The following is a 113,854-nucleotide window of genomic DNA, read 5'->3' on the forward strand; positions in this document are numbered from 1 at the left end:
GGCGCCCTCCAGGTTCGCCGGGCGGGTTTCCAGGCGGACCACGTGAGGGTGGAGGGGGCGGAGCTCGGCTGAGTCCTCGACCAGGAGGAGGCGGTCTGTTGGGTCGGCCAGGGAGAGGAGGGCGGACAGGAGCGTCGTCTTGCCCGTGCCTGTGCCGCCCGTGACGAGGAAGGCGAGCCTGGAGGTGACCATGGCGGTGAGCACCGGGATCGCGGCCTGCGTGATCGTGCCCGCCGTCACGAGGTCGTTCAGGGTGAAGGCGCGGCGGGGTGGCAGGCGGAGAGAGATGCAGGTGCCGCCGGAGGCGACCGGGGGAAGCACGGCGTGGAGGCGTACGCCGCCGGGAAGGCGGGCGTCCACATACGGGGAGGCGTCGTCGAGGCGTCTGCCGGCCGCGGTCGCGAGGCGCTGGGCCAGGCGGCGGACGGAGCCGTCGTCAGAGAAGGTGATCGGGGTGCGGTGCAGGCCGGCGCCGTCGTCTGTCCACACCTCCCGTGGGCCGTTGACCAGGACGTCCGTCACATCCGGGCGGGCCAGGAGAGGCTCCAGAGGACCTGCGCCTATCAGGTCGGCGCACAGGGCGCGGGCGATCGCGAGGATCTCCGCGTCGCCGTAGACGGACTTCTCGGCCCTCAAGGCCAAGGCCACCTGGGCGGCGGTGGGCTCCGTGCCCGTTCTGGCCAGGCGTACGCGTACCGCCTCCACCAGCTCTGGGGAGATGGGAGAGCTTGAGGGGAACGGTTGCCGGGCGGGCGCTTCCGGGGGGCTAGGGGTGGTCGGGTGCTGGATCATGAGGGGGGCAGAAGGTCTCGGAGGAGGGACGTGCAGAGGGCGCCCAGAACGGTGCGGGGGCCCAGCCTCGGGAGCTCCCCACGGTTGAGGGTGGCCGTGAGCCTGGGCTGGTCGGGCAGGGTGCCGGCCGAGGGGATGCCGAGAGCGGTCATGGCCGTGTCGTCGTCCAGGATGCCGGGACGGAGGATCGCCCGGATGTCGGCCGTGTGCTCGCGCAGCTCGGCCAGGACCTGGACGGCCGACAGAATGCCGCGAACGTCGGCGGTGGCCACCAGCAGAGTGGATCTCGCTCTGGACAGGGCCTCCGTCGCGGAGGGGTCGAGGTGCCTGGGGAGGTCCACGACCACCAGGTCGAAGCCGCGGCTGCCTGCTTCGAGCACCGAACGCATCGCTTGAGGGGGGATTGCGTCGACGTCGCCTCTGTGGAAGGAGAGGACGGCCAGGTCGCCGAACGCCGGGAGGGCCGCCTGCAACGCGCTGGAGTTGATCCTGCCTTCCCTGGCCACCAGGTCCGCCCAGCGGGCGCCCGTCGCCTCCTCGTGGCCCAGCAGCGCGTCTATGCCGCCGCCCAGCGGGTCGGCGTCCACGAGGAGGGTGCGGAGGTGGTCGGTCGACGCGCGTAGGGCCAGGCAAGCCGCCAGGACGCTCGCGCCCGCGCCCCCTCGGCCGCCTACCAGGCAGATCACGGCGCCTGAGCGGGGGTCGGGGTCCATGGCGTCGGCGAATCTGTCCACCAGGTGGCGTTCGTCGGTGGGGAGGGTCATGAGGGATTGAGCCCCTACCGCTACGCATTTTCGCCATGTGTCCGGGTCCTCCGTGTCTCTGGTCACTAGGAGGACCTGGTCTCGGGGTGGGGGTGAGGTGGCTGCCACCGGCTCTGCCTGGTCGGCGCCTATGGCGATCAGGGGGGCGAGGTTCCAGAACGGGCGGGCGTGAGCGGGGGTCGGGGCCACGTTGAGCTGGGCGCCGGCTGCGGCTGCTATGCGGACCAGGTCGTCGAGGAGGGCGGGGTCTTCGGTGATGGCCAAGGGGCGGTGCATGTCGGCCTCCCGGTGGTGGCGGGGTTGGTTGGTGGGAGGCCGAGTTTGGTGGAGGTGGGGGTGGAGGGGGCGGCCGAATGGGGTTCTGGGGATGAGGGGGGTTGGTGTGGTCGGGGCTGTGGATGACGCGGCGTGGCTGATGGTCTGTGTTGCGCCCAGGGCCGGATTTGGGCTGGTGGGCCTGCTTGGTCTGAGGGGCGCCTGTGCTGGTGTTAGGCGCGGGTACGGGTGCCGAGCGCGGACGCAGGGGCGCGCATAGCCGGTAGGCGCGACGAGGTGGTGATGGCCGTTGGCTGAGGGAGTGGAAGGTGGGGCGCCCGGTGAAGGCGGCTGCAGCAGGGAACCGACGAGAGCTGGAGGGCGAGAGGGCGAGAGGCGAAGTGCCGGGGCGAGGGTCGCGGGGTGGGAGGTCGGGGGCCCGCGTGGAGCCGGGGGTGGGGGGTCGATGGCCGGAAGAGGGGCGGGCCGCGGTGCCCGGCACTGGGGCTCGGCTGAGTGCGCGCACTGGGGCTGGGCTGAGTGTCCGGCGCTGGGACTGGAGGTGGAGGCCTGGGCTGGGGTGTCCGCATGGGCAGTGCTGGCTGCCCGCGCACCGGGGCAATGCCGGGAGGCCTGGGCTGGGACCGGGGCCTGGGTGAAGAAGCCAGCGACCAGGCGGGGTCGGGTCGGGACACACGGGCTCCGGGCGGGCCGGGAGCGCACAGGCTCCGCGCCGCCGGCCGGGCGGGCTGGGAGCGCATGGATTCCGGGCGGGCCTGAGGCTGCGATGAGGCTGAGCGGGAGCCCGAGGCCGGCGGGGGAAGAGCGGGTGTCGGTCGGGGTGCCTGAGGCGGAGCGGGTGGTGGGGCGGGAAAAGGGGCGACCCCCGCCGGGGGGGAGAGCGGGGGTCGCCTGATCGGTCCGGCTCCGGGGGGGTAGAGCCGGTCCCGTTTCAGAAGAAAGCTTTCATCACTGGACCGGAGCCTGGCAAGGGACTTGCAAAGCAATCCCGTACGAGGGCGCTCCAGTTTCGGGCGATACCACCGTATGCTGCCCGATCGACGCGAGTTTCGTCGAGCAGCAATCTCGCATTTTCGCCAAGTTTTTTCGCCACCCGATAACGATCACATAAAGGAGATCACGGAGAGTGATCGTCACAGGTTGATAACCGAGGCGGCGGGAGGCAGGGCGGGCCGGAGCGGGAGCGGCCGGGCCATGCATGGGTAAAGGTCTTGGTCCGAGGGGTTCCCATCAGGGCGGATCCGTCGTAGAAAGGGGACACGGACCACTTGTCCGGGTGCATCAGCCGGGCACCCACGCGCGACCAGCCGCGGGAGGCGCGTCGTGACGGGCTTGACCCGCCCCGACGGATTGAGGTGCACGCTTGGTAACCCGGCGTGATGCACCGGCAGACGGCGTTCCATGACTGGGACGCCGTCAGCTATGTCACGAACGCGCATCCAGGCGTCAGCCGCGCTGCATGGCCTCACAGATCGCGGTCGTCTCTCGAACTCCCAGGGTTACCGCAGAGGCACAGTGTTGTACCCAGGCGGCGACGCCCTCCGGTGAGCCCCCCAGGTAGGCGCGCAGCGCCTCCGCGTACGGCAGCTCCAGGTGCCCCACCTCCACCGCCACCAGCGACTTCGGGTCGAGCCCGTACTCGACGAGCGTCAGCCGCCCGGCCGCACGGGCCACGATCCCGTCGGCCGTCCCGAACGGCCGCAGCACCGCCAGCTCGGCGTGCACCACGGCGGCGAGCACGATCGCGGGGGCCTTGGTGGGGTTCGAGAGCAGGCTGAGCAGGCCCTCCATGCGGGCCGCGGTGTCGGCGGCGCTCAGGGACGGGCCGAGGGCGAGCGGGTCGGGAGCCTCGTCGGTGGTGCGGGGGCGGCCGAGCGCCTCCTGCGGGGCGAGGCCGGCGGCGGCGACCGCGTGCAGCCGGGCGAGCACCTGCCTGGGCGCCTTCCTCCAGGTCGAGCCCAGCCTGCCCATCTCGGCGGACGCGCGCAGCGCCCCCTGGACGAGCGGGTCGTGGGCCTCGTCGCGGCGCAGGACGTCGAGGGGCACGTCCGCGCCCTCGATGGCGGCCGAGGCGCGCGCCCCGCGCAGGGACGACTCGGTGGACACCGCGGGGCTGGCCCGGCGCAGGACACGGTGGCGGTAGAGCCGATCGACGGCCTGCCTGGCCTCGTCCACCGCCTCCGGGACTCCTGGGAGCTGGGCGATGACGGCCAGCGGGTCTGGGTCACTCACAGGACCTGACCTTACCCGCGAGTAGGACGACGCATCTCGCATGTGAGGCCGAGGAGGAGGTCGCGTCCCACGCGCGAGCAGGACGATCCCCTCCGCGACCAGGCGCACCCCGCGCACGAGCGTGCCGCACCTACCCAAGCTGACGCTTGGTGGGTGACAGATGGCGGAGAGTGAGCGAAGCCGAGAGGGCCGCACCGGAATGGCTCCAAGCTCTCGTACGCCCCGCCGGAAACGCTCCAAGCCCTCGTACGTCGATAAATCCGCCGCCGAGGGGACCCAGAAAGCAGGACCCCTTCCCCGCTTCGCGTATTCTCACGATTTCAGGATGACAACATTTCAATAGCATTTGTAATGCACGCTGATAATCATCGCCCGGCCCCACGGACTCGGTACAGACCTGTCTAGACCTCTTGTGTACGACGGTCATGAGCTGGTGAAGTGGGACACGAACCTGACCAATCTGGCCATAGAAGGAGCACGAGGTGGCCCCGGAGACCGCTGGTAACGAGACCCAGGCGCTGTCCAACCTGCTGAAGGAGAATCGCCGGTTCGAACCGCCGGCTGACCTGGCGGCGGCCGCGAACGTGACCGAAGCCGCGTACAACGAGGCCGCCGCGGACCGCCTCGCCTTCTGGGAGCGCGCGGCTGAGCGGCTGACCTGGGCCAAGCGGTGGGACACGACGCTGGAGTGGAAGGCGCCGTTCGCGAAGTGGTTCGTGGGCGGCGAGCTGAACGTCGCCTACAACTGTGTGGACCGTCACGTCGAGGAGGGGCGCGGCGACAAGGTCGCGTACTACTGGGAGGGCGAGCCCGAGGGCGACACCCGCACGATCACCTACAGCGACCTGCAGCGCGAGGTGAGCAAGGCCGCGAACGCGCTGGTGGAGCTGGGCGTGGGCAAGGGCGACCGGGTCGCCATCTACATGCCGATGATCCCCGAGCTGCCGGTCGCGATGCTGGCCTGCGCCCGGATCGGGGCGATCCATTCGGTGGTGTTCGGCGGGTTCTCGGCGAGCGCGCTGAAGAGCCGGATCGACGACGCCGACGCCAAGGTGGTCATCACCGCCGACGGCGGCTACCGCAGGGGCAAGCCGAGCGCGCTCAAGCCGACGGTGGACGAGGCCGTCGCGGAGTGCCCGCAGGTGGAGCACGTCCTGGTCGTACGGCGTACCGGCCAGGAGGTCGCGACGAGCGACAAGGACGTGTGGTGGCACGACCTGGTGGAGCGTCAGAGCGACCAGCACACCGCGGAGCCGCACGACGCCGAGGACCCGCTGTACATCCTCTACACCAGCGGCACCACCGGCCGGCCGAAGGGCATCCTGCACACCACGGGCGGCTACCTGACGCAGACCGCCTGGACGCACCACGCGGTCTTCGACCTCAAGCCCGAGACCGACATCTACTGGTGCACCGCCGACATCGGCTGGGTGACGGGTCACTCCTACATCGTGTACGGACCCCTGGCCAACGGCGCGACCAGCGTCATCTACGAGGGCACGCCCGACACCCCGCACCGGGGCCGGTTCTGGGAGATCGTGCAGAAGTACAAGATCACGATCCTCTACACCGCCCCGACGGCGATCCGGACGTTCATGAAGTGGGGCGACGACATCCCCGCCAAGTACGACATGTCCAGCCTGCGCATCCTGGGCTCGGTCGGCGAGCCGATCAACCCGGAGGCGTACGTCTGGTACCGCGAGCACATCGGCGGCGAGCGCTGCCCAGTCGTCGACACCTGGTGGCAGACCGAGACCGGCGCCATCATGATCAGCCCGCTGCCCGGCGTCACGGCGGGCAAGCCGGGCGCGGCCATGCGCCCGCTGCCGGGCGTGGTGGCCGACGTCGTGGACGACCAGGGCAACAGCGTCCCGAACGGCGGGGGCGGCTTCCTCGTCGTCCGCGAGCCGTGGCCGTCCATGCTGCGCACCATCTGGGGTGACGACCAGCGCTACATCGACACCTACTGGAGCCGTTTCGAGGGCATGTACTTCCCCGGCGACGGCGCCAAGAAGGACGAGGACGGCGACCTGTGGCTGCTCGGCCGCGTCGACGACGTCATGCTGGTCTCCGGCCACAACATCTCCACGACCGAGGTGGAGAGCGCGCTGGTCAGCCACCCGAAGGTGGCGGAGGCGGCGGTGGTGGGCGCGACCGACCCGGTGACCGGCCAGGCCATCGTGTCGTTCGTGATCCTGCGCGGCACCGCGGAGGAGAGCGAGGACATCGCGGCGGAGCTGCGTAACCATGTGGCCAAGACGCTCGGCCCGATCGCCAAGCCGCGCCAGATCCTGGTGGTGCCGGAGCTGCCCAAGACCCGGTCCGGCAAGATCATGCGCCGCCTGCTGCGCGACGTGGCCGAGAACCGCAGCATCGGCGACGTCACCACGCTGGCCGACAGCACGGTGATGAACCTGATCTCAGAGAAGCTGCCCTCGGCGAAGTCCGAGGACTAAAACAGCCCACAAGGCCGCATGTCCCGACATTTCGGGGCATGCGGCCTTATATCGGTACGCTAGTGGGCAGGTGTGCCGGGAAGTCTGGTCGGCGAAGCAAGGAAAGCGACAAGAGCGTCATGCCGACCGGCCGAAGGAGATCCGTGCGTACCGAGAAGTGGCCCTTCCCCACCGGCGCCCGCTATGCCCGCGCGCTCGCCGAGGCCCTGCGCACGGAGACGATCGGCGGCGTCATCATGCTGGTCGCCGCCATCGTCGCCCTGCTCTGGGCGAACGTCTCCCACGACAGCTACGAAGCGCTCCGCCACGCCTCCCTCGGCCCCATGGAGCTGTACCAGTGGGCCCAGCACGGCCTGCTGACGATCTTCTTCTTCGTGGCGGGGCTGGAGGTCAAGGAGGAGTTCGTCCACGGCGAGCTGTCGAACCCGCGCAAGGCCGCCCTGCCCATCATCGCCTCCCTCGCCGGCATGGTCATGCCCGCGATCGTGTTCCTGCTGGTGAGCTGGGGGGCGCAGGACGCATCCCGGGGGTGGGCGATCCCGACCGCCACCGACATCGCCTTCGCCCTCGCCGTGCTCGCCGTCACCGCCGGCGCGATGCCCGCCGCGCTGCGCGCGTTCCTGCTGACCTGCGCCGTCGTGGACGACCTCGGCGCCATCGCGGTCATCGCCGTCTTCTACACCGAACGCGTGAACGTCCCCATGCTCCTGCTCGGGGCGGCGCTCGTCGCCGCGTACGGGCTGCTCCAGCGCCGCCTGGTCACCAGCCCCTGGGCGCTCGTGCCGCTCGCCGTGGCCGCCTGGTACTGCGTCGAGGTCAGCGGCGTGCACGCCACCGTCGCGGGCGTCGCGCTCGGCCTGATGACCAGGGTCACGACCGCCCCGCACGAGCAGCGCTCCCCCGCCGAGGCGGCCGACCACTACTTCCGGCCGGTGTCGGCGGGCCTGGCCGTGCCCGTCTTCGCGTTCGTGTCGGCGGGGGTGAAGCTGGACGGATCGAGTGTCGGCGCTATCTTTGCCGATCGGGTAGTTCTGGGAGTGATGGCGGGACTCGTACTCGGTAAGTTCCTCGGCGTGTTCGGTGGTGCCTGGCTGTCGGTGCGGCTCGGCCTGGCGAGACTGTCGGAGGAGCTTCACTGGCGGGACATGGCGGCGGTGTCGTTGCTGGCCGGGATCGGGTTCACGGTGTCACTGCTGATCGGCGACCTCGCGTACGGCGACGATCGGCAGCGCGCCGAGGCCGTCACCACCGGGATCCTCGCGGCCAGCGTCATCGCGTCGATCCTGGCGGCGGTGCTGCTGAAGATACGGGTACGCAAGCGTCGTATTGCGCTGGATGATGTTTGACACGGCCACCAGGCCTCGATAGGAGACGTTCATGCCGCAGACTCCCGAGGAAGAATCCCTGGGCTCGCTGGTCGCCCAGGCGAGCAGTCACATCTCGGACCTGATCCGCTCGGAGATCGAGCTGGCCAAGACCGAGTTCAGGTTCGACGCCAAGCGGGTCGGAACGGCGGCCGGGCTGTTCGCCGGTGCCGCGTTCGCGGCGCACCTGTGCCTGATCCTCGCCTCGTTCACGATCGCGTACGCGCTGGCCCAGGTCATGCCCAACTGGCTCGCCTTCCTCATCGTCACCGTGGTCTACCTGGTGGCGGCGGGTCTCGCGGTGCTCGTCGGGGTGCGCCGGCTCAAGGGGCTGGCCGGGATGAAGCGGACGGCCCGCTCGATCAAGGACCTCAAGGAGATCGCCACGCCCGACGGGCAGGCGCTGCCCGCGCTCGGCCCGGATCGCGAGCCGGTGACCCGCGATGGCTCCTGACGAGTCGGTCGTCCACATCGAGGGTCCCTGGACGCACCGCGCGGTGCACGCGGGCGGCACCCGCTTCCACGTCGTCGAGGCCGGCGAGGGCCCGCTGGTCCTGCTGCTGCACGGCTTCCCGCAGTTCTGGTGGACGTGGCGGCACCAGCTCGTCTCGCTGGCCGCGGCCGGCTTCCGCGCCGTGGCGCCCGACCTGCGCGGCTATGGCGGCAGCGACAAGCCGCCGCGCGGCTACGACCTGCCCACGCTGGCCGCCGACGCGACCGGGCTGATCAGGGCGCTCGGCGAGACCGGGGCGGTCGTGGTCGGGCACGACTGGGGCGGGCTGCTGGCCTGGACGATGGCCGTACAAGACCCCAAGTGCGTGCGCCGGCTCGTCGCCGTGTCCGCGCCCCACCCGCTGCGGCTGCGCAACGCCCTGCTGACCGACCCCTTCGGGCAGCTCAGGGCCAGCCGCAGGACGATCGGCTTCCAGCTCCCACTGCTGCCCGAGCGGCGGCTCACCCGGCACGACGCCGCGCTGGTCGGGCGGCTGCTGGAGGAGCGGTCGCGGCCCGGCTGGCCGGAGCAGGAGGAGGCGCGGACGTATCGGGAGGCGTTCAGGATCCCGACCGTGTCGCACTGCGCGCTGGAGTACCACCGCTGGTTCGGCCGCTCCCAGCTGCGGCCCGACGGGCGGCGGTACGCGCGGCTCATGCGTACCGAGGTGGAGGCGCCCACGCTGCACCTGCACGGGGCGCTCGACCCCAGCGTGCTGCCGCGCACGGCGCAGGGTTCGAGCCGCTACGTCGCGGCACCTTACCGGTGGCGGCTGTTCGAAGGGGCCGGCCACTTCCCCCACGAGGAGATTCCCGACGTGTTCGACACCGAGCTGCTCGGCTGGCTGGACGATCCGGAGCCCGACCGATGAGAGACCGCGACCCCGAGGGCAGGCCGCGCAACGCCCGGCCGCGCGACGCCTACGGCCGGCCCCTCCCCTACGGGTCCCCCGGCATGCCCAGGGTGCCCGACGACTACGCCCCCACCACCGAGCAGGCCCTGGCCGACGGGCGGCGCTTCCTGGAAGAGGGGCTGCCGTTCAACGCGCACGAGGTGTTCGAGGGGCGGTGGAAGTGCGCGCCCGAGGAGGAGCGGGAGCTGTGGCAGGGGCTGGCGCAGATCTGCGTCGGGCTGACGCACCTCCAGCGCGGCAACGGGCGCGGCGCGATGACGCTCTTCAGCCGGGGCGCGGCCAAGGCGCAGTCGTACGGCGGCGCGTACGACCCCGTCGGCAAGGCGGCCTCGTCGCTGACCCAGGACACCGACCCCGGCGAGGCCATCGCCCTGATCCTCGACAAGCTCCCCGCCTAGCCGAGCGCGGCGCGGCGTCACCTCCGCCCCTGTGGATCAGTCGCACTCCTGCGTGCTGGCCGGCGTCGTGTCGTTGCGGCCCGCCGAGGCGTCGGGGGCGACCTCCTCGGCCGTCAGCACGTAACCGGTCTGCTCCTCGTTGATCGCGGCCGCGAAGATCACGCCGTAGACCTGGCCGTCGACCGTGAGCAGCGGCCCCCCGGAGTTGCCCGGCAGCACCTGGCCGCGGATCGCGTACACCTTCCGCCGGACCGTGTTCTCCCGGTAGATGTCGGGGCCCTCGGCCTCGAGCTGGCTGCCGATCCTGGCCGGCTCGGCGGTGAAGCCCTTGCCCTTGGGGAAGCCGGCGATGATCGCGTTGTCGCCGCGGCGCCCCTCGCCGTCGAAGGAGAGCTGCGGCAGGTCGAGCCCCGGCACGTAGAGGACGGCGATGTCGCGGCGCGGGTTGTAGCGCACGACCGTGGCCGCGTGGCGGTCGCCGTTGTGGTCGATGACCTGGAGGTCGCGGGTGACGCCGGCGACCACGTGCGCGTTCGTCATGATGCGGCCGCGCGCGTAGACGAAGCCGGTGCCCTCGATGTGCTTGTTGCAGCTCTGGGCGTCGCCCTGCACCTTCACGATCGCCTCGCGGGCCCGGCCCAGCTTGGCGCCCTGCAGCACGCTCTGGTCGGGCGGCTGCACGTCGATCAGCGCACCCGCCCCGATCGCGTCGAAGACCGGCGGGAACTCCGAGCGGTCGATGAACTTCTTGAACGGCTGCTGCCAGTTGCGCGCGGCCTGCGGGATGGCGTCGTCGACGGTGGTGAGCAGCGCGGAGTTCTTCACCTGGTCGACGAGCGGGCTGAACGCGGTGGAGACGATGAGCGAGCCGATCAGCCACGCGATGACCAGCACCGACAGCGCGCTCGCGAACGTGCCGCCGATCGCGTCGGCCATCTTCGCCGGCTCCCACGTGACGTGGCTGCGTACGACGGCGCCGAGCGTCGAGGACGCGAACTGCCCGATGGTCGCCGACAGGAACACGATCACGATGGCCAGCAACGCCTGCGGCGTGTCACCGTCGACGACCGCCTTCGAGACCGGAGGCGCGATGAACACGCCCAGCACGGCGCCGCCCACGAACCCCACGAAGCTCATCGCCCCGATGATGAAACCCTGCCGGTAACCCGAGATGCCGAAGGCGATCACGAGGCCGATCAAGATGAGGTCAAGCAGATCACCGCGCACGCTTCAAAGGTAACCAGCGATACGGTCAAGTGTGCACGTCTTCGATCAGGACGACGTCACTCACCTGGCTATCTTGAGCGGTATGCCGCCGGACGAGGGAACAGTGCGCGAACTCATCCAGGCTGCGCTGCGCGACACCGATCCTGACGGCCCGCTGCGCTGGCACGTCATCTCGTTGCTGCGCCAGCGGGGCGACCTGGAGTCGTTCATCGAGGCCAGGCGGCTGTGCGCCGCCGACACCGTGGAGGAGCGGCTGCTGGGCGTCGACATCATGGGCATGCTGCGGCCGTTCGTGGACCGCACGCTGCCGGTGCTGCGCTACCTGGCCGCCAGCGAGGACGACGCCGTGGTGCTCTACTCGGTGCTGATCGCGTTCGGCCATCTGGCGGACCCGCGGTCGCTGCCGTCCGTGATCGACCTGGCCGGTCACATGGACCCGCGGGTCAGGTACGGGGCGGCGTACGCGCTGCAGCACGTGCTCGGGGACCCGCCCGACAGGGCGGGGCTGGAGACGCTGCGCACGCTGGCGGCCGACAGCGACGCCGACGTGGCCGGCTGGGCCGCACTCGGCGTCGCGCTCCGGTCAGCGCGCTGACATCAAGGTCATCCGGTACGGGCGGAGAGCCGCACCACGTCGGGCGGCAGGTCCTCCATGCGCGTCGGATCCCACGGCCGTTCGAGCCCGCCCTCGCGCAGGACGGTGTCGAGGATCATCGCGGTGAACCCCCACACCAGCATGCCCCGCACCCGGAACGCCGGCCCCGCCGTGCCGCGCGGATGCCGCAGCATGACCCGGTTGGCGGGATCGACCAGCTCGGCGATCGGCACCCGCTCGACGGAGTCGACCTCGTCAGGTGAGGCCGCGTGCACCGCGGACGGCTCCCGCCACCAGGCGATCACCGGCGTGACGCGGTTGTCGCTGTAGGGCAGGTAGAGCTCGGGCATCGTGCAGATGACGTGCACCCCGCGCGGGTCGGCCCCGGTCTCCTCCTCGGCCTCCCGCAGCGCGGCCTCGACCGGCCCCGCGTCCTCAGGGTCCACGCCGCCGCCGGGGAAGGCGGGCTGGCCCGCGTGCCGGCGCCCGCGCGTGCTGCGCTGGATGAGCAGCACGTCAGGGCCGTGCGGCCCCTCGCCGAACAGCATCAGCACCGCGGCCTCGCGCCCGCGCCCGTCGGGGGGCCGGAGGGGGGCGGGAACCCGGATCCGCTGCGCTTGCGCCGCCAGTCTCTCCAGCCAGTCGGGCACTTGGGTCACGCATCCTCCAACACGCCGCGCCGCGAATGACTTCCCCGCATCAGGAGAACGGGCCGGTGACTTCCCCGCATCAGGAGAACGGGCCGGTGACTTCCCCGCATCAGGAGAACGGGCCGGATCGGACGAGCTTCTGGGCCTCGGCCTGGCCAGTGGGGCCGGTGCCGTACGAGGGGCAGAGCGCGGCCAGCGGGCACACGCCGCACGCGGGCCGGCGGGCGTGGCAGATGCGGCGGCCGTGCCAGATCACCCGATGGGAGAAGATCGTCCACTCGCGCTTGGGGAGCAGCTCGGCCACGACGTGCTCGATCTTGACGGGGTCGGTCTCGTCGGTCCAGCCGAAGCGGCGTACGAGGCGCTGGAAGTGCGTGTCGACGGTCAGGCCAGGCACCCCGAAGGCGTTGCCGAGCACGACGTTGGCCGTCTTGCGGCCCACGCCGGGCAGCGTGACCAGGTCCTTCAGCTTGGCGGGCACCTCGCCGCCGTACCGGTCGCAGACCGCCTGCGCCATGCCGATGATGCTGTTGGTCTTCGCGCGGAAGAAGCCGGTGGACCGGATGATCTCCTCCATCTCCTCCCGGTCGGCGGCGGCGTAGTCCTCCACCGTCGGATATTTCGCGAAGAGGGTGGGGGTGACCATGTTGACCCGCTTGTCCGTGCACTGCGCGGAGAGGATCGTCGCGACCAGCAGCTCCAGCGGATTGCGGAAGTCGAGCTCACAATGGGCGTCAGGGTAGGTCTCCGCGAGGATGCGGTTCATCTTGCGCGCCCGCCGCACCAGTGCCAGCTGGGTCTCCGGCTTGCGCCCCGCCGCGTTCGTCGCCGCGTTCGTCGCCATGCCCGCAAGAGTAGAAGCTCCCGCGAACGGTTGAACCCAAGACGGCCCCGACCGCGTACAACCCGGTGCATCGGAAGGGGGCTCGGCCATGGGTGATCAGGGCTCGACACTGGCGGACTTCGTCAAGCAGGCAGGACCGCTGCGCGGGCAGGCGCTGCACCGGCTGGCCGTGAGCTGCGTGGCCGCCCTGGCCAAGCTGCACGCGCGCGGCACCACCGGCATCAGGCCCACCAAGGAGAGCGTGGCGCTCGGCGCGCACGGGCAGGTGCTCATCGGCTGGCAGACCGTCCCGTCCCCCGGCCCGCTGCCGGCGGCGGACGACGTACGCGCCTGGGCCGACCTGGTCGTCTTCGCCGCGACCGGCGCCGAGGACGGCGACCTGCGCGCCCTGGCGCCCGCGCTGCGCATCGCGATCCAGCAGTGCCGCCTCCCCGACCCGGCCGCCCGCCCGAAGTCGGTGGACGTCCTGCGCGTCCTGCTCAGCCGCTCGATGGCGGCGGCGGTCGCCTCAGTGGACGACCTCCTGTCGCAGGCCGGCTGAGCCCAGGAGCCGGTCCGGTCACAGTACGGAAACGGTCGTCCGGTACCTTTCCCCCGGGACTCCACGCACCTGGGCAAGCCCAGAACACTCCGGCATTCCCATAACCTGATGTGTGCTGCCTGGAGTGGGGTGAGTCACAATGGCAGCAGAGGAGGCAGAGTGAACACCGAAGATGTGCTGGGCAAGGCCCCCCTGTTCGCCGCGCTGGACCGCGAGAGCGCCGCGGCGCTGCGCACGAGCATCACCGAGGTCCAGCTGTCGAAGGGGCAGACGCTCTTCCACGAGAACGAGACGGGCGACCGGCTCTACGTCGTGCTGGAAGGCAAGATCAAGCTTTCCCGCACCTCCCCGGACGGGCGGGAGAACCTGCTGAGCGTGCTGGGGCCGAGCGAGATGTTCGGCGAGTTGTCGCTGTTCGACCCGCGGCCGCGCACGGCCACGGCGACGGCGCTGACCGAGGTGCGCCTGGCCGGGCTGGGCCACGACGACCTGCGGCCGTGGCTGACCGGCCGGCCCGAGGTGGCGCTGCACCTGCTGCGCGCGCTGGCGCAGCGGCTGCGCCGCACCAACGACGTGCTGGCCGACCTGGTCTTCACCGACGTGCCGGGGCGGGTGGCCAAGCAGTTGCTCGATCTGGCCGAGCGGTTCGGCAACAAGACCGACGACGGCCTGCGGGTGCACCACGACCTGACGCAGGAGGAGCTGGCGCAGCTTGTCGGCGCCTCGCGGGAGACGGTCAACAAGGCGCTGGCGGACTTCGCGCAGCGCGGCTGGCTGCGGATCGAGGCGAAGGCCGTGGTCATCCTCGACATGGACCGGCTCTACAACCGGTCGAGGTGAGCCGGGGCCGGTCAGGGCGAGTCGAGGTAGTCGAGCTGGGCCACCACTGACATCTCGGCGGCGGGCCAGAGTGAGCGGTCGACGTCGGCGTACACGATCTTGACAATCTCGCGCGGCGTGCGGGCGCCCTGTGCGCGCGCCGCCTTGATCTGGTCGAGCCGTTCGCGCCGGTGCGCGATGTAGCCGTCGAGGGCGCCGATCGGGTCGGGCAGCACCGGCCCGTGGCCGGGCAGCAGCGCCTGCGCGTCGAGGCTCTCGGCGACCGCTCTGAGGCGGTCGAGGCTGCGCAGGTAGTCGGCGAGGCCGCCGTCGCGGGCGATGATCGTGGTGCCGCGGCCGAGCACGGTGTCGCCGGTCAGCATGGCGCGGTCGGCGGGCAGCCAGAAGCACAGCGAGTCGAACGAGTGGCCCGGCGTGCCGTACACGTGGACCTCCAGGCCGCCCACGGGGACCACGTCGCCGTCGCCGAGCCCTTCTTCGCCGAGCCGGTGGCGCGGGTCGAGGGCGCGGACGGGGGCGTCCACCATGCGGGCGAAGCGGCGGGCGCCGCCGCTGTGGTCGAAGTGGCCGTGGGTGAGCAGGATGGTGGTGACGCGGCGCTCGCCGAGCCGGTCGCGTACGCGGCTCAGGTGCGCCTGGTCGTCGGGCCCGGGATCGACGACAATCACCTCGTCGCCGGCGCCGATCACCCAGGTGTTGGTGCCGTCGAGGGTCATGGCGGAGGGGTTGGGGGCGAGCAGGTTCTCGGCGTGCTCGGTGCGGGAGCCGTCGGGGGTGCCGATGGGGATGTGCAGGCCGCTCACGACGTCACCAGCCGCATCTCGCCATCGATCTCGACCGCCCTGGGCATGATCGTGACGATCTCGCGGTGCGCCGCCAGGACGCCGTCGAGGTCGTCGTACGCGGCCAGCTCGGCCAGGGTGGCGCGGGTGGGCGGCATCAGGAAGAAGTCGCCGGCCAGGGCGTCGGCGGGCCGCCGCCACACCACCCGGTCGGCCTCCCCGCCCACGTCGCGGGTGCGCTGCCCCTCGGGCAGCACGGCGACGAAGAAGCGGGTGTCGAAGCGTTTGTGCTCGATCTCCGGCGTGATCCAGTGCGCCCACGCCTTGAGCAGGTCGGTACGCAGCACCAGCCCGCGCCGGGCGAGGAAGTCGGCGAAGCCGAGGCTGCGGTCGATGAGCGCGAGCCGGTCGGCCTCCCAGTCGTCGCCGGTCGTGTCGGCCACCACGGAGTCGGGCCCGGGGCCCGCGAGGAGCACGCCGGACTCCTCGAACGTCTCGCGCACGGCCGCGCACACGAGCCCGCGCGCCAGCCGTTCGTCCGCCTTGAAGACCTCGCCCCACGCGGCGGGGGACGGCCCGGCCCAGGCGACGGCCTGGTCGGTGTCGCGAGCGTCCACGGAGCCGCCGGGGAAGACGTACGCGCCCGCGGCGAAGGCCATCGTGGCCTTGCGGCGCAGCAGGTAGACCTCGGGGCCAGGGCGCAGGAGCACCACCGTGGCGGCGTCCCGGGCCGGCACGGGCTGGACCCGGCCGGCCAGGACGTCGCGCGCCCGGTCGGCGAGCTCGGCTGGAAGCGGCAATCCGGTCACATGACCTCCTTCTAGAACATCACTCGGTCATGGTGACATATGCCCGTTCAGCCGACTTCGGCGATCAGCTCCACCTCGACGGGCGCGTCGAGCGGCAGGGAGGCCACGCCCACGGCGCTGCGCGCATGCTTGCCCTGGTCGCCGAACACCTCGGCCAGCAGGTCGCTGGCGCCGTTGGCCACCTGCGGCTGCTCGGTGAAGTCGGGGGCGCTGGCCACGAACACCACGACCTTGACGATCCGCCGCACCCTGGACAGCTCGCCCAGCTCGGCCTTCAGCGCCGCCAGCGCGTTGAGCACGCAGATGCGGGCCTGCGCCTTGCCCTCGTCGACGCCCAGGTCGACGCCGAGCTTGCCGGTCTGGTGCAGCTTGCCCTCGATCACCGGCACCTGGCCGGAGGTGTAGAGCAGGTCACCGGTGCGGACGACGGGCAGGTAGGAGCCCGCGGGCTTGGCCGGCGCCGGCAGCGTGAACCCCAGCTCCTCGACCCGCTGCTCGGGCGTCGTCACTGCTTCTCCCTCTTGAAGTACGCGACTAGCTGCTCGGGCGTGGCACCCTGGACGATCTGGACCAGCTCCCAGCCGTCGGCGCCGAAGTTGTCGAGGATCATCTTCGTGTTGTGGATCAACACGGGGGCCGTGAGGTACTCCCATTTCTTCATGGGGATCACACTAGTGTGAGCAATCTCAAAGGTTGGTCGCAGGCGGACGACAAGTGACCGTTCGGTAGCGTGGAAACGTGGACTCTCCGGACACGGATTGGGCCGACGTACGACTGCACGTCGTCACCGGCAAGGGCGGCACCGGCAAGACGACCGTCGCCGCCGCTCTCGCTCTCGCCCTGGCCTCAGGCGGCCGCAAGGTGCTGCTGGTGGAGGTGGAGGGCAGGCAGGGCATCGCGCAGATCTTCGACCTGCCGCCGCTGCCGTACGAGGAGCGCAGGATCGCGGTGGCGCCCGACGGCGGCGACGTGTACGCGCTGGCCATCGACCCCGAGGAGGCCATGCTCGAGTACATGGAGATGTTCTACGGGATGCGCCGGGCGGGCCGGGCGCTGACCAAGATGGGCATCGTCGACTTCGCCACCACCGTGGCCCCGGGCTTCCGCGACGTGCTCGTCACGGGCAAGACCACCGAGGCCGTGCGCAGGCGGGGCAGGAACGGCCGCCGCGTCTACGACGCCGTCGTGCTCGACGCGCCGCCCACCGGCCGCATCACGCGCTTCCTGAACGTCACCAAGGAGGTCGCGGGCCTGGCCAGGGTCGGCCCCATCAAGAACCACTCCGAGCTGGTCAGCGGTGTCGTGAAATCTCCTGAGACTGCCGTGCACTTCGTCACGTTGCTGGAGGAGATGCCGGTGCAGGAGACCCTCGACGGCATCGCCGAGCTGCGCGCGGCCGGCCTGCCGGCCGGCGGCATCTTCATCAACATGGTGCGGCAGTCCCTGCTGCCCCAGGCCGCCCTTGACACGGCTGTCAAGGGCCGCTTCGACTCCGAGGAGCTGGCGGTCGGCCTCAAGGCGGCCGGCGTCACCGACGGCTCGCAGGCCCAGGCCTTGGCCGAGGCGCTGGCCGAGGAGGTCGAGGAGCACGCCCACCGCACCGAGCTGGAGCGCGCCGAGCGCGAGTCGCTGACCGAGGCCGGCCTGACCAGGTACGAGCTGCCGCTGCTGGCCGACGGCGTGGACCTGGCCGGCCTGTACGAGCTGGCAGAGAGCATGCGCAACCAGGGAGCAGCGTGAGAAAGCCCGCCCGGCTCGACATCGACGCCATCCTCGACGACAAGGGCACCCGCATCATCGTCTGCTGCGGCGCCGGCGGCGTGGGCAAGACCACGACCGCGGCGGCGCTCGGCCTGCGCGCCGCCGAGCGCGGCAGGTGCGCGGTCGTGCTGACCGTCGACCCCGCCAGGCGGCTGGCCCAGTCGATGGGGCTGACCGAGCTGGACAACACCCCGCGCCTGGTCAGCTCGCCCGAGGGCGGCGGCCAGCTCTACGCGATGATGCTCGACATGAAGCGCACGTTCGACGAGATCATCGAGGCGCACGCCGATCCCGAACGGGCCCGCCAGATCCTGTCGAACCCCTTCTACCAGTCCCTGTCCTCCAGCTTCTCCGGCACCCAGGAGTACATGGCCATGGAGAAGCTGGGCCAGCTGCGCCGCTCCGACGAGTGGGACCTGATCATCGTCGACACGCCGCCCTCACGCTCCGCGCTCGACTTCCTCGACGCGCCCGAGCGGCTCGGGCGCTTCCTCGACGGCCGGTTCATCAAGCTGCTGACGGCGCCCGCCAAAGCCGGAGGGCGCAGCGCGTTCCGGCTGCTCAACGCCGGGTTCGGGCTGATGGCGGGAGCGATGACGAAGCTGCTCGGCGCCCAGGTGATCAAGGACCTGCAGACGTTCGTGTCGGCGCTCGACGCGGTGTTCGGCGGGTTCAGGCAGCGGGCCGAGATGACGTACCGGCTGCTGCAGGCGCCCGGCACGGCCTTCCTGGTGGTGGCCGCGCCCGAGCGCGACGCGATGCGCGAGGCGTCCTACTTCGTCGAGCGCCTGGCCGAGGAGCGCATGCCCCTGGCCGGCCTCGTGGTCAACCGGGTGCACGTCTCGCCCGCCTCGGGGCTCTCCGCCGCCCGCAGCGCCGCCGCCGCGGAGGACTTGGAGTCGAGGGGCGAGCACGAGCTCACCGCCGCCGTGCTGCGGCTGCACGCCGGGCGAATGCAGCTCGCCGCTCGCGAGAGCCGCGAGCAGGAGCATTTCGTCTCGGCCCACCCCACGGTGCCCGTGGTGCAGGTCCGCGCCATGTCCGAGGACGTACACGATCTCACGGGTCTGCGGGAGATCGGTAACCTGCTGGCCACCGCATAGAAGTACGGCCGGCGGCGGCGCCGGCCGTACGCGGTCGCCGGGCTGGGGTCAGCCGGCGATCAGCTCGTTGGTTCGTTCGTACTCTTCCTTGGCCGACTCGAGCAGCTCTCGCCACGAGTCCACGTCGGGCCGCCGTCGAAGCAGCGCACGTCGTTCCCGTTCTGTCATACCGCCCCACACCCCGAACTCGATGCGGTTGTCCAGCGCATCGGCGAGGCATTCAGTACGGACCGGGCAGCCACGGCAGATGAGCTTGGCCCTGTTCTGCGCGGCGCCCTGCACGAACAGGGCATCCGGATCCGCACCTTTACAGGCGGCACGGGAGGTCCAATCCGTGATCCACATTTTTCGACCCCACTCCCCTTAGGTGGTCAGTCGTCATTTGGGGCCGACGGGCGCGGGCGCCGAGCCTCCGTATTCAGTTGCCGCAGAGGAGAACGTACGCAACTACCCGTTCGGGCCGACAGACCCCAGAGGACCAATTTCTCGCGGCCGTCTTGACCGGGAATGACTAGTCACCCCCGCCAGTCAAGGCGAAATGGTGTCGTGCTACCGATTCGGTCAGTGTTTCCGCGTACTCTTGGTACCGTGCAAGCCCAGCGCAAAGATCGCTCCAACCCCGTGCTCAACGTCCTGCGACTGCTGATCGCAGGCGCCGCGGCGGGGGTGCTCGCGGCTGCCGTGGCCTTGCCGGCGGTCGGCGGTGCGGGCATGTCCACCAGGAGCGCGGTGGAAGCACTCGACCTCAAGCCCGAAGAGCTCGACGAACCTCCTCTGTCCGAACGCACCGAGATCTTTGATGCCGACGGCAAGAAGATCGCCCAGTTCTACTTCGAGAACCGGCAGTCCGTGACCCTCGACAAGGTCGCCCCGATCATGCAGACGGCGCTGATCGCGATCGAGGACTTCCGTTTCTACCAGCACGGGCCGATCGATGTGGAGGGAACGGTCAGAGCGCTGGTGAAGAATATGAGCAGCGGCGGCGTCACGCAGGGCGGCTCGTCGATCACCCAGCAGTACGTCAAGCAGGTGCTGGTCAACAAGGCGGAGACGCCCGAGGAGCAGGCGGCCGCCATCGCGCCGACGGTCTCGCGCAAGCTGTCGGAGCTGCGCTACGCCATGGCGATCGAGAGGAAGTACTCGAAGAACCAGATTCTCGAGAAATATCTCAACATCGCCTACTTCGGCGCGGGCGCGCACGGCATCCAGGCGGCGGCCAAGCGCTTCTTCAACAAGTCGGCCGCCGACCTCAACCTCGTCGAGGCCGCCACGCTCGCGGGCGCCGTCCAAAACCCGGCCCGCACCGACCCGAACGTGGGCCCCGAGTCCCGCCAGCGGCTGCTGGAGCGGCGCAACATCGTGCTCGACCGGATGGCCGAGCTGAAGAAGATCACCGCCGAGGAGGCCGCGGCCGCCAAGGAGAAGAAGCTGGGCTACAAGGACGTCAAGGTGCCCGGCGGCTGCGAGGCCAGCAAATATCCGTACTTCTGCCTCTACGTTCAGTACGAGATCCTCAACAACGAGGACTTCGGCAAGAACCAGGACGAGCGCAGGAAGCTGCTCCAGCGCGGCGGCCTTCGGATCAAGACCACGATCGACCCGAAGATGCAGGAAGCCGCCGAGAAGGCGATCAAGAAGTACGTCAGCACCAAGGACAAGCCCGTGGCCTCGCAGGCCATGGTGGTGCCCGGCACCGGCGAGATCAAGGCCATGGCCGCCTCGCGCAAGTTCGGCGGCAGCAAGAAGAAGAACGAGATGAGCTACAACATCGTGGCCGACGCGGCACACGGTGGCGGGCGCGGTTTCCAGCAGGGCTCCACGGCCAAGGTCTACACGCTGGCCGCCGCCCTGGAGGAGGGCCTCAAGTACGGCGACGGCTTCCCCGCCCCCGCGGGCTACCAGGCCGCCAGTTACGGCTCGTTCAAGAACTGCAAGGGCCAGAACGTCGGCGACCCCAGCCACACCGTGCGCAACTCCAGCGAGGGCGGCGGCGGCTTCAAGACGCTGCAGACGGGCACCTGGGGCTCGGTGAACACGTTCTTCCTCAAGCTGCAGGAGAAGGTCGGGCTCTGCGACACGGTCAAGATGGCCAAGAAGCTCGGCGTCAAGCGGGCCGACGGGCAGAAGCTGTCGGAGGTCGAGACGTTCACGCTCGGCGTCAACGAGGTCGACCCCGTCACCATCGCCAGCTCCTACGCCGTCTTCGCCTCGCGCGGCCAATACTGCAAGCCGCTGGCCATCACCGAGATCAAAGACCGGTTCGGCAAGGCCAAGCAGTACAAACCGAAGTGCTCCCAGGTGCTGGACGAAGAGGTCGCCGACGCGGTCAGCGGCATCCTGTCCGGCGTGTTCACTAAGGGCACCATGACGGAGGTCGGCGGCATCGGGCGCGACGCGGCCGGCAAGACGGGCACGACCGACAACTACATGTCCGCCTGGTTCGCCGGCTACACCCCGAACATGGCCTCCGCCGTCAGCCTCGGCGACCCGCGCGGCACCTCCGCCCACAAGCTCATCGGCATCACCATCGGCGGGCGCTACTACCCGTACGTGTACGGGTCGTCCATCTCGGGGCGCATCTGGAAGGACTCCATGCTGCAGGCGCTCAAGGGCGTCGAGCCGGTCGACTTCCACGCCGTCGACACCTCGCGCTTCGGCGGTTGCACCGACAACTGCGCGCCCAAGCCGAAGAAGGACAAGAAGGGCGACGACGGGCCCCGCGACCCGTTCGACATCTTCGACCCGGGCAACAACGGCGACGGGCCGCCCGACGGGCGCGGCGGCGGGTTCGACGAAGGGCCCGGCGGCGGGCGCGGCGGCCGGGGCGCCGGCGACGCCGGCCCGATCATCACCCCTGGCCGCTGAGGCCCGAACATCGCCCCTGGCCGCTGAGAGGCGCTGAGGCCTCCGCCCGCCCGCGCAGCCGGGCTGGGGGAGGCCTCGGTCCACCAGGGCCCCCTTGAGGGCCCTCAGGGGCGCAGAGAAGCGCCGACGGTCCGCTCGGCCCCTCCCTTACTTGGCCAGGCGGGCCTTGACGGCTTACTTGGCCAGGCGGGCCTTGACGGCGGCGGCCACCCGGCCGCCCTCGGCCCGGCCCGCGACCTTCGGATTGACCGCCTTCATGACCTGACCCATCGCCTGCGGCCCCGCGGCACCCGTCTCCGCGACGGCCGCCTCCACCAGCTCGGCCAGCTCCTCGTCCGACAGCTGCGCGGGAAGGTACTCCTCCAGCACCGCCTGCTCGGCCAGCTCCGCCTCGGCCTGCTCCTTGCGCCCCGCGTTGCCGAACGCCTCGGCCGCCTCGCGCCGCTTCTTCGCCTCCTTGGTCAGGACCTTGATGACCTCGTCGTCGGACAGCTCCCTGGCCTGCTTGCCCGCGACCTCCTCGACGTTGATCGCCGCCAGTGCCATGCGGACCGTCCGCAGACGTACCTCGTCCTTGCTCTTCAGCGAGGCCGTCAAGTCGGCCTTCAGCTTGTCCTTCAATGCGCTCATGCGCTCCATCTTGCCGCCTGCGCGGACCCTCCCGTCGCCGTCCGGCCGATGTCACGCCGGATCTCGGGCATCATGAAGAGGTGAGGAAAGCCGTCGCTGTACCCCTGTCCATGCTCGGTCTCGGCCTGGCCGGGCTGGGTTACGCCTCCGTCGTGGAGCGCAACTGGTTTCGCCTGCGCCGCTTCGACGTACCCGTCCTGGAGCGCGGCCAGCGTCCCGTGCGCGTCCTCCACCTGTCGGACCTGCACCTGACGCCACGCCGGACCATGCTGATCAACTGGGTCCGCTCGCTCGGCGCCCTGGAGCCCGACCTCGTCGTCAACACCGGCGACTCCATCGCCCACCCCGACGCCGTCCCCGCCCTCCTCCACGCCCTGGAGCCCCTGCTCTCCCGTCCGGGCCTGTTCGTCTACGGCTCCAACGACCTCTACGCCCCCAAGCCGAAGAACCCGGTCCGCTACCTGTGGCGCACCTCCAAGAACGACCACCGCCAGCACGTCCCCTCCCTGCCCTGGGAGGAGCTGGGGGCCGGCATGGCCTCGGAGGGCTGGCTCGACATGAACAACACCACGGCCCGCATCAAGGTCGGCGACCTCGACGTGGCCGTGGCCGGCATCCACGACTCCCACATCTCCCGCGACCGCTACGACCTCGTCGCCGGCCCCGCCCCCTCCGACGCCGACCTCCGCCTCGGCGTCATGCACTCCCCCGAGCCCCGCAACATGACCCGCTTCGCCGCCGACGGCTACCAGCTCCTGCTCGCCGGCCACACCCACGGCGGCCAGCTCTGCATCCCGTTCTACGGCGCCCTGGTCACCAACTGCGGCATCGACCGCGCCCGCGTCAAGGGTCTCAGCCGGCACGACTCCGCCTGGCTCCACGTCTCCGCCGGCCTCGGCACCTCCCCGTACGCACCGGCCCGCTTCGCCTGCTTCCCCGAGGCCTCGCTCCTGACCCTGGTGCCCCGGAGATAAAGGCGGTCACAAGCACCTTGGAAGTCCGCTAGACTTTTCAAGCACGCACACCACGGTGTGTGGGCCGGGGTGTAGCGCAGCTTGGCAGCGCGCTTCGTTCGGGACGAAGAGGTCGTGGGTTCAAATCCCGCCACCCCGACAGAGCTGAAAGGCCGCTTTCGACAACTGGAAGCGGCCTTTTACGTTTGCCTGGGCCCAACAGCATGGCCTTCGCAATAGGGCGCTTCGCGCCGGGGCTCAGACAGCGTCTCCCTTGGGGCTTCGCCCCAAACCCCGATCGAGGGGCTCCCGCCCTCGAGCTCCCCGCCGTTGAGCCACGTGCGGAGTCCGGAGGTTGGTTGGCCGAGTGCGGGATCCACAGTGGCTGGTGAATGGGGACGGAGATCGGGCGCGAGAAGATTCGCCGCAACATCGCCAACCGCGCACACGTGGGTGTTCGAGGCCGACGATGATGTGTCGCCACGCTCATACTGAAACCCGTCTGGATCTCTACTTCTGGGGCCCGGCCACCGACGGGCCGGGCCTGTACTTGTGCACGCCGCTGTTCATGACGCGCGTTCGACGTGCTGGTGACCAGCTACCAGGGTAATCCACACTTGGCGGGCCTCGCGGTAGCGGCCCCGGCCGGTCTCCTCGTACCCGACGCCCTCGACGTGGCGCAGGACGAAGAACCTCCCGGCCTCACAGCACCACTCGTACTCGCCGCAGCACGAGGTTTCCGTCACGCGGACGCGGCGGGCGCTGGTTGGGACGTGCGGCTCCCAGACATACACGGCGGCTTGCTTCCGGTTCACACAGCTCGGGGGCGGCGCCTGGCAGCGCCGCCCAGCCCGATGACTGATCTGACGTATGGATCCGCCGGCCCCACTCGGCGGCAGCGATGGCCTTCTCCCTGCGCAGCCGCAGCAGAGTCACGCCGTAGATGTAGGAGGGGTCCGATGCGTAACGGTCCAGACGCACGAACTGCACCGCGCCCGTGGCGCCGGGCCCTAACGACTCCAGCGCCTGCCGCAGGCGCACAGAGGCCCGCTCCAGCTCGCCGGTGATGCCGCATGAACCCCGGCCGTCGTCGTCAGAAGCCGTCCACGAGTAGAAACCCTCGGTGTCGAAGTTCCTGCGCCGTGCAATCTGGAGACGAACCACCAGGAGTCGAGTGGCGCGCCCGCGCGTGCGGCCAGGTCCTCGAATGGTGAGATGACGGTTTTCAAGACAGCTTCACGGGTTTCCGGTGAATGCGAGACGACGGAATCAGCAGCACCGCCGAAATGACGGTCAGCGCGGACAGCAGGCCGACGATCGCGACGCGTTCTCCTGAGCTGTACATGCTCAGGTGCCGCAGGTGGTAGAGCAGGTGGAAGCAGTTGAAGGCGAGCCAGGCGCCGCCGACCGTCCTGACGTACCGGTCGTCGTCGGCGAAGCGCCATGCCGCGATGGTGACGACGAGCATGGCCATGTACAACGCGGCCATGTCGGTGACCAGATGCTCGCTGAAGGGGCCGAGGCGGAGCAGCCAGCCCCGGCCGATGCCGGGAAAGGTCTCGTACCAGGTCTGGGGCGCGAAGTAGGCCCATACGTGAAGCAGGCAGGCGGCGATCAGGGTGCCGAGGAGGGTCCGGCGCGTTGTCAGGTTCGTCACGAAGATAAGACACGCCGCTCGCCGCCGTTCGTGACAGACGCCGGGTCAGGTCGGCGGGTCAGGTCGGCGGGTCAGGTCGGCGGGTCGGGAGGCAGCAGGCCGCGTACGAAGGCGCGGCGCTCGGCCGGCAGCCGGTGGGCCGCCGCCGCGGCGGCCTCGACCTCGGCCCGGCCTGGCCGGGCGGCTCGATGAGGGCGCGCAGGCTCGCCTCGAAGACCGCGCGCGGACGCCGCCGCGCGGGTTCTCGACGTCGCCCGTGCGGCGCGGGATCAGGTGGGTGTGGGCGTGGAAGATCGACTGGCCGGCCGAGGTGCCGCAGTTCATGCCGATGTTGAAGCCGTCGATGCTCGCGTCCTCGCGCATCAGCTCCGCGCGGATGACGTGCAGGGCGGCCCGGGTGTCCTCCGTCTCGGCGGGGGACATGTCGAAGAACGTCTCCACGTGGCGGGTGGGGATGACCAGGTAGTGGCCCTCCGTGACGGCGTAGGCGGACCGGAAGTAGGCGACGGTGCCGAGGGTGCGGACCTCGCGCTCGTCTCCGCTCAGGATCTGGCAGAACGGGCAATCCATGGACGGATCTTGCCAGATGATCCGGTCAGCGTTCGGCGGGGTGGAAGTCGTAGGGCTCGGAGTCGTAGACGTAGTAGACGCAGTCGGCGCCCGGGGCGCACTTGCCCCAGTGGACGGCCTTGGAGGGGTAGTAGAGGTAGTCGCCGGCGCCCACCCGGTAGGTCTTGCGCCCTTCCACGTGCCACAGCATGACCCCGGACACTCCCACGACGTGCTCGGGGCTGGTGTGCCAGTGCGGGGAGAACGGGGTGCCGGCCTTGAGGGTGAACATGGCCTCGGAGGGGCCGGTCTTCGGGTCGCCCTTGAGCTGGACGAACGTGCAGCCATCCAGCCCCTCGCAGGGGGAGCCCTGCTCCTTGTGCGAGTGGTAGACGGGCCGGGAGGGGCCGGAGTCGGCGAGTGAGCCGGTCGGACCGGTCAATACGACGGTCAGCGCACCGGCCAGGCCGGACAGGCCGGCCAGGAAAAGTCTCTTGCGCATGCTGGTCTCCCAAAGAATCGGACTACGGTCCGATTCAACATAACGGACTGTGGTCCGGTACGTCAACGCGCCCGATCCGCGAACCCGCGGCACGCCCGCGGCATCCAACCTGGCATGCACAAGATCCAGCGAGCCGCCGCAGTGTCCGTGTTGCCCCTCGCCGCGGCGCTGATCGCGCTCCCGGCGCAGGCCGCTCAGCAGCGTCCCGACGGCTGCCCGACGCCGACCTCGGCGGAGGCGAAGCGGTCGACCGACGCCAAGACCGACACGCCGCCCAGGGGGGCGGACGCGATCAAGGGGGTTCGCGTCGGCCACCTGCCGAAGGGGTTCACCTCCGGCGGCGTCGTCGTCAACAAGCACGACGGCATCACCGAGTACGGCTACCAGTGGAGCGACAACCGCGACGAGGTCGACCCCAAGCGGCGCTCGTTGTGGGTGCGGGTGGTGTGCTGGCCCAAGGCGAACGGGCTGAGCCGGCTCAAGAAGGCGCCGTTCGAGCTCGGCACGTTCTCCGGCGAGACGAGGACCGTGCGGATCGGCACCCGCCGGGTACTCACCCAGGACGCCGACGGCGCGCTGGGGCACGGGCGGTACGCGGGCTGGGTCGAGCGCAAGGGCGTCGTCGTCACCGTGCTGGCCAGCACGCCCCTGGTCCCGGACCTGGCGAAGATCATCAACGGGATCAAGCTCTGAGCCGTCCGGGCGGGCCTTCCAAGGGGAGCGTGGCGATGTTGATCGACGGGGACCCGCAGCGGCTCGGCGGCTACTGGCTGGCCGGGCGGCTCGGCGCGGGCGGGCAGGGCGTGGTCTACGAGGCGTACGCCGAGGACGGCCGGCGCGTGGCCATCAAGGTCCTGCACGGCGACCAGGCCGCCCAGCTCGCCCGGGAGGTGACCGCGGCGCAGCGGGTGGCCGCGTTCTGCACCGCCCCCGTCATCGAGGCCGTGCTGGAGGGGCCGCGGCCGTACGTCGTCAGCGAGTACGTCGAGGGCCCGAGCCTGCGCAAGGCGGTCGCCGACGGCCGCCGCTTCGGCGGCGCCGACCTGCACCGGCTCGCCACGGCGGTGGCCACCGCGCTGACCGCGATCCACGACGCCGGAGTGATCCACCGCGACCTGAAGCCCGACAACGTGCTGCTCGGCCCGGACGGCCCGCGCGTCATCGACTTCGGCATCGCCCGGACGGCGGAGATGTCGCTGACCGCGACGGGCCTGGTGACGGGCACGCCCACGTACATGGCGCCGGAGGTGTTCAGCGGGCAGCGGGCCGGGATGCCGGCGGACGTGTTCGCCTGGGGCGGCATCATGGTGTACGCGGCGACCGGCGCGGACCCGTTCGAGGCCGAGAGCCTGGGCGGGGTCATGCACCGGGTGCTGTCGGCCAGCCCCGACCTCAGCCCCTTGCCCGACTCGGTGCGCCCGCTGGTGGCCGCCGCGCTCGGCAAGGACCCGGCGCAGCGGCCCACCGCGCGGCAGCTCCTGATGGCGCTGATCAGCGCCGACTCCGTGCTCGACACCGCCCACCTGCTGGCCCAGGGCAGCGGACGGGCGGCCGGCATGGCCGTCGAGGCCGACGACCCGGGGCTGGGCGCGCTGGCCGAGCAGGCGTACGAGCTGCTCGGGCGCGACGAGCACGAGCTGGCCGCCGAGGTGTTCCTGCGGCTGGTCACCGTGGGCGAGCGCGGCGAGCTGCTGGTACGGCGCGCCGCCCTGTCGGAGCTGATGGAGGGCCGGCCGCTGCCCGAGTCGGCGGCCGTGGCGAGGATCCTGGAGGTCTTCGGCTACCTGCTCGGCCGCGACGGCGAGGAGGTGTGGCTGTCGCGTCCGGCGCTGCCGCACGCCTGGCCGCGCTACCGCCGCTGGATCGAGGCGAACCGGGACGGGCTGGCCGTGCACCGCGAGATCCTGCTCGCGGCCGGCCGCTGGCACCGGTCCGGGCGCAGGGACGGGGACCTGTTCCAGGACCACAGCCTGGAGAACGCGCTGCAGTGGGCCGCCACCGCCCGCCGCAACATCACGCTGTCACCCCTCGAAAGGGACTTCCTCGACGCGGGCGCCCGGCTCACCAGGCGCAGGGCCCGGCGGAACCGGCTGGTCACGCTCAGCATGGCGGGCCTGCTGGTGATCTCGCTGGTCGCCGCCGGGCTGGCCGTCCAGCAGGGCATCCTGGCCGACCAGCGGGCCGAGGCGATCGCGGTGCAGCGCGACCGGGCCGAGGGGGCGCGGCTGGCGCAGGTCGCCGACGAGCTGCGGCAGCGCGACCCGAGGGTGGCGATGCAGCTCAGCGTGGCCGCGTGGCGGCTGGCCGGGACGCCCGGCGCCCGGGCGGCGCTGACGGCCTCGCTCGCGCAGCGCGAGGTGGCCGCGTTCAAGGACCCGGCGCAGGCCGGCGACACGGTCCGCGCGCTGAGCCGCGACGGCAGGATCCTGGCCAGCGTGAGCGACGACGCGATCCGGCTCTGGGACGTGCGCACCGGCAGGCGCGCGGGCGGCGTCGCCCGGCTCGGGCTGCGGGCCGGCGAGGCGCTGGTGGCGGTCGCGCTGTCGCCCAGCGGCCGGGACGTGCTGCTGACCACGTCCGAGCGGCTCGTCGTGTGGCGCCCGGCCACCGGCCGCGCGGTCCGCTCGTGGCGCATGCCCAAGGACATCCAGGCGTACGGCCGGTACGGCACCGTCGACCGGTACGTGCTGACCGAGTACGCCGACGACGACGGCCACGCGTACCACCACGTCTGGGACCTCGACCGCGGCACCCGCAAGGCCATCGCCGCCTACGACGGCGCGATGACGGCGGCGGGTGACGCGATCTACGTGCGGGCCGGCGGCGCGCGCGGCCGGATCGAGCGGCGCGGCCTGCCCGACCTGGACCTGCAGCTCAGCCAGCCCCCGGCGGCGGCCTGCGACTGCCCGGCCCCGCTCGCCGTCACGCCCGGCGGCGGCGACCTGATCGAGCGGACGAAGAACGACCTGACCGTCCAGCCGGTCAAGGACCGCGACGCGTCGGGCGCCACCCTGCAGACCGGCGTCCAGCCGTGGAACGGCGGCGAGCTCACCGTCAGCCCCGACGGCCGGCTGTTCGCCTCGGTCACCGCGTCGCAGATCCAGGTGTGGCGGGCCTTCGACGACCACCTGACCACGCTGCACCTGCCCACCGGCACCGACAACGGGTCCCAGCTCCCGCAGGTCGGCTTCGACGGCGACACCCTGCGCTACCTGAGCGAGGACCACGTCTTCACCGCCGACCTGAGCGACCTGCCCATCGAGCGGGCGAAGTTCACGCCGTGGTCGCCGCCCCTGCTGGGCCCCGGAGCGCGGCACCTGCTCGGGGTGAACACCGACGGCGACACGGTCTACCTGGGCGAGCGGCGCGGCCAGGGCATGCGGCCGGCGCTCCGGGTCACCGGCGGATCGGGGTCCGTGCAGGGCACCGCGTTCAGCCCGGACAGCCGCCTGGTGGGCGTGGGCGCCGACACCACGATCACCGTCGTCGACACCGCGACGCGGCGCAAGCTCACCGAGTGGCGTCCCGTCGTCGACGGCCGGCCGCGCTCGACGGACCTGCTGGCGTTCAGCCCCGACGGCACCCGGCTGGTCGCCGGGCACACCGGCGCCAACGGCGACGGGGACGACCGGGCGATCGCCGTCTGGGACTGGAAGAGCCACCGGCTGCTCTGGTCGGCGACGTTCACCAACCTCAAGGACGTCCAGTTCTCCCCGGACGGCCGGACGGTCGCGGTCGCGGGCGAGAAGACGCTCGACGTCGAGGGCTACGACGTGCGCCTGTTCGACGCGGCGACGGGCAGGCAGCTCGGAGCGCCGTTCGGCATAAGCGGGCAGAGCTCGACCGTCGTCGACTTCGTGTTCACCCGTGACGGCTCGTCCATCGCGGTCGTGGACGGGCGCGGCCGCATCACCCTCTACGACGTCGCCAAGCACCGCAGGCTCTCTCAAGCCGGCCGGGACGGCGGGCTCACCGGCCACGCCGCCCGGTCGCCGCGCGAGGACGTGATGGCGATCGGCACCAAGTCCGGCCAGGTCCGGCTCTTCGACCTCAAGGCCGGGACGAGCCTGGGGCTCCTGCGCGACGGCGCCGTGGGCGGGCTCGCCGACGTGGCGTTCTCCGCCGACGGGTCGAGCGTGACGACCGTCGACAAGACGGGCAACCTGTCCGAGCACCCGGTCGAACCCGCCAAGATGGCCGCCGCGGTCTGCGCCCGGGCGGGCCGGCCACTGACGGAGGGCGAATGGCGGACGTACGTGACGGGCGTCCCGTACCGGAAGGTCTGCTGACGGAGGGTGAATGGCGGGCGTACGTGACGGGCGTCCCGTACCGGAAGGTCTGCTGATGACGCGACGCGCCGGCCCGGCCCCCGCTCAGCCCGCGAGGGCTTCGGTGATCTGGCGGGTGGTCTGGGCGGCCACCCGCGGGTTGACGGCGGCGTGGAAGGTGTATGCGTTCAGGCCGTGGCCAGGGCCCAGCCGCGGCCCCGGGTCCAGGTGGCGTCGTCCACGCCGAGAGCGTCACGGAAGGCGGCGCGGCTCCGGGCCGACAGCAGCGTGAAGGCGATCATCAGGTCGCGGGCCGGGTCGCCGACGCCCAGCTCACCGAAGTCGGTCAAGGCGCTGAGGCGGCCGCCGCGGGTCAGCAGGTTGCCGGTGTGGAAGTCGCCGTGGGACCAGACGGGCGGGCGGTCCCAGGCGGGGGCGCTCAGCGCCGCGTCCCACAGCCGGGTCAGGGCCGCGCGGTCGAACACGTCCCCGACCTGCCGGATGGCGGCCCGGGTCGCCCGGTCCCGCCCGGCCAGCGGCCGCGCCACCAGCCCGTCGCGCGGCTCCTCCGCCGACAGCTCGCCGCGCAGCTCCTCCGATGGGGGATTCTCCCGGCGTGAACTGGTGTCCCCCACCCCCACGGGCACCGGGACGGCCAGAGGCAGGTGCGGCGCCGGCCGGGGCGGCCACGTGGACTCCTTCTCGGCCTGCCCGCGAGCGTCCGCGTGGCGGGGCAGCCGCATGGACAGCTCCCCGCCCAGCCGGTAGATCACGTGATCCGAGCCGCCTGGCTCGACCGGCCTCAGCGGCAGCCCCGCCCACTGGGGGAACTGGGCGTCCACCAGCTCCCTGACCAGCGCGGCGGTGATCACGGGACGGGAGCCTGCGGTGCTCAAGGGCGACGTCCTCCGGTCGGGGTGGCAGGGGCATCGCGAAGATACCGGCGGCTCAGCCGCTGCCGCTCCCCAGCGGCCCGAACGCCACGTCCTTCTCCTGCCGCAGCACCTCCCCGCCGTCCCCGTAAGCCGTCACCGTGACAGGCGGCGAGTCCAGCACCGTGGCCTCCTCCTCCCCCGGCTCGCGCACCGGCCTGCCGATGACCCGGACGATGAAGAACCCGTTCGCGATCCGCGCCGCCGTACGCCGGCCGTCCGCCCAGTCGACCTCCACCCGCCGCACCGCGTCGCTGACCCGCCCGGCGACGACCCGGTACACGTCGTCCCGCTGGATCCGCTGCGCGCCGACCGTGTACGAATGCGTGTGGCTGGTGTACGCGTCCACCTGCAGATCGCCGGAGAAACCCGCCAGATCCCCCGGCGGCTCGAACCCCCAGTAGGTGAAGACCGGGCGCTCCGCCATGTCCCGCTGCTCGGTCGGCGTGCACAGCACGAAGCCGGCGTCGCTGCCCACCAGCGCCGTGCTTCCGCCCTCGTCGCGGTACTCCACGAGCACCCGGAAGTCGTCGGCCCGCCCGTGCGCGGCGATCCGCCGGTTGCCGTCCATGTTGTGGACGGGGCCGCCCTTGGGCATGCACTCCCGTACGAACCGGGCCTGCTCGGGCGTGTTGGCCGGCAGGGTCGCCACCCCGGCGGCGGTGCCGGGGCCGAGCCCGTCCGGGAGCGGGACGATCACCGCCGTGACCACCGCGGCCGCCGCGGCCAGCCCCGCGAACCCGGCCACCGACCAGGCCCGGCGACGGCGGCGCGCCAGCGTCCGCGTGGCGTACAGCAGCGGGTCCACCGGGGCGGCCTCGCCGGCCATCGTGCGCAGCTCTTCGGCGATCCGCCGTTCGTCGATCGTCACTGCAGTCCCTCCAGGATGACGGCCTCTCCGACCAGCTCGCGCAGGCGGGCGACGGCTTGATGGGTCTGGCTGCGCACGGTCCCCACCGAGCAGCCCATGATCTTGGCGACCTCCGACTCCGAAAGGTCCTCGTAATAGCGCAGCACGAGCACCGCCCGCTTGCGCGCGGGCAACATCCGCAACGCCTCGGCCAGCGTCACCCGCGTGTCCACCTCGGAGGTGCGGTCGTCCACGCCCCGGTCGGGCAGCGCTTCGAGCACGCGCTCGCGCCCCCAGCGCGGGCTGCGCCACCGCCCGACCTGTTCGTGGTACATGACGCGGCGCATGTACGCCTCCGGGTTGCCGCGGATGCGCCGCCAGCGCCCCGCCGCCTTGGCCAGCGCCGTCTGCAGCAGGTCCTCGGCGGCGTGCTGGTCGCTGGTCAGGACGTACGCAAGCCTGATCAGGCTGTCGGATCGGCTGGCGACGAACTCGGTGAAGTCGCGCTGGTGGTCCGGGTGCAAGGGCTCTCCTCGTCTCTCGCACCCTTAGATGGAGGCGACCCGGCGAATCTATGGCGCGGCGAAGGTGCGGCACCAGAGGCGCATGACGGCCTTCATGTGGGTATGCGCTCTTGCCAGAAGGGTCGGGATCCTTCCGCGAAGGGTCGGGATCGACGGAGAAGCGCCGTACGATGACACATCATGCCGTCGGGAGGGTAGAGGTCCGTGTCCGATGACCGTGCGTGGCACCCGGATCCCCGCCGAGGCCAGGGCCGTGCACCCCAGACCGGCAGGGCGGCGTCCGGAGGTGATCGGACGGGCTGGTGGGTGGCAGGGGCGCTGGTGCTCACGTTCGCGGTCGCAGTGGCGGCCACGCTCTACGTGGTGAGCCCGGACGAGCCCGAGCCGGCGCCGCCGGCCGCCGGCGTTCCGGCGGGGTGGCGGCTGGTCTGGTCCGACGAGTTCGACGGGCCGGCGGGGCCGCCGGACCCGGCCAAGTGGAACCTGGTGGACGACCATCTCGGGTACAACAACGAGCTGGAGTACTACACGCCGCGCAACGCCGTCGTGGACGGTCAGGGGCGGCTGGTGATCACGGCCAGGTCCGACGACGCGGGCGGTCACGACTGCAGCCCGCGCGTGTGCGCGGCCACCTCCGCGCGGTTGTTCACGGCGGGGAAGTTCGAGCAGCGGTACGGGCGCGTCGAGGCGCGGATCAAGTTACCCGAGGGGCAGGGCATGTGGCCGGCCTTCTGGGCGCGGCGCTCCCCGCAGGGCAGCGGGCGCGGGGAGATCGACATCATGGAGCATCTCGGGCGCGAGCCCGACACGGTGCACGGGAGCCTGCACGGGGAGCAGGGGTACGACGTGCAGAACTCCTACCGGTTGCCCGGCGGGGGCAGGTTCGCCGACGACTTCCACGTCTTCGCCGCCGACTGGCATCCGGACCGGATCTCCTTCCTGGTCGACGGGCAGGTGTACGCGACCGAGCGCAAGGCGGACGCACCACCGGGCGGGTGGGACTTCGACGTGCCCTACTACCTGCTGCTCAACCTGGCCGTGGGCGGCGACTGGCCGGGGCCGCCCGACGAGACGACCCGCTTCCCGCAGCAGATGATCGTTGATCACGTGCGCGTGTACGCGGCGGCTACCGATCCGCCACGCTGACCGCCGCCCGCCGCCCGCCGGCGAAGCTGACGACCAGCACGCCCGCTCCCAGCAGCAGGGAGACGCCCTGCGCGAGCGTCCAGCCGAGGGCCGCCGCCGTCAGCCCGTACGGCAGCAGCGCCGCCACCAGCCCCAGCACCAGAGCCGCGTTGGCGCCGTTCATGAGGACGTACGCGCCGGTGCGGTCCCTGCTGATCAGGATCGTGTCCACCAGGTAGTTGCCCGCGCCGACCAGCGCTGCCAGGGCCAGGACGCGGAGCGTCTGCGCCGCCTGCGCCGAGTAGCCCTCCCCGAACACCCGCAGGATGTACGGCGCGCCGGCCACGATCACCGCGACGGCGGGAACCAGCAGTCCGTAGATGCCCACCACGGCCTTGCGCAGGTAGCGGCGCAACGAGATGCGCTGCGCCTCGGCGAACAGCACCTGCGCGCTCGTCGAAGGGATGAAGTTGAGGAACGCCGCCACCTGGAAGGCGATCGCGAAGTACGCCGCCGCCTGCGGTCCCTGGAAGGCCAGCACCTCCAGCGGCACCACCGTGCTCGGCAGCATGCCGAGGGCGGTCGCCAGGTAGCCGGCGGCGGAGAACGGCAGGTACCGCCGCAGCAGCTCCGCCGGCCGCGCGCGGGCTGCGGCGGGGCGAGGCAGCCGCCGCCACAGCGACACCCCACCGAGCAGGCAGGCGAGCAGGGTGCCGCCGCCGTAGGCGATGACCAGGCCGGTGAAACCGAGCGGGACCAGCGGCAGCAGCGCCCCGACCTTCAGCACGGTGCCCGCCGCGTTCTTGGCCAGCAGCGCGCCCGTGCCGCGGACGGCGATCAGGCCGGCGTCCAAGGTCCCGCCCACGGCGGTGACCATCACCAGGACGGTGATCAGGGCGATCGTCTCCGGCCGGCCGATCAGCTCGGGGCCGCCCGGGAGCAGCGGGGCCAGGATCAGCAGCGACAGCAGGGCGAGCGCGCCGCCCAGCGCGCCGACGGCGATCACGGCGACCGCCGCCAGCCGGCGCGGGTCGCCGGCCTTGACGAGATGGCGCAGCAGCGTGGTGGGCAGGCCGAGTGCGGCGACGGTCGACAGGAGGTTGACGCTGGAGGTGACGGCGGTCAGCCAGCCGACGGCCTCGACCGGATAATTGCGGGCCGCCAGTGTGAAGAACACGAAGCCGCCGGCCGCGAGCAGGACGGTGTTGACCAGGAGGAGGAGGGTGCCGCGGACCAGGACATTTCGGAGCAGCGAGCGCAGGCGCGCCCCGGCCCCACCGGCGATCGCGCCCTCCGGCGGGGTGGGGTGAGGCTCGGTGGCGGGGCCGGGGCGGGTGTCCTGCCTGGTCCGCCGGGTCCGGTGGCGGAGGACGGCGGCGTAGCCGTTGCGGGTCGCCTGCGCGATCTCGGGCCAGCCGGTCCCGTTCACGTGCTCCAGCGCCGCCTGCGACATCCGTGCCAGCGTCGCCGCGTCCCAGCCCGCCGCCGCCCGCAGCGCCGGCGTGAGCCCGGTGACGCCGCCGCGGTAACAGGTCACGGCGGCGCCGGGCAGCCCGGCCAGGGCGGGCAGCTCGGGGACGATCAGCGGCCGGCCGTGGGCGAGCGCGAGCAGGGCGCTGCCGCTGGTGGTGATCTCGCGGAACGGCAGCACGACGACGTCGCTCCCGGCGTACAGATCGGCGACGTCCTTGTCGGGCACCCGCCCGAGCCGCAGGTCCACGCGGTCGTCGGCGGCGGCCGACGCCTCCAGCCGGGCCGCCAGCTCCTGGTCCGGGCATGCTCCGGCGACGACGAGACGCACGTCCGGCTCAGGGGGCAGTGCCGTGAAGGCGGCGAGCAGGTCCTCGACCCCCTTGTACGGCTCGATCCGGCCGAAGAACAGGAACGTGCGCGGCCGGCCCGGCCGTCCGGGCGGCGGCAGCGGCGGGGCGGGGAAGGGGCCGTGCGGGATCACGGCGGCCCTGGACGGCACCGCCCCCAAGGCCGCCAGCCGGTCCAGCGTCGTCGAGTGGTGGACGATCACGAGGTCGCAGTGCCGTACGAGCGTGCGCCGGGCGGCGGCGTCGTCGGCGAAGACCTGCCGGTGCGGCAGCACGTTGTGGGCGGTCCACACCAGCCGCAGCCCGAGCAGCCGCGACACGCCGAGCACGGCGGCGAACCACCATTGGGCGAGCCGCCGCGTCCGGGCCCCGCCCGGCAGCGCGAACTTCCACACCCAGTGCAGGTGCACGACCCTGGCCCCGCCCAGCCGCCGGGCGGCCAGCTCCGCGGGCAGCAGCAGCAGGTTGAGCGTGTGGGAGGGGGTCAGCTCGCCGAGGTGGCGGACGTGGACGCCGGCGCGGCGTAACTCGCCGTGCAGCAGGTCCTGGTACGGGTTGCTGTCACGGGGGAAGACCAGCACCTTCATCGGCCGGCGCGACCCCGGGGCGTGGCGAGTTCGGCGAGCACGCCCGCACCGTACACCAGGTGGTCGGCGAGCACCCGGACCGGGCCGTTGTGCCGGTTGCGCCAGGCGGGCACCAGCAGCAGTGCCGGGTAGAGCGGGAACCACAGGGTCAGCGGCAGGCCGAGCAGGAAGAGGGGGTAGACCACGACCATCGGCTCGCGGCGCAGCAGGTCCGCCCGCCGGCCGCGGTGCTTGAGGTAGAGCCGGGCGCGGGCCTTGCCGTAGACGTACGAGCGGCGGAGCTGCCGGCGGTGGTCGCCCCAGTCGTGGGTGACGACCGCGTTCCCGGCGCTGCGGATGCGGTGCCCGGCGTCCTGGACCCGCCAGCTGAAGTCGACGTCGGAGCCGTAGCCGAACGTCTCGTCGAAGCCGGCGACCTGCTCGAGCACCTCGCGGCGCACGGCCAGGTTGCCGGTGCCGCACTCGTGGAGGTAGCGGGCGCCGGCCCGGCGCCGGGCGTCGGCGTCGTAGAGGCTGCCATGCCCCTCGGGGCCGGTGACCAGGCCCGACACGACGGTCTCGCCCTCGTCGAGTATCGGCGTGACGAGGTGGCGCAGCCAGCCGTCCTGGGGCAGGCAGCCCGCGTCGGTGAAGACGACGATCTCGCCCTCGGCGGCGCGCACGCCGGCGTTGCGCTGGTGCGGGATCGTCACGGGCACGCCATGCGGCGGGGTGAAGGGCAGCCAGCGCACGTGCGGGTGGGCGGCGGCGATCGCGTCGAGCCGGCCTCGCGAGGCGTCCACGACGACGATCTCGTACGGCAGGCCGGCCGCCTCGGCCGCGCGGGTGACGCCGCCGAGGGTGCTGTCCAGGGCGGGTTCGTCCTTGCTGATGATGACGATGGAGATCATCGGTGGAAGACCTTCGTGACGCCGCTGGTGTAGACGAGATCGTAGTGCGCCTCGATGAAGCCGGCCGGGAACGCGTACAGGGCGAGCTGGTTGTCGAACAGCGACCTGGCGCGGCCGACGGCGGTGTTGGCCCAGCTCGCGTACACCCAGGCCGTCCGGTCGAGGGTCAGCGGGGTGATGTCGGTCTGGACCCGACGGCCGGGGCCAAGCTCGGCGAACAGGCGTAGCTGCGCGTACCGGTCGGCGTAGAGGCGGTCGGGCGAGCCCCGGGCGGCCTCCTTGAGCCAGCGGGCTCCTGCCAGCTCGGCCTCGTACATGCAGTACCGCTCGCAGTCCTCGCCGCGGGTGGACAGGTTCGTCGCACGCTCGCCGCCGAGCAGCACGTTGTCCAGGCCGCTGCCGGTCGTGAAGGTGACGACGACGGCCGCGCCCGTCAGCCCGTAGACGGTGCGGCGGAGCAGCGCGGGGAACTTGGCCGCCGAGACGCGGTGCAGCAGCCAGAACATCGCGATGGACAGCAGCGTCAGTGCCTGCAGCTGGGCGCGGCTCTGGTTGTACGCCGCCGCGAGCGTGCCGGACAGGCGCAGCAGCACCAGGACGCCCAGCATCGGCACCGCCAGCACGCCGATCCGCCGCACCAGCCACGACGAGTGCCGGCGTACGGCCATGACCAGGGCGCCGAGCAGGCCGAGCAGGTTCGCGAGCTGCTGGATCAGCAGCACGCCGAGGTCGAGCGACGCGCTCACCGCGGGCGCGACCTTCGGGGGGACGGGCACGCCCGCGTCCCCGAGCTCCCACCGGGGGTCGCCGGCGTCGGCGGCGGGCGTCACACTCGCCTTGGGCGGGCGGTACTTGGGCACCACCCGCTTGGCGTACAGGTAGGTCGGGATGCGGGTCACGTCGGTGCCCCGCAGGTAGGCGGACAGCAGCGTCCCCGCCGTCTCGGCGCCCGGCAGCAGCCGCAGGCCCTCCGAGCTCAGCGCGGTACGGAACTCGCCGATGTTGGCCGTCGACCGGGTGATGGGGACGTACCAGAGCACGCCGGCGAGCAGCCCGGGCAGCAGCGCCGCCGCGACCGCGCGGGGCGCGATGCGCGGCCGCCGCATGACGCACAGCACGGCCTGCAAGACCAGCGCCCCGCCGAGCATCACGGCGGTGAAGTACGCGGTCGTGTAGTGCGAGACCACGATGCCCGGCCCGAACAGGCACATCAGCGCCGCCTTCGGGAAGTGCCGCAGCCGGGCGTCGAGCAGGGCCCCGCACAGCGCCGCGAACAGCAGCATGGCGATCTCCTGCCGGGCCAGCGCCGGGAACTGCTGCGACAGCGCGCCCTGTGCCGTCACGAACGCGGCGGCGGCGAACGCCCACTGGTCCGGCAGGAAGCGCCGGGCGAGGTGGAAGATCCCGACGGGGAACATCGCGAAGATCGCCGGGTAGACGACCTTGAGCACCAGCAGGACCGGCAGCCCGGTCAGGGCGTGCAGCCCGGCGGGCAGGACGGTGATGCTGAGCATCGCCCCGTACGCGTCGGGGTGCGGCCCGGTCACCCAGATGCCCGAGGTCACCGTCTCCTGGGCCACGGCGTACTCGGAGGCGATGTCGAAGCCGTAGACCAGGTCGCCCCGCAGCGCGTACGACCACATCATGGCCAGCGAAACGGCGTACAGCAGCATCGCGGACCGGCCGCTGCCGAGCCGGCCGGCCCGGAGGACCCCGAGCACCAGCGCGAGCACGCAGCCGACGACGGCCGCGATCGCCACCTCGGGGCCGTACCCGTGGTTGAGCCGCAGCGCCCCCGCCGCGGCGAGCAGCGGCAGCAGCAGGGGCAGCGCCAGCCAGCCGGCGGCGGGCAGGGACCGCCACGGGACGGCCGTCTCCCCCGGCGCCCGCACCCCGGCCAGGAACAGCCCCAGGCAGGTCGCCATGAGCCCGGCGAGCAGCGGCCCCGGCCGCAGCGGCGCACCCGGGTCGGCGGCGGGGCCGAACACCGCGTCGAGGACGCCGCCGTCCACCAGCGGCACGAGCAGCGTGACCGCGAGCCCGGACACCATGAGCACGACGAGCGACGCGGCCGGCACGTACAGCGGGAACGCCGCCACCCGGTGACCCGGCACCCGCAGCGCCCGCAGCAGCAGGCAACCCGGCACGACCAGCAGGAGCGGCACGAGCAGGAGCTGGGCCGCCCACACGTGGCGCACCTGCGTCAGCGCGACGATCAGGACGAGCCCCGCGCCGTGGAGCAGCAGGCGCCTGTCTTGCTCGCGGACGGTCACCCGCTCTGCCCTCCGCCCCGGCCGGCCCTGTCTCCGGCGAACATGAGGCGGAAGGCCCACAGACCGTGCAGGAAGCCGATATTCTCGCACGCTTCCTGCGCGATCCGGAGGTACGGGTCGGCGAGCGCCTCGATCCTGCCCGCGAGCACGTGCCGCAACCCCACCGGATAGAGGAGCAGGGGCAGCACCACCGCCACGATCGCGGCCGGCGGCCACGCAGGGGACGCGAGGACCAGGCCGGCGGCGAGCACCGGCCACGGGAACAGCGTCGGCCGCACTTCCGGCCACTTGGTGTACTGCATGGCGGCGCCCCGCCCGTACGCCAGGCTGCGGCGCAGCAGCCCGCGCACCGTGGGCGTGTACCAGTGCGTGACCGGCGCGTCCGGGACGAGGACCAGCCGTCCGGGGCGGTCCCGCCGGAGCCTGCGGGACAGGTCCTCCTCCTCGGCGGCGTACCGGAACCTGGTGTCGAACCCGCCGACGGCCAGCAGGCGCTCCCGCTCGAACGACATGTTGCCGCCGCTGAAGGCGTGGACGTCCCGCCGTCCGGGCGGCGGGCCCGGCCGGCTCCATTGCCGGCGCAGGTACAGCCAGAACCGGTACGGCAGCGCGGCGCTGACCGTGAGCTCCAGCTCCAGCGGCTCGTGCCGGTTGTTGCGCTCCAGGAACCTCGGCAGGTAGCCGTCCCCGGCTCCGGGCACGATGGGGCCGCCCGCCCCCGCGACGCCCTCCTCGGCGTAGGCGGCGAGCAGCAGCTCGGCCCAGCGGGGGCCTGGCTCGCAGTCGTCGTCGAGGAAGGCGACGATCCTGCCTTTCGCGGCTCTCAGGCCGGTGTCGCGCGCGGCGGCGGTGCCCCTGTTGGTCTCGTGGCGCAGGACCGTGACGGCGTGGGCGCGGGCGACGTCCCCGGTGCCGTCGTGGGAGGCGTCGTCGACGACGATGACCTCCAGGTCCGGGTGGAGCGTCTGGGCGGCCAGCGCTTCGAGGGTCCGCCCGAGGCGGGCGGCGCCGTTGTAGGAGCAGATGACGACGGAGAGGCTGGCAGGCATCAGGACGGTTTCCCGGGGACGCGCGGGCCGCGGTCGCGGGCGGCCTCGTAGACGGCGATCGTGCGCAGCGCGACCGCATTCAGGTCGGTGTCGGGCGCGTGGGCGGCGCCGCTGTCCCGGGGGCCCTCCCCTGCGCCGGTCGCCAGGAGGTCGGCGATCGCCGCGGCGAGGCGGCCGGGCGCGCCGGGCGGCACCGCCCACCGCGAGCCCTCGAACAGCTCGGCCAGCCCGCCGACGGTGGTCGCGATCACCGGTACGCCGAAGGCGCGGGCCAGGTTCGCCACCCCGCTCTGCTCGGCGTCGCGGTAGGGCAGCACGACGGCCTCGGCCGCGCCGAACCAGGCCGCGATCTCGCCGTCCGGCACGTAGCCGGTGAACGTCAGCCGGTCGAGCACCCCGTGCCGGCGTGCCAGGCGGCGCACCTTCGCCTCGTGCAGGTGGTCGCGCGCCTCGAACAGCCGGAACGGGCCGTGCCGCCGCCGGACCGCGCCGGCGACCACGACCCGCACCCCGTCCAGCGTCGCGGGCGGCAGCGTCGCCATGGCGCGCACCAGGTCGTCGAGCCCCTTGCTGACGTGGATGTGGCCGAAGGCCAGCAGCAGGCGGGCGTCGCCCAGCCGGTGGCGGGCGCGCAGGTCGCCGGCGGTGCAGGTGGCGGGGGGCGGCGGTGCGGAGAAGTGCGGGACCACCGTGGCCCTGCCGTCGAGGCCGAGGGAGGTGAGCGTGTCCAGCGCCGCCCGCGTGTGCACGATGAGCCGCTGGCCGGCCCGCCCGACGCGCCGGTACAGCGCCCTGCCCGGCCCGCGCAGGAGCGCCGTGTCGCGGCTGACCTCGTGCAGCGTGGCCACCACCGGGACCTCGGGGGCGGCCAGCCAGCGCGCCACCGCCACGGTACGGGCGCCGAACGCGGGCACGGCGAACTGCACGTGCGCCACGTCCGGCCGGAACCGGGCCACTGCCGCCCGCAGCGCCCCCACCCCATCGTCCAGCGCGCCCACGACCTCCTCGGGCGCGTCCGGATGGGATCGGGCGGCGACCACCGCGACCTCGTGCCCGTGCTCGCGCACGGCGCGGGCGAGCACGTGGGTGTAGGTCCCGATGCCGTCACGGGCGGGCGGATAGGGGCTGACGTAGAGGATCCTCACGGCAGCATCGCCTTCACCACGTGGGCGGCGATCGAGTCCAGGGCGTACTCGCCGACCCACGGCTCCACCGCAGCGGGGTCCGCGGGCCCGTCGAGGGCGTCGGCGAGTGCCGCGGCGAACGCGTCCAGGGTGTGCTCGCAGACGATCCCCCGCCGGCTGCGCCGCACCAGGTGCTGGGCCAGGTTGTCGCGGGCCGAGGTGGTCACGACCGGCACGCCGCACGCGATCGCCTCCAGCACGGCGATGCCGAACCCCTCCCTGGTGGACGGGAACGCGAACACCCGGCCGGCCTTGACCAGCGCGTACACGTCCTTCTGCTCGCTGACGTCGTGCCGGAACTCCACCACCTCCGCGATGCCGAGCCGCTCGGCCTCCTCGCGCAGCGCGTCGCGCTCCGGGCCGTCGCCGATGATCCGGCAGGTGATCGCCCGGCCGCGCTCGCGCAGCTCGGCGATGGCGGCGAGCAGCAGGTCCAGGCCCTTGTGCCGCATCAGCCTGCTCACCACGACCAGGTCGGTGGCCTGTTCGTGCGGCGCGGCCCGGCTCACCTCGTCGAGGTCGACCCCGTTCGGCGCGATCGTGATCGCGGCCCACTCGCCGAGCTCGGCCCGCAGCCGCCGGGCCGTCTCGGGGGAGACGGCGATGATGCGGTCGGGTGCCCGCATCGCCAGCCGCTCGATCCACCACGCGGGCCGCCAGCCGACGCGCGTGCTGTAGCGCCAGTACTCGGGGCCCCACACCTCGTGCCAGGTCGCGATGAGCGGCTTGCGGCGCAGCGTGGCGACCAGGCGCAGCGTCAGCAGGTGCAGGAACGGGATCTGGTCGACGTTGAGCACGTCGAAGCGCTGCCGCAGCAGCCGCAGGCAGGCCAGCGCGAAGACCAGCGCCTGCCAGATCGACCGGACGCCGTGCCGGTACATCGGCAGCAGCGGCGAGATCGCGTGGAAGGTGACGCCGCCCTCGGTGCGCACCCGGGGGCCGTGCCACCAGCGCATGGTGAACACGTGCAGGTCGGCGTGCGGCGTGAGGTGCGCGTACAGCTCGTGGTAGCGGATCTCCCTGCCGCCGAAGCTGTACGGGTGGATGGCGTCGGTGACCAGCGCCACCACGGGCCTTCTGGGCACGCGCCTACCCCTCGTCGATGTTCGCGGAGCAGGTGGCACGGAACGAGATGGCCTCGCCGCTGTCCAGCCGGACGCCGACGGTGACCGGGCCGGGCTCGCACAGCGCCTTCGTGGACGGCGTGATCGTCACCGGCTGCCCAGCGGCGAGGGTCACCCGCCCGCCGGCGACGTCGCGGGTCCTGCCGGACTCGGTCAGGCGGATCGACCAGGCGTACTCGTGCCGCCGTCCGGTGACGTTGCGGACGGTGAAGGAGGGCGGGGCCAGGTACGACGTTGCGGGCACGCGGTCCGGGAGCGCCTGGGGCGCGGTGAACGCCAGCTCGGTGTATCCGCCGTACGCGCCGGCCAGCCCTGCCGCGACGAGCAGGCCGCGGCCCTGCTCGGTCTGCGCGCCGAGCGCGGCCACGACGACCGCGCCGAGCAGGGCGGCGGTCGTGAGAAAGGTGGAGCGGGGAAATAATCGCGTCATTTACGGCGGGACTTCACCACGATGCTGATGGGACGGTTGATCCTAGTGCTCAGAAAGGGTCTGGTGTCCCAAGATGATAGTCACGGCCGTTCAAACGTTATTATCGACCGCCGTAATCGGACATTTCCGATGTCTCAGCGCTGGCGGTACACCCGCACCCAGTCGACGACCATCCGGGCGGGGAAGCGCGTGCTCGCGTTCGGGTTCCCCACCCACGTGCCGCCCACCTGAAGGTTGAGTATCAGGTAGAAGGGCTTGTCGAACGGCCAGCCGGGATAGCGCGGATACTGCGCATACGGCTTGCCGTCCACCCACCAGGTGATGCTCTGGGGCGTCCAGTCCACGCCGTACACGTGGAAACCGGCGTCCAGCCGCTCGGGCAGCTTGATCTGGCCGCCGCCCTTGCGGCCCTTGGAATGGGTGTAGGCCCGGACGAGATGGGTCTCGTGGCCGCGGTTCTCCATGATGTCGATCTCGCCGTACGTCGCGGAGCCCGAGCGGCCGGAGTCGGTGCGCTTGAGCCAGAACGCCGGCCACAGCCCCTTGCCGAGCGGCAGCTTGATCCGCGCGGCGAACCGCCCGTACGCCTGGTCGAAGGTGTGCCGGGTCTCCAGCCGGGCGCTGCTGTAGTCGCACCGGCCGTACCAGCAGGTCTGGCCGTTCGCGGCCGGCGCCCGCTGGGCGGAGATGACCAGGTGGCCGGAGCCGGTCTGCACCGCGTTCGCCGGGGTGTAGTAGTGCAGCGCCTTCCGGTTGGACCAGCTCGTGCCGGACAGGGCGGTCCACTTGACCGGGCGGCCCCGCCCGTTGAACTCGTCGGACCAGCTCAGCTTCCACGACGCGTCGGGCAGCGCCAGCGGCGCGGGCTCGATCGACTGCGCGGGCGGCGGCGTGGCCGCCGCGTTCGCGGCGCCGCCCGAAGGCGTCTCGCCGATCGTGCGCACCCCCGCCGCACTTGCCGCGGCCACAGTGGCGCAGACCGCCGCAGCGAGGATCCAGGTGCGGGAACGGGCCCGGACGTCAGCCGCCGTCATCGGGCCGGCTCGCGCTCGGACTTCGTTTCGTCGCGCTTCCCATAAATAATGACTTCCGGCGAGGGGCTCCGTCCTGGCCGGGAGAATACCAAAGGGAGAGGCTGCGGTGACCGGAGGTGGTTGGAGGAGCGAGACGGGCGATCCGGACGGCTCGCCCGAGCTGGTGAACGAGCGGCTCTCCCAGCCGTCACTGCCGCCGGGCGAGCGGTCGTCCCCGCCGTCGGGGCCGCTGGACGAGCGGCTCTCCCAGCCCTCGCTGCCGCCGGTCGAGCGCTTATCGCAGCCCTCCTCCCCCTTCTCGTACCCCTCGCACCCCTCGCACCCGTCGGTCCCTTCGGTGCCGTCTATGCCGCCGACCACCGAGCTGACCGATCCCGACGTCGGCCATCCCGCGCCTCCCGGCGGGCCGCGCAAGCGGTTCCGCTCGCTGCTCATCGGCGGCGCCTCCGTCGCGTTCGCGGTCGTCGTGGCGGCCGGCGTGCTGGTGGCCTCCCGCCAGGGCGACGACCAGACGGCGCAGCTGGCCGGCAACCTGTTCGCAGCGGGCACGACCGGCGCCGCCGACGGCCGCCAACTGGAGCTCAACGGTGTCGCCGCCATGGGCGCCACGGTGGTGGTCGCTGGCGGCGAGGACGCCGACTCCGGCTACCGCACCGAGTTCTTCCTGTCGAAGGACGCGGGCCGCACCTTCACCCGTGCCCAGGTGCGTACCGCGAAGGGCGAGCCGCCCGTCGCCGGCGAGGTCCCCCGCCACCTGGCCGCGGGCCCCGCGGGCTCCGCCGGGTGGGTCGCGCTCGGCGACCGCGTCGGCGGCACCGTCGTGTGGACCAGCCCCGACGGCGCCTCCTGGACCCGCCAGCCCGACGCCACCGCCAGCCTCGCCTTCGGCCCGCGCGACCGGGTCGCCGACGTCGCCTGGACCGGCGGCGGCTTCACCGCCGTGGGGCAGACCTCGGACAAGGGCGACTTCACCGACGCCGCGCCGGTGGTGTGGCTGTCGCGCGACGGCCGCAGCTGGGAGCGCCGGGCCGGCTGGCGGCTCCACCCGCCCACCGGGGGCACGCTCGCCCTCACCGACGTGGCGAGCGTCAAGAACGCCATCGTGGTCCGCGGGGAGAGCTCCATCAAGCCGTACGACATCACCTGGCGCTCGACCGACGCCGGCGACACCTGGCAGGCGTTCGCGGTGCCCGGCACGTCGAGCGAGCCGGAGCTGTCGTTCGCCTCGACCGCGACGGCCATGCTCGCGCTCCGCCAGGGCGGCTCCCACGCCACCACCTACACCTCGCCCGACGGCGTGCACTGGACGACGGCGGCGAAGATCGACGTGCCGGGCTTCAAGCGCCTGTCGCGGCTGACGGCCACGCCGCAGGCCGCCGTCGCCGCGATCGAGACCGACAGCGGCATCCGGCTGGTCCGCAGCGTGGACGGCCGCTCCTGGCAGCCCGCGGGCACGACCGCCGGCGGCGCCGAGGTACGCGACACCGCCGCGGCCGGGGACAACACCGTCGCGGTGGGCGCCCAGGACGGCACGGGTGCCCTGCTCGCGGTGCGCGACAAGACCGGCAAGGAGGTTCCCGCCCGCATCCCCGACACCAGCGGGAGCGGCAAGGTCGTGGACGCGCTCGGCACGGCCGACGGACGGGTGGTCGCGGTCGGCGGCGCCAACGGCGACGCCACCGTCTGGACCTCCGCCGACGGGTCCTCCTGGCAGCCCGTCCAGGACAAGGACAAGGCGCTGACCGGCCAGGGGCGCCAGCGGCTGACCGGCGTCACGGCCGGCTTCGCCGGCTGGCTGGCGGTCGGGTCGAGCGGCCGGACACCCGGCCGTCCCCTGGTCGTCACCTCGGCGGACGGCGAGAGCTGGCGGCGGGCCGACGGCGCGGCGGCGTTCCAGTCGACCGGCAAGGAGCCGCTGATCGCCCGCGCCACCGCCGCGGGCCCCGACGGCTACGTGATCGTGGGCGAGGACGGCTACGGCGCGGGCACCTGGTGGTCCCCCGACCTCAAGACCTGGGAGCGCGGCACCCCGGCGGGCCAGGACAACCTCGTCGGCACGCCGACGACCAGGCGGTGGATGAACTCCGTGACCAACGGCATGTTCGGCTTCGTCGCCGCCGGCGGCGTGACCGACCCCAACGCCTACGGCGGCGTGTTCGTCCGCCGCCCCACCGTGTGGATCTCGCCCGACGGCCGCAAGTGGTCGCTGGTGCGCCTGCCGATCCCGGCCGGCGTCAACGAGGGCTGGCTGACCCACATCGCCTCCCATGACGACGTCCTGGTCACCGCGGGCACGGCCGTCACCGGCAACGGCACGGGCACGGCCGCGTTCGGGTACGCCTCGACCGACGGCGGCCGGAGCTGGCAGCAGATCACGCTGCCGGTCACGGCCGGCGAGCAGTCCGGCGTCACCGCCGTCGCCACGACCCCGCGCGGCTTCGTCGTGGCCGGCACGGTGGGCAGCCCCGGCGACGTGGTCGTCTGGACCTCGGCGGACGGCCGCTCGTGGAAGCCGGAGCAGCCGCGCGGCGCCGGCGTGTCCGGGCCCGGTGACCAGCGGCTGAGCGCGTTCACCACCGTGGACGGCGAGCTCGTCGGCGTGGGCTCCACGGCCACCGGCCACGGCGACGAGCCGACCCTGTGGCGGCGCCCGCTGTCGCCCGACGAGGCCGGCACGCCCTGAACCGGCAGGTCTAGCGGGTCCCCCACACCCTGAGCGTGGCGTCACCGGCCACCCCGGTGACGGTCGCGCCGTCCCGGCTGAACGCCACCGAGTAGACCCAGTCGGCGGCCCCGTCCAGCTCGCCGGTGCCGCGCCCGCTCGCCACCTCCCACAGCCGCACCTTGCGGTCGTAGCCGCCGCTGGCCAGCGTCTTCCCGTCGGGGCTGAAGGCGACCGCGGTGGCCCAGCCCCGGTGCCCGGCGAGCACGGTGCGCTCCTTGCGGGCGGCGACGTCCCACAGCCGGACGGTGCGGTCGGCGCTGGCGCTGGCCAGCGTCCTCCCGTCAGGGCTGAAGGCCACCGAGAAGACCCAGTAGCGGTGGCCGGACAACACGGCGGCGGCCTCCCCGGTCGCCGCCTGCCACAACCGCACGGTGCGGTCGTGGCTGCCCGTGGCGATCGTGGTGCCGTCGGGGCTGAACGCCACCGAGTCCACCCAGTCGGTGTGGCCGCCGAGGATCGCGGTGCCGTCGCCGGTCTCGGCGTTCCACAGCCGCACGGTCCGGTCGCGGCTGGCGCTGGCCAGGATCTTGCCGTCGGGGCTGAACGCCACCGCCCCGACTCCTCCGGTGTGGCCGGTCAGCGTGCCCTTGCCCGTGCCCGAGGGCAGGCTCCACAGCCGCACGGTCCCGTCGTCGCCGCCCGTCGCCAGCATCTTCCCGTCGGGGCTGAACGCCACCGCGTGCACGCCCTTGGTGTGGCCGTCGAGCGTGGCGGTGACGCGGCGGGTGGCGGCGTCCCACAACTGCACGGTGCCGTTCCCGCCGCCGGTCGCGAACCTCTTCCCGTCCGGGCTGTACGCGACCGCGTACGCGGGGTCCGGGGAGAGGGTCCTGGTCACCTCGGGCTCGATCACCGGCGTCGTGGGCCCCGGCACGACCGTGGGCCGGGCCACGACCTTGGGCACCGCCGGCGTGGCCAGGGCGAAGTAGGTGCCCGTGGCGACCACCCCGGCGGCCACCAGCCCGAGCGAGGCGGTGAGCAGGCCGCGCCGCGACCTCAGCCCGCCGCGCTGCCCTACCAGCGACTCCGTCACCGAGACCGCTCCGGGGTCGGGCAGCGAGATCCCGCCGGACACCTGGGACGGGCCGGAGAACGAGGCGGGCCCGGACTGCGACGACGGGCCCGGCGGGGAGAACGGGCCGGAGAGCGACGGTGCCGCCGCGCGGAACGCGGCGCCCTCTCGCGCCGGGAAGAGGGCCTCCTGGCCCGGCGTCTCCCGCGCGGGCTCGGGCACGCCGTGGCCGAGCAGGTTGAACAGCACGTCGGTGGCCGTCGGCCGGGCCGCCGGGTTCTTGTCCAGGCACGCCACCACCAGTGACCGCACCGGCTCGGTGAGGCCGGCGAGGTCGGGCTCCTCGTTGAGTATGCGCTGGAAGAGCGCAGGAATGCTGTCGTTGCCGAACGGTGGCCGGCCGCTCGCCGCGTACGCCATGGTCGCGGCCCAGCTGAACATGTCGGACGCCGCCGTCACCACGCCGGCGCTGAACTGCTCGGGCGCCATGTACGCCGGAGTGCCGAGGATCTCGCTGCTCTCGGCGACCGTGGAGTCAAGGGCACGTGCCAGGCCGAAGTCGATCACCCGGGGGCCGTCGGGGCCGCAGACGACGTTGCTCGGCTTGAAGTCGCGGTGCACGATGCCGGCCTGGTGGATGGCGACCAGCGCGGTCACGGTGGCGACGGCCAGCCGCTCCAGGGCGTCGGGGTCGCGGACGCCCTGGGTGGCGATGAGCCGGCTCAGCGAGATGCCCTCGACGTACTGGCTGACCACGTACGGCTGGTCGCCGCTGGTGTCGGCGTCCAGCACGCGGGCCGTGCAGAACTGCCGCACCTGGCGGGTCGCCGCGATCTCCTGGAGGAACCGCTCGCGGGCCTGGGGCTCCTCCGACAGCCGGGCGTGCAGCACCTTGATCGCGACGACCTGGCCCTCGGGTGACTCCCCGACGTACACGGTGCCCTGGCCGCCCGCGCCCAGATAGCCCGTCAGCCGGTAAGGACCTACCTGCCGCGGGTCGGTCGGCCGCAGAGGACTGGAACTGGGCACACGTACCTTCCCCAAGAACGAGGCTCAGCAGGATGATGGCCACGGACGCTTACGCACGAGATGCAGCGCTAAAAGCCTACTCTCATAAGGCGTGCATCCGGCCTATCCGGCTATTTGCCCTGCCCTGATGAGGAGGTGGGCGTGCTCGTCGGCTTGGCCGTCGGTGTCGGGGTGGTGGTGCTGGTCGGGGTGGTGGTGCTGGTCGGGGTGGCTGAGGGTGGGGCGGTTCCGGCGGTGGGGGCGGAGGGCGTACCGACCGAAAGGTAGGCCAGCACTCCGATCGCGACGAACACCACCGACACCACCGCCGCGGCGCCGAACCCGATCCTGCGGCGCAGGCGCCTGCGCCGCTCCTGCCGCAGAGCCTCCTCGCGCCGCATCGCGGCGCGCCTGCGCTTCACCTTTCGCTGTGACATGGCTGCTCCCGAGTACGGTCTCGGGCGTCACCATAGAAGGGCGGGCGTAATGCCGGTCTAAACCGAGAAGGCCCTAGTCGCGCAGGGCGTGGCGGCCCTTGCGGCGTTCGGCCACGCGGACGCCGACGAAGATCGCGACGGCGAGCAGCACGACGGCGATGACCGCGTTGGTGCCCATGCCGACGTAGGTCTCCACCACCGACCAGTTGCGGCCCAGGGCCCAGCCGGCCAGGACGAACAGGGTGTTCCAGATCAGGCTGCCGGCGGTGGTGAGGAGGGTGAAGGTGATCAGGGGCATGCGTTCGACGCCGGCGGGGATGGAGATCAGGCTGCGGAAGATGGGGATCATCCGTCCGAAGAACACCGTCTTGCGGCCGTGCTTGAGGAACCACGCCTCCGTCTTGGTGATGTCGGAGACCTTCACGAGGGGGATCCTGGCGGCCAGGGCGAGCGTGCGCTCGCGGCCGAGCAGCGCGCCCACCCAGTACAGCGCCAGCGCTCCGACCACCGAGCCGGCGGTGGTCCACAGCAGGACGGCGAGCAGGTTCATCTCGCCCTGGGAGGCGGTGAAGCCGGCCAGAGGCAGGATCACCTCGCTGGGGAGGGGCGGGAAGAGGTTCTCCAGCGCGATCGCGATCCCTGCTCCGGGGGCGCCGAGTGCTTCCATCAGGTCGATCAGCCATTCCGTCATGTGATCGAGCGTAGGAAGAGGCGGGGCCCGCTCACCATGGGGCGTGTGGCCGTTCCGGGGGTGGGGGAAACCACACCCCCTGGCCGGGGCGCGCGGGTCAGGGCAGGGCGGGGACGGCGGGCTGGGCGTCGGTCCAGCCGACGTCGGTCAGCGTTTCGGTGTACGACTTGCCGGGGAACGCCTTGTCCTGGATCTCGACCAGATGGTCCCGTGACAGCAGCACCATCCGGCCGGTGTCGACGACCAGGGTCAGGGTGACGTCGGTGCGTTTCTTGCCCTCGCCGTTCGACTCGTCGATGACGACGGCGGTGCCGGGCCGGCCGAGGGTGTCCTTGGCGGCGCCGGCCTGGCGCACCTTCGGGGAGGTCAGCAGGGCCTGGTAGGCGGCGGCGCGGACCTCCTTCGGGGCGGGCAGGTCGTAGAGGAGCTGCGGCAGGGTGGAGGTGACCCAGTCGCCGAGTCGGGCGGCCGGGACCTCGCCGACCTGGCCCGCCCTGCTGAGCCAGTCCTTGAGCCTGTCCGGGTCGGCGGGCAGGCGCTGCACCTCGTCGTACGTCAGCCACTGGCCCGCGAGGTGGAACTGCCGGCGCTCCCCCCGCACCGGGGCCACGTGGCCCTTGGCCGGCTCGGTGGACAGCTTCACGACCTTGCCGTCGATCGACTTGCCCCATTTGGCGGGCGAGCCGTCGCGCTGCCACGCCTTCTTGTCCTTCTCGGTCGCCGGCAGCGTCCCCAGGTCGCGGTACCCGTACCAGGACCTGCCGTCGGGGGTGGTCCACTGCTCGGAGACCCGCCGCTCCACCAGCGAGTAGGGGTCCGGCTTGGAGCCGAACCGCCAGGGGTGGAGGTGCGTCGTCACCGCCCTGGTGTGCCAGTAGGCGCCCTCGGGCGGCGCGGCAGCCGCCGCCGGCGGCGCGCCCAGGGCGGCGGCTGCCACGGCCAGGCCGGCGCCGAGCACGACCAGCCGCCGGGCCGGCGCGGTGGCGAACGTCATCGACTTGCTCACTGGTTTCCAACTCACGACCTTCCATACGCCTGGGCCGCGCGGAAGGGTTGCCTGCGAACTCTTTTCGGGCGGGCGGGCAACGGTCTCCCGTGGCCGGGGCGTATTAGGAGGCGTGAAATCGGACAGACAGCCGTGAGCGGCGCGGAGCACGACTTCGGCGCTTTCGTGGCCGCACGTGCCACGAGTCTGCTGCGGGTCGCCTATCTCGCCTGTGGCGACGAGACGGAGGCCGAGGACCTGCTGCAGACGGCGCTGGAGCGTACCTACCGGAAGTGGGACCGGATCCGCCACGACAGCCCGGAGCCCTACGTCCGCCGTGTCATCGTCAACGCGGCCATCAGCAGGGCCCGACGCCGGGCCATCCTCAAGATCATCCCCATGCACAGTCCTCCGGACACGCCGGCCCGGACGGACGACCCCGACCTGCAGCACGTGCTCAGGGAGGCGTTGCGGGCCCTGCCGCCCCGGCAGCGGGCCGTGGTGGTGCTGCGGTACTGGGAGGACCTCAGCGAGACGCAGACCGCCGAGGTGCTGGGCTGCTCGGTCGGCACGGTCAAGAGCCAGGCGTCGAAGGCCATGGCCAAGCTCCGCTCGGCGCTCGGCCAGGACACAGTGAAAGGAGCGATCAGGAATGCCCACGCTTGAGGACGAGCTCCGCCGGCTCATGGCGGACGACACCGCGCGGCTGCACGCCGCGCCCGACCTGCTGGAGCGGGTGGTTCGCTCCCACCGGGCCAGGAGGAGCAGGGTGAAGGCCGTGGCGGTGGCCGCGTCCGTGGCCGCCGCCCTGGTCGTCGTCGGCGGCCCCGCGGTCTACCTGTCCGCCGGGCCCGCGCCCACGGCGGGCGGGCCGGGGACGACGTCCGCGGTGCCGGAGCCGCCCGCCATCGACGACACCCCGCCCGCGCCGACCGAGCCCGCGAACCTCGGGGACCTGGGCGACGGGAAGGAGTTCGGGCACGTCAAGGTGGGTTACCTGCCCGAACGGCTGCGGTGGGGGAACTGGTCGATCGACCACGGCGACAGCTACTCGACGTCGTACAACTACGAGGGCGACGACGAGGGCTCGTACCGCGTGCAGATCTTCGTCTACGAGAACGGCGCGGTGCAGGAGCTGGAGGACCGGCTCCAGACGTTCCGGGACGAGGAGGAGGGCCAGGACGTCACGGTGGGCGGCCGGAGCGGCTACCGGGTCGTGGCGAACGTCGGCGAGGACGGCATGGCGGGCACCCCCACCCTCTTCCTCAAGCTGGGCGACCGGCAGTGGGCCGAGATCATCTTCAGCCCCGTGTACGCCAAGGAGTTCCGCGACGCCGAGGCCGTCACCGCGGAGCTGAACAGGATCGGGGAAGGGCTCACCTCCACCCTGTGACGCCGGGAACCGGTCAGTTTTCAAGAAGCCGCCGCCTGGGGCGACTCCCTAGCATGAGATCCACCCAGAAAGACCTGCACAGGAGGAACACCCCAATGGCGGACAACAAGGCGTTCGAGGGCTTCACCGACGAAGAGCGCGCCGCGATGAAGGAGCACGCCCAGGAGCTGAAGAAGACCGCGCGCCGCGGCGCGCGCGCCACCGCCGCCGACGGCGAGAACGACGTGCTGGAGAAGATCGCCGAGATGGAGGAGGCGGACCGGGCGCTGGCCGAGCGCGTCCACGCCATCGTCAAGGAGCACGCGCCGGAGCTCACCCCCCGGCTCTGGTACGGCCAGCCCGCCTACGCGCGGAACGGCAAGCTCGTCTGCTTCTTCCAGCCGGCCCGCAAGTTCAAGACGCGGTACGCCACGCTCGGCTTCAACGAGGCCGCCAACCTCGACGACGGCACCATGTGGCCGACGGCCTACGCCCTGACCGCGCTGACCCCCGAGGTCGAGGAGCGGATCGCGGCGCTGGTGAAGCAGGCGGCGAGCTGAGCGGCGCCGTCCTCAGGAGATCCCCGACAGGGCCGTGAGGCGGTGGGCGAGGCGGGCGGCCGTCTCGCGCAGCTCCGGCGGATCCAGGATCTCCGCCTCGAACCCCAGCAGCGCCACGTGCATGGCGATCCAGTCGAGGCTGGGGCCGCCGGAGATCAGCACGCACCAGCCGTCGCGATCGTCCTCGACCCGCCCCACCTGGGGCGGCACCACCTCGCGCACCTGCTCGGGCCGGGCGCGCAGCCGGATCCGCGACAGATACGGGTAGGGCGCCTCGGTCACGCCGCGCTGCACGTACGTGACCGGGTCGGGGTGCTCGCGGGGCGGGAAGCGCCAGGTCGTGGCCGTAGCCTCGCGCATCCGGTCGAGGCGGAAGGTGCGCCAGTCGTCGCGGTCCACGTCGTACGCCATGAGGTACCAGCGGCGGCTGGTGGCGACCATCCGTACCGGCTCGACCGTGCGCTCGTGCTCCTCGCCGCCGTGCCCGGCGTACCGGAAGCGCACCCGGACGGCGTCGCGGCAGGCCCGTGCGAGCGTCACCAGCAGCTCGGCGTCGATCTCGACGCCGGGGCCGAGCAGGGTGTCGGTGGCGCCGTGCACCGCGCGCACCTCGGCGCGCAGCCGGGGCGGCATCACCTGGTCGAGCTTCGTCAGCGCCCGCAGCGCCGCCTCGCCCGCCCCGGCGATGGTGCCGCCGGAGGCGAGCCGCAGGGAGACGGCGGTCGCGATGGCCTCGTCGTCGTCGAGGAGCAGCGGCGGCAGCCGGGTGCCGGCGCCGAGCTGGTAGCCGCCTCCGACGCCGGCCGTCGCGTGGACGGGGTAGCCGAGGGCGCGCAGCCGCTCCACGTCGCGGCGTACGGAACGGTCGGTGACGCCCAGCTCGGCGGCCAGCTCGGTGGCGGTCCAGGACAGCCGGCTCTGCAGCAGCGAGAGCAGGCGCAGCACCCGCTCGGTCGTCCCCTCGGCGGTCATGGGCCCATGCTCGCACAGGACACGGACCGTTCCTGTCCGGTATTGGCGGCAGGCTGGGCCCATGACCTGGAACGCGCTGCTCCGCGAGCAGATCGACTGGCACTGGACGAACCAGCTCCGCCCCCGCCTGGCGGGCCTCACCGACGACGAGTACTTCTGGGAGCCGGCCCCCGGAAGCTGGAACGTGCGCCCGCGCGGCACCGGCACCGCGCCCGTGCAGGGCGGATCGGGCGCGATGACGATCGACTTCGAGATCCCGCCGCCCGACCCGGCGCCGTTCACCACCATCTCCTGGCGGCTCGGGCACGTGATCGTCGGCGTGCTCGCCGCCCGCAACGCCTCCCACTTCGGCGGCAAGCCCGCCGACTACCACTCCTTCGAGTACGCGGCCACGGCGGACGAGGCGCTGGCCCAGCTCGACGCCGAGTACGCCACCTGGCTGGCCGGGGTCGAGTCGCTCGGCGAGGACGGGCTCTCCCGCCCCTGTGGCGAGGCGGAAGGCCCGTACGCCGAGTACCCGATGGCGGCGCTCGTGCTGCACATCAACCGGGAGCTGATCCACCACCTGTCAGAGGTGTGCCTCTTGCGCGACCTCTACCTGCACAGGACGGTCACGACCGGGACTGCTCCTCCACGGCCTTGAACACGGCGTCGGCGATCGAGCGCGGATCGACCCCGAAGTGCCTGCGTACGGACTCGCGCGTGCCCGACAGGCCGAACCCGTCGGTGCCGAGCGACGTCCACGGCTGGTCGATCCACGGCCGGATCTGGTCGGGGACCGCCCGCATCCAGTCGCTGACCGCGATCACCGGGCCCCGCGCCCCGGCCAGGGCCTGCCGCAGGTACGGCACGCCCGAGGAGGTCATGGCGTCGCGGCGCAGCTCGCTCCACGACGTGACGGACCAGACGTCGACGCCCAGGCCGTAGTCCTCCTGGAGCAGCTTCTGCGCGGCCAGCGCCCAGTGGATGGCGGTGCCGCTGGCCAGCAGGTGGGCCTGGCCGCCGCCCTCCGCGTAGCGGTAGATGCCGCGCAGGATGCCCTCCTCCACGCCCTCCGGCATGGCGGGCTGGGGCATCGGCTCGTTGTAGACGGTCAGGTAGTAGAACACGTCCTCGGGGGACGGGCCGTACATGCGCCTGAGGCCGTCGCGAACGATGGTGCCCACCTCGTACGCGAAGGCGGGGTCGTAGGCGACGCAGGCCGGGTTCGCGGAGGCGAGGAGCTGGGAGTGGCCGTCGGCGTGCTGGAGCCCCTCGCCGGTCATCGTGGTGCGGCCGGCGGTGGCGCCGACGAGGAAGCCGCGCCCGAGCTGGTCGGCCAGCGCCCACATCTGGTCGCCGGTGCGCTGGAAGCCGAACATCGCGTAGAAGATGTAGAACGGGATCATGGGCTCGCCGTGGGTGGCGTAGCTGGACGCGGCGGCGGCGAACGACGCCATCGACCCCGCCTCGGTGATGCCCTCGATCAGCAGCTGCCCGTCGGTGGCCTCCTTGTAGGCCAGCAGCAGCTCCCTGTCGACCGACTCGTAGCGCTGCCCCAGCGGCGAGTAGATCTTGGCGGTGGGGAACAGCGACTCCATGCCGAACGTCCTGGCCTCGTCGGGCACGATCGGCACCCACCGGCGGCCGGTCTCCGGCTCCTTCATCAGGTCCTTGACGAGGCGGACCAGCGCCATCGTGGTGGCGACCGGCTGCGTCGAGCCCTTCTCCAGCGCGCGGAAGGCCCGCTCGCCCGGCTCGGGCAGCGGCCGGGGCACGACCGTGCGGCGCGGGACGGCGCCGCCGAGGGCGCGGCGCCGCTCGGCCGCATACCTGGCCTCGGGGGAGTCGGGGCCGGGGTGCGCGTACGGCGGCAGCTCGCCTTCGAGCGCCTCGTCCGGCACCGGCAGCCGCAGCCGGTCGCGCAGGACGCGGAACTCGTCCTGGGTGAGCTTCTTCATCTGGTGGTTGGCGTTGCGGGCCTCGATGCCGGAGCCGAGCATCCAGCCCTTGACGGTCTGCACGAGGACGACGGTGGGCGCGCCCCGGTTGTCGAGCGCGCGGCGGTAGGCGGCGTACACCTTGCGCGGCTCGTGGCCCGCCCGCGAACCGCCGACGATGCGCCGCAGGTCCTCGTCGGAGTAGGGGACGTCCAGCCCCTGGAACAGGTGCTTCCTGATGTAGTCGCCGGACGAGGCCGCGAACGTCTGGAACTGCCCGTCGGGCACCTCCCCCAGCCTGGCCACCAGCTCGTCGGAGTCGAGCAGCCCGTCCCACTCGTGGCCCCACAACGCCTTGACGACGTGCCAGCCCGCGCCCCTGAACACGCCCTCCAGCTCCTGGACGACGCTCGTGTTGCCGCGCACCGGCCCGTCGAGCCGCTGCAGGTTGCAGTTGATCACGAACGTGAGGTTGTCGAGCCCCTCGCGCGCGGCCAGCGTGAGGGCGGCGGTGGACTCGGGCTCGTCCATCTCGCCGTCGCCGAGGAAGGCCCACACGTGGCTGCGCGAGGTGTCCTTGATGCCGCGATGGTGCAGGTAGCGGTTGAACCGCGCCTGGTAGATCGCGTTCAGCGGCCCCAACCCCATGGACACCGTGGGGAACTGCCAGAAGTCCGGCATCGAGCGCGGATGCGGGTACGACGGCAGCCCGCCCTCCGGCTCGCGCCTGAACAGGTCGAGCTGCTCCTCGCTCAGCCGGCCCTCCAGGAACGCGCGGGCGTAGATGCCGGGCGAGGCGTGGCCCTGGAAGTAGATCTGGTCGTGCTCGCCGTCGAAGAAGTGGTTGAAGCCGACCTCGTACAGCCAGGCGGCCGAGGCGTAGGTGGCCAGGTGGCCGCCCAGGCCGTGCTTGCTGCCCCGGGTGATCATGACGGCCGCGTTCCAGCGGTCGTAGGCCGAGATACGCTCCTCCAGCGCCAGGTCGCCCGGGTAGGGCGGCTCCTCGGAGGTCGGCACCGTGTTGACGGGCCGGCTGCTCGTGGCGAGCCTTCTCAGCAGGTAGTCGGCCCGTTCGGGGCCGGCCGCGCGGCGCACCGCCTCCAGCGACTCAAGCCATTCGGCGGTCTCCTGCGGATCCAGATCCTTCTCCATGCTTCCATTAAACACCCTATGATCGATCATCCGACATCTGTAGTCTGATGGCGTGAAACCCGTCGTCCGCTCGCCGCTCCGCGACCAGATCCGCCGAACCCTCCTCGACGGCCTCATCAGCGGCCGCTGGGGGCCCGGCGACCGCGTCGTCGAGCGCCAGCTCGCCGCCGAAGCCGGCGTCAGCCAGGCCCCGGTCCGCGAGGCGCTGCGCGAGCTCGCGGCGCTGCGCCTCATCGAGTTCTCCCCCAACAAGGGCGCGCGCGTGCGCGAACTCACCCAGGCGGACCTGCGCGAGGTCTACGTGGTCCGGGCCGGCCTGGAGGAGACCGCCGTCCGCCTGCGCCGCCCGCCCATCGCCGCCCTGCGCACCCACCTCACCCGCATGCACGCCGCCGGCCCCGTCGCCGACCAGGTCCGCCACGGCGTCGCCTTCCACCGCGAGATCGTCAGAGCGGCCGGGAACGAGGTGCTGCTGTCGGTGTGGGAGTCACTGGGCATCGAGGTGTGGACGCACCTGTCGATCCGCCTGTTCAGAACGCACGCTCTGGAGAACGCCGCCGACCACGCGCACCTCCTCGCCGCCTTCGAACGCGACGATCCGGGGGCTGGCGTCCTGCTGCGCGAGCACGTCCTCTCCTACGCGGAAACCCCCTGATTTCGTTACGGCAAGCGGGGTTGCCCCACCCGCCGCACCTGGCTGACGACCTTCCAGGGAGACGCCTGCTGACCCCTTCAGTGGCGCGCCACCGTTACGACGCCCCGTGGGCCATCTCCGTGGCCGAATCGGTCACCATGGCTTCGCCTACCGCATTGCGGTCATCATGGCCTCCGCCATCCACCGCATGCGGACACCATGATCCGCGTCCCCGGCCCGCTACCTAGCGGGTGGCACGGCCGCCAGGTTCAGCACCCGCACCCCGCCGTCCCGAGCCTTCCACGAGATCACCCCCGGCGTCCCGGACCACTCCCCGTCGGGCGGCTCGATCGGCACCAGCTCATCAGCCTCGGCGTCGTACACCTCCGACCCCACGAAGAAGCGATCCCGGTACGGAGCGGCCCCCACCTGCCCGGACAACCCCCGCCGCACCCGCACCCGGCTGCCGTCCGTCCGCTGCACCAAGGCATTCCCGTCCCTGACCCCGGAGCACCACGTGGGCCCGCACCGCAGCCCTTCGACCCCGCGCGCCGGCTTGATGGGCACGGTCCGGCCGGTCGCCAGGTTGACCAGCCTGGTGGGGTTGCCGCGAAGGTCGAGCGGCTCGTCGATCGCCCACGGCCAGGAGACGAGCTGCAGCCCGTCCGACCCGGCGATCTGCTCGATCATCCCGGCCGGCAGGTCGAGCCGCCACACCCCGCCGACCGGCGCGGACCACACCACCTGATCGCCGGCGACCTGGATCCGATCGACGAGCTCACCCTCGACCGGCCCCTGCCGCACGGGCTTCGCGCCCCCACGCAAGGGCACGAACCCGACCTCCCGCTCGCCCACCCACGCGACCCACTCACCATCGGCCGCCACCAGCCCCGGCGGCTCGGAAAGCGTGGCCACGAGGCTCGCCCGCGCCGCCGCCCGCGCCACCAGCTCACGTGCTGCCTGGCCATGATCGTTCGGACGTAGCCTTCGGGATCGTCCTTTACTCCCAGAGCTCGGCGTTGCCGTAGATGATGACCATGTACTTCACGATGTCCTCCTCCTTGTACGAGATGAGCACCCACTGGTCGGAGCCGGGGCGACGTTCTCGACCTCCCGCCGGAGGTTTTTCTCGGCTTACGGATGCGTTCATGGCCTGGACAAGGGAAGGCAGTGTGATCCTGACGTGTTCTCTCCCCGTTCGTGGCTCGCCGCGGCGATCACCGGTGCGTTGGTCGGCACCGTCGTCGCCGTCCCGGCAACGGCCGCCACAAGCACGCTCGTCCCCGCCAAGGTCAAGGATCCGGTCGCGTACGTCGATCCGCTGATCGGCTCGGCCGGAGGCGGCAACACCTATCCGGGCGCCGTCCTGCCGTTCGGGATGATCTCCTGGAGCCCCACCAACACGGCGGGCGACCAGACGAACGCCGCCGGCGCCAACGGCTACTCCTACAACACGCCGCGCGTGCGCGGTTTCGCGCTCACGCACGTCAACGGCGCGGGCTGCCATCCGGGTGCCGCCGGGGACGTGCCGATCATGCCGTTCGCGGGCGAGGTCGTCTCCTCCCCGACCGCCGACACCACCGACGCGGTCTACGCGAGCACGTTCAGCCACGACAAGGAGCGCGCGGAGCCGGGCCGCTACACGGTGACGCTCGACTCCGGCGTCAAGGCCGACCTGTCGGTGACGACCCGGGCGGGGGTGGGCGAGTTCACGTTCCCGCAGGGCAAGCAGGCCCATCTGCTCTTCCGCGTGTCGAACTCGCTGAACGGCAGCGAGGACGCCGAGATCACGATCGACCCCGCGACCCGTACGGTGACCGGCTCGGTGCTGACGGGCGCGTTCTGCGGCCGGCGCGCGAACGGCGGCGTGAACAACCGCAAGAGCTACTACCGGCTGCACTTCGCCGCCACGTTCGACCGGGCCTTCTCGGGCACGGGCACGTGGGTGGACGGCGAGCTGCGCAAGGGGACGACCGCGGCCTCCGGCGGCGAGGGTTACGCCACGGGCGCCGACCGGGCGGGCAGGGGCTCCGGCGGGTACGTCAGCTTCGACACCACGACGGACGCCGACGTCCGGATGAAGGTCGGCATCTCCTACACGAGCCTGGACGCGGCCAGGCAGAACCTGGCGAAGGAGCTGTCGCGCCGCGCGGACGTGGCGTCGGTGGCCGCCGATGCCCGCCGCGCCTGGAACGAGGCGCTGCGCTCGATCGAGGTGGCGGGCGGCTCGGCCGATGAGCTCACCACGTTCTACACCGCGATGTACCACGCCTACCTGCAGCCGAACGTCACCAGCGACGTGGCGGGCACCTACCTGGGCAGCGACCGGAAGGTGCACCGGCTGGCGAGGGGGCAGAAGGTCCAGTACGGCAACTTCTCCGGCTGGGACCAGTACCGCGCCCACACCCAGCTCCTGGCCCTGCTGGAGCCCGAGGTCGCCGGCGACTACGCACAGTCGTTGTACAACCTGGCCCGGCAGAACGGCGGCGTCTGGGACCGCTGGGTGCACGTGAACGGCCCCACCCACGTCATGACCGGCGACCCGTCGGCCCCGGCGCTGGCCGGCTTCTACGCGTTCGGGGTGCGCAACTTCGACGTGCGCGGCGCGTTCGACTCGCTCTACCGGCAGGCGACGGTGCCGCACGAGTCGGGTCTGTCCGACAAGGGCTGCCCGGGGCAGTGCGAGGGCCAGCGCCCGAACCTGGCCGAGTACCTGCGCCTCCGGTACGCCCCTCAGGACACCTGCCACTGCTGGGGCGGCGCCGCCGAGACGCTGGAGGACGCGACGGCCGACTTCGCGCTGGCCGACTGGGCCGGCCGCATCGGGCGTGACAAGGAGCGCGCCCAGTTGCTGCCGCGGGCGAGCTGGTGGCGCAACACGTTCAACCCGTCCGCCGGCGCGGAGGGCGGTTACCAGCAGGCCCGCAAGGCGGACGGGAGCTGGCTGTGGCCGTTCTCGCCGACCTCGGACGCGGGTTTCGCGCAGGGCACGAGCGCCACGTACACGTGGATGGTCCAGCACGACGTGTCGGGCCTGGCCGCCGCCATGGGCGGCAAGGACCGCGCGGCCGAGCGGCTGGACGCGTTCTTCCACCGGCCCGACGGCTCGTGGGCGACGGGCGGCGACGGCTTTCGCTACGACCCGACGAACGAGCCGGGCATCCACGTCCCGTGGCTCTACAACGCGCTGGGCCGGCCGTGGAAGACGCAGGAAACGGTCCGCGCGATGGCGTCGCTGGTCTACAGGACCGGCCCGAGCGGCCTGCCGGGCAACGACGACCTCGGCACGATGTCCGCCTGGTACGTCTTCGCCGCGCTCGGCCTGTACCCGCAGACGCCGAGCCGCGCCGAGCTGCTGCTGTCGAGCCCGATGTTCCCGAAGGCGTGGATCAAGCGCGGCAACGGCCGCACGATCACGGTGACGGCCCCGCAGGCCGCCCCCGGCGCGATCTACGTCCAGGACGTGAAGGTCGACGGCCGGAGGTACACCAGGTCGTGGCTGCCGGAGTCGCTGGTCGACCGGGGCGGCGAGGTCGTCGTCGACGTCGGCGCCACCGCGAACCGGCAGTGGGCCACCGCCGAGGCCGACCTGCCCGTGGACCACGTGCCCGCCGCGCAGACCCCGATCCCGAACCTGCCGGAGGCGTGCGAGCCGACCGGCGGCGCCTGCGCCCAGAAGCTCCAGTACGACGTGGACGGCGTGGCCACCGCCGACGCCAAGGCGCAGGGCAACCTGGACGGCAAGGGCTGGAGCTTCCCCGCGGAGCAGCTCCCGGCGCCCGGCCCGTACGAGGGTCACGTGATCCCCGACACGAAGGGCACGGCGGGCAACTTCCACAGCCTGCGCGGCCAGCGCACCTACCTCACGCCGGGCCGCTACCAGGCGCTGGACCTGCTGGTCACGGCGGTGAACGGCGACCAGCAGACGGAGCTGACGATCACCTACGCGGACGGGACGACCTCCACGGCCCCGCTCAAGGTGACCGACTGGGCGGCCGGGGCGCCGCGCTTCGGCGAGCAGGCGGCGATCACGGCGGACACCCGCTACAACGTCAACGGCACCGCCGACGGTCGCAAGGTGAGCATCTGGCGGGTCTCGGTGCCGGCCGACCCGGGCAGGGAGGCGGTCTCGTTCACCAGCCCCGCCGTCCCGAACGTCAAGGTGTTCACCCTTAGTACTAAGCCGTAGCCAGCGTCTTCGCGTAGCAGCGGGTCAGCGGGGCGTCCACATACCTGCCGTACGGCTCGGTCAGCGTGTACGCGCACCGCTCGTACAGGGCGATGGCCTCGGGCTGGCGCAGCCCGGTCGCCAGCCGCAGCCGCTCGTAGCCGAGGCTCCTGGCCAGGTCCTCCAGGGCCGCCAGGAGCGCGGTGGCGATGCCGCGCCCGCGCCGGCCGGGCACGACGTACATGCGTTTGAGCTCTCCGGTGACGGCGTCCATGGGTTGGACGGCGCCGCAGCCGACGGCCTGGCCGTCGATGGAGGCGACCAGGAACCTGGCGCCCTCCTTCACCTGCGAGCGCCCTTCGGGCCCGTAGCGGGCGACGAGCTCGGCGAAGGCCGCGTCGAGCAGTGCGGCGAGCTCGGTGTCCGCGGCGGGCCGCTCCTCGATCAACATGCCGACATAGTAGGAAATCAGAGCCCAAGCATCTTCGCCGGCTCGGCCAGGATCTGCTGGATGATGAGCCCGGCCGCCCCGAGCACGGCCGCGTCGCCGCCCGTCCCCGAGACCACGAGCGCGGGCGGCGCGCCCCGCATCTGCCCCAGCCTGCCGCGCAGCCCTTCGCTCACCGGCCGCTCCAGCCAGCGGAACAGCGGCGCGAAGATCCCTCCGAGCACGATCCGGCCGGGGTCGAGCAGGTGCACGGCCGAGGTGAGCGCCACGCCGAGCGCGTGCCCGGCCCGCTCGCACGCCTCCTGCGCCCGCCGCTCGCCCGACTCCAGCCGCGCGACCAGGTCGCCGACCGAGGCGAGGTCGCCGAGCAGCGCGTCCTGGCCGGCGTACACCTCCAGGCAGCCCCGCCCGCCGCACCGGCACGTGGGCCCGTCGGGCACGACGACGACGTGCCCGAGCTCGCCGGCCAGCCCGAACGTGCCCCTGAACAGGTCGCCGCGCACCACGAGGCCGGCGCCGATGCCGATCTCGCCGGAGACGTAGAGGAAGTCGGGCTCGCGCGCGCCGAACCACAGCTCGCCGAGCGCGGCCAGGTTGGCCTCGTTGTCCACCTCGAAGGGCAGGTCCACCAGGTTCGCCACGCGGATGTCGCGCCAGCCGAGGTGCGGGGCGCTGCGCAGCACGCCGTCCTCGACGGTGCCGGGCACGGCGAGCGCGGCGCCGATGACGCGCAGCCCGGCCTGCTCGGCCTCGGCGGTGATCTCCTTGACCAGCCCGCGCAGCCCTTCGAGGATCTCGCGGGGGTCGGAGTTGCGGTTGTCGGCCGGCCGGACGCGCCGCAGCCGCACGGTACGCGTGAGGTCCACCACGCACGCCGCCAGGTAGTCGATGTTGATCTCCAACCCCAGCGCGGCCACCCGGTGCCCGCTCAGCGCGACCGCCACGCCGGGCCGCCCCCGCTCGCCGCCCCGCACGACGCCGCCTTCGGCCACCACGCCCGCCTCCAGCAGGTCCGCGACCAGGCTGGATACGGTGGTCTTGGTGAGCCCGGTCCGCTCGGCGAGGGCCGCGCGGGTGGCAGGTCCTGACCGGTGAATGGTCGCCAGCACTACGGACAGGTTACGGGCGCGCATGGAATCATGCCGGACCCCTCTTGACGACACCATGCCCACCTCCTCAGGATTAATACAGATTATGGACTAAAGCCCGCAAAGGACACCAATGACCAACTTCACCCCGACCCCGGACGACCGCTTCACCTTCGGCCTCTGGACCGTGGGCTGGCAGGCCCGCGACCCGTTCGGCGACGCCTCCCGCCCCGCGCTCGACCCGGTCGAGACCGTGCACCGCCTGGCCGAGCTGGGCGCCCACGGCGTCAGCTTCCACGACGACGACCTGCTCGCCGTCGAGCCCGACCGCGACAAGGCCATCGCCGCCTTCAAGAAGGCCCTCGACCAGACCGGCATGAAGGTCCCCGCGGCCACCACGAACCTGTTCACCCACCCGGTGTTCAAGGACGGCGCCTTCACCAGCAACGACCGCGACGTGCGCCGCTACGCCCTGCGCAAGGTCATGCGCAACCTCGACCTCGCCGCCTCGCTCGGCGCGAAGACGTACGTGTGCTGGGGCGGGCGCGAGGGCTCCGAGTCCGACGCCGCCAAGGACGTCAAGGCCGCGATGGGCCGCTACAAGGAGGCCCTCGACGTCATCTGCCAGTACGTCATCGACAAGGGCTACGACATCCGCTTCGCCATCGAGCCCAAGCCGAACGAGCCGCGCGGCGACATCCTCCTGCCCACGATCGGCCACGCCCTGGCCCTGATCAACGAGCTGGAGCACCCCGAGATGGTGGGCGTCAACCCCGAGGTCGGCCACGAGCAGATGGCGGGCCTGAACTTCGTGCACGGCATCGCCCAGGCCCTCTGGCACGGCAAGCTCTTCCACATCGACCTCAACGGCCAGCACGGCCCCAAGTACGACCAGGACCTCATCTTCGGCCACGGTGACCTGAAGAGCGCGTTCTTCCTGGTCGACCTGCTGGAGACGCACGGCTACGACGGCCCGCTCGTCTTCGACTACAAGCCGCTGCGCACCGACGACCCGCAGGACGTGTGGGACTCGGCCGCGGCGAACATGCGCACGTACCTGATCCTCAAGGAGAAGTCGCGCGTCTTCCGCGCCGACCCCGAGGTGCAGGAGGCCCTGCGCGCCTCCCGCGTGGACGAGCTGGCCCAGCCCACGCTCGCCGCCGGCGAGACGTGGCAGGACCTGGCCAAGGACGACTTCGACGTCGAGGCCGCCGCCGCCCGCGGCTTCCACTTCACCCGCCTCAACCAGCTCGCCCTCGAGCACCTCATGGGGGTACGCGGATGACCCGACCGATCAGTGTCCAGCTCTACACCGTCAGGGACGAGTTGGCCGCCGACCGCGACGCCGTGCTGCGGCGGATCGCGGAGATCGGATACCGGGCCGTCGAGCCCTACGACCCCACGACCGACCCCGAGGGCTTCCGCCGGGTGGCCGACGACCTCGGGCTCACGGTGTCGAGCACGCACGCGTACGCGCTGCTCAGCCAGGAGCCCGCGAAGGTCTTCGACGCGATCGCCACGGTCGGCACCGACAAGGTGATCATCCCCGGCGGCGTCGCCGAGGAGGAGTTCACCACCCGCGACGGTCTCGCGCGCACCGCCGACCTGCTCAACGGCCTGGCCGAGCAGGCCGCGGGGCACGGGATGCGGATCGGCTACCACAACCACTGGTGGGAGATCGAGCCGCGGGTGGACGGCCGGCACGCCATCGAGGTGCTGGCCGACCTGCTCGCGCCCGAGGTGTTCCTGGAGATCGACACCTATTGGGCGGCCGTGGGCGGCGCCGACGTGCCCGCCCTGCTCGGCCGCCTGTCGGAGCGGATCGAGGCGCTGCACGTCAAGGACGGCCCGGGGATCAAGGGCGAGCCGCACGTCGCGGTGGGCGCGGGTGTCATGCCCGTGCCCGCGATCCTCGGCGCCGCGCCCGGCGCGTGGCGCATCGTCGAGCTCGACGAGTGCGCGACGGACGTCTTCACCGCGCTCGCGGACAGCCACGCCTACCTCACCTCCCTGGAGAGCTCTTGAGCAACGGCCCGGTCGGCGTCGCCATCGTCGGCGCCGGAGTCATCAGCGGCCAGTACCTCCGCAACCTCAACGCGTTCCCCGACGTGCGCGTGGTCGCCGTCGCGGACCTCGACACCGACCGGGCCGCCGCCGTGGCCAGGGAGCACGACGTCCGGGTGTCCGGCACGCTCGGCGCCGTGCTCTCCCTGGCGGAGGTCGAGCTCGTGGTCAACCTCACGATCCCGGCCGCGCACGCGTCCGTCGCGCTGGAGTCGCTGCGCGCCGGCAAGCACGTGTACGGGGAGAAGCCCCTGACCATGGACCTGGACGAGGCCGCCAAGGTCATGGCCGAGGCCCAGAGCCGGGGGCTGCGGGTGGGCGGCGCCCCCGACACCTTCCTCGGCGCCGGGCTGCAGTCCGCCGTGCACGCCCTGCGCGCGGGCACGATCGGCGAGCCGGTCGCCGTCACGGCCGCCACGCAGAGCCTCGGCCCGGAGTCCTGGCATCCCAGCCCGGAGTTCCTGTACGCCCGGGGCGGCGGCCCGCTGTTCGACCTGGGCCCCTACTACCTGACCGCCCTGGTGTCCCTGCTCGGCCCCGTGACCCGGGTGGCGGCGGGGACGCGCAGGGCGCGCGAGCAGCGCGTCATCGGCTCGGGGCCGAAGGCGGGCACCGCGTTCCCGGTGGAGGTGCCCACCCACGTCAACGCCCTGCTGGACTTCCCCGGCTCGGCCACGGCGACGGCGACCTTCAGCTTCGACTCGGCCGTGAACCGGCGGATGATCGAGATCATCGGCACCGAGGGCGCGCTGTCGCTGCCGGACCCCAACACGTTCGACGGCCCGCTGCTGGCCCGCGGGCCCGCCGACCTCGACTGGCGGGAGCTGCCGGTCGCGGGCACGACGGCGGGGCGCGGCATCGGCGTCCTGGACATGGCCAGGTCGATCCGCGCCGGCACGCCGCACCGGGCGTCGGGCGAGCTGGCCTACCACGTGCTGGAGCTGATGTCGGCCATCACCGAGTCGGGCGAGCTGGCGCAGTTCAGGACGGTCGGCTCGACGGTGGCGGCGCCGGAGCCGCTGCCCGCGGACTGGGACCCGTACGAGGCGACCCTCGACTAGTCCGGGTACGGAAAGTTACAACATCCTTACACAAAGGAGTCACCACCTGCCGGGCGGGGCACTATTACGGTGAGTAATCATTCCGTAACAGCACTCCCAAGGGGATCCCATGCGCGTCCTGATCCAGCTCCGCCCGGCCCCCGACGTCGTCGCGTCGGTGATCGACCCCGGCGTCCGCAGCGCGGTCTCCGACGTCGTCGCCGACCTCCCCGGAGTCCTCCTCGACTCGGCGTTCACCCCGGTGGCCGTGCCCAGGCCGGTCTCCGCCGACGGCGCCCCGCTCTCCCCGCACCAGCGGGTGCGGTTCTCGATGGCGCCCGAGGACGCCTCGGTGCTCGTGCGCGGCGAGATCTCCGACGCCGAGCTGAGCACCCGGGCGGCGCTGCTGTCCTCCTCGGTGCGCGAGGTGGCGGGCGTGTTCGCCGACCCGGCCATCCACTCGCACCCGACCTGCGGCGACAGCGGCCCGGTGGGCGACTGGGAGGAGGTCAGGCGGCTGCTGCACGCCTACGACCTCTGGTCGGCCGGCCACGACGGCGAGGGCGTGGCCATCGCGGTGGTCGACACCGGCATCAACGCCGACCACGTCGCCGCCCGCATCGGCCACGACGTGACCATCGACGCCGACCGGAGCTGGAGCCCGCCCGGGGTGGACAAGACACCCGGCCGCTACCCGGTGCAGCACGGCTCCATGTGCGCCTTCGACACGCTGATCGCCGCACCCAAGGCCACCCTGCTCGACATCCCGGTCCTGCTCAGCCGCAAGCCGGGCCCGACCGCCGACGGCCTGCTGTCGGACGCGGTGGCCGCCTACTCCCACCTGGCCACCGTGCTGGAGGCCATGCCCGCCGACTCCCGGTCCCTGGTCGTCTCCAACAGCTGGGGCCTGTTCTCCCCCGACATGGACTTCCCGCCCGGCCACCCCGGCAACTACTCCGACAACCCGGCGCACCCGTTCAACGTGATCGTCGGCAGCCTGGAGGGCGCCGGCGCCGACATCCTGTTCTCGGCGGGCAACTGCGGGCGCGAGTGCCCCGACCGGCGCTGCGGCTTCCCCGACCGGACGATCGCGGGCGCCAACTCCCACCCGCAGGTGCTGTCCGTCGGCGGCGTGGACACGCGCGGCCAGCGCGTCGGCTACTCCTCGCAGGGGCCGGGGCGGCTGTCGGAGCGCAAGCCCGACCTGTGCGCCTACACGCACTTCGCCGGCTCCGAGGCGGTCGGCGCCGCCGACACCGGCACCTCCGCCGCCTGCCCCGTGGCCGCCGGCGTGGTGGCCGCCGTGCGCACGCAGCGCTCCGCGGCCGAGCTGTCGCCCGCGCAGCTCCGTACGCTGCTGCACCGCACCGCTGACGACCGCAGCACGGTCGGCTTCGACCACGACTACGGCTTCGGCATCATCGACCCGCCCGCCATCCTGGCCGCGCTCGGCCGCCAGAACCGCACCCGCGCCGCCTGACCGGAGCCGCCTGACCCGAGCCGCCCCCGATGCCGGCGTCCGGCAACGCGTTGGCCTGAACCGGGCGGACCCGCAAGAATGGCGCGATGGCTGACAGTGCCGAGACCGACTGGGTCTCCAGGTTCGCGGACGAGGTGATCTCCGAGGCGGAGCGACGCGCCCCGGGTAAAGCGATCGTCTGCGCCTCAGGGCTGAGCCCGTCGGGCCCGATCCACCTGGGCAACCTGCGCGAGGTGATGACACCTCACCTGGTCGCCGACGAGATCAGGCGGCGCGGCCTGGAGTGCGTGCACCTGATCTCGTGGGACGACTACGACCGCTTCCGCAGGGTGCCCGCGGGCATCGACCCGTCGTGGGCCGAGCACATCGGCAAGCCACTGACCTCGGTGCCCGCCCCGCCCGGCAGCCGGTACGCCAACTGGGCCGAGCACTTCAAGGCCCCCCTGGTCACCGCGCTGGCGGAGCTAGGCGTGGAGTACCACGCGATCAGCCAGACCGCCCAGTACACCTCGGGCGTCTACCGCGAGCAGATCCTGACGGCGGTGCGCGCGCGGGCCACGATCGACGCGGTGCTGTCGCGCTACCGCTCGAAGCAGGGCGACGGGGCCGAAGAGGGCGGGGCGCGCGGCGCGTACTTCCCGTACAAGCCGTACTGCGACCTGTGCGAGCGCGACCTGACCACGGTCACGAACTACGACGACGAGACGACCGAGCTGGCCTACACCTGCGAGTGCGGCTTCGGCGAGACCGTGCGCCTGGCCGAGCACGACCGGGGCAAGCTGGTGTGGAAGGTCGACTGGCCGATGCGCTGGGCGTACGAGGGGGTGGTCTTCGAGCCGTCCGGGGTCGACCACCACTCTCCGGGGTCGGCGTGGATCGTGGGCGGGCAGCTCGTCGGCGAGGTGTTCGGCGGTCAGCAGCCGATCGGCCCCATGTACGCGTTCGTCGGCATCACCGGCATGGCCAAGATGAGCAGCTCCAAGGGCGGCGTGCCGACCCCGTCCGACGCGCTGGAGATCATGGAGGCGCCGCTGCTGCGCTGGCTGTACGCGCGCCGCAAGCCGGCCCAGTCCTTCAAGATCGCCTTCGACCACGAGATCCAGCGCCTCTACGACGAGTGGGACTCCCTGGGACGCAAGGTCGCGGCCGGGCAGGCCCAGCCGGCCGAGCTGGCCGCGCACCGCCGCGCGGTGTCCACGGCGGCGGGCCCGCTGCCGGTCACGCCGCACCCGGTCGCCTACCGCACGCTGGCCTCCGTCGCCGACATCACGACCGGGCACGCCGAGCAGACCCTACGCATCCTGCGCGACCTCGACGGCGTCGAGACGCTCGACGAGGTGCGGCCCCGCCTCGACCGCGCGCGGCGCTGGGTGGAGCTGCACCTGCCCGCCGACCAGCGCACCCGCGTGCGGGAGTCGCCGGACCAGGAGCTGCTCGGCTCGCTCGGCCAGGCCGAGCGCGAGGGGCTGCGGCTGCTGGCCGACGGCCTCGACGACTGGACGCTGGAGGGGCTGACCGCGCTCGTGTACGGCGTGCCCAAGCTCCAGGCGGGCCTGCCGGCCGACGCCCCGGCCACGCCTGAGCTGAAGACGGCGCAGCGGGCCTTCTTCACCCTGCTCTACCGCCTGCTCGTCGGCCGCGACACGGGCCCGAGGCTGCCGACCCTGCTGATGGCCGTGGGCGCCGACCGGGTGCGCAAGCTGGTGGGCGCGTGAGCGGGCTGAGCGGCGCGGTCCTGATCACGGGCATCTCCGCGTCGGGCAAGTCGACGGTGGCGCAGGCGCTGGCCGAGCGGCTGCCCCGCTCGGCCCACGTGCGCGGCGACGCGTTCCGCCGGATGGTGGTCGGCGGGCGCGCCGAGATGACGCCGGAATTGTCCGCGGAGGCGGTACGGCAGCTCCATCTTCGTTACCGAATCGCAGCCAAAACAGCAGATCTATATTTTGACGCCGGATTCACGCCAATTGTTCAGGATGTCATTCTCGGTGGGGATTTGGAGTTGTTCACGAAGCTGGTCGCCACCCGTCCCTTGCACGTGATCGTCCTGGCCCCCGACCCCGCCGAGGTCGAGCGCCGCGAGGCGGCCCGCCCCAAGACCGGCTACGGCGGAGGATGGACGATTGCCCAGCTAGACGCCGCGCTGCGGCAGGAGACACCGCGCCTCGGGCTCTGGCTCGACACCACCCGCCAGAGCGTCCCGGACACCGTGGACGAGATCCTCGCCAGAGCGGGGGAGGCCCAAATCACCTGAGTTTTCGTCATACGCATGATCTATGCAAGGCACTGTTAAGCGGGCTGCATGTGCGGGCGGCGAACCTTGGTGACATGAACAAGCAGCCTTTCGCCGCCAGTGTCAGCGTCATCGTTCCCGCGATGAACGAGGCCGAGAACCTTCCCCACGTCTTCGCGACGCTGCCCGACTGGATCGACGAGGTCATCCTCGTCGACGGCAACTCGACCGACGACACCATCGCCGTCGCGCGTAGGCTGCGCCCCGACCTGCGGGTCGTCGTGCAGAGCCGGCGCGGCAAGGGCAACGCCCTCATCGAGGGCTTCCAGGCCGCCCAGGGCGACATCATCGTCATGATCGACGCCGACGGATCCACCGACGGCCGGGAGATCCGCTCCTTCGTCGCCACGCTCATGAACGGCGCCGACTTCGCCAAGGGCTCCCGGTACGCCCCTGGTGGCGGCTCGGACGACCTCAGTCCGATCCGCTCGCTCGGCAACAAGGTCCTGACGGGGCTCACCAACTTCCTCTACGGCACCCGCTACACCGACCTCTGCTACGGCTACAACGCCTTCTGGGCCCGCCACCTCGACGCTCTCGGCCTCGACTGCGACGGCTTCGAGATCGAGACGCTGATGAACGTGCGCGCCGCCCAGGCCGGCCTCATCATCCGCGAGGTCCCCAGCCACGAGCGCTCCCGCATCCACGGCGTCAGCAACCTGAACGCGGTGCGCGACGGCTGGCGGGTGCTCAAGACCATCTGGCGCGAGCGCTCCCGCGGCGCGGCCGTCTCCCCGGCGCAGTCCGCCCAAGTGGCGCTGGCCAAGTAGGGAGTGACATTCTCGAACAATGCGCTACATAGTGATCGGAGCAGGGGCAGTCGGCGGAACCATCGGCGCCCGCCTGTTTCAGGGCGGGCACGAGGTCCTCCTCATCACGAGAGGAGCCCACTACGAGGCTCTCCGGCGAGACGGCCTGCGACTGATCACCCCCGAAGGCTCCGAGACCCTCGACATCCCCTCCGCCGACGGCCCCGTGCCCACGCGCGATGACGACGTGCTCATCCTGGCGACCAAGTCCCAGGACACGATCGCCGCGCTGGCTCCCTGGCCGGCCGACCTGCCCGTGGTATGCGCCCAGAACGGCGTGGCCAACGAGCGCATGGTCCTGCGGCGGTTCGAGCGCGTCTACGGCATGTGCGTGTGGTTGCCGGCACAGATCCCCCAGCCCGGCGTCATCGCCGCCCACGGCCACCCCTACTCGGGCATGCTGCACGTCGGCCGTTACCCACAGGCTGTGGACGACGACGGCCTCGCCGCGAAGATCGCCGGCGACCTGAGCAAGCACGGCCTCGTCGGCCGCGCCGTGCCCGACGTCATGCGCTGGAAGTACGCCAAGCTCCTCAGCAACCTGGGCAACGCCGCCGAGGCGCTGCTCGGCCACGTGCCCGCCCTGACCGAGGTGGTCGAGCGCGCCAGGGCCGAGGCCAGGGCCGTGCTGGCGCACGCCGGCATCGCGTACGCCACTCCGCAGGAGGAGGCCGAGGTCCGCGGGCACAAGGTCGACGCGCGTCCCATCGAGGGCGTCAGCCGCGGCGGCGGATCGTCGTGGCAGAGCCTGGCCAGGGCCAGCGGCTCGATCGAGGCCGACTACCTCAACGGCGAGATCGTCCTGCTGGGCCGCGAGCACGGCCTGGCCACCCCGGTCAACGAGACGCTGCGGCGCGAGGCCAACCGGTTCGCCCGCGAGAAGCAGCCGCCCGGCTCGATGCCGCCCGAGACGCTGACGGCGCTCATCGACGCGCGTTCCGCAGCCGGATCCCGCTGAACTCGAGGCTGCTGGCCGTCACCTCGTTCCAGAACGGCCACAGGTTGTCCAGCACCCTGAGCTGGATGCCCGCCTCCTCGTGCAGCTCGAACAGGTCGCCCACCGGCTCCGGCGGCCCCAGCGGCTTCACGGTCTCCTTGCAGACCACCGCGTGCGGCGGCTCCCCGATGGGCGCGAAGCGGTCGGCCGGCAGCCGGTAGGCGAACAGGCGCACCTCCATGAGCGCCTTCACCCAGCAGTACTCGATGGCGTGCACCCGCTGACCGCAGCCCGCGCCGATGATCCGGGCCGTGTCCGCCTCGTCGGTGCGCGGCCCGACCCACGCCATCGCGCGCGGGCAGGCTCTCGGGAACCAGTAGTCGGGGCAGCGGTCGTAGCCGACCGCCCACACGTACGGCTCGCTGCGCGAGCTCGTCACCGCCACGTGCGGCACGAAGCGCTCGATCGTCGGGTCTTCGGAGAAGTGCAGGACCTGGCCCGGCTCGGGTCTCATGGACGTCATCATCGCGCATACCCCGCCGATCTACGGGCAGGAGAAACGCCTCTTACGACAAGGGGTGAGTTGGATGATCGTCATAGGACTGCTCCTGATCCTGCTCGCCGGCGCTGCGTTCGCCTTGGTGCTCACCGAGGAGAGCACCAGGTACATCCTGTTCGGCTACACCTTCGAGCTCAACCACGTCGAGATGTTCCTCGCCGGTGCGGCCGCCGCGGCCGTCCTGCTGCTGGGGCTCTGGCTGCTGGGCTCGGGTTCCCGCAGGACCGCCAGGCAGCGTCGCCGGCTGCGCAGTGCCAGGGCGGAGGCCTCCAGCCGGGTGGCCCAGCTGGAGGACGAGAAGCGCGACCTGCAGCGCAAGCTGGAGCGCGAGCACACCAAGGCCGAGCGCGAAAGCGCGAAGGCCGAGCGCGAGCACGTGAAGGCCGAGCGCGAGCACGCCCCCGTGCCCGCCGACGACCGGCTCGTGGCCCGCGCCGACCACCGCCGCTGAGTCCCGAAAGGGGCCGGGTCAGGCCACTTCCGCGCTCTGGCGCGAGGGCACCAGCTTGCCCTCGCGCCAGAGCGCGAATCCGGTGATCACCGCCCCCAGCCCCTCCCAGAGCCCGACGCCGAAGAACTTGCCCGGGGCCGCCCCCGTCAGCACCAGCGTCGTGAAGACCGCGAACGTCACGAGCCGGAACGGCACGGTCCAGCGGAAGAACGGGGTGTAGTCGTGCGAGGCGGCGAACAGGTAGTAGACGCCCATGTTCACGGCCGCCATGGAGCTGGCGGCCATATAGACCAGCGTGTAATCCCCGGCCGGCCGCACGTCCAGCACCTCGAATCCCAGCATGCCCAGCAGCGTGCCGGGCGAGATCAGCCCGAGCAGGCCGAGCGCGAAGGCGAGGAAGCCGAAGACCGCGATGGTCCAGCCGGAAAAAGAACGCGGAAGACGCACAGAAATCCTTCCAAAGGGGGGTGTAATCTGCGAGGCGATCTCATCATGCACCCGGAGGTCGCATGCCCCCCACGCGTGGCCGCCCCATCGCGCTGAAACTCCTCATCCTCCTGCTGGTCCCGCTGCTCTCCCTGGTGGGCCTGTGGGCGTTCGCCGCCGGCCTGACCGGTGGCGCCGGCATGCGCCTGCTCTCGATCAACGACCTGGCGACCAACTTTGCCCTGCCGTCCGAGGCCGTCAACATCGCGCTGCAGGACGAGCGGCTGGCCTCCGTCGAGTTCCTGGTGACCGGGCAGGGCGCCGACATCATGGCCGAGCGGCGCGGGCGCACCGACCGCGCCGTGAAGACCTTCCGCTCGTCGGCCGCGAGCCTGCGCGACCTGACGCCGGAGATGCGCACCCAGCTCAACGCGCTCAACGTCAAGCTCGACCAGCTCGCCGACGTCCGCAAGGAGGTGGACGGCACGCTCGCGGCACCGCTCGACGTCATCGACGGCTACAGCCAGATCGCCGACGCCTCCTTCCGCATGTACGACGCCATGATCCTGGTCCCCGACATGGCGCTCTACCAGCAGGCCCGCGCCGTGACCATGCTCGGCGAGGCCAAGGAGGTGCTCTCCAGGGAGCGGGCCGTGGTCGCGATCGTGCTGGCCAGGGGCCGGGTCGAGGCGCGGGAGCGGGAGTCGTTCACCGGCATGGTGGCGACCAGGCGGCTGCTGTTCTCCCAGGCGCTCTCACATCTCGACGGCAGCCTGCGCGGCCCGTACGGGAAGCTGGCCGGCTCGCCCGTCTACGAGGAGTTCCTGAAGGCCGAGGACGTCATCAAGGGCCAGGCGGCCGTCAACGGGCTGCCCGCGAGCGCCGCCACCTGGCCCATCGACGCCCAGAACCTGTGGAACGCCGTCGAGCGCGCCCAGGCCAAGACCAATCAGGGCATCGTGAACCGGGTGACCCCGACCGCCATCGGCATGCTCGTCAAGATCGGCGTGGCGGGCGGCGTGGGCCTCGTCGCGGTCATCGCCTCGATCCTGCTCTCGCTGCGCTTCCGCACGCGGCTGGTGCGGGAGCTGGCCGCGCTGCGTGACGCCGCCACCGAGCTGGCCGAGGTGCGGCTGGCCGGGCTGGTCAAGCGGCTGCGCACCAACACCGCGCCGCCGACGTCGGCCGAGATGGCGCCGCTGGAGGTCAAGGCGAACACCTCCGAGGTGGCCGACATCGTGCGCGCCTTCAACGACGTGCAGTCGACCGCCATCGAGGCCGCCGTCGACCAGGCCAGGCTGCGCCACGGCGTCAGCCAGGTCTTCGTGAACCTGGCCAGGCGCAACCAGTCGCTGCTGCACCGCCAGCTCCTGCAGCTCGACAGCATGGAGCGGGCCACGGAGGCGCCGGAGGTGCTGGCCGACCTGTTCAAGCTCGACCACCTCACCACGCGCATGCGCAGGCACGCGGAGAGCCTCATCATCCTGTCGGACCAGGCGCCCGGGCGCGGCTGGCGCAATCCGGTGCCGATCCTCGACGTGCTGCGCGCCGCCGTGGCCGAGGTCGAGGAGTACGAGCGGGTGGAGATCATGCAGCCGCCGTCCGTGGCGCTGCTCGGCTCGGCGGTCACCGACGTGGCCCATCTGATGGCCGAGCTGATCGAGAACGCCACCCTCTTCTCGCCCCCGCAGACCAGGGTGGACGTGCGCAGCTCCGTCACCCCGCACGGCCTCGTCGTGGAGGTGGAGGACCGCGGCCTCGGCCTGCCGCGCACCGAGCTCGACGAGCTGAACGACCGGTTGACCACCGCCCCCGAGTTCGACCTGGCGCAGAGCGACCGGCTCGGCCTGTTCGTGGTCGCGAGGCTCGCGGCCAGGCACGGCATCAAGGTCGCCCTGGTGCCCTCGCCCTACGGCGGCCTGACCGCGATGGTGGCCCTGCCCGCGTCCCTGCTCGCCGACCAGCCCGCGCTGGCCGGCCGGTAGGACGTCGCGGCCAGGGCCCGCGCCGGCCGGCTAGGACGGCGACCAGGGCCCGCGGTCACAGGCGCAGGAACGGCTCGCTGAAGTGCCCGGTGGCCAGGATCGCCCGCTCGGCCCGCAGCGCGGCCAGGACCTCGGTCCTGCTGCGCACGGCGGCGTCCTGGTCGTCGTCGTAGACGTAGGGCACGGTCGGGTCGTCGAGCTGCACGGGGTGCAGGACCAGGTCGCCGGTCATGGCCAGCTCGCCGGCCCTGGCGATCTGGTGGCCGGGCGTGTGCCCGGGGGTGTGCCGCACGCGCACGCCGGGCGTCACCTCGGCGTCGCCCTCGACGACGTGGAGCTGCCCCTTGATGACGGTGACGACGTCGTCGAGCACCGGCCCCCTGGCGGCGTCGAGATCCGCCTTCTGCACGACGTACCGGGCGTTCTCGAACGCCGGGCGGCCGCCGGCGACCGCGCCCGAGGCGTGGTCGCTGTGCAGGTGCGTGAGGATGACGGTGCCGATGTCGGCGGGCGCGACGCCCGCGGCGGCCAGCTCGCCGGCCAGCGTGCCGGGCACCGGCGCCCAGGTGGACGCGGGTGAGTCCGTGCCGCCGATGCCGGTGTCGACCAGCGTCAGCCGGTCGGCCGCGTCGCGGATCAGGAAGCAGTGGAAGTGCAGGACCCACGGGTCGTCGGGCAGGCCGGAGCCGGCGAACATCTCACTCAGCGGGCGGCGGATCGCCGCCCCCATGGGGCCCACGGCGTCGCAGAGGGGTGTCACCTCGATGCCGGACACGGTCAGCGGTTGATGCGGCATCCCGCCAGGTTAGGCGGCGACGGGCTGGGCCGGAACGTACTCGTTCTCGACGTCGGCGGCGTAAACGGCGCGGCGGCAGTTCGCGCACCGGTACATGATGGGGCCTTCGTCCAGCTCGTGGTGGCACCGCGGGCAGTTGGCGGTCTTCATGATGGTGCTCCCCCAAGGAGATTTTTCTGTTTCGTCCCTATGGAACCCTCATCGAGTTGCAGGGACCCTGCATGCCACTTGACACGATGACGCTGCGTCGACGGGGGCTCTGTGCTGCTCGGCACACCAGGCGCGGTAATTTTCCTCGCTGCGCATCGCCGAGAAGAACATTGTCATGCCTGGCGCCCCGGATTCGCGGGAGAAGCTCCGATAACCGTCCAGGAATAGCCCAAGAGGGCTAGGCGTTGCATGGACTGGACGGTGTGGTATCTTGCCACCAAGCGTCGAGCTCCAGCTCCGCTTGATCTTCCAAGCCGGCTCCGGCCCTCCTGTTCGCAGGGCGCCCGGCCTGCTTTCCTTCATCACCCGCCGGTCCTCGTCCGAGTGCCCCGGCGCATCTCCCCCAAAGGGGCTCATCATGTCTGTGCACACCATTCCAGAGCAGCGTGCCGCCGCGCCGGTCCGCCACGTGGAGGGACTCCTGGACGTACGCGACAAGTCCGCGTTCATCCGGGCGGATCACCTGCCGGGGCCGGGCGACGTACGCGTCACCCCCGAGAAGGTCCGCCAGTGGGACCTGCGCCCCGGCGACCACGTCGTCGCGGCCTTCGACGGCAACAAACTCCTCAAGGTCGAATCGGTCAACGGCGCCGCCTCGTGGCTCGACCGCCCGCAGTTCGACCAGCTCACCCCCATCCATCCGGACGAGCGGCTCAGCGTCGAGACGCCGTCGCTCACCACCCGGGTCATCGACCTGTTCGCACCCATCGGCAAGGGGCAGCGCGGCCTCATCGTGGCGCCGCCCAAGGCCGGCAAGACCATGGTGCTGCAGGCGCTGGCCGCCGGGATCTCCCGCAACCACCCCGAGGCGCACCTCATGGTCCTGCTCGTGGGCGAGCGGCCCGAGGAGGTCACCGAGATGCGGGCCGGCATCGCCAGCGAGATCTACGCCTCGACCTTCGACCACCCCGACCGCGACCACACCGCACTCGCCGAGCTCGCCATCGAGCGCGCCAAGCGCCTCGTCGAGTCGGGCCGCGACGTGATCGTGCTGCTCGACTCGCTGACCCGGCTCGGGCGGGCCTACAACAACGTCGCGCCCGGCGGCGGGCGCGTCCTGACGGGCGGCATCGACGCCCGCGCCCTCTACCCGCCCAAGCGCTTCTTCGGCGCCGCCCGCAACGTCGAGAACGGCGGCTCGCTGACCATCCTCGCCACCGCCCTCGTGGACACGGGGTCGCGGATGGACAACAACCTGTACGAGGAGTTCAAGGGGACGGGCAACATGGAGCTGCACCTCGTCCGCGAGCTGGCCGAGCGCCGCCTCTTCCCCGCCGTGGACCTCGACGCCTCCGGCACTCGGCGCGAGGAGCTGCTGATGCACCCGTCGGAGCGCGAGATCGTCTGGCGGCTGCGCCGCTCGCTGGCGGGGCTGGACCGGCAGCAGGCCCTCCAGGCCCTCATCGACAGGCTCCGCTCGACCTCCTCCAACGCCGCCTTCCTCATGGAGACGGCCAAGGCCGCGTGAGCGGCGTCCCGCGGCTCGTACAGCACAATGGCCGCATGCTGGCTGACATCGTCGACTATCTGATCTGCCCCGTGTGCCGCGCCGAGCTGCGCCTGGCCGGGCCGGCCGTGCGCTGCGCCGCCGGTCACACCTTCGACGTCGCCAAGCAGGGTTACGTGAGCCTGCTCACCGGCTCCGGGCAGCCGGGCACTGCCGACACCGCCGAGATGGTGGCCGCGCGGGCGGCCTTCCTCGACAAAGGGCACTACGCCCCGCTGACGGACGCACTGGCGGAAACCGTACGGGCATACGTGACATCTGAGAACGTTCCAGGAAAACATGAGTCCTCTACCGAAACGCATGACGACGCGGAGTTGAGGGCGTACCGTGAGACGGAAGTGGAGGCCGGTTCCGGCACGCCGCCCGCGGGCGGTGAGCGGGAGCCGGGCAAGGTCGAGGACCACCGCGCGGCGGGCAGGGCCGCGCCGGTGATCGTCGATGCGGGCGCGGGCACCGGGCACTACCTGGCGGCCGTGCTCAACGCGGTGGACGATGGCATCGGGATGGCGTTCGATGTGTCGAAGCACGCTGTACGCCGGGCGGCGCGGGTGCATCCCAGGGCAGGGGCGTTCGTGGCCGACGTGTGGCGCCCGCTTCCGATCAGGAGCGGGGTGGCCGATGTGGTGATCGACGTCTTCGCGCCCAGGAACGGGCCCGAGTTCCGGCGCGTGCTGCGGCCGGGAGGCGCGGCGGTGGTCGTCACCCCGGCTCCCGAGCATCTCAGCCCGCTCGTCGAGGAGCTGGGGCTGCTCTCCGTCGATGAGGAGAAAGAGCGCAGGGTGGCGCGCAGCCTGGAGGGGTTCGCCGAGACCGGGCGGCGCACGGTCGCGTTCGAGATGGAGCTGGGGCACGACGACATCGCCCAGGTCGTCGGCATGGGCCCGAGCGCGTGGCATCACCAGGCGGACACGCTCGGCGAGCGGATCGCCGCAGTTGTCTCCCGAAATGTCGCGAAAAGACAGCAAAAAGTAGTAACGCGCGCCGCGTTTCATCTGTCTATCTACGAGCCGGCACCCCGTTCAAGACCTGTTCCTTGACGGGCATGTGCGACTGGTGTTACTGATGGGGCATTTAGTCCGAAATTCCCCCACATTCTCGGAGAATTTCCCCGGCACAGGCGCAATACTGGACGGCATCCCGAGCCCTGAGGCACGGGACATCAACGGGAGGGGGCGCGCCGGATGAAGGCGGAGGAACGCTGGCAGGCCAGGTTCCGCGCGTCGCGCATGACGCTGCCGTCCTGGGCCCGCCAGGCCCCGAACCGCGCCATCTACCGCTCCAACGCCACGGGCAAGTGGGAGGTCTACGCCTGGGACCGCGTGACCGGCGCCACCCGACAGGTCACCGACCAGCCCAAAGGCACCGCGTACGCGGCGATCGACCCCACCGGACAGTGGATCTACTGGTTCGCCGACACCGACGGCGACGAGTACGGCCAGTGGTGGCGCCGGCCGTTCACCGGCGGCCCCGGCCAGCCGGTCGCGCCCGACCTGCCGCCCGGCCAGCCCGGCGGCATCGCGCTGTCCACCACCGGCGTCGCCGCGATCAGCCTGGCCGGCGAGGGCACCTTCCGCGTCCACCTCGTCCGCGAGGGCCAGCCCACCGAGACCCTGTACGAGCACACCGAGGCCGCCTGGGTGGCCGCCATGTCGCTCGACGGCTCCCTCATCGCCATCAACCACGGCGAGTACGGCGACTTCCGGCACCCGGCGCTGCGCGTCGTCCGCCAGAACGGCCACGTGGTCGGCGAGCTGCACGACGGCCCCGGCAGGGGCGTGGTCGGCCTCAGCTTCGCCCCCATCGTCGGCGACCGCCGCCTGCTGGCCCTGCACGAGCGCCGCAGCCGCGACGAACCGCTGGTCTGGGACCCGGTGACGGGCGAGCAGCGCGAGATCTGGCTGCGCGACCCCGGAGACCTGCACGCCGAGTGGTACGACGACGGCCGCGGCCTGCTCATCCTGCGCGACGACCGCGCCCGCAGCCACCTGCACCGCTACGACCTGCGCGGCGGCGGCCTGACGCCCATCGAGACGCCGCACGGGGTGATCGACGAGGCCCGGCCCAGGCCCGGCGGCCACGTCGAGTACTCCTGGTCCAGCGCCTCCCGCCCGCCTATCGTGCGCTCCAGCAACGGCCAGGTCGTCGTCAACCCCATCGGCCCGCCGGCGCCGCCGAGCGTCCCGGTCGAGGACATCGACGTGGAGGGCGAGGGCGGCCGCATCCACGCGCTGGTCTCCAGGCCGGAGACCGGCCAGGCACCCTACCCGACGGTCTTCCTGCTGCACGGCGGCCCGACGGCGCACGACCGCGACGCGTTCTCGCCGACCGTGGCGGCCTGGGTGGACGCCGGGTTCGCCGTCGTCCGCGTCAACTACCGGGGCTCGACCGGTTACGGCTCCGCCTGGCGCGACGCGCTGCACGGCGACGTCGGGCACATCGAGCTGGCCGACGTCGCGGCCGTGCGGCAGTGGGTGGTCGACCACGGCATCGCCGACCCCGGCCGGACCCTGCTGGCCGGCACGGCGTGGGGCGGCTACCTGACGCTGCTCGGCCTCGGTACCCAGCCCGACCTCTGGGCGTGCGGCATCGCCGCGGTGCCGATCGCCTGCCACCAGACGTCGTACGAGGACGAGGCGGAGAGCCTGCGCGCCTTCCACCGCGCGCTGCTCGGCGGCTCGCCCGAGGAGCAGCCGGAGCGGTACGCGGCCAGCTCCCCCATCACCTACGTCGACCAGGTCAAGAGCCCGCTGCTGATCCTCGCGGCCGAGAACGACACCCGGTGCCCGCTGCGGCAGATCGAGAAGTACGTCACCAAGCTCGAAGAGCACGGCCGCCACCACGAGGTCTACACCTACGACGCCATCCGCGGCTCCCTGGTGGTGGCCGAGCGGATCGCGCAGACGGCGCTGCAGCTCGAGTTCGCCCGCAAACACATCGGCTGACCGCGAGCCCCCGCGCCCGCCAGCCTCCCCGCCACAGGGCGTTCCCAGCTCGTCGCAGAGCGCTCCCGCGTCGCCGGGACACTCGGCGAGCTGCGAGAATGGCCTTGACCGGGCTCTTGACTGTCGGCCAGAGCGCCTGTCATCATCTCGCCACCCGCAGTCAGCCGGAAAGGCGCACCTTGACCAGCACGCCCCCGCCCCTGCCCCGCCTCTCAGCGGGCGCGCAGCACCACGATGGCGAGGTCGTCGGCGCTGGGCTCGGAGGCGAACTCGGCGGCGCCCCTGCGGATGCGCTCGGCCACCGCCCTGGCCGACAGCCCGGCGCACTCGGCCAGCAGCTTGGCCAGCCCGCCGTCGTCGTCGAGCAGCCGCCCGCCGGAGCGCCGCTCGGTGACCCCGTCGGTCACGGCCAGCAGCACGTCTCCGTGGTCGAGGTGCACGGTGTCGGCCTCGAACACGACCTCGTGGAAGACGCCGAGCAGCGACTGCGGGGTGGTGACCGCCTCCACGTGGCCGCTCGGCTTGAGGCGCAGCGCCTCGGGGTGGCCGGCCGAGACGAGCCGTACCTCAAGGCCGTCGGGCACGGGCGTGATGTCGCCGTGCAGCAACGTGAGGAACCTCGCCCGCTCGCCCTCCTCCAGGATCGCCTGGTTGAGCCGCCCGAGCACGGCGGCCACGCCGTAGCCCTCGCGGGCCAGCAGCCGCAGCGTGTGGCGGGCCAGGCCGGTGACGGCGGCGGCCTCGGGGCCGGTGCCGCAGACGTCGCCGATGGCGAAGCGCCACGAGTCGTCGCCGGCCTTGAACAGGTCGTAGAAGTCGCCGCCGACCTCGTTGACCTCGCCGGCGGGCTCGTAGATGACGCCGTAGTCGAGGCCGGGCACCTCGGGCTCGTTCGGCGGGAGCAGGCTGCGCTGCAGGGCGCGGTTGGCGGCGGCCTGCTGGGCGTAGAGGCGGGCGTTGTCCATGGCCAGCGCGGCGCGCCTGCCGATGTCCTCGGCGAACTGGATGACCTCGTCGGGGAAGCGGTCGGGGCGGCCCAGGCACATCATGCCGAGGCTGCGCCCGCGCGCGGTCAGCGGCACGGCGAGCACCTGCGACTCGGGCAGGTGGATCAGGGAGGTGACGCGGGTGTCGGCAGCGTCGACGTCCATGTCGGTGAGCTGCTCGCGCAGGCCGTCGATCCGGGCCTCGTCGGCGTGCCAGAGGTAGACCAGGCGCAGCGGCCCGGAGTTGTCGGAGGTGTAGACGGCGCACCAGCTCGACAGCCGGGGCACGACGACCTGGGCGATGATCGCCGGCACCATGTCGGGGTCGAGCGTGCCGGCGAGCAGGTCGCTGGCGTCGGCCAGGAACCCCAGCCAATGTGGCCCGCGGCTGCTCTCCTCCAGCCATTCGGCTGCCACCCGGTCGGCGGAGCCAGGTAGCGTGAGCCTTGCCCAATGGACACGGGAATCGCCCGCAAAGGTGACTCCCCACTCCTCGACGTTGACGGAAGGAGCCTTCGGATCACTCTGGGAGAGGTTTCGTTGCCGCAACTCCACCTGCACTGCGTCCCCGAAATGCTTCCAAATCACCTCAAACGGCTCATCAGCGACCTGCTCGGCCAGGTCCGCGGCGACCTGCTCGGCAGTATGGAGCACGCCGCCGGTGGCCCACGCGGTCATCACCTCGCGCGTGAACCTCATCGCAGCCGTCACAGCGGTCTCGCCGGGCGCGAAGGTCGCGGCCAGCACCGCATGGGGAGAAGCAGTCATCCCAACGTGCCTACCACACTTCCCGCTGACTTGGGGTAAATCCAAGGACAGGACTACGAGCTACTCATCGTGACAGACTTGAATCACTCGCCGTGCGGCAGCGACGAGTGAAGGAGGCCCCATGACCACGGCCAAGGCCGCTCTAAGCCCAGAGGAGAGGACTTACACCGAGTCGGATCTCGTGCCCATCCTTGAGACTCTTTTCTCTTGGCGTGACGGAGACTTCCGGCGTCGGGTCCCTCACGCGCCTCCTGGCATCCTCAGCGAGGTGCGGTTGCTGCTGAACGAAGTGGCCGACCGGCGCGAGCACCTCGCCAACGAGCTGTCACGCGTGCGCAAAGAAGTCGTCAAGGAAGGCCGCTTCGGCGAGCGGCTGACGCCCGGGCCGGGCGTCGGCGCGTGGGCCGAGAGCGTCGAGTCGGTCAACATGCTGATCGACGCCCTGGTGAGCCCGGTCAGCGGCGCGGCCGACGTCATCGACGCGGTGGCCAAGGGCGACCTGTCGCGCCGCATCGACCTCGACCGCTCGGCGCGGGGCGAGGTGCGCCGGCTCGGCAAGGCCATCAACGGCATGGTGGACCAGCTCGCGCTGTTCAACTCCGAGGTCACGCGGGTCGCCCGCGAGGCCGGCACGGAGGGGCGGCTGGGCGGCAGCGCCAACCTGCGCGGCATGTCGGGAAGCTGGCGCGACCTGACCGAGGCCGTGAACACGATGTCGTCCCGCGTGGCGGCGCAGGTGCGCGACATCGCCGTGGTGACCACGGCGGTCGCCAAGGGCGACCTGAGCCGCAAGGTGACGGTCGACGCCGTGGGCGAGATGTTCGAGCTGAAGAACACCGTCAACACGATGGTCGACCAGCTCTCGGGCTTCGCCGAAGAGGTGACCCGGGTGGCCCGCGAGGTCGGCACCGAGGGCCAGCTCGGCGGGCAGGCCCAGGTGACGGGCGTGTCGGGCGTCTGGAAGGACCTCACCGACAACGTCAACTTCATGGCCAACAACCTGACCTCGCAGGTGCGCAGCATCGCCACCGTGGCGACGGCGGTGGCCCAGGGCAATTTGTCAAAGAAGATCACCGTTGACGCGCAGGGCGAGATCCTCCAGCTCAAGGACACCCTCAACACGATGGTCGACCAGCTCTCGTCCTTCGCCGACGAGGTCACCCGCGTGGCCCGCGAGGTCGGCACCGAGGGCAAGCTGGGCGGCCGCGCCGAGGTGAAGGGCGTGTCGGGCGTCTGGAAGGACCTCACCGACAACGTCAACTCCATGGCGCGAAACCTGACCTACCAGGTACGCAACATCGCCCAGGTCACCACGGCCGTGGCCAACGGCGACCTCACCCGCAAGATCGACGTGGACGCCCAGGGCGAGATCCTCGAGCTCAAGTCCACCATGAACACGATGGTCGAGCAGCTCTCGTCGTTCGCCTCCGAGGTGACCCGAGTCGCCCGCGAGGTCGGCACCGAGGGCCAGCTCGGCGGGCAGGCGCAGGTGCGCGGCGTGTCGGGCGTCTGGAAGGACCTCACCGACAACGTCAACTCCATGGCCAACAACCTCACCTCGCAGGTGCGCCAGATCGCGGCCGTGTCGTCCGCGGTGGCGCAGGGCAACCTGTCGAAGAAGATCACCGTTGACGCCCAGGGCGAGATGCTGCAGCTCAAGGACACCCTCAACACGATGGTGGACCAGCTGTCGTCCTTCGCCGACGAGGTCACCCGCGTCGCCCGCGAGGTCGGCACCGAGGGCCAGCTCGGCGGGCAGGCGCGGGTGAAGGGCGTGTCGGGCGTCTGGAAGGACCTGACCGACAACGTCAACTCGATGGCCAACAACCTGACGTACCAGGTGCGTAACATCGCCGAGGTGACCACCGCGGTCGCCAACGGCGACCTCACCCGCAAGATCGACGTGAACGCGCAGGGCGAGATCCTGGCGCTGAAGACGACGGTCAACCGGATGGTGGACCAGCTCTCGTCGTTCGCCTCCGAGGTGACCCGGGTCGCCCGCGAGGTCGGCACCGAGGGCCAGCTCGGCGGCCAGGCGCGGGTCGAGGGCGTCGAGGGCACGTGGAAGCGGCTCACCGAGAGCGTCAACGAGCTCGCGGGCAGCCTCACCACCCAGATCCGCGCCATCGCGACCGTCACCAGCGCCGTGGCGCGCGGCGACCTCACCCGCTCCATCGCCATCGAGGCGCAGGGCGAGCTGGCGGAGCTGAAGGACAACATCAACTCGATGGTGGGCAGCCTGCGCGAGACCACGCAGGCCAACCAGGAACAAGACTGGCTCAAGTCCAACCTGGCCCGCATCTCCCGGCTCATGCAGGGCCACCGCGACCTGCTCGAAGTGGCCAAGCTGACGATGAGCGAGCTGACGCCGCTCGTGTCGGCCCGCTACGGCGCCTTCTACGCCATCGACCCCGAGCACGAGCGCGAGCTGATCCTCATCGGCGGCTACGGCGTGCGCCCCGACCGGGGCCCGCGCCAGCGCTTCGTCTTCGGCGAGGGCATCGTCGGCCAGGCGGCCGAGGAGGGCCGGCACATCGTGCTGAACGACGTGCCGCCGCAGTTCATCACCATCGACAGCGGGCTCAGCCGCTCCACGCCGGCGCAGATCGTGGTGCTGCCCATCCTGTTCGAGAACCGCGTGCTGGGCGTGCTGGAGCTGGCCTCGTTCACGCCGTTCGGGGAGGTGCACCACGACTTCCTGACGCAGCTCGTCGAGACCATCGGCGTCACGATGAACACGATCATCGCCAACTCCCGCACCGAAGACCTGCTCACCGAGTCCCAGCGGCTCACCCGCGAGCTGCAGGAGCGCTCCGACGAGCTGCAGCGCCAGCAGGAGGAGCTGCGCAGGTCCAACGCGGAGCTGGAGGACAAAGCGGCGCTGCTGGCCAAGCAGAACCGCGCGATCGAGATCCAGAACTTCCAGATCGAGCAGGCCCGCCGCACGCTGGAGGAGCGGGCCGAGCAGCTCGCGGTCTCCTCGCGCTACAAGTCCGAGTTCCTCGCCAACATGTCGCACGAGCTGCGCACGCCGCTCAACAGCCTGCTGGTGCTGGCCAAGCTGCTGACCGAGAACGCGGAGGGCAACCTCACCTCCCAGCAGGTCGAGTTCGCCCGCACGATCCACAGCGCGGGCTCGGCGCTGCTGCAGCTCATCAACGACATGCTCGACCTGTCGAAGGTCGAGGCGGGCCGGATGGACATCCACCCGATCCAGGTGTCGCTGCCGAAGATGGTGGACCTCCTGGAGGCCGCGTTCGCGCCGCTCGCCCAGGACAAGGGGCTGTCGCTGACGGTCGACGTCGAGCCCGACGTGCCGCACGAGCTGCGCGCCGACGAGCAGCGCCTGCAACAGGTGCTGCGCAACCTGCTGTCCAATGCGGTGAAGTTCACCCCGCGCGGCGAGGTGAAGCTGCGCGTGTCGATGGCGCCTCCGGGCATCGACTTCGACGACGACAGCCTGCACGACTGCACCGACCTGCTCGCCTTCCAGGTGATCGACACCGGCATCGGCATCGCGCCCGACAAGCGTGAGGTCATCTTCGAGGCGTTCAGGCAGGCCGACGGCACGACGAGCAGAAAGTACGGCGGCACCGGCCTCGGCCTCGCGATCTGCCGCGACATCGCCCGCCTGCTGGGCGGCGAGATCCACGTCGACAGCGAGCTGGGCAAGGGCAGCACGTTCACGCTCTACCTGCCGGCCTCCTACAACGGCCCGCTGGCCGCCACCGACCCCGGCACCGCGCGCCGGCAGCTCATGACGCCGCCGAGCGAGGAGCCGGCCACCACGGCGCCCGAGCCGCCGCTGCCGCTCGACCTGCCGCTGCCCGAGCTGGTCGAACCGCCGGTCGAGACGCCCAGCCAGTGGCAGGGCGACGACCCGCTCAACGGCGCCAAGATCCTGATCGTGGACGACGACATCCGCAACGTGTTCGCGCTGACCAGCGTGCTGGAGCGGCACGGCTCGACCGTCGTCTACGCCGAGAACGGACGGGAGGGCATCGAGCAGCTCGAACGCAACGAGGACGTCGCGCTCGTGCTGATGGACATCATGATGCCGGAGATGGACGGCTGGGCCACGACGTCGGCCATCCGCCGCATGCCCCAGTTCGCCGATCTGCCGATCATCGCGCTGACCGCCAAGGTCATGCGGGGCGACCGGGAGAAGTCCATCGCTTCGGGCGCGTCCGACTACGTGCCCAAGCCGGTCGACGTAGACCGCCTGCTCGAACGGCTGCGCGGCTGGCTCAGCCGCGGCCGGGGCTCCGCGTCCGACTCGTCAGCCTCGTCGCCCGAAGGGTCGTGATCGATGCCGGATCGTGCAAAGATCCTCCTCGTGGATGACCGCGAGGAGAATCTGATCGCCCTCGAAGCCATCCTCAGCTCACTCGACCTGGTGCCGGTGCGTGCCAGGTCGGGCGAGGAGGCGCTCAAGGCGCTGCTCAACACCGAGTTCGCGCTGATCCTCCTCGACGTTCGCATGCCCGGCATGGACGGTTTCGAGACCGCCGCGCACATCAAGCGGCGTGAGCGTACCCGCAACATCCCGATCATCTTCCTGACGGTCGTGGACAGCGCTCCCGACTACGCCTTCCGCGGTTACGCGGCGGGCGCGGTGGACTACCTGACCAAGCCGTTCGACCCGTGGGTGCTGCGGGCGAAGGTGTCGGTGTTCACCGAGCTGTACAACATGAACAAGCGCCTGGCCGAGCAGGCGTCGATGCTCCGCGACCGCCTCAGCGGCGAGCTGCCGCCGGGGGCCGGTGACCACGCGTCGGTGCTGCCGGAGCTGTCGCGGCGGCTGACCGCGGTGGAGGACGAGCTGGCCAGGGTCAGGGAGCTGGCCCGCAAGTCACAAGACCCGGCGCTGGCCGTGCCGCTGAACGACCTGTCCGATCGCGTCACCCACCTGCGCGCCGGCTTCGACGCGCTCTCCTGACCTCCCGCATCACCCCCGGGCCGGTGTCCACCCGGGGGTGACGCATGAGGGCCGGTGGAGCGTGCGGGGCTGCGGCCTCAAGCACGTGCGGGTCAGTGGCGGGCGCGCTCCAGGGCGTCCCAGAAGCCGCGCCGCAGCGCGTGGCGCACCTCGTCGTGCAGCAGGAAGTCGATCGGCAGCGACGAGCCCTGCAGCAGCCGCGCCTCCAGGTCGGAGGGCATGCGCGGCTTGCGGGCCAGCACCGCCTCCAGCCACAGCGCGGGCGCGTCGCGCGCCACCGACTCGCCGAAGTCGTGCCCCTCGCGGTGGGCGGCCTTGACGGCGTCGGCCAGCGTGGTGGCCCCCGCCGTGGCGGCGGACTGGGTGACCGGCGCGGGCTGCGGGCCGGTGTACGGGCCGAGCTGCGACGGCTGGTAGGTGCCGCTCGACGACGTCGAGAACTGCCCGGTGGTGGGGCTGGACTGCTGCGGCTGCGCCTGGATGGGCCCGGTGACGGGCGACGCGGGCGGCGGCGGTGGCGGCGGCTGCTCGGCCTGGTAGCTGCTGTACGTCGGCAGCACCGGCGGCGTGGACTGGCCGCGCGACCCGCCGGACGACTGGCCGTTGCCGGAGGAGGGCGGCGCGGCGTGGCTGCCCGCACTACTGGGGGCCTGCGGCATCGACGAGGGCATCGACGTCGGCGGCAGCGACGGCTGCGCGGGCGGCAGCGACGGCGTGTTGTGCCCGTTGCTGATCGGCTGGTGATGGCCGTTGGAGGCGGACTCGGTGATGCCGGTGACCAGGCTGACGTACGGCCGCAGGTGGGCCGCGCCCACCTCCACGAGGTCGTCGCACTCCTGCCGCAGCGACCGCGAGACGGCCCAGCCGCCCTCGGCCGCGATGTGGATGACGGTCACCCTGATGCCGAGGTCTTGCGCGTCGCACACGACCTGCGCGAGGTCCTCGTCGCCGCTGACCACGACGGCGTCGCAGATGGCGTTGTTGCGGGCCAGGGTCATCAGGTCGCGGTGCACCTGGGCGTCGACGCCCTCGCGGCGGCCCGGCCTGATGCGCGACAGCCTGAGCTTGAGGCCGGGGATGTCGGCCAGCGCGTCGTGCTCGGGGGTGCGGCGGCCCTCGATCGTGGCCTCGTACCAGTAGCACCGCAGCAGCGGCAGCCCGGTGCGCTCGCGCGACAGGCTGGTCATCAGCTGGAGCAGCCCTGGATAGTCCCAGGAGACCGCCTCTCGATGACGCGTGCCGTGCACGGCCATCGCTCCATCAGCCAGCAGATAGCCAGCGTCCACGAACAGCGCGCAGCGATCCACTGACACCCGCCCCTTTCCTGGTGGTCCGACCTTGCTGGCTCTGCACCGACAGAGACCGGACTCGGCGGCCCTCTCTCAGGGTAATGAAAGCAGGTGATCGCGCGAGGGTTTATCCCGACAGTTCGGCCCCCGGTCACCGATGCGCCAGACCACTTAGGCAGACCGTACCAGTTTGTCCCGTTCGCGGTCACGAGCGCGCCCGCACGCTCAGCGCGGCCACCCCGAACAGGACCACGTCCTTGTCCGTGACGATCGTCAGCCCGGGGTCGACCCCGAGCTCGGCGCCGACCGTGTCGACGTCGGTGCCGAACGTCATGCCCGCCACGCCGTTGGAGGAGCCGTCGAAGACGTTGGCCCGGTCGCGGTCGCCGCCGCCGGGGACGAGCGGGCCGGAGCCGAGCGAGACCTTGTCGCCCTTGAGGTCGGCGTCGCCCTCCCACGTGACCAGCTCCAGCCGGGCGGGCGCGGCGGCCGGGCTCAGCCCGCCCAGCGGCACCCGCACCCGCCGGGCCGCGCCGCCGATCACGGTGGCCGTGTCGAGCACCACGGCCTGGCTGTAGGGCTCCGACGGGTCGGTGACGATCAGCACGAGGCTCCATCCGGCGTGGCGCGAGGCGCCCGTCGTCATCGGGACGTCGGCCGCCCACCAGGTGCCGTTCCTGCGCGAGCCGCCGACCAGGTCGCTCACGTCGGCGAACGCCTGGTAGGCGGCGCCCAGCGGCAGCTCCCGCATCGTCACCTCGTCCGGCTGGACCGTCACGTACTTGCGCCGCCCCGGAGGTCTGAGCTTGATGGGCCCGGCCTCCTCGCCGGCCGCCGACCAGTAGAGGCCCGCCCAGACGACCTCGCTGCCCTTCGGCAGGGACAGCTCGGCCCCGCTGGAGGAGGTCGTGTCGGCCCGCTCGTCCTGGTCGAGTGCGGTCATGGGCCACAGGTCGTTGTCGCGCTGGGCGCCCTGCCTGCGCCTGGTCTCCAGGCAGCCCTCGCGCTCGGCGGGGCAGCTCAGCAGCGTGTTGCCGATGGCTCTGACCGTCACCTTGCCGTCGGTGGCGAACCTGGCGGGCGCGCCGGACACGCGTACACCTTCCTCTGCCTGTGCCTGGAGCCGGAGCGGGCCGGCGGCGATGCGGACCGCGGGGCCCGCGCCCTGCGGCGCCTCGTCGGCCACCTGCACCCGCAGGAAGACCGCCGTGCCCTGGCCCGCCGCCAGCGGCTGCCTGGCGCACCGGGCGCCGCCGCCGACCGGCCGGCAGGACCAGCCGTCGACCGTGCCGACGGGGCCGAGCCGCGCGGCGCTCTGGTGGCGGCGCGCCGGAGGGATGAGGGTGACGCCGTCGGGCAGGTCGACCTGCGCGGACAGCTCTTCGCTCGGGCTCTCGCCGTAGTTGCGCAGGCGGATGCCGACGATGCCGGGCTGGGCGCGGACGAGGGAGCCGAGCGCGTCGATCGTGGCCCGCAGCCGCGCCTTGCCCGGCTTGTCCTTCTTGACCGGCGCGGGGATCCGGGCCGGCCGCTCGCTCGGCAGCGGCACCGGCACCGGTATCGGCACCGGCGACTCCGAGACGGGCGGCTGCGCGACCGGCGTGCTCGCGGGCGGCCTGACGATCGGCATCTCGTCGGCCACCAGCAGCAGCGCGACCAGCACGGCCGCCGCCACCGCCACCGTGCCGCCCGCGACCGCCACCTGCTGCTTCGGCACCCGCCGCAGCCGGCCGAACAGCCGCAGCGCGCCGCCCGCGCCCACGAGGCCCGTCTTGCCCAGCGCCGCCGCGTAGCCGCCGAACAGCGGCCCCGCGATCAGCGGCCCCACCATGACGCGCAGCCCGCGGTTGACGTCGGTCAGCTCCAGGAGCACGCCGTGGCACTCCTCGCACCCGCTGACGTGCTCGTCCACCACCTTGGAGTCGCGCCTGGCCAGCCCGCCCCGCACGTAGGCGCCCATCTTGCCGAGCACAGGGCGGCAATCATGCTGCGGCGGGGAGCCCAGGTGCATCTGCAGGTACGCCTGCCGCAGCCCCTCCCTGGCCCGGTAGGCCAGCGCGGCCACGCCGTTGGCCGACAGGCCGAGCAGCGGCGCCACCTCGGCCGGCTTGGCCCGCTCGACCTCGGTGTGCCACAGCACCGCCCGCCAGCGCTCGGGCAGCGACAGATAGGCCCGCGCGATCAGCGACTTCTCCAGCCCGACCAGGGCGGGGTCGACGAAGGGCAGGCCCGGGTCGTACAGCTCGATCTCGCCGGTGGTCACCTGGCGGCTCTCGACACGGGAGCGGTCATATACGGTGCGCCGCACCACGGTCAGCAGGTAGGTGCGGAACCCCGAGTCGGGGCCGCCGCCCCTGCCGACCAGGTCGAGGATCTTCGTGAACGACTCGGCGACGACGTCGTCGACCTCGGCACCCCTGACGAGCTGCCGGGCCAGGGCGCGGGCCGCCGCCACGTGGCGCTCGTAGAGCTCCCCGTACGCGGCGGCGTTGCCCGCCCTGACCGCCTGCAGCAGATCTGCATCGCTTCGCGGCGATTCGACACCCATAGTGACCTCACGATTACGCGGGGTTGCCCCGCGCAATCATTCCGCATTCCCCGTCATGACTAAACCGCGCCTGCGTCTTTACTCCTGGTGAGATCCGACGGAGGGGAACGGATGGAGGCGGACGTGCTGTCGCGCTGGCGTCGCAGGAGCATGGCGGCCGGCTGGTCGCTGGCCGAGGACTGGTGGACGCCCGAGGTCGAGGGCGTGATCAAGGCGGTGTGCGCGGGCTGCGGCCTCGCGCAGGCGTGCTGGGAGCTCGGGTCGGCGCGGGCCGCCGCCGGGATCGGCGTCGCCGAGGGCATGAACGACCTCGCCGCCCTCTTCGCCGTCACCGGTGCGGACGGGCCGCCGTTCACCGCGCTGCGCTCGTTCGCGGCCGGGTGGGCCGAGCACGGGTTCGCGCCGCTCGGGGAGCTGCACTGCGAGGACCCGCTGACGGGGCTGGCGACCCCCGCGTACCTGCGTACGAGGCTGGCGCAGCTCTACCGCGGCACGGCCAAGGGCACCTGCCTGGTGGCCGCCGAGCCGTCGGCGCCGCCCCTGGAGCTGGCCGAACGCCTCGCCGCCGCGCTCAACCTCGCCACCGCGCTGCGCCGCGCGTTCCCGGGTGACGAGACGCTGGCGCTGCTCGGGCCCGTCCGGGTGGGGGCCGTGACCCGCATGGACGAGGGACTGCGGGACAAGCTCGCGCGGCTCAGTTCGGCCGAGATCCTGTACGGGCGACGGCCCCGGGTGCGGGTACGGCCGCTGCCGAAGGCGTACGGGCAGGCCCTGGCCCTGATCAGGAGCCTGGGCTCGTGATGGATCCGCTCATGGCGGGTCCACTCCTGACGGGCCAGAAGCTGCGGCGGGCGGCGGTCCTAAGCTTGGAGCCATGACTGATCGCGACAACCTGCTGGCCGAGATCAAGAGCAAGGCCATCGTCCACGGCAAGGTCACGCTCTCCTCCGGCAAGGAGGCCGACTTCTACCTCGACCTGCGCCGCATCACCCTCGACGGCGTGGCCGCCCCCCTCGTCGGCAGCGTGATGCTCGACCTGACCGCCGACCTCGACTACGACGCGGTGGGCGGGCTCACGATGGGCGCCGACCCGGTCGCGGTCGCCATGCTGCACGCGGCGGCGGCGCGGGGCCGCACGCTGGACGCGTTCGTGGTGCGCAAGACCGCCAAGGCGCACGGGATGCAGCGCCGCATCGAAGGGCCCGAGGTGAAGGGCCGGCGGGTGCTCGCCGTGGAGGACACCTCCACCACCGGCGGCTCTCCCCTGACCGCCGTGGAGGCGCTGCGGGAGGCGGGGGCCGAGGTCGTGGCGGTCGCGACGGTCGTGGACCGGGGTGCCCGGGAGCGGGTCGAGGGGGCGGGGCTGGAGTACCGCACCGCGTACACGCTGGAGGACCTGGGCCTCTGATCGGGGGTCAGCCGCCCCTGACGGTGAACGCCTCGCGGGCCCCGGCGCGGCCCTGGGCGCGCGGGGTGCCGTTCTCCTCGACGCGCACCGTGCTCGCGTCGCTGAGCACGACGTCCAGCTCGGGCTCGAAGTAGCGGACCTCCTCGCCCCTGCTCATCTCCCTGTGCTGCAGGACGTCGCCTCCCGGCACGCGTACCGTGACCAGGGGGCAGGTCTCGGCGACGCACTCGATGCGCACGGTGGGCACCTGTGCGGAGGCGGCCGGAGCGGTGGAGGCGTCGGTGGCGGGGGCGGCGGCAGGCTCGCGGTCGGGTGGCGGCGCGTCGAGAAGATCGAGGAGTGCGCGACCGCCGATGACCAGGAGCGTCACCACGGCTCCCACCGCCAGGACGGCGAGCGCTAATCGGGCGATGCCCATCGGTTCTGAGCTGTGGCGTCCCACAAGGGGCAGCGTACCTTGCGGTGATCGGCCCGTTGAGGCGTCAGTGCTGAGGTGTCAGCGAGGAGGTGTCAGGCCTGGCCGTCGAAGCTGGACGGGACGCGGTGGTGCTTGCCGTTGGGGACCGGGAGCCGCTTGGCGGCGCGGCGGTGCTTGACGGCCTCGACGATGATCGGGATCAGGGAGATGAGCACGATCAGGAAGACGCCCGGCAGGATGTAGCGGTCGATCTGCTTGGGGTCGACCTGGCCGCCGAGGAAGTGGCCGATCAGGAGCAGCCCCTCGACCCAGACGACGCCGCCGACGACGTTCCACATGAGGAAACGCTTGGGGGTCATCTCCAGGACGCCCGCGACGGGATTCATGAACGTGCGGACGATCGGCACGAACCTGGCCAGAATCACCGCCTTGGCGGGACCGAACTTCTCGAAGAACTCTTCGGCCCGCACCACGTGCTCACGCTTGAACAACCGCGAATCCGGTTTGTCGAAGAGTTTGCGGCCGAATCGCGCTCCGAGGAAATGCCCGAGCTGCGCACCGGCGATCGCGCACAGAGGCGTGCCGATCAGCAGGACGGGGAAGGAGAGCGGCGCGATGCCCATTCCCGAGGCGACCGACGCCGAGCTGAAAATCCCCGCGGCGACCAGCAGTGAGTCACCGGGCAGGAAGAACCCGAGCAACAGACCCGTCTCGGCGAAGATGATCGCGAGAACGCCGAAGGTGGCGAACGCTCCCAAAATCGTGAGCCACCACGTCGGGTCCAGGAGATTCCAAAGCCAGTCCACGACGAGGAGCCTACCTGTAGCGGGGGTGGGGGAGATGACCAACAAGCGCGCGTTGTCTCTACCCCATCGGGTAGGGAGCCGGGATACTGGGCCCTGGCGCGCAGCCGCAACTTCTCAGGGAGATGAATCATGCCTATTGCGACTCCAGAGATCTACGCTGAGATGCTCGACCGGGCCAAGGCCGGCGGATTCGCCTATCCGGCGATCAACGTGACGTCCTCGCAGACGCTGAACGCCGCCCTGCGCGGCTTCGCGGAGGCGGAGAGCGACGGCATCGTGCAGGTCTCGACGGGTGGCGCGGAGTTCCTCTCCGGAGCGACGGTCAAGGACATGGTCACGGGCGCCACGGCGCTGGCGGAGTACGCGAGGGTGGTGGCCGCCAAGTATCCCGTCACGGTGGCGCTGCACACCGACCACTGTCCGAAGGACAAGCTCGACGGCTTCATGCGGCCGCTGATCGACATCTCCCTGGAGCGGGTCTCGAAAGGCCTCGACCCGCTCTTCCAGTCGCACATGTGGGACGGCTCCGCCGTTCCGCTGGACGAGAACCTGGAGATCGCCAAGGAGCTCCTGGAGAAGTGCGCGAGGGCGCGGATCATCATGGAGATGGAGATCGGCGTCGTCGGCGGCGAGGAGGACGGTGTCGTCGGCGAGATCAACGAGAAGCTCTACACGACCGCCGAGGACGCGCTGGCCACGGCCGAGGCCGTGGGCGTCGGCGACAAGGGCCGCTACATGCTGGCCGCCACGTTCGGCAACGTGCACGGCGTCTACAAGCCGGGCCACGTCAAGCTGCGCCCGGGCGTGCTGAAGGAGATCCAGGACGCGGTGGGCGCCAAGTACGGCAAGGACAAGCCCTTCGACCTGGTCTTCCACGGCGGTTCCGGCTCGCTGCTGGAGGAGATCCAGGAGGCCATCTCGTACGGCGTGGTGAAGATGAACGTCGACACCGACACGCAGTACGCCTTCACCCGCCCGATCGCCGACCACATGTTCCGGAACTACGACGGCGTCCTCAAGGTCGACGGTGACGTCGGCAACAAGAAGACCTACGACCCCCGCTCCTACGGCAAGGCGGCCGAGGCCGGCATGGCGGCCCGCGTGGTGGAGGCGTGCCAGAGCCTGAAGAGCGCTGGGACGAAGATCTCCTAGCCAGTTCAGCGGCCCGGCGGGTATGACTTGTCCTATGGATAACCTTCTCGCCGGGCCGCCCCCGACTCACCTGCCGGACCTGCCCGAGGCCAGGGAGGCGCTGGAGTCGGGTGTCAAGGCCTCCGACGTGGCCGCCCGTTTCCCCGCCTACCCGGCGGCCTGGGCCGCTCTCGCGGAGGAGTACTTCGCCCAGGGCCACGCCGTGACCTCCTACGCCTTCGCCCGCACCGGCTACCACCGCGGGCTCGACGCGCTGCGCCGCAACGGCTGGAAGGGGCACGGCCCCATACCGTGGGAGCATGAGCCGAACCGGGGCTTCCTGCGCTGCCTGTACGCCCTGTCGCGGGCGGCGCAGGCGATCGGCGAGAAGGACGAGGCGGAGCGGTGCCTGCAGTTCCTCAAGGACAGCACCGAGAGCGGCTACGACGCGCTGACCAAGGGCTAGCCCTTGGGACGAATAGGCACGTTCGGGTAGTCTCTCTACGCAAGAGCCCCTGTCGCGCTTGCGCCAGGGGTTTCGTTTTGTGCTCGGGAGACTGAACCATGCCGGCTGCCGTTCTCGTTGGTGCCCAGTGGGGCGATGAGGGCAAGGGCAAGGCCACCGATCTGCTCGGTGGCGACGTCGACTACGTCGTCCGCTATCAGGGGGGCAACAACGCGGGTCACACCGTGGTCATCGGTGACCAGAAGTACGCGCTGCACCTGCTCCCCACGGGGATCCTGTCGCCGGAGGTGGTGCCGGTCATCGGCAACGGCGTGGTGATCGACCCGGGCGTGCTGCTCAGCGAGATCGACGGGCTGGCCGAGCGCGGCATCTCCGCCGAGCGGCTGCTGATCAGCGCGAACGCGCACCTGATCATGCCGCACCACAAGGCCATCGACAAGGTCACCGAGCGCTACCTGGGCAAGGCCAAGATCGGCACGACCGGTCGCGGCATCGGTCCGGCGTACGGCGACAAGATCTACCGCATGGGCGTGCGCGTCCAGGACCTGCTCGACCCGGGGATCCTGGCCAAGAAGATCGAGGTCGCGCTGACCGAGAAGAACCAGCTGCTGACCAAGGTCTACAACCGGCGCGGCATCGACCCGGCGGCGGTGCTGGAGGAGTACCTCGCCTACGCGGAGCGGCTGAAGCCGCACATCGCCGACACCTCGCTGGTGCTGTCGAAGGCGCTGGACGAGGGCAAGTTCGTGCTGCTGGAGGGCGGGCAGGGCACGCTGCTCGACATCGACCACGGCACGTACCCGTTCGTGACGTCGTCGTCGCCGACGTCGGGCGGCGCGTGCGCGGGCGCGGGCATCCCGCCGAACCGGCTCACGAAGATCATCGGCATTCTGAAGGCGTACACGACCCGCGTCGGCTCGGGGCCGTTCCCGACGGAACTGACCGACGAGATGGGCGACTGGCTGCGCACGACCGGCGGCGAGTACGGCGTCACCACGGGCCGCAACCGGCGCTGCGGCTGGTTCGACGCGGTGATCGCCCGGTACGCGACCCGGATCAACGGCGTCACCGACTACTTCCTGACCAAGCTCGACGTGCTGTCGGGGCTGGAGCGGATCCCGGTGTGCGTGGCATACGAGGTGGACGGCGTGCGGCACGACGAGATCCCGATGACGCAGACGGACTTCCACCACGCCAAGCCGGTGTACGAGGAGTTCCCCGGCTGGCAGGAGGACATCTCCAGCGCCAAGTCGTTCGAGGACCTGCCGCCGAACGCGCAGGCGTACGTGCGGACGCTGGAGGAGATGAGCGGCGCGCCGATCTCCGCGATCGGCGTCGGCCCGGGCCGCGACCAGACGATCGTGGTGCGCTCGCTGGTCTGACCTACCGTCCGCCGTGGGCCCTGTCCGTGAGGACGGCCGCCGTCACGGGGGTGTGCAGGGTCCAGCCCAGGGTGGAGTAGAGCGCCTGGCCCTGGGCGGTGGCCACCAGGACGCCGGTGCGGGCGCCCCGCGACGCGGCCGTGGCGGCGATCGTGCGCATGACGACCGTGCCGAGCCCGCGCCTGCGGTGGTCGGCGGCGGTCTCCACCTGGTCCACGACGGCGGTGGAGCGGGCGAGCGCGAACTGGCCGCGCGCCGCGACCTCGCCGGCGCCGGTCAGCAGGCGGACCGCCGTGACGCCCGCCCTGGTGGTGACGGCCAGGTGGTAGCCGTCGGGGATGGGGGCGGGGTCGCGGGTCAGCGGGGCCGTCATCATGAACTCGGGGTCCTGGACGGCCCAGCCCGGCGTGAGCAGCGGGGCGACGGACTCGGCGGGGGCGCAGAGCTTGAGCCAGGTGCCGGGGGTGTGGAGGGTGGCGGTGAGGCGGCGCAGGGTCTGCGGCGTCGGCGCGGCGACGATGTGCCGGGCCACGTGGCCGGGCAGGCCGACGTCCACGCGGAGGCCCCAGGGCTCCGGTACGGGCCTGGGGGCGTTGCGGGAGATGACCCACCCCTCCACCCATGCCCGAACTGTCGGGAAATGGGCACCTTTGAGGACCTCCGTCATGGGAAACAGCCTATTGTCTGCTCGGAACACCACGACCGGGCGTAGCAGGATAAAAAGGACACGGCGTGGCACCGCCGTGACATTGCCCTAGCCAGGTAGGGTCCCCGTTGTGCGCGTTGAGATACATGGCCACCGGGGGGCTCGGGGCCTCTGGCCGGAGAACACTCTGCCCGGGTTGAGCCGCACGATGGAGCTGGGCGTGCATGCGCTCGAGTTCGACGTCGCGCTCACCGCCGACCGCCGCCTCGTGCTCACGCACGACCTCACGGTCTCCGCCGTCACCAGCGCCGACAGGCGTCCGGTGTACGCCGGCGACCCCCTCTACCCGTACGTCGGCAAGCCGATCAACGCGCTCACCCTGGCCCAGCTCCGCACGCTCGACGTGGGCGTGCGGCTGCCGCGGCACCCCGACGACCCGTTCGCGCTGACGCAGGTGCCCATGCCCGAGACGCGCATGCCGACGCTCGGCGCGGTGCTCGGCCTGGCGGGCGCCTACGAGGCCGAGGGCGTGCGGATGCACGTCGAGCTGAAGTCGGACCCGACGCGGCCCGAGCTGACGGCCGACCCCGAGATGTTCACCGAAATGGTGGTGGAGGAGCTCGACCGGCACGGCCGGCTCGGCAACGCCGCCATCCTCAGCTTCGACTGGCGGATCATCGCGCACGCCGCGAAGATCGCCCCGGGCACGCGGCGCTTCGCGCTGATCGAGCTCGACACCCTGCACTGGAACGAGGGCACCGTCAGGGGCGGCGACGTGCCGGCCGCGGCGCGCGACGCCGGGGCCACCACGCTCTCGCCCGAGCACGTCATGGTGGACGAGACGCTGATGGCGCAGGCGTCGGCCGCCGGGCTCGACGTGGCCGTGTGGACGGTCAACGACCCGGCGCTCGGCGCCCGGATGCTGGACCTGGGGGTGGCCGGGATCGTCACCGACTACCCCGACCGGATGCGGGAGCTGTGGCGGGAGCGGGGCCTCGCGCTGCCCGAGCCGGTCGGCCCCCTCAAGCCCGTCGGCGTCTAGGGAGAGCCCTACAGCCAGCCGTTGCGGCGGAAGCCCCGGTGCAGCACCACGCAGACCGTGACCATCACGGCCAGCACCGCCGGGTAGCCCCAGACCGCCTTGGTCTCCGGCATGAAGTCGAAGTTCATGCCGTAGATCCCGGCGATCATGGTGGGCACGGCCAGGATGGCCACCCACGAGGAGATCTTGCGCATGTCCTCGTTGGCCAGCGCGTTCGAGCGGGCCAGCGCGGCCTGGAGGATCGAGCTGCACAGCTCGTTGGAGGACTCGACCTGCTCGCACACCCGCGACAGGTGGTCACCGACGTCGCGGAAGTAGTCGCGCATCTCCGAGGGGATGACCCGGCGCTGCGGCAGCGCCGCCATGGGCGACTGCAGCGGCGTGATGGCCCGCTTCATCTCCAGCATCTCGCGCTTGAGCTGGTAGATCCGGTTGATGTCGCGGGAGCTGACGTCGGCGAACACCGTCGCCTCGACCTCTTCGAGCTCCAGCTGCATGAGGTCGGCCACCTGGAGGTACTGGTCGACCACGTGGTCGGAGATCGCGTGCAGGACGCCCGTGGGGCCCCTGTTCATCAGCTTCGGCTTGTCCTCCAGGCGCTCGCGGACGCCGGCCAGCGAGCAGTGCTTGCCGTGGCGCACCGTCACGACGAAGTCCGCGCCGAGGAACACCATGATCTCGCCGGTGGCGATGATCTCGCTGGTTGCGGTCAGCTCGTCGTGGTCGAGGTAGGCGATGGTCTTGAGCACCATGAACAGCGACTCGCCGTACCGCTCGACCTTGGGCCGCTGGTGGGCCTTGACGGCGTCCTCGACGGCCAGCGGGTGCAGGCCGAAGACCTCCGCGAGCCACTCCACCTCGGGCGCGGCCGGCTCGTGCAGGCCCACCCAGACGAACGCGCTGGCGCCGGAGTTGCTCTGGTTGTGCGCGCGGACGAGGCCGAGCGCCTCTTCGATGCCCTGGGCGGAGACCTTCTTGCCCTGGACGTACGCGCCGAACTCTACGAGGGAATCGACCGGGGGCACACAGACCTCGCGCACCGGCTTCGTGAGCGAGTGCGGGGCGCGCGACGGCACGGTGTGACGGTTGATGCGACGGAAAAGGGTGGACGAGCGCATGGCAGTCCCTTTCCGCCCGACCAGGGACGCTCCACGCGCGATGAAGTCACCTCAATCAACACAGATGGCGTGGAGGCACGATCAGGCTGCCGGATTGGAGTGGTCGGGGGTATGCGGGCCGTACGTGGGCGAGCACGTACTGCTGGGATCACCAGGATTCATCCCGGACCACCTCCAATCACACGAGACGCCATAAAGCCGCCCTAAGCTACCACAGGCGGGTGAACCTAACCGACGATACTCGCCGGGAGGGCCTCGGCTCAGGTAGAACTCCACAAAGTTCCTTACCTATTCCGGCACTTGGTGTCCTGGCGACCTGAGCCAGGCCGAGGTGGCGGGCCTGCGACAATGGACCGCGTGCGCGTTCTAGTCATTGGTTCCGGAGGGCGTGAGCACGCCCTGTGCCGTTCACTCAGCCTCGATCCCCAGGTCAGCGAGCTCCACTGTGCGCCAGGCAATCCTGGCATCGAGCAGGTCGCGACCGTCCACGCCGTCGATCCGCTCGACCCCGGGCAGGTGGCCGCGCTGGCCGGCCGGCTCCGCGTCGACCTCGTGGTCGTCGGGCCCGAGGCGCCGCTCGTGGCGGGGGTGAGCGACGCGGTGCGCGAGGCCGGCTTCGCCTGCTTCGGGCCGTCGAAGGACGCCGCCATGATCGAGGGCTCCAAGGCGTTCGCCAAGGAGGTCATGAAGGCGGCCGACGTCCCCACCGCGCGGGCCAGGGTCTGCGTCACCGAGGAGGAGGCCGCGGCGGCGCTCGACGAGTTCGGGGCGCCCTACGTGGTCAAGGACGACGGGCTGGCCGCGGGCAAGGGCGTGGTCGTCACCGACGACCGGGACCAGGCGCTGGCGCACGCGCGGGCGTGCGAGCGGGTGGTGATCGAGGAGTACCTCGACGGGCCCGAGGTGTCGCTGTTCGCCCTGTGCGACGGCAGCACGGCGGTGCCGCTGCAGCTCGCACAAGACTTCAAGCGGGCCTACGACGGCGGCGAGGGCCCCAACACCGGCGGCATGGGCGCCTACACGCCGCTGCCGTGGGCGCCCGACGGGCTGACCGAGCAGGTCATGCGGGAGGTCGTGCACCCCACGATCGGCGAGCTGTCGCGGCGCGGGCTGCCCTACCAGGGCGTGCTCTACGTCGGCCTCGCGCTGACGTCGAAGGGGCCGAAGGTCGTCGAGTTCAACGCGCGGTTCGGCGACCCCGAGACCCAGGTGATCCTCGACCGGCTCGAGACGCCGCTGGGCGGGCTGCTCATGGCCGCCGCCACCGGCGAGCTGGGGCTCGACCCGGTGTTCAAGGGCGGCTCGGCCGTGACCGTGGTGGTCGCCGCGGAGAACTATCCGGAGGCGCCGGTCAAGGGCGACCCGATCACGGGGCTGGAGCCGACGCCGAACGCGTACGTGCTGCACGCCGGCACCAAGAGGGACGGCGACGCCGTCGTCTCCGCGGGCGGGCGGGTGCTCAACGTCGTCGGCCACGGCCCCGACCAGGACAGCGCGCGGCGGGCCGCCTACGACCTCGTGGCCCGCATCAAGCTGCGCGGCTCCTTCCACCGAACGGACATCGCCCGATGAAGCACCTGCACTCCGGCAAGGTACGCGACCTCTACGAGACCGACGACGGCCTGCTGCTGATGGTCGCCTCCGATCGCATGTCGGCCTTCGACTACATCCTCGAGCCCGAGATCCCCGACAAGGGGGCCATCCTCACGCAGATGTCGCTGTGGTGGTTCGACCAGCTCAAGGACGTCGTGCCCAACCACGTGGTGGCGCCCGGCGACGAGTCGCGCAGCGTGCTGTGCCGGCCGCTGAAGATGGTGCAGGTCGAGTGCGTGGCCAGGGGCTACCTGGCCGGGGGCGGGCTGAACGAGTACCGCGCCGACGGCACGGTGTCGGGCGTGCGGCTGCCCGAGGGGCTGGAGGACGGGTCGCGGCTGCCCGAGCCGATCTTCACGCCGTCCACGAAGGCGCCGCAGGGGCAGCACGACGAGCCGATGTCGTACGAGCAGGTCGTGGCGGAGGTCGGCGCGGAGGTCGCGGCGGAGCTGCGGCGCATCACGCTGGCCGTCTACACGCGCGGCGCGGAGATCGCCCGCGAGCGGGGCATCATCCTGGCCGACACGAAGATCGAGCTGGGCTGGGATGCCGACGGCGTGCTGACGCTGGGTGACGAGGTGCTGACGCCCGACTCCTCGCGTTTCTGGCCGGCCGACGAATGGAAGCCCGGAAGGTCCCAACCTTCTTTTGACAAGCAATTTGTACGCGATTGGCTACTATCGCCCGAATCCGGATGGGACAAATCCTCAGGAAACCCACCACCGCGGCTCCCCGACCACGTCGTCGAGCGCACCAGGCAGCGATACCTAGAAGCGTATGAGCGCGTCACGGGGTCTCCCTTTAGCGGATGATTCGGCTGGGTCATGTGGTGTGAGCGACTACTGTTGGCCCGATCGAGCCCTCACCGCTGAATTCAAGGAGCCGCACGAATGGTCCGTTACCGCGTGCGCGGTGGCAACGCACTGCGTGGAACCGCGTTCATTCAGGGCGCGAAGAACGCCGTGCTTCCCATGATCGGTGCGGCTCTGCTCGCCCCGAAGGGCCGCACGGTCCTGCGCAACGTGCCGATCATCGAGGACGTCCGCCGCGCGGTCGAGCTGGCCGAGGCGGTCGGCGCGTACGTCGAGCTGCACGAGTCCGAGCGCACGCTGGTCATCGACGCCTCCCGGGTGAACAGCCCCGTCCTGCCCGCCGAGATCGCCCGGCGCTTCCGCGGGTCGGTGCTGTTCACCCCCGCGCTGCTGCACCGCCTCGGCGAGGCGGTCGTCGAAGGGGTCGGCGGCTGCAACCTCGGCAGCCGCAACCTCGACTTCCACTACCTCGGCTACAAGCGGCTGGGCGCGATCGTGGACGAGGGCGAGACCGTCATCCACGTCAAGGCGTCGGGCCTGACCGGGGCGACCCTCTACCTCGACACCCCCTCCCACACCGGCACCGAAAACCTGATCATGGCCGCCGCCCTGGCCAAGGGCACCACCGTGATCGAGAACGCGGCGCTGGAGCCCGAGGTCCTCGACGTCATCGACATGCTGACCAAGATGGGCGCGCGCATCAGCGGCGGCGGCACCGGGTTCATCACCGTCGAGGGCGTCGAGGAGCTGCACGCCGTCGAGCACACCGTGATGCCCGACCGCCTCGACGCCGGCGTCTTCGCCATGGCGGCGGCGCTCACCAAGGGCGAGGTCAGCCTCGTCGGCACCGGCCTCGACCTCGGGGTCGTCCGCTACAAGCTGGAGCAGATGGGCGTCGAGTTCCACCGCCAGGGAGCCGTCCTGCACGTCCGTTGCGACGGCCCGCTGCGCCCGATCAACATCATCACCGACACCTACCCCGGCTTCGCCACCGACCTGCAGTCGCCGATGATGACGGTCGCCGCGCTGGCCGAAGGCACCAGCTACATCCACGAGCGCATCTTCGACGGCCGCTTCGCGCTGGCCGGCGAGCTGAACAAGATGGGCGCGAACGTCGAGGTCGACGGCAGCCGGGCCATCGTGCGCGGCCGCACGCCGCTGACCGGCGCCCAGGTGACGGCGCACGACCTGCGCTCCGGCATCGCGCTCGTGCTCGCCGGCCTCGCGGCCGAAGGCGAGACCCTGATCGACTCGGGATACCTGATCGATCGCGGTCACGCGCATCTCGCCGCGCGAATGCGCGCTCTCGGGGCGGACATTACACGAGAGATTTCCGAACGCTAAAAAGCGCGAGAAATGCCTCGTTGAGCTGCTAAAACATGATGTCGGGCGGTCAACCAGAACGGCTTTCCGGAAAAGTCGGGCGTGACATTACGGCCCCCGCGAGCGATCGTTCCAAAAGAGAGCACTGCAACGGACGGCAGGATGGGACGAACATTGGTCGAGAGGGCCGAAGAAACTCCCCGAGTGTCACGCCCGGGCGCTATGACACCGGACCTCACCATCGGCGTGGTCGGACCCCACGACCTGGTCGAGCGAGTCATGCTGATGGGTCACGCCGCGGCGCCGCTGCCGTGTCGCCTGGTCGCGGCCGCGTACCGCGACGAGCAGGAGGCGCCCGACAAGGTGACGCGGCTCGGTCCCGGTGTCGACGCATGCCTGTTCGCCAGCCCGGTCCCCTATGACCTGGCCAGGCGATCCGGCGTGCTGACGATGCCCGCGACGTACGTGCAACTCGGCGGAGCAGCACTGGTGGCGGCGCTGGCCAAGGCCGCGCTCGACCCCCGCATGGACCCCCAGCGGGTCAGCATCGACGTGGTCAGCAGGGCCGATGTCGAGGAGGCGTACACCGACCTCGGCATCCCCGCGGCGGACGTGCACAGCCGCGACGAGCCGGGCGCCACCGGCACGATCGCGGCCTACCACGAACGCCTGGCCCGCCAGGGCGCCACCACGGGAGCACTGACGTGCCTGCCCGCGGTGGCCGAGCGCCTGCACACCGCGGGCGTGCCGGTCATCAGGATCAGGCCGACCTCCGCGGCGGTCCGCACGGCGCTGCACACCGCGGCGCTGCTCGGCGCGCACCACCGGCTGGAGGAGTCGCAGCTCACCGTGGTGCTGGTGGAGGTGCCGACGCTGCGCGAGCCGGTACGCCGTGCCGCGCCGCGCTACTGGCGCGACGAGCTGCGGCTGTCGCTGCACCGGCTCCTGGTCCAGGAGGCGAACCGGATCAACGCCACCGTCTGGCCGATCGACGATCACAGCTACCTGGTGACCGCCACCAGGGGCTCGATCGCGGCGGCCACCGACGGGTTCCGGGTGTTGCCGTTCGCCGCCAGGATCAGGGACGAGCTGGGGCTGGCGGTCGAGGTCGGTGTGGGCATGGGGCGCACGACGCACGACGCCGAGTCGCACGCCAGGGCCGCGCTGGCCCGGACACAGGCGGGCAAACAGGCACAGGGCTTCGCGGTCGACCGCGAGGGGCGGGCACTCATCCCGGCCCCGCGGATGCCGCCCGCCGGAGCCACCGCACTGAAGCCGAAGGGGGTGGAGGTGCTGGCCAGACTGGCGGCCAAGCTCGAAGGCGGCGACACCGTGGTCGATGCCGAGGGCGCCGGCAAGATGCTCGGGGTCACGCCTCGTACGGCCCGGCGGTTGCTGCGCACGTTGGTTGACGAGGGACTCGCGTGGCCGCTTCCGCCGAACCGTACGCCGCAGCCCGGCCGGCCGCGTCAGCTCTACCGGCTGATCGTGGAGAAGCTCGGGCCGCGCTGAGCGGCCGCCACGGAGCGGGCCCGCCATGAGCGGGTCCGCCCCTTGGCATGCCTTCGGCCTTGACGGAAGGTGTCAGGTTCGCAAACTTGCGGCTTGACTCTCATGAACTCATTGGTTGGCCCGTGTAGATGGGGGTATGTTCTCCGACGCCCCCGATCGACGAGATTCGGACGGGGGCACCAAATTCTTCCGCCGCCGGCCTCCGCCCAGAGGTGTCGTTCTTGATGAACGAATCTCTCCGATTGGCGGCGATTTCGAGCAGTCGCTCCCCGTTGTGGTACTGATCTGGCGGGTTTCGGGCGGACTTGTGCGCCCCAAGGGGCCGGAAAGACGGCTGTACGGCGCTGTGGAGCCGCTGGAGCCCCGTTCACCGTCCGGTCAACAGGCACAGGCGGCGCCGGAGATCGGCGCCGTCAGCGCGTCCACCGGGCGGCGCGTGACCCCCGAGGCCGTCTCCACGGGGAAGCCCTCCCGCGCCCAGTACTCGAAGCCGCCGATCATCTCCTTGACCTGATAGCCGAGCTTGGCGAACTCCAGCGCGGCGCGGGTGGCGCCGTTGCAGCCCGGCCCCCAGCAGTACGTCACGACCGCCGCGTCCTTCGGCACCATCGCCCCGGCCCTGGCGGCGATCTCGCGGGTCGGCAGGTGCACGGCGCCCTCGATGTGGCCCTGGTCCCAGCTCTCGCGGCTGCGCGAGTCGACGACGACCAGGCCCGGGGTGCCGGCGAGCAGGTCGGCGGCGACGTCGGAGACGTCGGTCTCGAAGGACAGGCGGGCGGAGAAGTGCGCGATGGCGGCGGTGTTCGACATGGCTCGATCCTGCCGGGCACGGCCGTGGAGCCACCAGTGGCGTGAAAGCCGCCTATCGCTAATATCCCGCCATTGTCCGAAGTCTGATACCCGCGAGCATTTTGTCGGAGATGCCCTGTAAGTTCATGAGCCATGAGTGCAAACACTGCTGACAGTCGCCGGACCCTCATGATCTGGGGCGCGCTGGCGATCGTCTACGTGGTGTGGGGCTCGACGTACCTCGGCATCAGGATCGCCATCGAGACCATGCCGCCGCTGTTCCACGGCGCCATGCGGTTCGTCTCGGCCGCCCTGCTGCTCGCCGCCTTCCTCCTCGTCACCAAGAGGCTCGCGCCCTTCAGGATGACGCTCAAGCAGCTCGGCGGCGCCGCGCTGGTCGGGCTGCTGCTGCTCACCGGCGGCAACGGCATGGTGGCCGTGGCCGAGCAGCACATCTCCAGCGGCCTGGCCGCGCTGCTCGTGGCGTCCGTGCCGCTGTGGCTGGTCGTGCTGCGGCTCGTGTTCAGGGACCGGCCCGCCATGCTCACCCTGGTGGGCGTGCTGGTCGGCTTCGGCGGCGTCGCCGCCCTGTCGCTGAACGGCGGCGGCGAGAGCGCCGGCACCACCGGCATCGTGATCATCCTGCTCGGCTCCGTGTCCTGGTCGATCGGCTCGTTCCTGTCGTCGCGCATCCCCATGCCGCCCAACGTGTGGACGGCCAGCGCCATCGAGATGCTCGCCGGCGGCGCCGGGCTCGCCATAGTCGGCGCCTCCATCGGGGAACGGCTCGACTTCGCCGCCGTGTCCGGGCGCTCGTGGGCGGCGCTCGCCTATCTCGTGCTGGTGGGGTCGCTCGTCGGCTTCACCGCCTACACGTGGCTGCTCGGCAACGCGCCCATCTCCCTCGTCTCGACGTACGCGTACGTCAACCCGATCGTCGCCGTCATCCTGGGCGTGCTGGTCGTCAACGAGCACGTCACCGTGCAGATCGTGCTCGGCGGCCTGGTGATCCTCGTCGGCGTCGCCCTCGTCGTCTCCACCGAGCGGCGGGCCCGGGCCAGGGCGGCGCTCGAACCCGAGAAGGTCGCCTCCTCGGCCTGAACCCTTGGCGTCCGGCGTGCGTACCTCCGGTGGGACGGAACCGGGAGGTCTTGCCGGATGGGATTCATGATCGTCGCGCTGCTGGCGGCATCGTCGCTGGCCGCCGGGCCCGCTGCCGCGTCCATTGCTGTGCCCGCCGGGCCCGCCTCCGTTGGGATGCAGGCGCACGGCGCGCTGGAGGAGCCGGCCAGCAGGGCCGCCGCCTGTGGCGCGGAAGGCACCGCCGCCGCGGCCCGGTCCGCGGCCTGCCGGGCGGCCGTGCGGGCGAGCGGTGGCGTCCTGCCCCGCGCCTGGGACGACCTGCGCGTCCCCGACGTCGCCGGGCGCGACCGCCAGGTGATCCCCGACGGGAAGCTGTGCAGCGGCGGGCTGCCCGCCTTCAAGGGGCTCGACCTCGCCCGCGCCGACTGGCCCGCCACCCAGGTACGGCCCGGCGCCCGCTTCACCTTCAAGTACCGCGGCACCATCCCGCACCGGGGCACCTTCCGGCTGTACGTCACCAAGAAGGGCTACGACCCCGCCAAGCCGTTGCGGTGGGCCGACCTGGAGCGCGAGCCGTTCCTCACCGCCACCGACCCCGCCTTCAAGAACGGGTCCTACACGATCAAGGGGCGGCTGCCCGCCAGGACCGGCCGCCATCTCATCTACACGATCTGGCAGAACTCCGACACCCCGGACACCTACTACTCCTGCTCGGACGTGCTCTTCCGGCCCTCCACCGGCGCCGCCGGAGCGGGTGTGGCCGGCGGCGCCCCGCCCGTCAGGCAGGCGGCGGTGAGCACCCAGGCCCGCGCCGGGCGCGCCGACGCCAGCTGGCTGGTGGGCGGCTCGGTCGTGCTCGCGGGCTGCGCCGGCACCATGGGCCTGCTCATCGGCCGCCTCCGCCACCGCCGGCCCGGCTGACCGGCCACCGGCCGGCCAATCGCCATCCCACGGCGTCGGACTGGCCTGGGAGGTGGGTCAGGTCAGGGTGGCGGTGGCGGCCACCAGGGCCTTGAGCTCTTGGCGGGCGATGGTGGCGAAGCCCTGGTCGTTGGCCGGGTCGATCCAGCGGGCGAAGGCGTTGCGGAAGGCGAGGCCGGCGAGCTCGGCGGCCAGGCCGGCGGCCGGGTCGGGGACGCCGCGCCCGCGCAGCGCGTCGGACAGGCACCCGGTGAGCGCGGCGAGCTTGAGCAACTCGCGCTCGCGCAGGTCGTCGTGCCCGGCGACGATGATTTGGCGGCGGCGGGCCAGCGCGCGCCGCTCGTCGGTGAAGACGACCGCCACCGCGTCCAGCGCCGCGCCCAGCATCTCGATCGGCGTCGCCTCGGGGGGCGAGCCCGTGATCGCGTCGGCGACGAGGCGGTTGAACACCTCCTGCCCGCCGAACAGCACCTCCCGCTTGTCGGCGAAGTGCCGGAAGAAGCTGCTCTTCGCCAGCCCCGCGCGCTCGGCGATGCCCGCCGCGGTGGTGCTGTCGTAGCCGCGCTCCTCGAACAGCTCCAGCGCCGCACGTTCCAGGCGCTCGCGCGCGTTCGGCTCCCATCGCCCCATGGCGGAATTCTACGCGATGAGACTGAGTCCCATCGCGTGCTACAGTGATGAGACCAAGTCCTATCACTGAGGGCCCAGGAGGCTTCTTCATGCGTGTCTTCGTCACCGGAGCGACGGGCCACATCGGCTCCGCCGTCGTTCCCGAGCTGCTCTCCGCCGGTCACCAGGTCGTCGGCCTGGCGCGTACCGACGACTCCGCCGCCGCGCTGAAGGCGCTCGGCGCCGAGGCCCGCCCCGGCGACCTCGACGACCTCGACGGCCTGCGCGAGGCCGCCGCCGACGCCGACGGCGTCATCCACCTCGCCTTCAAGCACGACGCGATGATGGCGGGAGACCTCGCCACCGCCGTGGAGACCGACCTGGCGGCCCTGCGGGCCTTCCGCCAGGCGCTCGCCGGCACCGGCAAGCCCTTCGTCGGCACCTCCGGGACGGCGCTGCTGGCCCACGCCTCGGCGGGCCCCGCCACCGAGGACGTCGTGCTGACCCGCGGCCCCGGCCTGGCCGCCCGCATCGGCGCCGAGAACCTGGTCGGCGAGCTGGCGGAGAGCGCCATCAGGTCCTCGGTCGTGCGGCTCCCCCCGACCGTGCACAGCGAGCTCGACCGCGCCGGGTTCGTCCCGATGCTCATCGCCACCGCGCGGGAGAAGGGCGTGTCCGGCTATCTCGGCGACGGCGCCAACCGCTGGCCCGCCGTCCACACCCTCGACGCCGCCCGCGTCTACCGCCTCGCCCTGGAGCGGGCGCCCGCCGGCTCACGGCTGCACGCCGTGGCCGACGAGGGCGTGCCGCTGCGGCAGATCGCCGAGGCCATCGGCAGGCACCTGGACGTGCCCGTCGCCGCCATCCCACAGGACCAGGCGGAGGCCCACTTCGGGTTCCTCGCGGCCGTCGTCTCGCTCGACAACCCGGCCGGCAGCGAGCACACCCGGCGGCTGCTCGACTGGCAGCCGGCCCACCCGGGCCTGCTCGCCGACCTCGACCTCGGCCACTACTTCGCCTGAACGGCCTTAACCGTTCATCTTCCCTACCAGCTCGCCGGTCACCGCGAGGAAGGCGTCGTTGGCCTCCGGGGAGCCGATCGACACGCGCACGCCCTCCTCCCCGAACGGCCGCACCGCCACCCCCTGCTCGGCGCAGGCCGCGGCGAACGCGGGGGTGTGCGCGCCGAGGCGCAGCCAGACGAAGTTCGCCTCCGTGGGCGGCACCGTCCAGCCCTGCGCGATGAGCGCCTCACGCACCCGCGTGCGCTCCTTGACCACCCGCTCGACCCGGTCCAGCAGCTCATTTTCGGCCCGCAGCGAGGCGACGGCGGCGACCTGCGCGAGATGGTTCACCGCGAACGGGATGATCGTCTTGCGTACCGCCGTCGCCACCGGCTCGGGCGCGATCAGGTAGCCGACCCGCAGGCCCGCCAGCCCGTACGCCTTGGAGAAGGTGCGCAGGACGGCGACGTTCGGCCGGTCGCGGTAGAGGGTGAGGCCGTCGGGGACGTCCTCGTCACGCACGTACTCGCGGTACGCCTCGTCCAGCACCACCAGCACGTCCTCGGGCACCCGGGCGAGGAACGCCTCCAGCTCGGCCCGGCGGATGGCGGTGCCCGTCGGGTTGTTCGGGTTGCACACGAACACCATGCGGGTCCGGTCGGTGATCGCCTCGGCCATGGCGTTCAGGTCGTGGTCCTCGCCCGCCAGCGGCACCGTGACGGAGGTGACCCCGGCCAGGTCCGCGAGCAGCGGGTACGCCTCGAACGACCGCCACGCGTACACGACCTCGGCGCCCGGCTCCCCCACCGTCTCGAAGAGCTGCTGCGCGACCGTCACGGACCCGGCGCCGAGCGCGACGTGCTCGGCCGGCACGTCGAAGCGCTCCGCGATGGCCTCGGTCAGCTTGACGGAGGCGGGGTCGGGGTAGCGGTTGACCTGCCGCGCCCCCTCGGCGATGGCCTCGACCACGGAGGGCAGCGGGTCGTACGGGGATTCGTTGGAAGACAGCTTGTACGAGCGCCCGTCGGGCGCGGCGACCGCCTTGCCCGGCTTGTAGGCGGCCATGGTGTCGAGGATGTGGCGGAAACGAGGCATGGCATCACTTTAGATGAGGCATCAACCCGTGCCCCCGCGCTGCACCCGCTTCCGAAGTGCGTCCGCGACCAGCTTGGCGACCTTCTGCGAGCCCGCGTCGCCCGGCTCGCCACGCTGCAGGCTGACGGTCACCGAGACGTTCGAGACCGTGAACGCGACCTTCGTCATGTAGGACGGCAAGCCCTCCCAGAGCCGGCCCGTGTGGCTGTACGCGTCCTCGCCGATGTCGGGGCGCTCGCGGAACTTGGTGCCCGGGTTGCGTTTCGGCTCGTCCCGCATGTACTTCACGGTCTGCTCGTGCATGGTGCCCGCCACCGACGTGCTCGGCGCGCGGTACGCCATCACGGTCAGCACCTGGTACGTGCCGCCGCGCCAGGAGCACGACGCGTCCGTCAGCCACTGGCGCTTCACGGTGTGCCCGAACAGGGAGCGGACCTGCGTGGTCGTCAGCAGCTCGCACGCCTCGAACTCGCCGATGAGCGGCGTGGCCGGGGTGGCCGACGCCGTCGGGCGCGGCTTGAAGGTCGGGATCGTGGTGCTGGGGGGCGACAGGGCGTAGCCGATGAGGCGGATGACGTTCGGGAAGAGCTGCGGGATGACGACCACGCCCGCGGTCATGAGCAGGACCAGCGCGAGCGCGGCGCCCACGACGGCCTTGGTGCGGCGACGGCGGCGCGGTCCGCTGTCCTGCGTGAGCGGCTGCGGGCCGCCGAACGGCGGCCCCTGCTGCCGGCCGGGAGCCGTCCCGGCACCCGGCCCACCTTGGGCTGCTTGAGCACCTGTGGCTTCTTGGGCGCCTTGAGCTGTTTGGGCGATGGAGGTCAGCCAGGCGGTCGCCTGCTCAGGGGAGCAGCGGCGGGCCGGGTCCTTCTCCAGGATCGCGGCCAGTGCCGGGCCGAGCGGCCCCGCCAGCCGGAACGGGGCGGGCTCCTGCATCAGCACGGCCGCCAGCACCGCCGCCTCGTTGTGCCGCGAGAACGGCGGGGCGCCCTCCACCGCCAGGTAGAGCGTGGCGCCGAGCGACCACAGGTCGGCGGGCGGGCCGTCCGGCTCGCCGCGCAGCCGCTCGGGGGCGATGTAGCCGGGCGAGCCGGACAGCAGCCCGGTCTGGGTGAGCGCGACGTCGCCGGCGATGGTCGCGATGCCGAAGTCGGTCAGCAGCACCCGGCCGTCGTCGGTGAGCATGACGTTCGCGGGCTTGACGTCGCGGTGCAGGATGCCGGACGCGTGCGCCGCCGACAGCGCCTCGATCATCCGCAGGCCGATCCCGGCGACCCGGGCCGGCGGGAGGGGGCCGTCGTCGCGTACCACCCGGTCGAGGGAGCGCCCACGCACGAGCTCCATGACGATCCAGGGGCGGCCGTCGTCGAGCACCACGTCGTGCACGGTCACGATGGACGGGTGGTCGCGCAGCGCCGCCGCGGCCCGCGCCTCGCGCAGCGTGCGGTCGACCAGCTCGGAGCGGGCGCTCTCGTCGAGGTTCGGCGGGAGGCGGACCTCCTTGATCGCCACCTCCTGGCGGAGCAGATCGTCCATCGCCCGCCAGACCGTGCCCATGCCGCCCTGCCCGAGCTGCGCGAGCAGCCGGTACCGGCCCGCGAGGGATGTCACCGCGCCGCTGCCGCCGTCGCGATCAACCGTCGTCTCCTTGTCGCCAGGGGTACGGGCCCAACAGATCTTAGAGGGCACAAGCTGCCATCGTCACCGGTTCATCACCATTCGTCACCTAGCTGGCCCCACCCACTGATGGCACCGGGCCGCTCCGTGAGGTCACCGGCCAAGCGTGACACCCGGCGCCGGGCCGGGAAGCCCCTACCTCAGCCGGCCGTCCACGGCGAGGTGAGGAACGTCCTGGCGGACGTCATGAAGTCGGCGACGAGCGGGTTACGGTCGCCCGTGCGGTGCACCACGACCACCTGGCAGGGCTCGATGCCTTCGACGGGGACGGTGGCGAGGTCGTCCCGCAGCGTGACGCGCCGGTCGCCGGCCGGGACGACCGCGAGGGCCCGGCCCTCGGCGACCAGCTCCAGCTTGTCCTCGAACGTGTCGACGACCAGGGCGAGCGGCGCCGGCTGGCCGTCCGGGCGCGGCTCCAGCCGCCAGAACCGCGCCCACATCGGGGCCACGCCCGCGCAGGCCACCAGAGGGTCGTCCGCGAAGTCGTCGCGGGTCAGCGACTCCTCGCCGGCCAGGCGGTGACCGGCGGGCACGAGCAGGACGCGGGGCTCGTCGTAGAGGACGGTCTCGGTCAGGCCGTCGCCCGGGATCGGCAGCGGGGTGCGGGCGACCAGCACGTCCACCTGGCCGTCGGGCAGGGCGCGGGCCTCGTCCCAGTCGAGGTGACGGGTGCGGACGTGGGCGTCCGGGTGGCGGCGGCGCAGATCGCGTACGGCGGGGGTGATGACGAGGTCTTCGAGGTAGCCGACGGTGATCGTGCGCGGCGGCGCGGCGGCCCGCGCGCTCAGCGCCGCCCGGCGGGCGGCGTGCAGCAACGCCTGCGCCTGCGGCAGGAACGCCGCCCCCGCCGCGGTCAGGCGGCTGCCCTGGGTGGTGCGTTCGAGCAGGCGCACGCCCAGCATCTCCTCCAGGCGCTGGATCTGGCGGCTCAGCGACGGCTGGGCGAGATGGAGCGCGGCGGCCGCCCTGGCGAAGTTGAGATGCTCGGCGACGACCGTGAAGTACCGCACGAGCCGCAGGTCGAGATCGAAATGCACCTCCGGCTCGGCCCCTGCCCCTGCGCCTGGGTCTGGGCCCGTGCCTGGGCGGGCTCCGGCGCCGACCGGCGGTGGCGATGCGGCGATTTCGGACACTTCCTCACTGTAAGCCGTCATACGGATTCCGCATGCCGAGGTGCGAACCAGGTCTTGGACGCCCAGGTCAGAGCGGGTGTTCACTCGATCTCGTCCCGCCACTCCACCAGGACGGGAACACGACGAGCGACATTGGGGGGTGCCCGGATATGGGCGAGTACGAAGGCAAGAAGGTCGTCATCACGGGCGGCAGCAGCGGCTTCGGCCTGGCCACCGCGCGGCTGCTGGCGGCCGGCGGAGCACGCGTGCTGATCACCGGACGGAACCAGGACACCCTGGACGCCGCCCGCGAGCAGCTCGGCGGCGACGCCATCGCGGTACGCAGCGACGCGTCGTCCGCACCCGACATCGACGCGCTGGCCGACCGGGCCAAGGCCGCGTTCGGCAGCATCGACGCCCTGTTCGCCAACGCGGGCGTGAACGGGTTCGCGCCGTTCGAGGCGACGAGCGAGGAGCTGTTCGACCAGTTGATGGCCATCAACGCGAAGGGGCCGTACTTCACCGTGCAGAAGCTCGCCCCGCTGCTCGCCGAGGGCAGCGGCGTCGTCCTCACCACCTCCGTCGCGAACGTGCTCGGCCTGCCGATGCTCAGCGCGTACGCGG

The 113,854-nt window shown here is 71.8% G+C and carries 103 protein-coding genes, 1 tRNA gene and 2 pseudogenes (2 of these 106 only partly in view); 53 read left to right on the forward strand and 53 right to left on the reverse strand.

What is annotated here, in order from left to right; all coding sequences use genetic code 11:
• The 3 genes from HCN51_RS16485 to HCN51_RS16495 form a co-directional block, all read right to left on the reverse strand.
• Positions 1–705: the 5' portion of a TadA family conjugal transfer-associated ATPase gene (locus tag HCN51_RS16485; RefSeq protein WP_346433668.1), read on the reverse strand. It extends 429 nt beyond the left edge of the window; the window shows 705 of its 1,134 coding nt (coding positions 1–705); the start codon lies at positions 703–705; the stop codon falls past the left edge of the window.
• An 83-nt stretch (positions 706–788) separates the two neighbouring features.
• Complete coding sequence (ssd, locus tag HCN51_RS16490) at positions 789–1,832, reverse strand: septum site-determining protein Ssd (RefSeq protein ID WP_168010492.1); 1,044 nt, start codon at positions 1,830–1,832, stop codon at positions 789–791.
• 1,446 nt (positions 1,833–3,278) lie between these two features.
• Positions 3,279–4,106 (reverse strand): Fic family protein, encoded by an 828-nt coding sequence (locus HCN51_RS16495; RefSeq protein ID WP_168010493.1) that lies wholly within the window; start codon positions 4,104–4,106, stop codon positions 3,279–3,281.
• Between the two features lie 440 nt (positions 4,107–4,546).
• On the opposite strand from HCN51_RS16495, the gene acs reads away from it, so the two are divergent.
• From acs to HCN51_RS16520, 5 genes are all read left to right on the forward strand, one after another.
• Entirely contained in the window at positions 4,547–6,520 is a 1,974-nt protein-coding gene (acs, locus tag HCN51_RS16500; RefSeq protein WP_080043731.1) for an acetate--CoA ligase, read from the forward strand.
• Between the two features lie 143 nt (positions 6,521–6,663).
• Positions 6,664–7,866: a Na+/H+ antiporter NhaA gene (nhaA, locus tag HCN51_RS16505; RefSeq protein ID WP_346433670.1), complete on the forward strand. Its 1,203-nt coding sequence runs from the start codon at positions 6,664–6,666 to the stop codon at positions 7,864–7,866.
• Between the two features lie 31 nt (positions 7,867–7,897).
• A complete protein-coding gene (locus HCN51_RS16510) occupies positions 7,898–8,338 on the forward strand; it encodes a phage holin family protein (protein ID WP_168010495.1) in 441 nt (146 codons plus the stop codon).
• A complete protein-coding gene (locus tag HCN51_RS16515; protein ID WP_168010496.1) occupies positions 8,328–9,248 on the forward strand; it encodes an alpha/beta fold hydrolase in 921 nt (306 codons plus the stop codon). The genes HCN51_RS16510 and HCN51_RS16515 overlap by 11 nt, the downstream gene beginning before the upstream one ends.
• Positions 9,245–9,688: a DUF309 domain-containing protein gene (locus HCN51_RS16520; RefSeq protein WP_168010497.1), complete on the forward strand. Its 444-nt coding sequence runs from the start codon at positions 9,245–9,247 to the stop codon at positions 9,686–9,688. The genes HCN51_RS16515 and HCN51_RS16520 overlap by 4 nt, the downstream gene beginning before the upstream one ends.
• A 36-nt stretch (positions 9,689–9,724) precedes the next feature.
• On the opposite strand, the gene HCN51_RS16525 is transcribed toward HCN51_RS16520, so the two are convergent.
• Positions 9,725–10,915, reverse strand: a complete 1,191-nt coding sequence (locus HCN51_RS16525) for a MarP family serine protease (RefSeq protein ID WP_080043738.1) — start codon at positions 10,913–10,915, stop codon at positions 9,725–9,727.
• Positions 10,916–11,018: 103 nt separating this feature from the next.
• Here HCN51_RS16525 and HCN51_RS16530 point away from each other — a divergent pair, with 103 nt between their 5' ends.
• Positions 11,019–11,510 (forward strand): HEAT repeat domain-containing protein, encoded by a 492-nt coding sequence (locus tag HCN51_RS16530; protein ID WP_230465666.1) that lies wholly within the window; start codon positions 11,019–11,021, stop codon positions 11,508–11,510.
• An 8-nt stretch (positions 11,511–11,518) separates the two neighbouring features.
• Here HCN51_RS16530 and HCN51_RS16535 read toward each other — a convergent pair whose 3' ends face one another.
• Positions 11,519–12,169 (reverse strand): NUDIX hydrolase, encoded by a 651-nt coding sequence (locus tag HCN51_RS16535; protein WP_080043740.1) that lies wholly within the window; start codon positions 12,167–12,169, stop codon positions 11,519–11,521.
• Between the two features lie 100 nt (positions 12,170–12,269).
• Positions 12,270–13,004, reverse strand: coding sequence for an endonuclease III (gene nth / locus HCN51_RS16540; RefSeq protein ID WP_168010498.1), 735 nt, complete (start codon positions 13,002–13,004; stop codon positions 12,270–12,272).
• Between the two features lie 88 nt (positions 13,005–13,092).
• Between nth and HCN51_RS16545 the strand changes: the two genes are divergently transcribed.
• Both HCN51_RS16545 and HCN51_RS16550 read left to right on the forward strand, forming a co-directional pair.
• Positions 13,093–13,545: a hypothetical protein gene (locus HCN51_RS16545; RefSeq protein ID WP_168010499.1), complete on the forward strand. Its 453-nt coding sequence runs from the start codon at positions 13,093–13,095 to the stop codon at positions 13,543–13,545.
• 108 nt (positions 13,546–13,653) lie between these two features.
• The gene (locus HCN51_RS16550) at positions 13,654–14,385 is read left to right on the forward strand and encodes a Crp/Fnr family transcriptional regulator (RefSeq protein ID WP_080043743.1); all 732 of its coding nucleotides are present in this window, start codon (positions 13,654–13,656) and stop codon (positions 14,383–14,385) included.
• 11 nt (positions 14,386–14,396) lie between these two features.
• Here HCN51_RS16550 and HCN51_RS16555 read toward each other — a convergent pair whose 3' ends face one another.
• From HCN51_RS16555 to sp36, 4 genes are read right to left on the reverse strand one after another with little or no spacing between them, the layout of a single operon-like run.
• A complete protein-coding gene (locus HCN51_RS16555; protein ID WP_346433671.1) occupies positions 14,397–15,188 on the reverse strand; it encodes an MBL fold metallo-hydrolase in 792 nt (263 codons plus the stop codon).
• On the reverse strand, positions 15,185–15,967 hold the full coding sequence (locus HCN51_RS16560) for an NUDIX hydrolase (RefSeq protein WP_168010600.1): 783 nt from the start codon (positions 15,965–15,967) through the stop codon (positions 15,185–15,187). Before HCN51_RS16560 ends, HCN51_RS16555 begins: the two co-directional genes overlap by 4 nt.
• 56 nt (positions 15,968–16,023) lie before the next feature.
• Positions 16,024–16,485: a RidA family protein gene (locus HCN51_RS16565; protein ID WP_186404575.1), complete on the reverse strand. Its 462-nt coding sequence runs from the start codon at positions 16,483–16,485 to the stop codon at positions 16,024–16,026.
• On the reverse strand, positions 16,482–16,637 hold the full coding sequence (sp36, locus tag HCN51_RS58100) for a Sp36 family protein (protein ID WP_148438127.1): 156 nt from the start codon (positions 16,635–16,637) through the stop codon (positions 16,482–16,484). The genes HCN51_RS16565 and sp36 overlap by 4 nt, the downstream gene beginning before the upstream one ends.
• Positions 16,638–16,714: 77 nt before the next feature.
• Between sp36 and bagA the strand changes: the two genes are divergently transcribed.
• Complete coding sequence (gene bagA, locus HCN51_RS16570) at positions 16,715–17,716, forward strand: ATPase BagA (RefSeq protein WP_080043747.1); 1,002 nt, start codon at positions 16,715–16,717, stop codon at positions 17,714–17,716.
• Positions 17,713–18,840: an ATPase BagB gene (gene bagB / locus HCN51_RS16575; RefSeq protein WP_080043748.1), complete on the forward strand. Its 1,128-nt coding sequence runs from the start codon at positions 17,713–17,715 to the stop codon at positions 18,838–18,840. The genes bagA and bagB overlap by 4 nt, the downstream gene beginning before the upstream one ends.
• Before the next feature lie 48 nt (positions 18,841–18,888).
• On the opposite strand, the gene HCN51_RS16580 is transcribed toward bagB, so the two are convergent.
• Entirely contained in the window at positions 18,889–19,185 is a 297-nt protein-coding gene (locus HCN51_RS16580; protein WP_020542548.1) for a WhiB family transcriptional regulator, read from the reverse strand.
• Positions 19,186–19,428: 243 nt separating this feature from the next.
• On the opposite strand from HCN51_RS16580, the gene HCN51_RS16585 reads away from it, so the two are divergent.
• Complete coding sequence (locus HCN51_RS16585) at positions 19,429–21,705, forward strand: transglycosylase domain-containing protein (protein WP_346433672.1); 2,277 nt, start codon at positions 19,429–19,431, stop codon at positions 21,703–21,705.
• A gap of 174 nt (positions 21,706–21,879) precedes the next feature.
• On the opposite strand, the gene HCN51_RS16590 is transcribed toward HCN51_RS16585, so the two are convergent.
• Complete coding sequence (locus HCN51_RS16590) at positions 21,880–22,335, reverse strand: GatB/YqeY domain-containing protein (protein ID WP_168010502.1); 456 nt, start codon at positions 22,333–22,335, stop codon at positions 21,880–21,882.
• A 110-nt stretch (positions 22,336–22,445) separates the two neighbouring features.
• Between HCN51_RS16590 and HCN51_RS16595 the strand changes: the two genes are divergently transcribed.
• Positions 22,446–23,309 carry a metallophosphoesterase gene (locus tag HCN51_RS16595; protein WP_080043750.1) on the forward strand — a complete coding sequence of 288 codons (864 nt, stop codon included), beginning with the start codon at positions 22,446–22,448 and terminating at the stop codon, positions 23,307–23,309.
• A gap of 65 nt (positions 23,310–23,374) precedes the next feature.
• Positions 23,375–23,448, forward strand: a tRNA-Pro gene (locus tag HCN51_RS16600).
• A gap of 542 nt (positions 23,449–23,990) precedes the next feature.
• Here the strand turns inward: HCN51_RS16600 and HCN51_RS16605 are convergent.
• The 4 genes from HCN51_RS16605 to HCN51_RS16620 form a co-directional block, all read right to left on the reverse strand.
• Positions 23,991–24,452, reverse strand: a complete 462-nt coding sequence (locus HCN51_RS16605) for a hypothetical protein (RefSeq protein WP_168010503.1) — start codon at positions 24,450–24,452, stop codon at positions 23,991–23,993.
• Positions 24,453–24,513: 61 nt separating this feature from the next.
• Positions 24,514–24,945, reverse strand: coding sequence for a hypothetical protein (locus tag HCN51_RS16610; protein ID WP_168010504.1), 432 nt, complete (start codon positions 24,943–24,945; stop codon positions 24,514–24,516).
• Positions 24,946–24,990: 45 nt separating this feature from the next.
• Positions 24,991–25,515, reverse strand: a complete 525-nt coding sequence (locus HCN51_RS16615; RefSeq protein WP_206067093.1) for an HIT family protein — start codon at positions 25,513–25,515, stop codon at positions 24,991–24,993.
• Positions 25,516–25,540: 25 nt separating this feature from the next.
• Positions 25,541–25,996, reverse strand: a complete 456-nt coding sequence (locus HCN51_RS16620) for a cupin domain-containing protein (RefSeq protein ID WP_168010505.1) — start codon at positions 25,994–25,996, stop codon at positions 25,541–25,543.
• A 141-nt stretch (positions 25,997–26,137) separates the two neighbouring features.
• Here HCN51_RS16620 and HCN51_RS16625 point away from each other — a divergent pair, with 141 nt between their 5' ends.
• Positions 26,138–26,689: a hypothetical protein gene (locus HCN51_RS16625; protein ID WP_346433673.1), complete on the forward strand. Its 552-nt coding sequence runs from the start codon at positions 26,138–26,140 to the stop codon at positions 26,687–26,689.
• A gap of 35 nt (positions 26,690–26,724) precedes the next feature.
• Complete coding sequence (locus tag HCN51_RS16630) at positions 26,725–30,285, forward strand: protein kinase domain-containing protein (RefSeq protein WP_168010507.1); 3,561 nt, start codon at positions 26,725–26,727, stop codon at positions 30,283–30,285.
• A 167-nt stretch (positions 30,286–30,452) separates the two neighbouring features.
• Here HCN51_RS16630 and HCN51_RS16635 read toward each other — a convergent pair whose 3' ends face one another.
• From HCN51_RS16635 to HCN51_RS16645, 3 genes are read right to left on the reverse strand one after another with little or no spacing between them, the layout of a single operon-like run.
• Positions 30,453–31,160, reverse strand: a complete 708-nt coding sequence (locus HCN51_RS16635; protein ID WP_240972898.1) for an aminoglycoside phosphotransferase family protein — start codon at positions 31,158–31,160, stop codon at positions 30,453–30,455.
• Positions 31,161–31,212: 52 nt separating this feature from the next.
• Positions 31,213–32,067 carry a hypothetical protein gene (locus tag HCN51_RS16640; RefSeq protein ID WP_168010508.1) on the reverse strand — a complete coding sequence of 285 codons (855 nt, stop codon included), beginning with the start codon at positions 32,065–32,067 and terminating at the stop codon, positions 31,213–31,215.
• On the reverse strand, positions 32,064–32,570 hold the full coding sequence (locus HCN51_RS16645; protein ID WP_168010509.1) for a SigE family RNA polymerase sigma factor: 507 nt from the start codon (positions 32,568–32,570) through the stop codon (positions 32,064–32,066). Before HCN51_RS16645 ends, HCN51_RS16640 begins: the two co-directional genes overlap by 4 nt.
• A 321-nt stretch (positions 32,571–32,891) precedes the next feature.
• Here HCN51_RS16645 and HCN51_RS16650 point away from each other — a divergent pair, with 321 nt between their 5' ends.
• The gene (locus tag HCN51_RS16650; protein ID WP_206067094.1) at positions 32,892–33,716 is read left to right on the forward strand and encodes a family 16 glycosylhydrolase; all 825 of its coding nucleotides are present in this window, start codon (positions 32,892–32,894) and stop codon (positions 33,714–33,716) included.
• Here the strand turns inward: HCN51_RS16650 and HCN51_RS16655 are convergent.
• From HCN51_RS16655 to HCN51_RS16690, 8 genes are all read right to left on the reverse strand, one after another.
• Positions 33,697–36,102, reverse strand: a complete 2,406-nt coding sequence (locus HCN51_RS16655) for a glycosyltransferase (protein WP_168010511.1) — start codon at positions 36,100–36,102, stop codon at positions 33,697–33,699. The two genes, HCN51_RS16650 and HCN51_RS16655, sit on opposite strands and share 20 nt — an antisense overlap.
• A complete protein-coding gene (locus tag HCN51_RS16660; protein ID WP_168010512.1) occupies positions 36,099–36,992 on the reverse strand; it encodes a glycosyltransferase family 2 protein in 894 nt (297 codons plus the stop codon). The genes HCN51_RS16655 and HCN51_RS16660 overlap by 4 nt, the downstream gene beginning before the upstream one ends.
• Positions 36,989–39,265, reverse strand: coding sequence for a hypothetical protein (locus HCN51_RS16665; RefSeq protein WP_168010513.1), 2,277 nt, complete (start codon positions 39,263–39,265; stop codon positions 36,989–36,991). The genes HCN51_RS16660 and HCN51_RS16665 overlap by 4 nt, the downstream gene beginning before the upstream one ends.
• Positions 39,262–40,314: a glycosyltransferase family 2 protein gene (locus HCN51_RS16670; RefSeq protein ID WP_168010514.1), complete on the reverse strand. Its 1,053-nt coding sequence runs from the start codon at positions 40,312–40,314 to the stop codon at positions 39,262–39,264. Before HCN51_RS16670 ends, HCN51_RS16665 begins: the two co-directional genes overlap by 4 nt.
• On the reverse strand, positions 40,314–41,459 hold the full coding sequence (locus HCN51_RS62280; RefSeq protein WP_168010515.1) for a glycosyltransferase: 1,146 nt from the start codon (positions 41,457–41,459) through the stop codon (positions 40,314–40,316). The genes HCN51_RS16670 and HCN51_RS62280 overlap by 1 nt, the downstream gene beginning before the upstream one ends.
• A complete protein-coding gene (locus HCN51_RS16680) occupies positions 41,456–42,583 on the reverse strand; it encodes a glycosyltransferase (protein WP_168010516.1) in 1,128 nt (375 codons plus the stop codon). Before HCN51_RS16680 ends, HCN51_RS62280 begins: the two co-directional genes overlap by 4 nt.
• A gap of 4 nt (positions 42,584–42,587) precedes the next feature.
• A complete protein-coding gene (locus tag HCN51_RS16685; RefSeq protein WP_168010517.1) occupies positions 42,588–43,052 on the reverse strand; it encodes a hypothetical protein in 465 nt (154 codons plus the stop codon).
• Between the two features lie 134 nt (positions 43,053–43,186).
• Complete coding sequence (locus HCN51_RS16690) at positions 43,187–44,086, reverse strand: glycoside hydrolase family 16 protein (RefSeq protein WP_168010518.1); 900 nt, start codon at positions 44,084–44,086, stop codon at positions 43,187–43,189.
• A gap of 106 nt (positions 44,087–44,192) precedes the next feature.
• On the opposite strand from HCN51_RS16690, the gene HCN51_RS16695 reads away from it, so the two are divergent.
• Positions 44,193–46,769: a DUF6242 domain-containing protein gene (locus tag HCN51_RS16695; protein WP_168010519.1), complete on the forward strand. Its 2,577-nt coding sequence runs from the start codon at positions 44,193–44,195 to the stop codon at positions 46,767–46,769.
• Between the two features lie 10 nt (positions 46,770–46,779).
• On the opposite strand, the gene HCN51_RS16700 is transcribed toward HCN51_RS16695, so the two are convergent.
• The 4 genes from HCN51_RS16700 to HCN51_RS16715 form a co-directional block, all read right to left on the reverse strand.
• Positions 46,780–48,852 carry a protein kinase domain-containing protein gene (locus tag HCN51_RS16700; RefSeq protein ID WP_168010520.1) on the reverse strand — a complete coding sequence of 691 codons (2,073 nt, stop codon included), beginning with the start codon at positions 48,850–48,852 and terminating at the stop codon, positions 46,780–46,782.
• Positions 48,853–48,962: 110 nt separating this feature from the next.
• On the reverse strand, positions 48,963–49,268 hold the full coding sequence (locus HCN51_RS16705) for a hypothetical protein (protein ID WP_155128738.1): 306 nt from the start codon (positions 49,266–49,268) through the stop codon (positions 48,963–48,965).
• Positions 49,269–49,341: 73 nt separating this feature from the next.
• A complete protein-coding gene (locus HCN51_RS16710; protein ID WP_168010521.1) occupies positions 49,342–49,959 on the reverse strand; it encodes a DedA family protein in 618 nt (205 codons plus the stop codon).
• Between the two features lie 97 nt (positions 49,960–50,056).
• Positions 50,057–50,980, reverse strand: coding sequence for a hypothetical protein (locus tag HCN51_RS16715; protein ID WP_168010522.1), 924 nt, complete (start codon positions 50,978–50,980; stop codon positions 50,057–50,059).
• 117 nt (positions 50,981–51,097) lie between these two features.
• Between HCN51_RS16715 and HCN51_RS16720 the strand changes: the two genes are divergently transcribed.
• The 3 genes from HCN51_RS16720 to HCN51_RS16730 all read left to right on the forward strand — a co-directional run bounded on the left by HCN51_RS16720 (position 51,098) and on the right by HCN51_RS16730 (position 52,876).
• Positions 51,098–51,610, forward strand: coding sequence for a SigE family RNA polymerase sigma factor (locus tag HCN51_RS16720; RefSeq protein ID WP_168010523.1), 513 nt, complete (start codon positions 51,098–51,100; stop codon positions 51,608–51,610).
• Positions 51,597–52,337 (forward strand): hypothetical protein, encoded by a 741-nt coding sequence (locus tag HCN51_RS16725; RefSeq protein ID WP_168010524.1) that lies wholly within the window; start codon positions 51,597–51,599, stop codon positions 52,335–52,337. Before HCN51_RS16720 ends, HCN51_RS16725 begins: the two co-directional genes overlap by 14 nt.
• A 95-nt stretch (positions 52,338–52,432) precedes the next feature.
• Entirely contained in the window at positions 52,433–52,876 is a 444-nt protein-coding gene (locus HCN51_RS16730) for an iron chaperone (RefSeq protein ID WP_168010525.1), read from the forward strand.
• Between the two features lie 12 nt (positions 52,877–52,888).
• Here the strand turns inward: HCN51_RS16730 and HCN51_RS16735 are convergent, their stop codons facing one another.
• A complete protein-coding gene (locus HCN51_RS16735; RefSeq protein ID WP_168010526.1) occupies positions 52,889–53,848 on the reverse strand; it encodes a helix-turn-helix transcriptional regulator in 960 nt (319 codons plus the stop codon).
• A 61-nt stretch (positions 53,849–53,909) separates the two neighbouring features.
• Between HCN51_RS16735 and HCN51_RS16740 the strand changes: the two genes are divergently transcribed.
• Complete coding sequence (locus tag HCN51_RS16740; protein ID WP_168010527.1) at positions 53,910–54,491, forward strand: DinB family protein; 582 nt, start codon at positions 53,910–53,912, stop codon at positions 54,489–54,491.
• On the opposite strand, the gene aceE is transcribed toward HCN51_RS16740, so the two are convergent.
• Positions 54,460–56,919 (reverse strand): pyruvate dehydrogenase (acetyl-transferring), homodimeric type, encoded by a 2,460-nt coding sequence (aceE, locus tag HCN51_RS16745; protein WP_168010528.1) that lies wholly within the window; start codon positions 56,917–56,919, stop codon positions 54,460–54,462. The two genes, HCN51_RS16740 and aceE, sit on opposite strands and share 32 nt — an antisense overlap.
• Positions 56,920–56,971: 52 nt before the next feature.
• Between aceE and HCN51_RS16750 the strand changes: the two genes are divergently transcribed.
• Positions 56,972–57,574: a GntR family transcriptional regulator gene (locus HCN51_RS16750; RefSeq protein ID WP_168010529.1), complete on the forward strand. Its 603-nt coding sequence runs from the start codon at positions 56,972–56,974 to the stop codon at positions 57,572–57,574.
• 219 nt (positions 57,575–57,793) lie between these two features.
• Here HCN51_RS16750 and HCN51_RS16755 read toward each other — a convergent pair whose 3' ends face one another.
• Both HCN51_RS16755 and HCN51_RS16760 read right to left on the reverse strand, forming a co-directional pair.
• Positions 57,794–58,468: a hypothetical protein gene (locus HCN51_RS16755; protein WP_168010530.1), complete on the reverse strand. Its 675-nt coding sequence runs from the start codon at positions 58,466–58,468 to the stop codon at positions 57,794–57,796.
• A gap of 85 nt (positions 58,469–58,553) precedes the next feature.
• Positions 58,554–58,703: a hypothetical protein gene (locus HCN51_RS16760; RefSeq protein ID WP_168010531.1), complete on the reverse strand. Its 150-nt coding sequence runs from the start codon at positions 58,701–58,703 to the stop codon at positions 58,554–58,556.
• Between the two features lie 33 nt (positions 58,704–58,736).
• Here HCN51_RS16760 and HCN51_RS16765 point away from each other — a divergent pair, with 33 nt between their 5' ends.
• On the forward strand, positions 58,737–61,742 hold the full coding sequence (locus HCN51_RS16765) for a GH92 family glycosyl hydrolase (RefSeq protein WP_346433674.1): 3,006 nt from the start codon (positions 58,737–58,739) through the stop codon (positions 61,740–61,742).
• Here HCN51_RS16765 and HCN51_RS16770 read toward each other — a convergent pair.
• Both HCN51_RS16770 and HCN51_RS16775 read right to left on the reverse strand, forming a co-directional pair.
• Positions 61,732–62,172 carry a GNAT family N-acetyltransferase gene (locus tag HCN51_RS16770; protein ID WP_168010532.1) on the reverse strand — a complete coding sequence of 147 codons (441 nt, stop codon included), beginning with the start codon at positions 62,170–62,172 and terminating at the stop codon, positions 61,732–61,734. The two genes, HCN51_RS16765 and HCN51_RS16770, sit on opposite strands and share 11 nt — an antisense overlap.
• A 17-nt stretch (positions 62,173–62,189) precedes the next feature.
• Complete coding sequence (locus HCN51_RS16775; protein WP_346433675.1) at positions 62,190–63,278, reverse strand: ROK family protein; 1,089 nt, start codon at positions 63,276–63,278, stop codon at positions 62,190–62,192.
• 112 nt (positions 63,279–63,390) lie between these two features.
• Here HCN51_RS16775 and xylA point away from each other — a divergent pair, with 112 nt between their 5' ends.
• The 8 genes from xylA (at position 63,391) to HCN51_RS16815 (ending at position 71,898) form a co-directional block, all read left to right on the forward strand.
• Complete coding sequence (xylA, locus tag HCN51_RS16780) at positions 63,391–64,542, forward strand: xylose isomerase (protein WP_168010534.1); 1,152 nt, start codon at positions 63,391–63,393, stop codon at positions 64,540–64,542.
• Positions 64,539–65,282, forward strand: a complete 744-nt coding sequence (locus HCN51_RS16785) for a sugar phosphate isomerase/epimerase family protein (protein WP_168010535.1) — start codon at positions 64,539–64,541, stop codon at positions 65,280–65,282. Before xylA ends, HCN51_RS16785 begins: the two co-directional genes overlap by 4 nt.
• The gene (locus tag HCN51_RS16790) at positions 65,279–66,382 is read left to right on the forward strand and encodes a Gfo/Idh/MocA family protein (RefSeq protein WP_168010536.1); all 1,104 of its coding nucleotides are present in this window, start codon (positions 65,279–65,281) and stop codon (positions 66,380–66,382) included. The genes HCN51_RS16785 and HCN51_RS16790 overlap by 4 nt, the downstream gene beginning before the upstream one ends.
• Positions 66,383–66,491: 109 nt before the next feature.
• Positions 66,492–67,841, forward strand: coding sequence for a S8 family serine peptidase (locus HCN51_RS16795; RefSeq protein WP_168010537.1), 1,350 nt, complete (start codon positions 66,492–66,494; stop codon positions 67,839–67,841).
• A gap of 86 nt (positions 67,842–67,927) precedes the next feature.
• Complete coding sequence (lysS, locus tag HCN51_RS16800; protein ID WP_168010538.1) at positions 67,928–69,556, forward strand: lysine--tRNA ligase; 1,629 nt, start codon at positions 67,928–67,930, stop codon at positions 69,554–69,556.
• A complete protein-coding gene (locus HCN51_RS16805; protein WP_346433676.1) occupies positions 69,553–70,092 on the forward strand; it encodes an AAA family ATPase in 540 nt (179 codons plus the stop codon). The genes lysS and HCN51_RS16805 overlap by 4 nt, the downstream gene beginning before the upstream one ends.
• A 74-nt stretch (positions 70,093–70,166) precedes the next feature.
• A complete protein-coding gene (locus tag HCN51_RS16810; protein WP_168010539.1) occupies positions 70,167–70,901 on the forward strand; it encodes a glycosyltransferase family 2 protein in 735 nt (244 codons plus the stop codon).
• Positions 70,902–70,920: 19 nt separating this feature from the next.
• Complete coding sequence (locus tag HCN51_RS16815; RefSeq protein WP_168010540.1) at positions 70,921–71,898, forward strand: ketopantoate reductase family protein; 978 nt, start codon at positions 70,921–70,923, stop codon at positions 71,896–71,898.
• Here the strand turns inward: HCN51_RS16815 and HCN51_RS16820 are convergent.
• Positions 71,864–72,391 carry a DUF6886 family protein gene (locus HCN51_RS16820; protein ID WP_168010541.1) on the reverse strand — a complete coding sequence of 176 codons (528 nt, stop codon included), beginning with the start codon at positions 72,389–72,391 and terminating at the stop codon, positions 71,864–71,866. The two genes, HCN51_RS16815 and HCN51_RS16820, sit on opposite strands and share 35 nt — an antisense overlap.
• A 73-nt stretch (positions 72,392–72,464) precedes the next feature.
• On the opposite strand from HCN51_RS16820, the gene HCN51_RS16825 reads away from it, so the two are divergent.
• Positions 72,465–72,887 (forward strand): hypothetical protein, encoded by a 423-nt coding sequence (locus HCN51_RS16825; RefSeq protein WP_168010542.1) that lies wholly within the window; start codon positions 72,465–72,467, stop codon positions 72,885–72,887.
• 18 nt (positions 72,888–72,905) lie between these two features.
• Here HCN51_RS16825 and HCN51_RS16830 read toward each other — a convergent pair whose 3' ends face one another.
• Entirely contained in the window at positions 72,906–73,334 is a 429-nt protein-coding gene (locus HCN51_RS16830) for a hypothetical protein (protein WP_346433677.1), read from the reverse strand.
• Between the two features lie 62 nt (positions 73,335–73,396).
• Between HCN51_RS16830 and HCN51_RS16835 the strand changes: the two genes are divergently transcribed.
• Entirely contained in the window at positions 73,397–75,298 is a 1,902-nt protein-coding gene (locus HCN51_RS16835; protein ID WP_168010543.1) for a sensor histidine kinase, read from the forward strand.
• Positions 75,299–75,353: 55 nt separating this feature from the next.
• On the opposite strand, the gene HCN51_RS16840 is transcribed toward HCN51_RS16835, so the two are convergent.
• Together HCN51_RS16840 and HCN51_RS16845 are read right to left on the reverse strand one after the other, a co-directional pair.
• On the reverse strand, positions 75,354–76,094 hold the full coding sequence (locus HCN51_RS16840; protein ID WP_240972902.1) for an MBL fold metallo-hydrolase: 741 nt from the start codon (positions 76,092–76,094) through the stop codon (positions 75,354–75,356).
• 9 nt (positions 76,095–76,103) lie between these two features.
• The gene (locus tag HCN51_RS16845) at positions 76,104–76,244 is read right to left on the reverse strand and encodes a hypothetical protein (protein ID WP_168010544.1); all 141 of its coding nucleotides are present in this window, start codon (positions 76,242–76,244) and stop codon (positions 76,104–76,106) included.
• 418 nt (positions 76,245–76,662) lie between these two features.
• On the opposite strand from HCN51_RS16845, the gene rho reads away from it, so the two are divergent.
• From rho to HCN51_RS16860, 4 genes and pseudogenes are all read left to right on the forward strand, one after another.
• Positions 76,663–77,772 carry a transcription termination factor Rho gene (gene rho / locus HCN51_RS16850; protein ID WP_168010545.1) on the forward strand — a complete coding sequence of 370 codons (1,110 nt, stop codon included), beginning with the start codon at positions 76,663–76,665 and terminating at the stop codon, positions 77,770–77,772.
• Positions 77,773–77,807: 35 nt separating this feature from the next.
• Positions 77,808–77,927 (forward strand): annotated as a pseudogene (locus HCN51_RS62980) (putative RNA methyltransferase); the annotation flags it as partial.
• A 39-nt stretch (positions 77,928–77,966) separates the two neighbouring features.
• Positions 77,967–78,711 (forward strand): annotated as a pseudogene (locus tag HCN51_RS16855) (methyltransferase domain-containing protein); the annotation flags it as partial.
• Positions 78,712–78,992: 281 nt separating this feature from the next.
• A complete protein-coding gene (locus HCN51_RS16860; protein WP_168010546.1) occupies positions 78,993–80,753 on the forward strand; it encodes a prolyl oligopeptidase family serine peptidase in 1,761 nt (586 codons plus the stop codon).
• Positions 80,754–80,965: 212 nt separating this feature from the next.
• Here HCN51_RS16860 and HCN51_RS16865 read toward each other — a convergent pair whose 3' ends face one another.
• The gene (locus tag HCN51_RS16865) at positions 80,966–82,156 is read right to left on the reverse strand and encodes a PP2C family protein-serine/threonine phosphatase (protein ID WP_080043801.1); all 1,191 of its coding nucleotides are present in this window, start codon (positions 82,154–82,156) and stop codon (positions 80,966–80,968) included.
• Between the two features lie 472 nt (positions 82,157–82,628).
• Here HCN51_RS16865 and HCN51_RS16870 point away from each other — a divergent pair, with 472 nt between their 5' ends.
• A complete protein-coding gene (locus HCN51_RS16870; protein WP_168010547.1) occupies positions 82,629–86,813 on the forward strand; it encodes a HAMP domain-containing protein in 4,185 nt (1,394 codons plus the stop codon).
• A 3-nt stretch (positions 86,814–86,816) separates the two neighbouring features.
• Positions 86,817–87,446: a response regulator gene (locus HCN51_RS16875; RefSeq protein ID WP_080043803.1), complete on the forward strand. Its 630-nt coding sequence runs from the start codon at positions 86,817–86,819 to the stop codon at positions 87,444–87,446.
• Between the two features lie 92 nt (positions 87,447–87,538).
• On the opposite strand, the gene HCN51_RS16880 is transcribed toward HCN51_RS16875, so the two are convergent.
• Both HCN51_RS16880 and HCN51_RS16885 read right to left on the reverse strand, forming a co-directional pair.
• Positions 87,539–88,759 carry an NYN domain-containing protein gene (locus HCN51_RS16880; protein ID WP_428981540.1) on the reverse strand — a complete coding sequence of 407 codons (1,221 nt, stop codon included), beginning with the start codon at positions 88,757–88,759 and terminating at the stop codon, positions 87,539–87,541.
• A 181-nt stretch (positions 88,760–88,940) separates the two neighbouring features.
• A complete protein-coding gene (locus HCN51_RS16885; protein ID WP_168010548.1) occupies positions 88,941–91,283 on the reverse strand; it encodes a sigma-70 family RNA polymerase sigma factor in 2,343 nt (780 codons plus the stop codon).
• Positions 91,284–91,394: 111 nt separating this feature from the next.
• On the opposite strand from HCN51_RS16885, the gene HCN51_RS16890 reads away from it, so the two are divergent.
• Both HCN51_RS16890 and pyrE read left to right on the forward strand, forming a co-directional pair.
• On the forward strand, positions 91,395–92,084 hold the full coding sequence (locus HCN51_RS16890; protein ID WP_168010549.1) for a hypothetical protein: 690 nt from the start codon (positions 91,395–91,397) through the stop codon (positions 92,082–92,084).
• Positions 92,085–92,157: 73 nt separating this feature from the next.
• Complete coding sequence (gene pyrE / locus HCN51_RS16895) at positions 92,158–92,691, forward strand: orotate phosphoribosyltransferase (protein WP_168010550.1); 534 nt, start codon at positions 92,158–92,160, stop codon at positions 92,689–92,691.
• A 7-nt stretch (positions 92,692–92,698) separates the two neighbouring features.
• Here pyrE and HCN51_RS16900 read toward each other — a convergent pair whose 3' ends face one another.
• On the reverse strand, positions 92,699–93,133 hold the full coding sequence (locus HCN51_RS16900; protein ID WP_168010551.1) for a hypothetical protein: 435 nt from the start codon (positions 93,131–93,133) through the stop codon (positions 92,699–92,701).
• Between the two features lie 68 nt (positions 93,134–93,201).
• A complete protein-coding gene (locus tag HCN51_RS16905; RefSeq protein WP_168010552.1) occupies positions 93,202–93,915 on the reverse strand; it encodes a VTT domain-containing protein in 714 nt (237 codons plus the stop codon).
• 129 nt (positions 93,916–94,044) lie between these two features.
• Between HCN51_RS16905 and fbaA the strand changes: the two genes are divergently transcribed.
• From fbaA to HCN51_RS16920, 3 genes are all read left to right on the forward strand, one after another.
• Complete coding sequence (fbaA, locus tag HCN51_RS16910) at positions 94,045–95,067, forward strand: class II fructose-bisphosphate aldolase (protein WP_168010553.1); 1,023 nt, start codon at positions 94,045–94,047, stop codon at positions 95,065–95,067.
• Between the two features lie 34 nt (positions 95,068–95,101).
• Positions 95,102–95,512: a DUF3151 domain-containing protein gene (locus HCN51_RS16915; protein WP_206067097.1), complete on the forward strand. Its 411-nt coding sequence runs from the start codon at positions 95,102–95,104 to the stop codon at positions 95,510–95,512.
• Positions 95,513–95,610: 98 nt separating this feature from the next.
• Entirely contained in the window at positions 95,611–96,894 is a 1,284-nt protein-coding gene (locus HCN51_RS16920) for an adenylosuccinate synthase (RefSeq protein WP_080043812.1), read from the forward strand.
• Between the two features lies 1 nt (position 96,895).
• Here HCN51_RS16920 and HCN51_RS16925 read toward each other — a convergent pair whose 3' ends face one another.
• On the reverse strand, positions 96,896–97,561 hold the full coding sequence (locus HCN51_RS16925; protein WP_168010554.1) for a GNAT family N-acetyltransferase: 666 nt from the start codon (positions 97,559–97,561) through the stop codon (positions 96,896–96,898).
• Positions 97,562–97,670: 109 nt separating this feature from the next.
• On the opposite strand from HCN51_RS16925, the gene HCN51_RS16930 reads away from it, so the two are divergent.
• Positions 97,671–98,582 carry a glycerophosphodiester phosphodiesterase family protein gene (locus tag HCN51_RS16930; RefSeq protein ID WP_168010555.1) on the forward strand — a complete coding sequence of 304 codons (912 nt, stop codon included), beginning with the start codon at positions 97,671–97,673 and terminating at the stop codon, positions 98,580–98,582.
• 8 nt (positions 98,583–98,590) lie between these two features.
• On the opposite strand, the gene corA is transcribed toward HCN51_RS16930, so the two are convergent.
• The gene (gene corA, locus HCN51_RS16935; protein ID WP_346433678.1) at positions 98,591–99,658 is read right to left on the reverse strand and encodes a magnesium/cobalt transporter CorA; all 1,068 of its coding nucleotides are present in this window, start codon (positions 99,656–99,658) and stop codon (positions 98,591–98,593) included.
• 399 nt (positions 99,659–100,057) lie between these two features.
• On the opposite strand from corA, the gene purD reads away from it, so the two are divergent.
• The 4 genes from purD (at position 100,058) to HCN51_RS16955 (ending at position 104,940) form a co-directional block, all read left to right on the forward strand.
• Positions 100,058–101,272, forward strand: coding sequence for a phosphoribosylamine--glycine ligase (gene purD, locus HCN51_RS16940; RefSeq protein ID WP_168010557.1), 1,215 nt, complete (start codon positions 100,058–100,060; stop codon positions 101,270–101,272).
• Positions 101,269–102,105 (forward strand): phosphoribosylaminoimidazolesuccinocarboxamide synthase, encoded by an 837-nt coding sequence (locus tag HCN51_RS16945; RefSeq protein WP_168010558.1) that lies wholly within the window; start codon positions 101,269–101,271, stop codon positions 102,103–102,105. The genes purD and HCN51_RS16945 overlap by 4 nt, the downstream gene beginning before the upstream one ends.
• A gap of 78 nt (positions 102,106–102,183) precedes the next feature.
• Positions 102,184–103,449, forward strand: coding sequence for a UDP-N-acetylglucosamine 1-carboxyvinyltransferase (gene murA, locus HCN51_RS16950; protein ID WP_080043817.1), 1,266 nt, complete (start codon positions 102,184–102,186; stop codon positions 103,447–103,449).
• Between the two features lie 201 nt (positions 103,450–103,650).
• A complete protein-coding gene (locus tag HCN51_RS16955; RefSeq protein ID WP_080043818.1) occupies positions 103,651–104,940 on the forward strand; it encodes a GTP cyclohydrolase IIa in 1,290 nt (429 codons plus the stop codon).
• 378 nt (positions 104,941–105,318) lie between these two features.
• On the opposite strand, the gene HCN51_RS16960 is transcribed toward HCN51_RS16955, so the two are convergent.
• Complete coding sequence (locus HCN51_RS16960) at positions 105,319–105,750, reverse strand: rhodanese-like domain-containing protein (protein WP_168010559.1); 432 nt, start codon at positions 105,748–105,750, stop codon at positions 105,319–105,321.
• A 132-nt stretch (positions 105,751–105,882) separates the two neighbouring features.
• On the opposite strand from HCN51_RS16960, the gene HCN51_RS16965 reads away from it, so the two are divergent.
• On the forward strand, positions 105,883–106,830 hold the full coding sequence (locus tag HCN51_RS16965; protein ID WP_240972904.1) for an EamA family transporter: 948 nt from the start codon (positions 105,883–105,885) through the stop codon (positions 106,828–106,830).
• 57 nt (positions 106,831–106,887) lie between these two features.
• On the forward strand, positions 106,888–107,733 hold the full coding sequence (locus tag HCN51_RS16970) for a lytic polysaccharide monooxygenase auxiliary activity family 9 protein (protein ID WP_240972905.1): 846 nt from the start codon (positions 106,888–106,890) through the stop codon (positions 107,731–107,733).
• Positions 107,734–107,790: 57 nt separating this feature from the next.
• On the opposite strand, the gene HCN51_RS16975 is transcribed toward HCN51_RS16970, so the two are convergent.
• Positions 107,791–108,363 carry a TetR/AcrR family transcriptional regulator gene (locus HCN51_RS16975; RefSeq protein WP_168010560.1) on the reverse strand — a complete coding sequence of 191 codons (573 nt, stop codon included), beginning with the start codon at positions 108,361–108,363 and terminating at the stop codon, positions 107,791–107,793.
• Between the two features lie 89 nt (positions 108,364–108,452).
• Here HCN51_RS16975 and HCN51_RS16980 point away from each other — a divergent pair, with 89 nt between their 5' ends.
• A complete protein-coding gene (locus HCN51_RS16980) occupies positions 108,453–109,364 on the forward strand; it encodes an SDR family oxidoreductase (RefSeq protein WP_168010561.1) in 912 nt (303 codons plus the stop codon).
• 6 nt (positions 109,365–109,370) lie between these two features.
• On the opposite strand, the gene hisC is transcribed toward HCN51_RS16980, so the two are convergent.
• The 3 genes from hisC to HCN51_RS16995 form a co-directional block, all read right to left on the reverse strand.
• A complete protein-coding gene (gene hisC, locus HCN51_RS16985) occupies positions 109,371–110,441 on the reverse strand; it encodes a histidinol-phosphate transaminase (protein ID WP_206067099.1) in 1,071 nt (356 codons plus the stop codon).
• A gap of 21 nt (positions 110,442–110,462) precedes the next feature.
• The gene (locus tag HCN51_RS16990) at positions 110,463–112,052 is read right to left on the reverse strand and encodes a protein kinase domain-containing protein (RefSeq protein ID WP_206067100.1); all 1,590 of its coding nucleotides are present in this window, start codon (positions 112,050–112,052) and stop codon (positions 110,463–110,465) included.
• 206 nt (positions 112,053–112,258) lie between these two features.
• A complete protein-coding gene (locus HCN51_RS16995) occupies positions 112,259–113,155 on the reverse strand; it encodes a LysR family transcriptional regulator (protein ID WP_346433679.1) in 897 nt (298 codons plus the stop codon).
• 245 nt (positions 113,156–113,400) lie between these two features.
• Here HCN51_RS16995 and HCN51_RS17000 point away from each other — a divergent pair, with 245 nt between their 5' ends.
• Positions 113,401–113,854, forward strand: partial view of a glucose 1-dehydrogenase gene (locus HCN51_RS17000; RefSeq protein ID WP_168010563.1) — the 5' portion only. It continues 290 nt past the right edge of the window; the window shows 454 of its 744 coding nt (coding positions 1–454); the start codon lies at positions 113,401–113,403; the stop codon falls past the right edge of the window.

Origin of the sequence: Nonomuraea composti, assembly GCF_012034275.1 — a bacterium.
Taxonomy (GTDB): Bacteria; Actinomycetota; Actinomycetes; order Streptosporangiales; family Streptosporangiaceae; genus Nonomuraea; species Nonomuraea composti.

Coding starts and splice junctions, on each gene's coding strand:
- HCN51_RS16550 (WP_080043743.1), top strand. CDS start 13,654: ATGTGTGCTGCCTGGAGTGGGGTGAGTCACAATGGCAGCAGAGGAGGC.
- rho (WP_168010545.1), top strand. CDS start 76,663: ATGTCTGTGCACACCATTCCAGAGCAGCGTGCCGCCGCGCCGGTCCGC.
- HCN51_RS16495 (WP_168010493.1), bottom strand. CDS start 4,106: ATGCGAGATGCGTCGTCCTACTCGCGGGTAAGGTCAGGTCCTGTGAGT.
- HCN51_RS16510 (WP_168010495.1), top strand. CDS start 7,898: ATGCCGCAGACTCCCGAGGAAGAATCCCTGGGCTCGCTGGTCGCCCAG.
- HCN51_RS16955 (WP_080043818.1), top strand. CDS start 103,651: ATGACACCGGACCTCACCATCGGCGTGGTCGGACCCCACGACCTGGTC.
- ssd (WP_168010492.1), bottom strand. CDS start 1,832: ATGCACCGCCCCTTGGCCATCACCGAAGACCCCGCCCTCCTCGACGAC.
- HCN51_RS16920 (WP_080043812.1), top strand. CDS start 95,611: ATGCCGGCTGCCGTTCTCGTTGGTGCCCAGTGGGGCGATGAGGGCAAG.
- HCN51_RS16980 (WP_168010561.1), top strand. CDS start 108,453: ATGCGTGTCTTCGTCACCGGAGCGACGGGCCACATCGGCTCCGCCGTC.
- HCN51_RS16860 (WP_168010546.1), top strand. CDS start 78,993: ATGAAGGCGGAGGAACGCTGGCAGGCCAGGTTCCGCGCGTCGCGCATG.
- HCN51_RS16845 (WP_168010544.1), bottom strand. CDS start 76,244: ATGAAGACCGCCAACTGCCCGCGGTGCCACCACGAGCTGGACGAAGGC.
- HCN51_RS16835 (WP_168010543.1), top strand. CDS start 73,397: ATGCCCCCCACGCGTGGCCGCCCCATCGCGCTGAAACTCCTCATCCTC.
- HCN51_RS16785 (WP_168010535.1), top strand. CDS start 64,539: ATGACCCGACCGATCAGTGTCCAGCTCTACACCGTCAGGGACGAGTTG.
- HCN51_RS16710 (WP_168010521.1), bottom strand. CDS start 49,959: ATGACGGAATGGCTGATCGACCTGATGGAAGCACTCGGCGCCCCCGGA.
- HCN51_RS16870 (WP_168010547.1), top strand. CDS start 82,629: ATGACCACGGCCAAGGCCGCTCTAAGCCCAGAGGAGAGGACTTACACC.
- HCN51_RS16590 (WP_168010502.1), bottom strand. CDS start 22,335: ATGAGCGCATTGAAGGACAAGCTGAAGGCCGACTTGACGGCCTCGCTG.
- nth (WP_168010498.1), bottom strand. CDS start 13,004: ATGGCGACGAACGCGGCGACGAACGCGGCGGGGCGCAAGCCGGAGACC.
- fbaA (WP_168010553.1), top strand. CDS start 94,045: ATGCCTATTGCGACTCCAGAGATCTACGCTGAGATGCTCGACCGGGCC.
- HCN51_RS16705 (WP_155128738.1), bottom strand. CDS start 49,268: ATGTCACAGCGAAAGGTGAAGCGCAGGCGCGCCGCGATGCGGCGCGAG.
- HCN51_RS16810 (WP_168010539.1), top strand. CDS start 70,167: ATGAACAAGCAGCCTTTCGCCGCCAGTGTCAGCGTCATCGTTCCCGCG.
- HCN51_RS16520 (WP_168010497.1), top strand. CDS start 9,245: ATGAGAGACCGCGACCCCGAGGGCAGGCCGCGCAACGCCCGGCCGCGC.
- HCN51_RS16735 (WP_168010526.1), bottom strand. CDS start 53,848: ATGACCGCCGAGGGGACGACCGAGCGGGTGCTGCGCCTGCTCTCGCTG.
- HCN51_RS16820 (WP_168010541.1), bottom strand. CDS start 72,391: ATGAGACCCGAGCCGGGCCAGGTCCTGCACTTCTCCGAAGACCCGACG.
- HCN51_RS16630 (WP_168010507.1), top strand. CDS start 26,725: ATGTTGATCGACGGGGACCCGCAGCGGCTCGGCGGCTACTGGCTGGCC.
- HCN51_RS16515 (WP_168010496.1), top strand. CDS start 8,328: ATGGCTCCTGACGAGTCGGTCGTCCACATCGAGGGTCCCTGGACGCAC.
- hisC (WP_206067099.1), bottom strand. CDS start 110,441: ATGCCTCGTTTCCGCCACATCCTCGACACCATGGCCGCCTACAAGCCG.
- HCN51_RS16725 (WP_168010524.1), top strand. CDS start 51,597: ATGCCCACGCTTGAGGACGAGCTCCGCCGGCTCATGGCGGACGACACC.
- murA (WP_080043817.1), top strand. CDS start 102,184: ATGGTCCGTTACCGCGTGCGCGGTGGCAACGCACTGCGTGGAACCGCG.
- HCN51_RS16660 (WP_168010512.1), bottom strand. CDS start 36,992: ATGATCTCCATCGTCATCATCAGCAAGGACGAACCCGCCCTGGACAGC.
- HCN51_RS16945 (WP_168010558.1), top strand. CDS start 101,269: ATGAAGCACCTGCACTCCGGCAAGGTACGCGACCTCTACGAGACCGAC.
- HCN51_RS16890 (WP_168010549.1), top strand. CDS start 91,395: ATGGAGGCGGACGTGCTGTCGCGCTGGCGTCGCAGGAGCATGGCGGCC.
- HCN51_RS16825 (WP_168010542.1), top strand. CDS start 72,465: ATGATCGTCATAGGACTGCTCCTGATCCTGCTCGCCGGCGCTGCGTTC.
- HCN51_RS16580 (WP_020542548.1), bottom strand. CDS start 19,185: ATGTGGATCACGGATTGGACCTCCCGTGCCGCCTGTAAAGGTGCGGAT.
- HCN51_RS16670 (WP_168010514.1), bottom strand. CDS start 40,314: ATGCCTGCCAGCCTCTCCGTCGTCATCTGCTCCTACAACGGCGCCGCC.
- HCN51_RS16655 (WP_168010511.1), bottom strand. CDS start 36,102: ATGAAGGTGCTGGTCTTCCCCCGTGACAGCAACCCGTACCAGGACCTG.
- HCN51_RS16885 (WP_168010548.1), bottom strand. CDS start 91,283: ATGGGTGTCGAATCGCCGCGAAGCGATGCAGATCTGCTGCAGGCGGTC.
- HCN51_RS16795 (WP_168010537.1), top strand. CDS start 66,492: ATGCGCGTCCTGATCCAGCTCCGCCCGGCCCCCGACGTCGTCGCGTCG.
- sp36 (WP_148438127.1), bottom strand. CDS start 16,637: ATGAAGAAATGGGAGTACCTCACGGCCCCCGTGTTGATCCACAACACG.
- HCN51_RS16960 (WP_168010559.1), bottom strand. CDS start 105,750: ATGTCGAACACCGCCGCCATCGCGCACTTCTCCGCCCGCCTGTCCTTC.
- HCN51_RS16770 (WP_168010532.1), bottom strand. CDS start 62,172: ATGTTGATCGAGGAGCGGCCCGCCGCGGACACCGAGCTCGCCGCACTG.
- HCN51_RS16730 (WP_168010525.1), top strand. CDS start 52,433: ATGGCGGACAACAAGGCGTTCGAGGGCTTCACCGACGAAGAGCGCGCC.
- HCN51_RS16915 (WP_206067097.1), top strand. CDS start 95,102: ATGGATAACCTTCTCGCCGGGCCGCCCCCGACTCACCTGCCGGACCTG.
- HCN51_RS16615 (WP_206067093.1), bottom strand. CDS start 25,515: ATGGATTGCCCGTTCTGCCAGATCCTGAGCGGAGACGAGCGCGAGGTC.
- pyrE (WP_168010550.1), top strand. CDS start 92,158: ATGACTGATCGCGACAACCTGCTGGCCGAGATCAAGAGCAAGGCCATC.
- HCN51_RS16815 (WP_168010540.1), top strand. CDS start 70,921: ATGCGCTACATAGTGATCGGAGCAGGGGCAGTCGGCGGAACCATCGGC.
- HCN51_RS16965 (WP_240972904.1), top strand. CDS start 105,883: ATGAGTGCAAACACTGCTGACAGTCGCCGGACCCTCATGATCTGGGGC.
- HCN51_RS16970 (WP_240972905.1), top strand. CDS start 106,888: ATGGGATTCATGATCGTCGCGCTGCTGGCGGCATCGTCGCTGGCCGCC.
- HCN51_RS16595 (WP_080043750.1), top strand. CDS start 22,446: ATGCTCGGTCTCGGCCTGGCCGGGCTGGGTTACGCCTCCGTCGTGGAG.
- HCN51_RS16875 (WP_080043803.1), top strand. CDS start 86,817: ATGCCGGATCGTGCAAAGATCCTCCTCGTGGATGACCGCGAGGAGAAT.
- HCN51_RS16840 (WP_240972902.1), bottom strand. CDS start 76,094: ATGCCGCATCAACCGCTGACCGTGTCCGGCATCGAGGTGACACCCCTC.
- HCN51_RS16760 (WP_168010531.1), bottom strand. CDS start 58,703: ATGAACGCATCCGTAAGCCGAGAAAAACCTCCGGCGGGAGGTCGAGAA.
- lysS (WP_168010538.1), top strand. CDS start 67,928: ATGGCTGACAGTGCCGAGACCGACTGGGTCTCCAGGTTCGCGGACGAG.
- HCN51_RS16925 (WP_168010554.1), bottom strand. CDS start 97,561: ATGACGGAGGTCCTCAAAGGTGCCCATTTCCCGACAGTTCGGGCATGG.
- HCN51_RS16690 (WP_168010518.1), bottom strand. CDS start 44,086: ATGACGGCGGCTGACGTCCGGGCCCGTTCCCGCACCTGGATCCTCGCT.
- HCN51_RS16685 (WP_168010517.1), bottom strand. CDS start 43,052: ATGACGCGATTATTTCCCCGCTCCACCTTTCTCACGACCGCCGCCCTG.
- HCN51_RS16975 (WP_168010560.1), bottom strand. CDS start 108,363: ATGGGGCGATGGGAGCCGAACGCGCGCGAGCGCCTGGAACGTGCGGCG.
- HCN51_RS16620 (WP_168010505.1), bottom strand. CDS start 25,996: ATGCGCAAGAGACTTTTCCTGGCCGGCCTGTCCGGCCTGGCCGGTGCG.
- HCN51_RS16740 (WP_168010527.1), top strand. CDS start 53,910: ATGACCTGGAACGCGCTGCTCCGCGAGCAGATCGACTGGCACTGGACG.
- aceE (WP_168010528.1), bottom strand. CDS start 56,919: ATGGAGAAGGATCTGGATCCGCAGGAGACCGCCGAATGGCTTGAGTCG.
- xylA (WP_168010534.1), top strand. CDS start 63,391: ATGACCAACTTCACCCCGACCCCGGACGACCGCTTCACCTTCGGCCTC.
- HCN51_RS16545 (WP_168010499.1), top strand. CDS start 13,093: ATGGGTGATCAGGGCTCGACACTGGCGGACTTCGTCAAGCAGGCAGGA.